Genomic DNA, 114,610 nt, shown 5'->3' with positions numbered 1-114,610 from the left:
CAGGCAGACCGTCACGGTATTTAGCCAATGGGTGACTCGGTGCACAGTACAGGCGTCCTTCACAGGACATCTCTACCGGATGGAAAGTCACTGACTCCGGCTTGACCATGTCATAGGTGGAAATCACCAGGTGACACTCACCGGATAACGCCACGTGTTCGACTTCGTTGTACAGACGTGTCTGGATGTTGACATGAATATCGTCGAACTTCTTCATCGTGCTTTTGACTGCCTTACTGACCGCCAACTGCATCGACAAAGGCAAGCCCGCCATGATCACCAGGGTCACATGCCCCGAATAATCATCATGCAAGCTCTTGAGGTTAAACACGAAATTATCAAACGCGTTAAAGATACGCTTGGTTTCCTGAAAGACCACTTCGCCTTCTTTGGTCATCTGGAAGCCACCCCGACCACGGTGACACAAGACCAGATCCAAACGCTCTTCCAGTTTTTTGATGGCCGCACTGATGTTCGGTCGTTGCATACGCAAAACCGGCTCAGCGGCAGTAAACCCGTTACACGAGGCCACGGCGTAGAACACACGCAGCAACTTGATGTCGGATTCTTGCAGACGATTTAACATGCCAGCACCTTTGTTATAGGTATAATTTTAGATACTCTATCGGCAATAGTAGGCATTCGCGCAGGGTATTACAACGATTAATTGCGTTTGCCGCAGGCAGGTCAGTAAAAAAACCACAAACTGTCGTCAAAGCCAGACACATCAGGGCTGCCCGTGATCGAACAGCCTACCTGAAAACAGGTGTGTCGCGCACACTGAGCGGCTATGACAGGGAAATGGCTTGGGCGCGCAGGGCTTCTATCTCGTCACGCAATGCCGCCGCTTTTTCAAACTCCAGTTCCCGGGCATGGGTAAACATCTGCTTCTCCAACTCGGCAATGTCGGCCATCAGATCAGCAGCACTCTTACCTTGGTAAGCCTTCGTGGACTCGGCCACTTTGCGCAAACGAACTTTGCCGTCACCCCGACTGCCGCCGCCAACATCCATGATATCGGTGATCGGTTTGTCGAGTTGATGAGGCGTAATGCCGTGCGCCTCGTTGTGCGCAATCTGCTTTTCGCGACGACGTTCAGTTTCTTCCATCGCCCGCTGCATGGAGCCGGTAATGGTGTCGGCGTACAGAATGGCTTTACCGTTAATGTTACGGGCAGCCCGACCGATGGTCTGGATCAACGAGCGATCGGAGCGCAGGAAGCCTTCTTTATCGGCATCCAGAATGGCCACCAGCGACACTTCCGGCATGTCCAGACCTTCCCGCAATAGGTTGATCCCCACCAGCACATCGAATTTGCCCAGACGCAGATCACGAATGATTTCAATCCGCTCGACAGTATCGATGTCAGAATGCAGATAGCGCACCCGTACACCATGTTCATCCAGATAGTCACTGAGATCCTCCGCCATGCGTTTGGTCAGGGTGGTTACCAGTACCCGCTCATTGACGGCCACCCGCAAACGGATCTCCGACATCACGTCATCCACCTGCGTTCCTACCGGGCGCACTTCAATGGTCGGGTCGACCAGGCCGGTCGGTCGCACCACCTGCTCGACGATATCACCGGCGGATTTCTCCAGCTCATATTTGCCCGGCGTCGCCGACACGTAAATGGTCTGTGGAGAGATACGCTCGAACTCTTCAAACTTCAGTGGCCGGTTATCCAATGCAGAGGGCAAACGGAAACCGAACTCCACCAGGGTTTCTTTACGGGAACGGTCACCTTTGTACATCGCCCCGACCTGGGACACCGTCACGTGAGACTCATCGATGAACATCAGGCCATCGGCAGGAAAATAGTCCAGCAGGGTCGGTGGCGGCTCGCCCGGCGCCCGACCGGACAAATAACGGGAATAGTTTTCTATCCCTGAGCAATACCCCAGTTCCGTCATCATCTCGATATCAAACTGGGTGCGTTGGGTAATGCGCTGTTCCTCAACCAGTTTGTTGACCGACGTTAATTGGGCACGGCGCTCCTTGAGTTCGTCCTTAATGTGCTCAATGGCCGCAAGGATTTTTTCCCGCGGGGTAACATAGTGGGTTTTCGGGAAGACCGTGGTGCGGGTGACTTCTTTGTCGACGGCACCGGTCAGCGGGTCAAACAAACTGATCTTTTCAATTTCCTCGTCAAACAGTTCTACCCGTACCCCTTGCTTCTCGGCATCCGCAGGGAATATGTCGATCACGTCGCCCCGCACCCGGAAGGTGCCCCGTTCGAACGCCACGTCGTTGCGGGTGTATTGCAATTCGGCCAGACGGCGCAAGATGTCTCGCTGATCCATCAAATCGCCCTGGCGCAAATGCAATAGCATTTTCATGTAGGACTCGGGATCACCCAGACCGTAAATGGCTGACACACTAGACACAATGATAACGTCGCGACGCTCCATCAGTGCCTTGGTGGCGGACAATCGCATCTGCTCAATGTGATCATTGATCGACGCATCTTTCTCAATGAAGGTATCGGTACTGGGGACATAGGCTTCCGGCTGGTAGTAATCGTAATAGGAAACGAAATACTCCACCGCATTGTTAGGAAAGAACTCTTTCATTTCCCCATACAATTGCGCGGCAAGGGTTTTATTGTGCGCCAGGATCAGGGTTGGACGCTGGACCTGCTGGATCACGTTGGCCATGGTGAATGTCTTGCCTGAACCGGTCACGCCAAGCAGGGTTTGCCCGGCCAGCCCTGATTCCAGTCCGTCCACCAATTGCTCGATGGCCGCCGGTTGATCGCCGGCAGGTTGATATTTACTGACCAGTTCGAATCCTCGAGACACCCTCTACTCCTGACGTTGTAACTGACCGGTCTGTTCGCCCTGTTCTCGGCTGACGACCTGATTAAACCACAAAAATGCAATACTGGCGGTACACAGGTTGGCAACCACACAGCCCCAGAACAAGCCATTCAGACCATCTATCACGCTGCCCAGGTAGGCAAAGGGCACATAAAACACAAACAGGCGTAACAGACTCAGGACCAACGCCGACATCGGTCGGTGCAGTGCATTGAAGGACGAGTTACTCAGGATAATCACACCCTGCAAACCATACCCCAGCGGTACGATGGCCAGGAACAACTGGATCAGCTCGGCCACCGCCGGCTCCTCGGCGAACAACGCGGCAATCCAGTTGGCCAGCAACCACATGACACCGAACACTAACAGTTGCCAGCCCAGCACAAAGCGTAAACTGAGACGGTAGGCTTCCCGCACCCGGTTGAATTTGTTGGCCCCCATGTTCTGACTAATAAAGGGCGGCAATGTCATGGACAACGCCAGGATCACAATACTGGCAATCGATTCCAAACGACTGCCAACTCCCCAGGCGGCCACCGCTTCGGTGCCGTAAGTTGCCACAATGGCAGTTAATACACCGGCCGCGATGGGGGTCAGCATGTTCGCCCCGGCGGCCGGTAAGCCAATCTTCAATATGGTGCCACTGGTTTCACGTAACTCCTGGCGGGATAACAAACGGGCCAGCATCAGATCCCGCTTGATCAACAGCCCAATGATGTAAAACACCCCGACAGCCCAAGCGATCATGGTCGCCACAGCAGCGCCCTGTATGCCCATTTCGGGGAAGGGTCCCCAGCCGAAAATCAATAACGGGTCAAGGACGGCGTTGATCAGACCACCCGCCGCCATGACGATACTGGGGGTTTTAGTATCGCCGGAGGCGCGCAATACGCTATTACCCACCATCGGCATGGCCAGAAACACGCCGGCGGCATACCACACCACCATATAGTCACGAATGTAGGGCAAATGCTCCTCGGTAGCCCCCAGCAAGCGGAAGATGGGATCGATGGTGAACAAGCCTATTAAGGCAAGGATCCCGACCAGGGCAAAAGACAGCATCAATGCACCGGTGGCATACTCCCGCGCAAGATGAGTCTGACCGCCACCAAGATAACGGCCAATGGTGGCCGACGTGCCAATGCCAAGACCGATGTTAAGACTGATCAGGGTAAAGGTGACGGGAAAGGTAAAACTGATCGCGGCCAGTTGGTCTGTGCCCAGCAAGCTGACAAAAAACGTATCCACCAAGCCAAACGTCATCAACAGGATCATGCCGAGGATCATCGGTAAGGTCATGCTTTTTAGCGTTGATCCGATGTCGTCTGAGAGCAGATCCCGGTGCTTGGCAGTTGATGGTGTTTTCAAGTGTGAAGTTCCTCAATGAACAGTGCGCGACATTCTATGCGATGGCGTCGATCGTTACCATGCCTGCGAACGCAGGATACCTTTTCTTCATCGAAGCTGCCGGATCGGATCGGGGATCTCAACCTGTCTCCGATCACAGACACTTCGGCCCCCAATTGAACCGGTAAACGCTTTCACGCTGTTGACCATGCAGTCGGGTTGTGGACAGTCTATGTGAACAACTTCAAGCAATTAGCGTCCTGAGATGGGGTGCTAATCACTAATTAACACACAAGACAAGCCCCGGTTGTTTATAAATCCGCCCACTGTGCCCAGTTTTTCCACAATGATATCCTATCCATTTGTTTTTATTGAAATTTTATTTTTTTGTCGGATTTTTCACACAAACCTATTGACAACGAATTCATTGGTGTTAGCGCCAAATCAACAATTTCATCAACATAGTTATCCACAGATTTAGTGGATAACTGGCACAAGCTCAATAATTCCGCCGACTTGGACGAACGTACAGAAAAAACACGTAAGTCACCACTAACCTTATGGTGTCTGTGTTTTGGTTACATTTTTGTTAAACACTGGATCTAGATCCATAGGATCGGATCTTCCTTATAGTTATCAGGAATTATAATTTAGTATTTATGCATAAATAGACATATGTATCTGGGCGTCTCTTTCAGTCCACAAACATCGGGGAATAAAACCTACCCGAAAATGACTTTTTTGCCCTCATTAATGCCCCTTTATGACGAATAATTCAGCGATGTGCTCAGCAAAACAGCAAACGGTCAGATTATTGCAAATTTCAGCGATAACTTGTTGACAGGTTCAAGGCAGCTCTTTAATATTCGCCTCCGTTGAAAATCTGGTCCCCCTTAGCTCAGTTGGTTAGAGCGACGGACTGTTAATCCGCAGGTCCCCCGTTCGAGTCGGGGAGGGGGAGCCAACTTTCAACGGCATTTTTCGTGCGATTCCCCCTTAGCTCAGTTGGTTAGAGCGACGGACTGTTAATCCGCAGGTCCCCCGTTCGAGTCGGGGAGGGGGAGCCACCTTTGCTCCATATCTTGCGGGCCTGACATACACGGCTGTACAGCCTTCCTGAATCAAAACCTCGTTGTCAAATATCACCCGAATCCCTTCGGCTGTCTTTTCGCCTGTTTTTTCCACAATAACCCTAAATTTATCAAGTTGTTAATCGCGCCAGAAACAAGGATAATGGCGCCAGCAAACGAAAATCGACAAAAGCTCTGGTTAACATGTCTGAATTTATACTGCTGCTGATCAGCACAGTACTCGTTAACAATTTTGTGTTGGTCCAGTTTCTTGGCCTGTGTCCTTTTATGGGTGTCTCCAGCAAATTGGAGACTGCCATCGGTATGTCGATGGCCACAACCTTTGTACTGACACTGGCATCCATGAGCAGCTACCTGGTCGAGCACTACATCCTGATGCCACTGGGTATTGAATACCTGCGTACCCTCAGTTTTATTCTGGTCATCGCCGTGGTGGTGCAGTTCACCGAAATGGTGGTGCACAAAACCAGTCCTACCCTGTATCGATTACTGGGGATTTTCCTGCCCCTGATCACCACCAACTGTGCGGTATTGGGTGTCGCCCTGCTGAACATCACCAAGCAGCACACCTTTGTTGAGTCGATTATCTATGGCTTTGGCGCCGCGGTGGGTTTCTCCTTGGTCCTGATCCTGTTCTCCGCCATGCGAGAGCGTCTGGCGGTGGCCGATGTCCCGGCCCCCTTTAAAGGCGCGTCCATCGCCATGATCACCGCAGGCTTAATGTCGCTGGCCTTCATGGGCTTTACCGGGTTGGTGAAATACTGATGCTGGGATTGATTGCCATGATTGCGCTGGGCCTGTTGGCACTGGTGTTTGGAATTGTGCTTGGCTATGCCGCGATCCGCTTTCGGGTTGAAGGGGATCCGCTGGTTGATCAGATTGACGACATTCTGCCGCAGACCCAATGTGGCCAGTGTGGCTATCCTGGCTGTCGCCCTTATGCCGAAGCGATCGCCAACGGTGACGAAATCAACAAGTGCCCACCCGGCGGCGAAGCGACCATCAAACAACTGGCCGATTTGATGGGAGTAGAAGCCAAACCGCTGGATGCCGCCCACGGTGAAGAAGACGTTAAAAAAGTCGCGTTTATCCGCGAAGACGAATGTATCGGTTGTACCAAATGTATTCAGGCGTGCCCGGTCGATGCGATCCTGGGTGCCGCCAAACAAATGCATACCGTGATCGTCGACGAGTGCACCGGCTGTGACCTGTGTGTTGACCCCTGCCCTGTAGACTGTATCGACATGGTGCCCGTTGAGCCAACGCCGACCAATTGGCGCTGGCAGCTGGAACCCATCGCGATCAAACAAGTGCAATAAGGATCTGCCGTGTACGTTGAATTTGACACTATCCTTGAACGCCTTAACCAGGGTCGCCTGTGGGATTTCCCTGGTGGCGTGCATCCGGATGGGCGTAAGACCCTGTCCAACAAGCACCCGATCACCCATTTGCCGATGGCCAGCGAACTGTACGTTACGGTCAAACAGCATATCGGCACCGACGGTCAGGTGTGTGTCAATGTCGGCGACAGGGTCCTCAAAGGGCAACCGCTGACCCGCAGTACCAATCCATTCGCCGTGCCCGTGCATGCCCCCACGTCGGGTCATATTAAAGCCATCGGCCCCCACGTGGCTGCCCACCCTTCCGGGCTGAGCAAGCAAACGGTGACGCTGACCCCGGATGGCGAAGACGAATGGATTGAGCTCAAGCCTCTCAAAGACTACCAGAAGCAGGCCAAAACCCGCATCATCGAGGCGATCTGTGCCGCCGGGATCAGTGGTATGGGCGGTGCCGGTTTTCCTACCCACATCAAGGTAGCGCCGAAACACAATGTCGAATTCCTGATCATTAACGGTGTCGAGTGTGAACCCTACATCACCGCCGATGATTGTCTGATGCGCGAACACGCCTGGCAGATTCGTCAGGGCATCGATGTGTTAATGCACCTGCTATCCCCCAAAAAAGTGGTCATCGCGATTGAAGACAACAAGCCAGAAGCCATCGAAGCGATGCAGGTTGCTTGCGACAAAACCAGCGATATCCTGGTCGTGCCGGTCCCGACCAAATACCCGGCCGGCGGCGAAAAACAATTGATCCAGGTGATCACCGGCCGTGAAGTGCCTCGTCAGGGCCTGCCCATCGACGTGGGCGTGATCACCCAGAATGTCGGTACCTGCTATGCCGTGGCCGATGCCATCATGCACGGTAAACCCCTTATCGAGCGGGTTGTGACGCTGACCGGTGAAGCGCTGAACCGACCGCGCAATGCCTGGGTACCCATCGGCACGCCGATGTCGCACTTGTTGGCGCAAGGGGAATACCACGCCAAACGACAACAGACCCCGAATGTGATCATGGGCGGCCCGATGATGGGCTTTACGGTGACGTCGAATGACGTGCCTGTGGTCAAAACCACCAACTGCATGCTGGTCGGTGCTGATCATGAAATCGATTTAACGCAGCATGAAGAGCCCTGTATCCGTTGCAGCGCCTGTGCAGACGCCTGCCCCGCCAGCCTGTTGCCCCAACAATTGTTCTGGCACAGCAAAGCCCAGGAATACGATAAAGCTCAGGACTACAACCTGTTTGACTGTATTGAGTGTGGTGCCTGTGCGTTTGAATGCCCCAGTCATATTCCATTGGTGCATTATTATCGCAAGGCCAAAGCCGATATCCGTCATCAACAGGCAGAGAAAGACAAAGCCGACAAGGCTCGCGAGCGCTTCGAAGCACGCAAGGAGCGATTGGCCCGTGAACAGGCCGAACGGGAAGAGAAACACCGTAAAGCCGCCGAGGCCCGTCGTCAGGCGATGAATCAATCGGGCGATGATGCCAAAGACAAGATCGCCGCCGCCCTGGCCCGCGCCAAAGCCAAGAAGGCTCAGGAAACCGGAGCAGGTAGCAGCACGGCGTCAACCGACGCACCGTCAAGCAATGACAAAGTGGCGGCCGCGATAGCCCGCGCCAAAGCCAAACGCGCCCAGGCGGCCGGGTCGCCGTCGGCAGATGAAACCCCGTCTGCCAGCGAAGACAATAAACAGGACAAGGTCGCAGCAGCGATTGCCAGGGCCAAAGCCAAGCGCGCGGCGCAAAAAACAGAAGCTGCTCAGGAATCCACCCCCGATGTAAAGGCTGAAACCCCTGACGCGGGCAGTGACGCCAATGATAAACAGGCGCGCATCGCGGCAGCGGTTGCCAAGGCCAAAGCCAAGCGCGCAGCACAACAAACAGAAGCTGCTCAGGAATCCACCCCCGACGTGAAGGCTGAAACCCCAGACGCGGGCAGCGATGCCAATGATAAACAGGCACGCATTGCAGCAGCGGTTGCCAAGGCCAAAGCCAAGCGCGCGGCGCAACATTCCGAGGCGGCTCAGGGATCCACCCCCGACGTGAAGGCTGAAACTCCTGACACGGGCAGCGACGCCAACGATAAACAGGCACGCATCGCGGCAGCGGTTGCCAAAGCCAAAGCGCGCCGGGCCGCAAAAGCCGATGACAAGGATCAATAAACGATGAAGTTTGCCGTAGCCAGCTCTCCTCACCACCGTGCCAAGCGCTCCACCGGCGACCTGATGCGACTGGTCATGTTGGCCACCCTGCCCGGCGTGATCCTGCAAATCTGGTTTTTCGGTTGGGGTAACCTGGTGCATTTTGCCATTGCAGGCATCACTGCGGTGGTCACTGAAGCGCTGATCCTGGAAGTGCGAAAACGGGATTTTGAGCGCGCCATCAAAGACTGCAGCGCATTGCTGACGGCGTTGCTGCTGGCACTGTGCATTCCGCCGTTCAGCCCGTGGTGGGTTTCGGTGATTGGTACCGTGTTCGCCATCGGTATCGTCAAGCAGCTTTACGGTGGTCTTGGCTACAACGTGTTTAACCCAGCCATGGCCGCGTATGTCATGTTGCTGATCAGTTTTCCGGTCATCATGACCGGCTGGTTACCCCCCTACAGCCTGACACCGGTGTCACACAACCCGCTGGATGCCGCCTGGATCATCTTTACCGGCTTCACCACCGACGGCTACTCGCTGGAACAGCTACGCATGGGTATCGACGGCCACACCATGGCCACACCACTGGACATGGTAAAAACCGACCTGACCCAATCACTGACGGTGTCAGAAAGTCTGGCACGTCCGGAATACGCCGATGGCCTGTCAACGGCCTGGGCATGGGTCAACATCGGCTTTTTGCTCGGGGGCCTGTACCTGCTGAAAATTCGCGCCATCAAATGGCACATTCCGGTCAGCATGCTGGCGGCCATGGCGATTGCCGCAGGCATTCTGATGCTGGCCGACTCCGACCGATTCACATCACCGCTGTTCCATTTGCTCAGTGGCGGCACGATGCTCGGGGCGTTCTTTATCGCCACCGACCCTGTGTCAGCATCAACCACCGATCGCGGTCGTTTGTGGTTTGGTGCCGGCATCGGACTGTGGATTGTGATCATCCGCACCTGGGGTGGCTATCCGGATGCTATCGCCTTTGCGGTACTGGTGATGAACATGGCAGTACCACTGATCGATTACTACACCCGGCCCCGTACCTACGGCCATCGCAGCGAACACAAGAAAGTCATCCGTCGCCAGGATGAGCAGGAGGGCAAGTAACCATGCTGAAAAGTATTGCCCGACACGGCGGTTTACTGGCCCTGTTTGCACTGGTCACCACGGGCCTCATCAGTGCCACCTACTGGGGTACCGCAGACACCATTGCCACTCAGCAGAACAACAAACTGGTGGCTTCGCTGAACGCGGTTCTGCCCGCATCCCTGCATGACAATGATGTCCAGCACGACTGCGTCATCGTTTCTGATGCCGCATTACTGGGTAGCGACAACAACCAACGGGTATTCCGAGCGCGGCTTAACGGTAACCCCTCAGCGGTGGCGATTGAGACCATTGCACCCGACGGCTACAGCGGCAATATCGCCCTGTTAGTTGGCGTGACCGGCAATGGCGAAGTGACTGGCGTCAGGGTTCAGGATCACAAAGAAACCCCGGGCCTGGGCGATAAGATTGATCTGCGCATCAGCGACTGGATCCTGGATTTCACCGGCATGCAACTGACCGACGATAACCAGGACAGCTGGGCAGTACGTAAAGATGGCGGCCAGTTCGACCAGTTTACCGGTGCCACCATTACTCCCCGCGCCGTGGTCGGCGCCACCAAGCGCGCCGTGCAGTATTATCAGCAACACGCTGAGCGCTTGTTCCGAATGGACAACCAGTGTGCCGAACAAGCGACCACACCGAGCGAGACTCAGGAGAGCGCACAATGAACGAATACCAACAGTTAACCTGGCAGGGCGTGTGGAAGAACAACCCCGCGTTGGTACAGTTACTGGGTCTGTGCCCCTTGCTGGCGGTCACCGCGACGGTGATCAACGGCCTGGGTCTGGGACTGGCCACCACCCTGGTATTGATTGGATCAAACTGTACGGTGTCATTGGTGCGCAACGTGGTGCCCAATGAAATCCGTATTCCGGTCTTTGTGATGGTGATCGCGGCGTTCGTGACCATTATCCAGTTGCTGATGAACGCCTACACGTTTGAACTCTACGAAGCGTTGGGCATATTCATTCCGCTGATCGTCACCAACTGCGCCATCATCGGCCGCGCCGAAGCGTATGCATCGAAGAACCCTGTGCACTACGCTGCCATGGACGGATTGATGATGGGCTTTGGTTTTACCCTGGTGCTAGTGCTTCTCGGCGCGATGCGAGAATTGCTTGGCTATGGCACCCTGTTGTCCGGCGCCCATCTGCTGTTGGGTGAATGGGCGCGTGATCTGACCATCACCGTGTTCAGCAGTGACAATCCGTTCCTGCTGGCCATTCTGCCCCCCGGCGCGTTTCTCGGTATGGGGTTGCTGATCGCCCTGAAAAACAGTCTTAACCATCGGGTAGAAGCCATGATGGCCAACGATGACAGTCCCAAAGTGGTGTCCCGCGCCCGTGTAACAGGAGACGCTCAGGGATGAACAAAGAGAAGCGCATTGAGATCTTATCGCGCCTGCGCGATGCCAACCCCCACCCGACCACCGAGCTCAATTACACCACCCCTTTTGAGCTGTTGATTGCCGTGATCCTGTCGGCGCAAGCCACCGATGTCGGCGTCAACAAAGCCACCGCCAAACTGTACCCGGTGGCCAATACCCCGGAGGGGATTTTTGCGCTGGGCGTTGACGGTTTGTCGGAGTACATCAAGACAATCGGTCTGTACAACAGCAAAGCCAAAAACGTGATCAAAACCTGCGAAATTCTGATCAACGAGCACAACAGCGAAGTACCTGAAGATCGGGCTGCGTTGGAAGCCCTGCCCGGTGTCGGTCGCAAAACCGCCAACGTGGTCCTCAACACCGCCTTTGGCTGGCCAACCATCGCAGTGGACACCCACATTTACCGGGTGTCTAACCGTACCAAGCTGGCAATGGGCAAAACCGTCGATGATGTGGAAAAAAAGCTGCTGAAAGTGGTGCCCAAGGAGTTCAAACTGGACGTGCATCACTGGCTCATCCTGCACGGCCGCTACGTGTGTGTGGCACGCAAGCCCCGCTGTGGCGCTTGTCTTATCGAAGACTTGTGTGAATTTAAAGACAAAACCAGCGACGCATAGCCAGACACGTTCGATACCCGTAGCAAAGCATACTTGTACTCCCCCAGGTTGGCCCACCCGTCACTGCATAATGTAGTGCCGATTCACACCCGCGTCGTTGGCAAAGTCATGGTCATGGCTGATGACGATGAAACCTCCACGATATGCTGACAAGGTGCGGGCTAACACGTGTTTAGCGTCTAGGTCGAGGTGATTATCAGGCTCATCCAGCAGCAAAAAGGGCTGCTGTGGTTGATGGCCGACGATGAGCATCGCCAATTTCATCTTTTCGCCGCCACTGAGCATTTCACCCAATCGATACACACTGTCACCACGAAACCCGATACCTGCCAGCACCGTCCGGGCGTCGATTTCGTTGAGCCCATCGCACTGTTGCAACAGGTTTTCCAGCACCGAAAGCGTGGGTCGCACCGTACCGAAATGCTGTTCAAGGTAATACAGTGGCTTGCTGACTTGCAGCTCCCCCCGCTTAAGCCTTAACTCACCCAGCAGGGTTTTTAACAGAGTCGACTTGCCACAGCCGTTGTTACCGATCAGGTGAATTTTGTCATCACCATGCACGTGCAGTGTCACGGGTTGGGCATTGCCAAAACACATGACACCTTCCAGCACAGACGCAACGCGGTGACCTCTTCCAGCGCTGTTTTGCAGATACAGGGTCTGGCTTTTCAGCTGTTCTGTTTGGGCTTTTAAGGCTTGCCGGGTCCTTTGCAGGTCGGTCTGTCGACGTCGCTCCCCCTTAACACGCTGTGACGCGCGTGCCGTTGCTCTGTCTTTCATGCTGTCAGTCAACACCTTGGGCTGGCTGCCGTCATTACGCCGCTTTTTGCCCTGCGCCGCCCGTTGTTCGGCCTTTTCCCTGTTGCGCTGCGCTTGCACCTGCAGCTTTCTTTTCTGCTTCTCAACGCTGACCAGCTTTCGCGCCATCGCGTCCAATTCCGTTTGCTTGTGCCGGGCATAAGCATCGTAATTGCCACCGTATTGACTCAATCCAAGGCCGGACAGCTCCCAGATTTCGTCCATCTCCCGCAGTAATGCACGGTCATGGCTGACCAGTAAAATAGCGCCGTTAAAGGCCTGCATAGAGGCAATCAACCATTGTTTTCCCGCTGTATCGAGATGGTTGGAAGGTTCATCGAGGATCAACAGGTGCGCTTCGCGTTGGAACAATTGCCACAGCTGTAACCTGGCCAATTGACCGCCACTGAGCTGCGCGCAGGGAAAATCCAGATCCGCGGGTAAGCCCAGTTCAGTCAGTTGCTGCGTGAGTTGCATGGGCAAATCCCATTGTTCACCGATAACATCGAACCAATGCGGCGCGCAATCGCCACGCTCAACCTGTTTTAGCGCTACAAGCACATTCTCCACGCCCAAAAAGGCGCCAATCGACCGCTTATCGGACAACAATTGTCGCGGCTGCTGACGATACACCGACAATGATGGAGGGCGCATTACGGCACCCTGTGAAGGCTGTTTCTCGCCACTGAGCAGCGCTGCGAGGGTCGACTTTCCAACCCCATTGCGGCCCACGAGCCCAACGCGGTTTGCCGCCATCGTGCATGACACCTGCTGAAACAGCATGTCGCCGTTGGCAAATTGATAACTGATATTGTTAGCCTGTAATACGGGCATGATGCGTCTCCTGTAAGACAGGGACAACAGCCGTAGCGAAACAACGATTCAAATGACATCAAAACAGACGATGTCAATCATCTGAATTTTGAGTGCAAGCTTTTGATATGAAAGAAATATCTGAAAGTGCACTACGCCTACTAACCCTGTGGATCCAAAAAATGAAGGTATGGATGACAGGCTTAGTTGTTCATGTCGGCGCAAGCTCCTGAAGAAGATTGACGGCAGAATAAACCATTGCTCATTGATTGGTCAAGGGAGCGAAGGCAACGCAACAAGCCAGCAGCGGCGGTTCCCGTTGTTCAGGCAATGCCATGTCGTTACCCAAACAAGCCCCGATTGGATTCGACAGGGCACAGGCTGGCTATTCACCGTTTTGGTGCTTAGAGCAACGGTTCCCGTTCAAAAAATAATGAATGAATGGATACCTTTTAGCCTCATTACCTTCGCTTTTAGTCACCATTGGCGTAAGCGCTCTGCCCCAGCTTCAACAGCATGGATTTCAATGCTGCCTTTTCTGCATCAGAAAAGCCGGACAGTAGAGATTGCGCCAGTGTAAACCGATGGGTGGTAATGTCATCAATGAGCGTCTTCCCTTTTGAGGTCAAAACAATCGGCTTTGAACGCTGATCGTTGTCTGCCTGCACTCTCTTGACTAACTTCTTTTTAATCAATCGGTTGATACAAGATGTTAGGGCACCAGACGTGATACGCACTTCCTCCAAAAGCCGAGCAGGAGTGACAACGTAAGGCGTACCCTGTCGTCTTGCACAGGCAAGCACATCATGCTCAGACTGCCCTAAGCCAAAGGATTTCAGTGCCTTCAGGCCGATGGCGTCTAAGTTAGCGGCAACCCCAATTATGCCACCAAGCAACGTGGCGTCGGCCACGGGCAGATCAGGACGTGTCTCACACCACTGTTTCTCCGCTCGGACCAACAAATGGGGAACTTGATTAAGCTTGTTGATAGTACGCTCCGATAGTCTGCATGGCGGAAAGCGAGTATAAGCAAAATCTTAGGTTGCACAAAACCCCATTACCTTGTGTTAAACCGCACTGGGCGCAGATTATTTGTCTTTTCTACCTTCCAATACATTGTCATTCATCGTGATCCGCATAATGTTGTTGTCGAAAGATACTTGCATCTCATCGGTATAGGTCAGCCCCAGCACTTGGTCGCTTTTTTGCGCCATTAGCTCATCATTTAGAAACAGCTTTCCCTCAAAAGCCTGAAGGCGAATAATTGGGTCGTCGATACCCAGTTGGGTAAGGACTGCTTCCTGTTCAAAACGATACTTCCCCAAGTGTGCATTGTAGTGCTCCGCCCGCGCCAGAGCCCTGGTATCTGGCACGGCTACGGTCTGCCCTAGCGATAGCCTGTAAAGATCACCCAGCATCCTTAATATTGGCGTATTCCCCCAGTTCGAAGTAATGGCGACAAAGCGATCTGAGGTAGAAGATTGAATCATCACACTCTTGCTGCCATATCCGCTGCCAGCGGCAAAATATAGTGTGTCATCTCCCGCCTTTTTTATACTCCAGGCATACCCTTCATATTCTGTCTCTGAGGACTTCACGTGTTGTTTAAATAGCAGCTTGGTAGAGGCTTCAGACAAAAGCTCTTTATTTTTGAGTGCGGAAACAAAGACATGCAAATCTGAAGGCGTGGAATAAAGTCCTCCACCCGCATTGTCCCCCATGTGCTTGCTACGTTGAGCAGATTCGATTCCGTGACGAGAAAACCGGTAAGGTACCGCCTGATTTTCAATCACCTGACGGGAATGATAAACACCCGTGTTTTTCAGCCCCAACGGCGCAATGATCAGTGAAGTAATAACGTTGGCATAATCGTCTTGCGTAACGCGTTCAATAATAGCACCCAACAACACTATTCCGGCATTTGAGTACTCGTAGCGTTCACCGGGCGTAAAGAGCAGCGGCAAATCGTTGATGTAATGCTTTATCTGTTGTTCAAAGGACAACGCTTCATGGGCCTGCACCCCTGATTCTCTTGGTAGACCCGAAGTATGTGTCAACAAGTGATGGACCGTCACTTTGTCTTTCCATTCAGCAGTAAGTGAAGGCAGGTATTCTCCGACCGAAGCGTGCAAATTGACTTTGTTTTCTTCGTTTAACATAAGCACAGCAACTGCGGTAAAAGTTTTGGATATCGAATTGATCGAGTTGCGTGTTTCTGGCGTGTTTGGAATGGCAAAGCTTCGATTGGCTTGACCGTAGCTTTTCTCAAAAATTCCCCCGTTTAGGCCAACCACTTTTACCGTGCCGCTGAAACCGTAAACCCCATGATAAGCATTGAGTAATTCGTCGTATTTATTCAGGCCGGATTCGGTGGCGATAGTTGTTGTACTGACAAAGATGCCTTGCAGTAGTAACCACAGCAAGATTGTTGATTTGTATCGCATACGCTTTGTATCCATTGTTGCACCGCCATTAAATTATCTTTACATAAAGATAAACACAACAAGGGCATTAATAAACAAAGGATTTCAAGAAAAATGTTTCAGAATTTATCAACCGAGTGCGAAGGCATTGAAGGCGTCAGCGCCTGTTTAAATTCGTGGCGATCCGCTTCTCGCTCATACCGCTCGCTATCATGTCCCACAGTCGTTGGCCCTGGCGGCGGCTTGTTTTTGCTCAACCCGCTTTAAGTAAGTCGCCAGACTCTTGTCTTTTTCATCGCTGAAGCGTTCATTCAGGCGGGTAAAGTCACTGATTCGGTCGAGGCGAAAGTTGCGGAAATCCTGCCGAAGCTCACACCAACTTGCCAGCAACCACACGGGACTGAAGGAAATCAGCGCCAGCGGCCGCACCGTTCGGCGGGTCAGTTGTTCATTCAGGTCAAGGTAGGCCATCGACACCCGCTGCTTGCGACGGATGCATTCGCGCACCTCGGTAAAACTCACCTGCCAGGGAATTTTATAGTGGCTAGGCGCGGAAAAGGTGCTGATTTGGGTCAGCTCATGGATCATCGGTGCCGACAGGGTTGCCTGGATTTTGCGGTAGGCACTTTGCGCTTTCTGCGCGAAGGATTCGTCCGTCCAGTTGCTGACCATGCCAATGCCCAGTGCGATGGCTTCAATCTCATCGGCATCAAACATGATCGGTGGCAGGTGGTATTGCTTGTCAATCACATAGCCTACCCCCGCTTCGCCGGTGATGGGCGTGCCACCGTCAATCAAATCCTGAATGTCACGATAGATGGTGCGCGGGCTGACCTCAAACGCGTGTGCCAACACCTCTGCCGTGACGGCCTGGTGCATTCGGCGCAGGTAATGGACGATTTCATTCAGTCGTTCAGCTTTACGCATAGGGAAGGTCCGGGTCGCTCAAGGGTGAATTGCAGTGTAGGTAAACACTACTGACACCTATTGTCAGTAGTCAATGGCTAACATGTTTTCGCTGTCATTCATCACTTAAAGGAGAACAGACAATGATTGGCTATGTAACCTTAGGCACTGCAGATTTAAACCGCGCCAGCGCATTCTATGACGACTTGCTGGGCAGCATCGGGGCAAGCCGCTTTCTGGAAGAGCCGGATTACTTTATCGCCTGGGCCAAATCACCGGAGCAGTGCTCACTGGCAGTGACCCTGCCATTCAACAAGGAGCCCGCCACGGTCGGTAACGGCACCATGGCAGCGGTTGCACTGGAAACCCCTGAGCAGGTTGACGCCTTCTACCAGAAAGCCCTGGGATTGGGCGGTACCTGTGAGGGCGCGCCGGGCTTTCGCCCAGAAGGGGCTACGTCAGGTTTTTATGCCGGCTATTTCCGAGACCTGGACGGCAACAAGTTGAACGCCTTCTGCATGGTTGGCGAATAAGCGAAGTCATGGCGCTGGAGCACGGACACGTCCTGTACCGGCGCTTTTTTCTTAGACAACAAACCGGCACATGCCCCGACCCAGCGATTCACCGCACCGCTCAACGAACTGATACTTGCGATAGAACCCTTCTTTGCCCTTGGCGGCAAACAACCCTACGGTAGCCCCTGGCCGACAGGCCGAAGTCAGATACCCGTTAATGTGCTCCATCAATGTATTGCCCAAACCCGCGCCCTGATGGTCGGGGTGCACAATCACATCCTGTACGTAAAAATACATCGCCCCATCGCCAATCACCCGGCCAGTGGCAATCAATCTGCCTGTTTCATAGGCGCACACCCAGTACAAGGTAGCGGTGATGCTCTGCGCCAGAATGTCCAGATTCGGATTGGTCCAGCCCACGGTACTGCGCAAACGGGCAAAACTGGCGGCCTCCGGTGGCGTCTGTTGAATACGCATTGGCACGGTCAAACGCGCTGCACGGCGCAGCTAAAGCAGCCAGGACTGGCGTAATGCAAATGGATATAGCTCACCGCCGGATTCTCAAACTGCTGATGCAGACGTGTTTGTAGATCAGTCCCCTGAGCCATGTCATGGCCTACCATCATGTTCTCGGCATCGTAGGCACGCACTGACAACATCCGGTGGTGCAGCATTTGCGGCACTTCATTCACAGCCGGACTTGCGGTTTGGGCAAACTCCCGCACCAGTATTGTCCCCATCGCGCGGTAGGCAGAGTCCACATCGTGATGCCAGTAGGGCATAAACAGAACACGCTCGCCAACCTTGGCATCCTGCAATGAGACCCGACAGGGGTATCCGGGCGACTCATCAACCACCATCCATCGGGCATGGCGGGCCAACAATTCGTCGTCGGACAGAGTTTTTAACCCCTCAAATATGTTGCTGTGTAGCGGAACAAATTGGAAGTCATTGATCATAAAAAGAATTACCTCACTAGCACGGTGAACGGGGTCAAACCGCCAATTGTTAATCTCAGTTCAGGAAAAAGCAATCACTGCCCCACGATCAGTTTTCTGCGCTTTTCTTGTTACCCACAAATGCCAGGCTGATCAGTGCAGGAAAGATTAGGCCGCGCAGATACGACAACGGATGTCGGTCATGGGTAAACTCAAGCGGAAGGTCACCGAAATGTGCCCAATACTGGGTTGCTATCAGCGCTGTAATCCCTGCCCACATGCCCGTCAATGCTATGCGTTGCCCCGGCAACACCGCCAATAAACTGAATACGATTACGCCACGGCAAAGTAACTGAAGATGATCAAACATTGTCAGTTGTGATGCCGAACCCGCGACATAACCAGCATATAGCAGGTTGCTGTGATAGAAGATCAACAACCCCGCCAGAACAGCAATCAACGCCCGCCTTGCCCACAGAACGTACGGGGCTTGCATTCGGGATGACGTGTTCATCTTGCTTTCCTAAATAATACCGGCGCTCAGTGCGCCGGTAACCTGGTAAAAAATGCACAGCGTAAGGACACTGCGCAATCGCGTTTCAGCACATCGATCAGAACTGATAGCTGGCGCTGGCCATCCATGCATTGTCTGCATAGTCACTGTCGGTATAACTCAGACGTGCAGAGAGGTTCTGATTCAGGTAGTAGTTGACGTTCAGTGAAACCAAATCGTCACTGCCCACCGCGCCACCCACACTGAGGTGTTGATCAAAGTAATAGTCGCCGCCGACGAAATAGACATCATCGCCGTGTTTGATCAAGTCGACACCGGCGCGCAAGGCCAGAAAACGGCCGTTGGCCAGGGGCGTGAAATACTTACCCGACAGCGAATAGTTGTCTGTTTCGGTCACTGTGCTTGCTTCAAAACCGATGTAGCTGTCACCGTTTAAATCGTGCTGATAGCGGGCGCTCAAGGCAACATTGTCATCGTCGGTGTCGAGCAGACGGGCGCGGAACTGCAACTGGTTGTTGACCCGGTAGCCCAGCATCACGGTTTTGTCTTCGCCGCTAACACCGTTTTGATCGGTATAGCTGGCGCCCACAATCACGTCGCCAATAAAAGCCTCGCCAGTGATGCCTTTGAATGAGTAGCCTGCATCCACGTCAAGGTATTGGGCGCCGATGAAGGACTCATTGATCATGTAATTAAATTCAGCGTATGGGCCCAGTGACTGGCGGGCGGTAAAGAAATGCTGCGCAGACAGGCTGTTGACCTTGACGGTATCACCATTGGCCCCGTCTCTGCTCTGGTGGGACGCGGATAAAAAGGTGTTGTAGTCATTGGCAAGCGCGGGCGCTGCACTCAATACGGCCAGGGCGGCCGCCAAAGAAGCGATTTTTTGCATGTGTGTTTTGTCCTGATTGATTGGATGTCCTTATGACCGCGGTATTACACAGGAAATATCTGTAAGTGACTGTATTTAAATGTATAAAAGTGTATTTTTAATGCGCCGAATGGTCTCACAGGCGGGACAGAATGCCTTGTCGGGGGCTTGGCGCATTGGCTGGAGTAAAGAGGTGATACTGCCTCGTCACACGGTTGTCATCCTGCTAAGGTAGCGTGACGCTTTTTGCTGTTTTAAGGATGATCATGCGCTTGCTACCTTCCCTCGCCACCACCGTACTGTTGAGCACATCTTTACTGGCTCAGAGCAACCCACTGGTGATTGCCCACCGGGGCGCATCTGGCTACTTGCCCGAACACACGCTTGCAGCTGCCACACTGGCTTATCAACAAGGGGCTGATTATCTTGAACAAGACCTGGTGCTGAGCAAGGACGGCGTGCCGGTGGTGTTACACGACATTCATCTCGACACGGTGACCAACGTGGAGCAGGTCTTCCCGGGCAGGCACCGTGCAGATGGTCGTTATTACGTGATTGATTTCACCCTGGCGGAACTCAAACAGCTGCATGTGCATGAACGCCAATCGGTCGATGGCCAACAGGTGTTTCCCGACCGCTGGCAGGGTGTATCACCCTTTACCATCGCCACCTTTGAAGAGCACCTGGCGCTGCGAGATCAGCTGCAACGTCAGTTGGGTCGTACCGTGGGTATTTATCCAGAGATAAAGTCCCCCGCCTGGCACCGTGAGCAAGGTCAGGACATCAGTTCTATCGTGCTGTCGATACTGCGCAAGCACGGTCTCGACAATGCCTCGGCACCGGTGTTTATTCAGTGTTTTGATTTTGCTGAGACTCAACGTCTGCGTCGCGATCTTGGGGTAAAGGCCAAACTGGTACAACTGCTGGGTGAAAACGACTGGCAGGAATCTGCCACCGACTATGACAGATTAAAAACAACCGAGGGGTTAAAACGCATCGCCGAGGTCGCCGATGGGATCGGCCCCTGGCTGCCGCAGATTGTGGATGTGAACACCCTCGCCCCGACCGGGCTTGTCAAAGCAGCCCATCAACAGGGTCTGGTAGTGCATCCGTATACCTTCCGGCTGGAACAACTGCCACAGGGCCTGGACGCAGCACAAACCCTACACCTGTTGTTTTCTAGCTTACAGGTTGATGGTGTGTTCAGTGACTTCCCTGACGTTGCGGTGGCTCATCGGGATACGCTCAGCGACGACTAACTCAGGGTTTGGCCAGACGCACGACGACGCGGCGGTTTTTGGCCCGGTCCATCGCATGGCTGTTGCCGGCAACATGCCGGCGCTCGCCGTGGCCGGTGACTTCGATACGTTCGGGATCAACCCCCATCTGTTCAAAGTAGTTCTGGATTGCTTCTGCCCGGCGGATAGACAATTGCAGGTTGTTCCAGCGACCACCGTAGCTGTCTGAGTAACCGTCCAGTAATACCAGTTCCATGTCGGTATCTTCTTTGAGGTATTCTCCGATCATGTTCAGGCGTTTCTGCGAGTATTTGGTCAGCTCAGTGCTGTTTTTCTGATAGCTCAGAACGGTGTAGGCGATATCGTCAAAATTAAACGGCAGCAAGTTTGCCACGCAGTTTACGAAGGCTTCATAGGTAGGCGCAAAATTACTCGCGTTCAGGCCGACGGCGACCTTGTCATAGGGATTGTACCAATCGGCATAATACACCGTTGGCCAGAAGCCTTTTTCCAGTTCAGACAACATGGTCCAGGCTGCCTGCTCAGGCAGATCGCCATTAAACTGTTTGCGCAGCGACATATCGGCGATTTCCCGCTGCCCTTCACCGGGCATCCACGCCGGCGGTACCGAATACACCGCTGCCACCCCGTAGGTTTTGGGCAGACGCAGCATGTCCAGTTCAAATTCCATGTTCAGTTGCTTAGATGCCATGCTGGTAAACAGTGCATTCCCATAACCAGGAATGGGATGAGACAGGGTACATTGCAGGCGGCTTTGCTCGCTGAGTTTCCAGGACGAAGACGGTACGTCCGCCGCATAGTGCCGCAACCCCGCAAATGCCAGGTTAGGAATTACCAGAATAAGGGCCAGTAGCCACCGAGTCTTGAACATGTCAACGCCCCCACGCGAAACATTCGATCGTTATTTTCGTTTTAAAGACATCCATTGAAGGCGCCTCATGGGTTGTATCGGCCGCTCAAGGCAAAGGTTTAACCCTGCGCCTTGCTGCGACTGGATTAGGTCGTCAATAGTTGACATAATTGCCGCTTTGCTTCGCCATGCCAAGGATACCATGTCTGACACAACCCCCAGCCTGAACCGCCGATTTCGTGGCTACTTTCCTGTCATCGTAGACGTTGAAACCGCCGGATTCAATGCCCAGACCGATGCTTTACTGGAATTGGCTGCGGTCACTACGCGGATGGACGAACAGGGCTTTCTGTGTCCGGACAAGACCTTTCACTACCACATAACCCCATTCGAAGGGGCTAACCTTGAGCCAGCCGCGTTGGAATTCAATGGCATTGATCCCCACTGTGCATTGCGCGGTGCGATCCCTGAAACCGAGGCCATGAAGGACTTGTGCAAGCAGATCCGCAAAGCGCAGAAAGCGGCCGACTGCCAACGTTCGGTGATCGTGGCGCACAACGCGTCTTTCGACCAGGGTTTTGTTAACGCCGCCATCGAACGTAGCGCCATTAAACGCACGCCGTTTCACCCATTTGTGTCCTTTGACACCACATCGCTGGCCGGACTGGCCTTTGGTCAGACCGTATTGGTCAAGGCCTGTCGCGCCGCCGGTATTGCGTTTGACCAGAAAGAAGCCCACTCCGCACTGTATGACACCACCAAGACCGCAGAGTTATTCTGCACCATCGTCAATCGATGGCAGGCGTTGGGGGGCTGGCCGGTGATTGAGCCTGACGCCAATAACGACAATAACGAGACGGCCGCGACCAAATAACCCGGCCCCAAAAACCAAAAACGCCGCTGTTTCAGCGGCGTTTTTCATTCAATCAACAGAGCATCACTACTGGTCACTGTCGAGGTTGTGCATTTCCAGATTGCTCAATTCAGTCTGTACACTGCTAACCGCATTCTTCTCACCGCGGGCAGTGTCGATGCGCTCCAGATAGGCCTGATCGACGTCTCCGGTGATGTAGTTGCCGTCAAACACCGACGTTTCAAAACGGGTAATCGACGGGTTCTCTTCGCTTACCGCGTCTACCAGATCCTGAATGTCCTGGAAAATCAGACCGTCGGCCTTGATCAGATCACAAATCTCATCGATGTCACGACCATAGGCGATCAACTCATTGGCACTGGGCATGTCAATGCCGTACACGTTGGGGAAGCGAATTTCCGGCGCTGCCGAGGCGAAGTACACTTTCTTAGCACCGGATTCACGGGCCATTTCAATGATCTGTTCTGACGTGGTACCACGCACAATCGAGTCATCCACCAACAACACGTTTTTGTCTTTGAATTCCGACGAGATGGCGTTCAGTTTGCGGCGTACCGATTTACGGCGCATGGTCTGGCCCGGCATGATAAAGGTACGGCCGATGTAGCGGTTTTTCACATACCCCTGACGGTAAGGCAGGTCCAGCTCCTGGGCGATTTGCAGCGCCACATCCATGGAGGTCTCAGGAATAGGGATCACCACGTCGATGTCCATGTCAGCCCATTCTCGAGCGATTTTCTGCCCTAGCTTGCGACCCATGTTTACCCGTGACGCATACACAGAAATACCATCAATGAAGGAGTCCGGACGGGCGAAGTAAACAAATTCAAAAATACACGGTGCGTGAGTCGGGTTTTTCGCGCATTGCTGGGTATACAGATGACCGTCCTGGGTGATGAACACCGCTTCGCCGGGCGCCACATCGCGCTCGAAGGTAAACCCGGCAGCATCCAGCGCCACACTCTCCGACGCCACCATGTATTCGTCACCTTGCTCGGTCTTACGAATACCCAGCGCCAATGGGCGAATACCGTACGGGTCACGAAACGCCACAATACCGCAACCAATTACCGCAGCAACCACGGCGTAAGCGCCGCTGATCTTATCGTGTACCCGCGAAACCGCCGTAAACACGTCTTCCGGATGCAGTGTCAGGCCAGAACAGGTTTGCAGTTCGTGAGCAAAAATGTTGAGCAACAGTTCGGAGTCACTGGTGGTATTGATGTGACGGCGTGCAATGCGGAACACTTCATCCTGAAGCTCATGGGCATTGGTCAGGTTGCCGTTGTGGGCAAACGCAATACCAAACGGTGAATTGACATAAAACGGCTGCGCTTCGGCGCTGCTGGACGTTCCGGCGGTGGGATAGCGTACGTGGCCAATACCCATGTTGCCGGTCAGGCGTTGCATGTGGCGGGTATGGAACACATCGCGCACCAGGCCGTTGGCTTTGCGCAAATGAAACATTCCCTGATCAACGGTGACAATCCCTGCGGCATCCTGTCCACGGTGTTGTAACACCGTTAATGCATCATACAACCCCTGATTGACAGGGCTCTTAGCAACAATTCCGACAATACCACACATGCAAAATACCTATAATTAAGCGGGTTTCAAAAAACTGGAGTTGTTCTGCAAGTACTCGAAGAACATCTCAATAATGGGTGTAAATTCCGGGATCAACACCGACGTCTGCCACCATTGTGACGACGCCGCTGTGGTAAAGGTATCCATAAAAAACAACGCCGCGGCCACAATCAGGCCGCCACGGATAAGGCCGAACACACTGCCGAGTGCGCGATCAGTGCCGCTCAGCCCGGTGTATTGCACCAACTGGGCAATCAAATAATTGAGCAATCCGCCCAAGATAAGGGTTGCAACAAACAGCAAGGCGATGGCAACGCCATTTCGCACCATGGGATCCTGAAGCTGTGTCAGCAGAGTGGCCACGTCGGCATAAAATTGACTGGCGATGAAGAAGGCGGCGAACCAGATCGCCAGAGACAGCGCTTCCTTGATAAAGCCCCGTACAAGGCTAATCACTGTGGAGAGGAGAATAACACCGAGTATGGTGAAGTCTATCCAGTTCATGAGCGCGTTCTGTGTATCCTTGCAGCCGCAGGTATTAATCCTCGGGTGCGTCGGGTTGCAGATGAAAACGCGCGCATTCTACCAGACAAGGACCGAAAAGCCAGCCCTCATTTTACCGTAAAGGGAGTAATCCGACCTTGCAGATTGGTCAGTTCTTTGAGGTGTGGTACGGCTTTTTCGAGGTTTTCTTTTTCCAGATCCGGGCCGACAAAAACCTTGGTCAGTTCACCCGTGCTGGTCTTAACCGGGCGACTAAACGCACGGTATCCGGCATCTTCGAGTTTGTTCAGTAACTCGCGAACATTGGCCTTGTGACGGAAAACCCCCAGTTGCACAACCCAGCCCGCGCTGCTGAGTAACTTGTCGGATTCAGTGTCGACCACTGTTTCCTGCTCCAGGGACGTATCGACAATGGCGGAAGCCGCGGTTTCTACCGGCGCTTCGGATTGCTGTGCAGCAGCAGGCTTTGGATCATCGTCCGCCTCATCGGCAACAATTTCCACTTGTCGCTGACTGTTCTCAGCCACACGCTGGGATGGGAACTGCTCAGCATCGATCACTGGCTTGGTTGCCGGACGGGCAGGCACTTCCACAAACAGATCCTTGTTGGACTGTTTTTTACCATCCAGGATACTGGGCAGGAAAATCACCGCCAGTGCCACCAGCACCATGGTGCCGACCAGTCGATTCAATAACACGTTTGACAACTAGTGTTCTCCTTGCAACACGGCCGCTACGGTAAAAAACGACCCAAACACCACAATAGTATCATCGGGTGCAGCCTCTGATCGAGCCGCCTGATAGGCCTGCTCAACGGAGGGATAGCATAACACGCTTTGTTGTCCGACCAGTACCTCTTTGAGCTGTTCAGCCTTGGCGCCTCTAGGCACGGATAGATCCGCCAGATACCAGCTAGGCTGACTGACCAGGAAGGGAGCCAGGCTGGCCCTGCTGTCTTTGTCGCCGAGCATCCCCACTACCAGGTGCAAACGCCCCGAGTGTCGCTGTTGCAATTGTTGCCACAGCAAGCCGGTTGCCTGAGGATTGTGCGCAACATCGACAATCACGCGGGGGCGTTGGTCGATTTCCTGAAACCGGCCTGGCAGATGGGTATCCTGGATAATTTGTCGGGCTTGTTGGGTGGTCAGGTCTGGCAGACACAGGCGCAATACTGTCAATGCAGTTGCTGCGTTTTGCAGCGGGATAGCGGGTTCTGGCAAGTCGTCAAAGTGACAGTCTTCACTGACGTAGTCCCAGCGACCACCCTGTCGTTGCACGTGGAAGTCTTTTCCCTGCCACTGTGCGCTGCCATGTAGTGTGTTTACCGCCTGTTCAATGCTGGGTGGTGGATCAAGTTCGCCAATCACCATTTGTTGATGCGGACGCAATATGCCAGCTTTCTCTCGACCAATGCCATTGCGATCACTGCCCAGCCAATCCTGATGATCAATGTCGATGGTGGTGATCACGCCGATGTCAGCATCAATGATATTAACGGCATCCAGTCTTCCGCCAAGACCAACTTCCAGAATGGCAGTGTCAACCTTGAGCTGGTCAATCAGATACAGGGCCGCCAGGGTGCCAAATTCGAAATAGCTCAGCGACACCTCACCTCGCGCAGCTTCAATGGCAGCGAAGGCATCACAATGGGCTTGTTCATCACACCACTGGCCATTGACGCGCACCCGCTCGCGATAATCGAGAAGATGGGGGGAGCTGTATACGGCAACCTTCTCTCCGGCCAGCATCAATCCCTGCTCAATCATCGCGCAGGTCGTGCCCTTTCCATTGGTTCCGGCAACGGTGATTACCCGACGCTGGTCAAAGCTCAGATCCAGGCGCTGCGCTACCTGACGCACCCGCTCCAGGCCTAAATCGATTGCGCTGGAATGGATGCTCTCAATGTAGCCGAGCCACTGGCTGAGCGACCAGGCTGAGGTATCAGCCTGGTGGGTATCGGTGGGGATCATAAAGGTATCAGGCGGCAGGTCGGTGCAGTTTGCTCAGCAGACCATGCAAACGATCGCGCATCTCGCGGCGATCAACGATCATATCAATGGCGCCTTTTTCGAGCAGGAACTCACTGCGCTGAAAGCCTGGCGGCAGTGTTTCACGCACGGTCTGCTCAATGACACGGGGGCCGGCAAAGCCAATCAAGGCTTTCGGTTCGGCGACATTGATGTCACCCAACATAGCCAGACTGGCAGACACACCACCCATGGTCGGGTCGGTCAGTACCGAAATGTACGGTAGACCTTTGTCACTCAGTTTGGCCAGCGCCGCACTGGTTTTGGCCATTTGCATCAATGACAACAGCGCCTCTTGCATCCGTGCACCACCACTGGTGGAGAAGCAAATCAGCGGCACATTGTGCTCCAGACATGCTTCCACGGCTTTGACGAAGCGAGCACCGACCACCGACGCCATCGAACCGCCCATGAAGGAGAATTCAAACGCCGCAACTACCACGGGCATGCCTTTGAGCTTGCCCTTCATGACCACCATGGCATCTTTTTCGTTGGTGCTTTTCTGTGCCGCAACGATGCGGTCTTTGTAACGTTTGGAATCCTTAAATTTGAGGATATCTTTTGGCTCAAGGTCGGCACCAATTTCGCTACGCTCGCCCTGGTCAAGGAACGCATTGATCCGGGCACGGGCGGTCATTCGCATGTGGTGACCACACTTTGGGCACACTTCCTGTAACTTTTCCAACTCGGTTTTGTACAATACCGCACTACATTCACCGCACTTGGTCCAAATGCCCTCAGGGACATTACTCTTGATGGACGATTGGGTGCGAGGCAGTATTTTTTTGATCCAACTCATTGATTATTCCTGTGTTCTGATCGGTTTTTCACCCGTCGGTTGTCATTTCGACAAAATTGGCGTCATTAAAGCATAGATTGTGCACGGGGCGAAAACAAAACTGGTCTTAGAAGTGCAGTTACTCGTCTGCCAGGAACAACGGCCCTAATGGCAACCGGGGTAAGCCGAACCCTTGCGGATAAGTAACATCCACCAGGTACAAGCCGTTGGGCTTGGCCGTCGCCGCTGCAATCGTGCGATCCCGGCTGGCCAACACCTCAGCCATCCATTCAACCGGTTGATCACCGCAACCAATCGAGAGCAGTGAACCGGTAATGTTCCGTACCATGTGATGCAAAAAGGCATTGGCCTGTATGTCCAGAATGACGTATGGGCCCTGCCGCTTTACTGACACCCGGGTGACATTGCGATACGGGGTTTTTGACTGACAGATTGCGGCACGAAACGCGCTGAAGTCATGCTCACCCACCAAACACTGGGCGGCTTGGTGCATACGCTGTTCATCCAACTCTTGGTGGAAGTGGGTAACCCCTCGGGTCAGAATGCCGCCGCGTAATCTGTTGTTATAAATAATGTAGCGATAGCGCCTCGCAGTGGCCGAAAAGCGTGCGTGGAAATCCTCACTGACCGGCATTGCCCACTTCACGGCAATACTGTCCGGCAGGTTGGCATTCATGCCCAGCGTCCAGGCGCGCATCGGCCGACTGGCCGGCACATCCACATGGATCACCTGTCCGGTAGCATGGACACCCGCATCGGTTCTGCCGGCACATTGCAACTCCACCGGTGTCGCAGCGATCTGGCTCAGCGCCTGCTCCAAAACCTGCTGTACGCCCACCACCTCGCGCTGACGCTGCCAGCCATAGTAGGAGGCTCCGTCATATTCAATGCCCAGGGCAATACGGTGAAAAGCTTCAGGTTTGGGTAAGGTATCAGACATGCTTATGAGTGACTCCGATGACGAAAAATGCGCGCAAGTGAACAACCGTTAACGGCGCGCATTATGCATCAAAGCACTGCATAGGCAAACCCCAGCGCCCCTACTCTGGGGGCTGGTTGTCCAGGCTGGCCAGCAATTCGCGCGCTTCACTTGCCGCATCGTCATCAGATTGTGCGATCAATTCTTCGAGCAACTCTTTGGCCGCTTCGATGTCATCAATCTCTATGTATGCACGGGCCAGATCAAGTTTGCCACCCAAGCCTTTGTCCGAATCAACATCGATGGCATCAGCATCATCGCTGGCACCGGTGTAATTTTCCAGCGCCACGTCCAAATCAAGGGGTTTCTCGTCAAGGTCGTCCGCTGTATCGTCCATGCTTTCGTTGAGCAGTGCGTCAACATCGAGGAAATCGTCGTCTGACTCGATCTCTACCGGCGATTCTTCAGTAGCTTGTTCGGCGTCTTCACTGAGCAAGGCTTCGATGTCCAGCCCCGGATCGTCCAGTATCGCATCAGCGCTGTCGTCTTTGCTGTCTCGCTCTGTTTCATCTTCCAGAGATTCGAGCATCTCATCGAAGTCTTTGCCTTCGAGTTCTTCGATGTCACTGTCATTATTGCCTTCCGACAACCAATCGCCCAGGCCCGGCAGATCATCCAACTCATCCATGGACTCGCTGTCCACAGAGGAGGCATCGACATTGTCGTCTGGCTCAACCAGATCTTCCAACGCCTGTTCAAGTTCGTCATCGTCAAAATCGTCAATCGTACCGATGTCTTCGAGGCTGGGAATATCGTCATCCAGCGCGGATTCGGGTTCACTTGGCAGCGCTTCGCTTTCAAACTCCGCCAACGCTGCATCCAGCTCATCGTCACTGGCGACCTCTGGTGCTGCCGCGTTATCGCCGTCTTCAGCACCGTCCAGGGCTTCCAGCATTTCATCCGCCGAGCTACCGACCACTGACAGGTTGTCGTCGCCGTCCTCCTGAAGGTCGGATTGGGCGTCAGACACCGCCTCGGCGTCGACTTCAGGCTCTAACTCTGGCTCCGGCTCAGGTTCTGGCTCCGGCTCAGGTTCTGGTTCTGGCTCAGGCTCTGGCTCTGGCTCAGGCTCAGGCTCCGGTTCAGGCTCTGGCTCAGGTTCTGGCGCTGGCTCAGGTTCTGGCGCTGGCTCCGGTTCTGGTTCTGGCTCAGGTTCTGGCTCAGGTTCTGGCGCTGGTTCAGGCTCTGGCTCTGGATCAGATTCTGGCTCTGGCTCTGGCTCAGGCTCAGGCTCTGGTTCTGGCTCAGGTTCTGGCTCTGTTTCTGGCTCTGGCTCAGGTTCTGGTTCTGGCTCTGGCTCAGGTTCTGGCTCAGGTTCTGGCTCAGGTTCTGGCTCTGGCTCTGGCTCAAGTTCGGGTTCTGGACTGGTTACTTCTGCGCTCTCGACATTGAGTTCATCCAGCACATCATCGATATCCGCTTCAACCGGCTGTTCACTCTCTTCTTCAATGGCTGTTTGTCCAGCGGATTCAGATGCACTCTCTGCGGATTCCTGCGATGGCATGTCAGCCAGCAGCGCATCATCATCGTCTGTCTCTTGTGCGGCCGGACTTGGCGAAGGTGCCGTCGCGGGCATCTCGGCCAGTAACGCGTCTTCGTCGAATTCGTCGACATCCTCAGCCAAATCATCCAGGGTCTGGATCCCGTGTTGCACATCTTCAGGTGCGACATCAGGGGTCTGTTCGTCGTCGCTGTCCATATCGAGCATATCGCCCATCATTTCCAGCTGTTCGATTTCGTTCAGTAACTCATCGGTGATGTTGTCGAGTTCCTGATTCTGCGTTGCAATTTCTTTATCTAACTGCTGCAGGGTTTCTTCGCTCAGGGTCTCTTCACCGTCAACCGTGATCCCCTCAGGTACCTCAGGTTCAGGCTCATCAAGCAATTCATCAATACTGATTTCCGGCTTTTCGTTGTCATCTTCAACGATCGGTTTGGCAGGCGGCTCTTCACTGGGGGCATCCCCGGTGGGCGGCTCAGCTTTGATCTCCGCCATCTCTTCGGCGTCGGCTACCGCCTCAGCGGACTCTGATTGGGCCGGTTTTTCAACCTCAGTCTCGGCGGCACTGGGCTCTGCTGTTTCTTGCTGCTCCACTTCATCCAACAGGCCATCGATATCATCTTCTTCGAGCAACTCATCCAGCTCAGCATCAGCCTGTGATTCAGCGTCTGACGCTGCTTCATCTTCATCAAGCTCGGACAAGTCAATCTCATCCATGCTTTCGCCCATGTCGGTCAGCAGGTCATCGTCTTCATCAAACAAGTTGTCCATGTCATCCTGACCCAGCACGGCATCACCGGCTTCAAACAACTCATCGTCGTCAACATCCAATCCGGCATCTTCTTCACCGGCGTCCAGCATTTCGTCGCCCAGATCATCAAACGATTCCAACTCTTCATCTAGCGCTTCATCCAGCGACTCTTCGAGCTCTTCGGACAACACATCGTCGAGCAAATCGTCTTCGCCGAACAAATCATCGCTGTCTTCGTCCGTCAATTCGCCTGATAATTCATCGCTCAGTGCGTCGGATAAATCGTCCAGCTCCGCCTGACCTTCGGCCATCGGTAGTGGGTCAACAACCGCTTGTTCTTTCAGTTCTGAGGGTAGATTGGCGCCGCGACGCTTCAGCAACCAGACTGCCAAACCACCCAGCAAGGACAGGGTCAGTACCACCGAACCCGCAATGAGCACCATCGGGTCATTGAACAGGCTTTGCTGCTGTGCTTCTAATTCCGCTTGCTGGCGGGCTTGCTGCTCGCGCGAGATGGCTAACAGCTCATTCTGCAACACCAACATCTGATCAATCTGGGTCTGGATTTCGTCATCGACCCGGGTACGAAGGCCGTTGATTTCCTGATTCACGCCGTCCAGACGTTCGTACACCTTCTGGTTTTCTTCCAACAAGGTCTGCACGCTCTGGATCGAATCGGCAAATTGTTGCCGTATTGCCTGAAATTGGCGATTTTGTTCCGCATCGATTGCGCTCAGGCGCTTTTCCAAATCTTCCTTGGTTTGGGTCAGATCTTCTTTACTGGCAGCATTTTCCGGCACACTTTTCGGCTTGCTGGCTGTTGCAGCACCGGACGAAGTGGCAGGCGTAAACGCAGCTATCGCTTGTTCTACCTGTTGCTGTGCCTCTTGAGCATCAAGCCGGGCGACATAACGAATAGACGGCAACTTGAGGATCGCACCGTCCTTAATTTTGTTGATGTTGTTGTCTTCAAACGCGTCTGGATTGAGGGTGTGAATGGCGTGCATGATCTGATACACGCTAACGGGCCGGTTCTGACGATAGTCACTGGCAATCCGCCACAAGGTATCCTGTGAAGTAATGGGGCCATAGGTGTTGCCAGAAAACTGAGAATCTGCCGATTTGGGGCCTTTGATCTGGATTTGCTGAGCCATTGCCGGCTCGACCATGGCGAGACTGCATACAGCCAATACCAGCAAAACAACCTGTCTCACATTCATAGATTTATTCTTCGTCGTCCCAATCGTCTGATGTCATTGCCGATTACCATCCTGACCGGCGTTCATCGGGCTGTATGTCATTGTCTGTCCCCCTGCCAGGCACGCATTCACAGGGGGTCTGTGCCACTGTCAAGCTATTGACAGTTAAATCACAAGCAAAACACATTCCAAAATGTGATTATAAACCAGAGAGTTAACCACTACTATAAACTAGGCCTTTCAGATGATCTAGAAGTGACTGCCGGTATCAGCCCCGGATATCACTGCAATCCTGTGACGGTCACTTCCTTGTCTGGTTATCGGCCGGGCGTGGATAAAATAAAGGGGCCCTTCAGGCCCCTGTGTGTTGATTGATGCCAGCGCGTTACAGGTAGTCCCGTACCAACACTTCCGCAATCTGAATACTGTTGGTCGCGGCCCCTTTACGCACGTTGTCTGACACAACCCACATATTGATACCGTTAGGGTGCGAAATGTCATTACGCACCCGTCCCACAAACACGTCATCCTTGCCGCTGGCATTGCCAACCTGGGTAGGGAAATCTTCAGGCGCATCCATCAGGGTGACGCCGGGTGCGTCACGGAGCAAATCTTTGACCTGGGTGGCATCAATGGGAACCCGGGTTTCAAGGTGAATGGCTTCACCGTGACCGTAAAACACCGGTACCCGAACTGCGGTGGCATTCACACGAATGCTTTCATCACCCATGATTTTCTGGGTTTCCCAGACCATTTTCATTTCTTCTTTGGTGTAATCGTTGTCCTGGAACACATCGATTTGCGGGATCACATTAAAGGCAATCTGACGAGAGAACGCTTGGGGTGTTATCTCACGGCTGCTCAACAGATCGGCGGTCTGTCGTGCCAGCTCTTCCATGGCGCTTTTACCCGCACCCGATACGCTCTGATAGGTCGCCACATTGATGCGGTCAATGCCGACAGCATCCTGGATGGGTTTCAGCGCAACCAGCATCTGAATGGTGGAGCAATTCGGGTTGGCAATGATGTTGCGATTACGGAAATCCGCCAGTGCGTGGGCGTTGACTTCCGGCACAACGAGCGGGATGTCCGGCTCATAGCGATAATGGGACGTATTGTCGATGACCACACAACCGGCCTCGGCAGCCAGCGGTGCGTATTTTGCCGACACACTGCCACCGGCAGAAAAGAATCCAATGTGTGCCTTTGACCAATCAAAGGTGTCGGCATCCAATACCGTAATGTCCTTACCCTTAAACGTCACCGTACCACCGGCAGAGCGAGCGCTGGCCAGCGGATAGAGTTGATTGACGGGAAACTCTCGCTGCTCGAGAATTTCAATCATGTGTTGCCCAACCAACCCAGTGGCACCCAACACAACGACATCAAAAGAACGGGACATTAACGGTCTACTCCTGTGTGTAAAATCGAAACAAAAAAGGACAACGACTGTGCGGCGTCAGCACGCAAAGCCAAGGCCGTAGAGTGCCTGTGTTAGCGCACAATTTCCAGCGTTTATGCGATGTGCAGAAAACTCTCTTCGTATAGCATAGTGCTTACGGCTATAAATGAAATCCTCTGCACACTGAACCTGTGTGCGAAACGCACGATCATCCTGTCGCACATCGTACACAGCGTGAACCAGCGCCGTGATGGCCTGCATTCCCTGCAATGCGCTTTCAAGCTCTAATTTCTGCGGTTGCGCTACAGGCAACAAGGTGGATAAGGGGTCTTCAACTGGCCTCCCCAATCGCTGTGCCAGTTGCTGATACAACAGCGTTGTACCGCGCGCTTTGCCTTCCAGGGTGTGCCCCGCGATATGCGCGGTCGCCAGCTCTGTGTGCTGCACCAGCGGCCACAGAATATCCGGCTCATTTTCCCACACGTCCATGACCAGCAACGGACCGTCTCCTCGCTGCTTGCACGCCAGTGCAGCAGCATTGTCCATCACCTCCCCCCGACATGCATTGATCAGCAATTGTTCAGGACCCATGGCGCGCAAACGTTGCCCGTCGATGAGGTGTTCGGTGGGGTGCGGGCCCGCAGTGACCAGCGGCACATGCAAGGTCACAATGTCACAATCAAGCGCAGCGTCCAGATGACAGAAAGGGCGTGGATCGCCCGCCGCCTGCAACGGCGGATCACACAACCTGTACTGGATCCCCAACGCATCAAGTTTACTGCTCAGGGCAGTACCAACATGGCCGGCACCGATTATCCCGACACTGCGGGAAGATAGATCCCACTGCTGGCGCTGTGCCATCACCAACAAAACACTGATCACATATTCGGCCACCGCAACCGCGTTACAGCCTGCCGCAGATCCCCACGGGATGCCGCGCTCCTGAAGGTAATTGATGTCCATGTGATTGGTACCTGCGGTGGCAGTCGCCACATATTGCAAGTGTTTGGCCTGGTGTAGCAGGGCTTCATTCACACGGGTTGTGGAGCGCACCAACAGCACATCGGCGTCGGCTACATCCTGCGCGGTGATTGTCTGGTGATTAAACACCTGACAATCACCGAGCTTGGGAAACAACGCATCGGCAAAGGGCATGGTGTCTTCGTAGAGGATCCGCATGGTTAGTTACAGGTTGCTTGCAGGTGGGCGCGAGTATGCCACACATTGGCCACGCATCGAAGGTACTCGGTGCAGGTTGCCGATATGGACTGCAATTTATGCTATTTTTTCTACATGTTTTGGCTTACCGTAGCGTTTCATGGACTCACGAACACGTTCCCATATGGACACCACGATTGCCCCGGAGCCGCTGATCAATGAAGGATTGATCCTCAGCGAACTGGAACGCCGCTACTACTTGTTTCTGATTGGCGGTTGCTACGAAAAGCTGTTTTATGCCTTCGAAGGCAAGGAGGAAGAAGCGTTCTCCTTTGCCCAGGGTAACCTGTGCCGCATCTTACTGGACGTCGAAGTTTCCCAATCCCAACGCCGCCAACAAAGCCATGCGCACTGTGAAGCGCCCGAATACAAAAGCATGCTCGATTATGTGCTTAAACACCGTATCAACGCCCGACTGGAAAACGACGATCTGCTCGCTAGCTGCCGTGAGATAGCCGCCATTCTGCCGTTCTGGCGTAACCTGGACAAATGGCAGACCTTCACTCCGGAATTGATCAATGGCGTGCTGGCGATTGACTGGCTGGTAGAGACCATCAGGGCGTTTAGCCGCCAGCCCAAGTACCGAAAGCAACTGAATTTGCCCGACAGCGACGATGTCAAAGTATTACTCAATGCCATGGGATACCGCCTGTTTGTGTGGCTGTTACCACGCTGGATAGGCATGGAAATCGCCAACCGGTTGCACCCATCGTTGCATCACACGGTGGATCGGATCAGAACCAACGGGCGGTTGGTTTCCGGTGCTATCGCATTGTCATTGCAACAACAACAGCACCGTCTCGACACCGAACAAACCTGGACGCTGTACACACTGGCCGGGCTCAACCTTGCGCCACTGATACTGTTGATCAGTATGATCAGTGAGGAGGTCACCGGCCTGATTGAACAACAGCGGGCCAATCTGGACCCGGAAGTGGATGCCTCAAAGCGACAGGTGCTGGATACCTTTGTGATGGACGGTGATACCCTGCGGGAGTTCCTCAGTATGGAAGAGATCATCAAACCCCACATTCTGGAAAACCTGGGGTTCAGTGCCTTTGATCCCCTGCCCTATATCCTGGGCTATACCAATGATGATCCGATTTCACAGGTCTTCCATCAGGCCAAAGCCTACGCCATTTATCGTCAATTGTTTAAAACCGGGCGTATTCACCCGCGCGAAACGGCCGTGTTCCTAAAAAAATACGGCATCAGTCGTAGTTTGTTGCACACCATGAATGACGTTGATCTCACCGATCTGACCAATCACATCCAGCTGTATCAGGACATGATGTCACTGACAAAGCCCTGATAGGCGCTCAACACCTGTTGTGGCGCTTCGATTTGCGGGTAATGCCCCACTGCCAGTCGGGCGGTATAAGCCTCGGGTAACAGGGTCTGAAATCGCTGCAGCATGTGTTCACCGGAGATGGGGTCGTGATGTCCATTGATAAAACCAAGGAGAATGTCCGTGTGTTGCATCGCCCTGACCCATCGATCGCGATACATGCGCCGTTCATCAAGGTAGTGCAATAAGCGCGGCAGCACCCGCCGCCCCTGTTGATAGCCAAGCAACCACCACAGCACATCCACGGCTGAGGATTCCGGCGCTGTATCAGGACCAAAAATCCGTTTCAGACTGCGGGAAAATGCGCCCTTGCCCATCAACCTGACAAACAGCGGACCGAGTGGTGACTTCAATAATCGCTGTGCCACTAACGGGCGATGGCTCTCAGCAAACAGTCCCCCGTTTAACCAGCAGATACTGAGCAAGCGGGTATCCAGCTCGCCCTGTTGCTGGCGGTAGAGCATTTCCTGCACTACCGAATTACCGTAATCATGGGCCAGCACATGACAGTTGCTGATGTCCTGCAGTTGCAGTACATCGGTCAGCAAATCGGCCTGTTCCAGCAACGAATAGTGGTGGTCTGCTGGCTTATCAGACAGGCCAAAACCGAGCATATCCACCGCCAACAAACAGAAGTGCTGAGACAATTGGGGCCACAGGCCGTGCCAATCCCAACTGGCACTGGGAAACCCGTGCACCAGCAGTAACCAGGGTTTTCCCGGGGATACCTGACGCCAGAACCGGATCCGGTGGCCGTGCCATTCGACGGTGTTGGCGGCATCCCGATAGTGATTGAGATCGGTGTTCAACGGTCAAACCCCGGATTGTCGCGTTGCAGTTTGCGTAAAATGCCCGGCCACGCCAGTGTTCCCCCTGCGGAGCGGGTCACCGCTTTGGCCTGCGCCTGGATACCAATCAGTATCGGCTTGGGAATTTCAATCAACGGTTGCCCGGTGGCCTGCGCTTGCAATTGGATTTCACAACTGCGTTGCAGGATGAACATGAATAAAAAAGCATCCGCAATGGTGTCGGCACAGGTCAGCAGGCCATGGTTGCGTAATATCATAAAATTAGCGTCCCCCAGATCGGCAACCAGGCGAACCTTCTCCTCAGGGTTTAACGCGACGCCTTCGTAATCATGGTAGGCCAGTGAAGACAACGCGAACAGCGACTGCTGACTCAGCGGCTGCAGCCCGTCCTTGAGCGCCGACACAGCAACACCCGCGTTGGTATGCAGGTGCATCACACAGCGTGCGTCTTCACGGGCCTCGTGCACCGCACTGTGAATGGTAAAACCCGCCGGGTTGATGTCGAATTCACTGTCCATCACCTTGTTGCCAAGCAGGTCAACTTTAACCAGACTGGAAGCAGTGACTTCTTCGAATAACATGCCGTAGGGGTTGATCAGGAAATGGTGTTCAGGTCCTGGTACCCGGGCGGAAATGTGGGTAAACACCAAATCGTCCCAACCGTATTGGGCTACCATTCGATAACAGGCGGCCAAATCCACCCGGGTTTGCCACTCTGCGTCACTGACCTGCGTTTTCACTGTACTCATCGTCTTGTCCCCTGGCCGATTGAATTGTGTCAGCGTCCACCCTATCCTAGACCTTTGCCTTAAACTGTCATCTGGTTGACATTTCGCTCATGATAACCCTGACCCCTGAACAACACGCCACGCTCGCCACCAATAGCTGGTACAACGAACTTCCCCTTGCCATTCAGCAATTGCTCCTTGCCCATTGCCGCGAAAAGCACCTGCATGCTGGGGCCGTAGTGCACCACAAAGGTGACGCGCCGGATGGCTTGTATGTGTTACTCGAGGGCCGGTTGCGGATCAGCAACGTCAGCCCCCAGGGCGCTGAAATGGTATTGACCTGGCTTGAGCCCGGCAGTTGGTTTGGCGAAATTTCGCTGTTTGACCATTTACCGCGCACCCACAACAATGTGGCCGAAAGTGACGTGCATTTGTTGCGCATTCCGCAGCACAGCTTTGAACAGTTGCTGGAGCAGGAGCCGGCGCTGTACGCCCATTTCGCCCGCTTGCTGTGTCAGCGTGTACGCTTGCTGTTCAGCCTGATGGACGATGCCGGCTCACTGTCGCTGATGGGCCGATTGGCGCTACGACTGTGCATGTTGACCACCAACCTCGGCCAACGGGATCCGCACGCGGGATTGCCCCATACCTTGTCACTGTCACAGGATGATTTGGCCGCGATGCTGAATGCCTCACGACAGGCGGTCAATCAGCGCCTGCGAGAATTGCAGCGCCGCGAACTGATTTCCCTGCACTACGGAAAAATCGTGGTACACGACACCGATGGTTTGCAACAACTGGCGTGTTAAGCCAACAGGCACAAAAAAAACCGCGATAAGGCGGGCTTTTTTAGCATTGAGGCCTCTGAACTAGCCCTGATACTTCTGCATGACCAATGTTGCGTTGGTGCCGCCAAAGCCAAAGCTGTTGGACATCACCGTGCGCAGGGGGGTATTGCGGGTTTCCGTCACGATATCCAGCCCCTGGGCCTGTTCATCCAGGGTGTCGATATTGATCGACGGCGCAATGAAGCCGTGCTCCAGCATCAACAACGAATAGATCGCCTCGTTGACACCGGCGGCGCCCAGTGCGTGACCGGTCATGGCTTTGGTGGCACTCAGCGGCGGCGCTTTGTCACCAAATACTTCGCGGATGGCGTAAAGTTCTTTAACGTCGCCCACCGGGGTGGAAGTGCCGTGGGTGTTCAGGTAATCGATGTCCCCTTCCACGGTCGCCATCGCCTGTTGCATGCAGCGAATAGCGCCTTCACCGGAAGGTGCAACCATATCCGCACCGTCGGACGTCGCACCGTAACCGACGATTTCGGCGTAAATTTTCGCGCCTCGTGCCAGCGCATGTTCCAGCTCTTCAACCACCAGCATACCGCCACCACCGGAACTGACAAAACCGTCACGATCGGCATCGTAAGTGCGGGACGCTACGGCCGGGTTGTCATTGTACTTGGTCGACAATGCCCCCATGGCATCAAATTCGGATGACAATGACCAGTGCAGCTCTTCACCACCACCGGCAAAAATGATGTCTTGTTTGCCCAGTTGGATCTGTTCCACCGCGTGGCCAATACAGTGTGCACTGGTCGAACAGGCAGAGCTGATGGAGTAGTTAACGCCCTTGATCTTAAACGGCGTTGCCAGACAAGCAGAAACGGTGCTACCCATGCAGCGGGTAACCATGTAGGGACCAACGCGCTTTACGCCTTTCTCACGCAGAATGTCAGCGGCTTCAACCTGGTTTTTCGACGATGCACCACCCGACCCTGCGATAATGCCGGTGCGCACGTTGGAAATCATCTCTTCGGTCAGGCCTGAATCTTCAATCGCCTGTTGCATAGCAACGTAGGCGAAACCGGCTGCATCGCCCATAAAGCGTAACGTTTTTCGATCGATATGTTCGGACAAATCAATATCAATGTCGCCCCACACATGGCTGCGCATGCCAATGTCTTCAAATTCCTGGGAATGGGTGATCCCCGAGCGGCCTTCGCGCAGCGACGCCAATACGTCCTGTTGATTCACGCCTATGCTGGACACGATGCCCATACCGGTGATAACAGCTCTTCTCATAGTTCAATTAACCTTTGATCGTTGTGGGTCTAAAATTTCGCCGCCTATAGTAATGATTTTCACGCCATAAGTGGTCTGCTCTTTTGTCAAAACGGCACAGCTGACTTACACTGTCGTCCCATTTTTCAGAACCAGACGTTACCGTGCCGATCACACCTGCCACCATTGCCTTTAACGAACAGGGAACACCGGTTGCCCAACAGTTCGATGACGTGTATTTCTCCAATCACGATGGATTGGCAGAAACCCGTCATGTGTTTCTCACCAATAACGGACTGCCCGAGCGCTGGCAGCAATGGCAGCACCCGCGCTTTACCGTGGCAGAAACCGGGTTTGGCACTGGCCTGAACTTTCTGGCCCTGTGGCACGCATACCGGACATTTCGACGTGAAAATCCCGACGGTCCGGATTTCAGCTTACACGTGTTCACTACAGAAAAATACCCATTAACCCGTGAAGATTTAAAGACAGCCCTGACAGCCTGGCCAGAACTGGCCTGTGAAGCCAATTTACTGGTCGATGCCTATTGCCTGCCGTTAGAAGGTCTGCACCGCATGACGTTTGATCAGGGCAAGGTGATCCTGGATCTGCACCTGGGTGACATCAACGACACATTGCCACAGCTGGCCGCCCGGCCCGGTGGCGTGATTGATGCCTGGTTTCTGGATGGTTTTGCACCGAGTAAGAACCCGCAAATGTGGCAGGGGTGCCTGTATGACAACATGGCGCGACTGGCACGCCCGGGTTGCACTTTTGCCACTTTCACCGCCGCCGGCTTTGTCAAACGGGCGCTTCGGGATGCCGGATTTGAGGTAGAAAAACGGCGCGGCTTTGGACGTAAGAGAGACATGCTGGCAGGCCAATGGCACGGGCCGTCGGTCCCCATCAAGGACAAAACCTGGTTCGTGCGTGCTGACGGCAACCTGACTGACAAGCAACGGGTGCTGATTGTCGGCGCCGGATTGGCCGGTGCCAATGTCGCCTACAGTCTGTCACTGCGAGGGATCGGTGCAGATGTGGTGTGCCGCGAAGACAGCATTGCCGCCGGGGCTTCCGGCAATCGACAGGGCGGCTTTTACCCCCAGCTTCACGGCGTAGCCAGTCTCGCCAGTCAATGGCAGGCGAGCGGCTTTCTGCATGCCCGCCGTCGCTATGATGAGGTGCTGAAACAAGGCTTTGACTTCGCCCACGACTGGTGTGGTGTGCTGCAACTGGCCTTTAGCGACACAACCCTACAACGGCGTAAAACGCTGATAGACAACAACGTGTGGCCAACGTGGCTGATACGGCCAACTGAGGCCGACGAATCCACCACATTGGCCAATGTGGATTTGCCCTACCCTGGCTTGTGGATACCCCTGGGGGGCTGGATCCACCCTCAGCAACTGGTCAAAGCGCTACTCGACGCCAGCGCTGCCCTGGCTCCTGTAGCGGTTAAAACCGCCCATACCGTGTCGGCTTTACAACGCCAGGACGAAGGCTGGCGGGTCAGTTTTAACCAGGCGCACGATGCCCGCTATGATCAGGTGATTTTGTGTGAAGGTGCTGATTTGCGCACCCATCAGACCCTGGCAGGGCTGCCGCTAAGCGCAGTTCGGGGTCAGGTCGAAGCCATTCCGGCCAACGCCCCGTATGCCGCACTGCGCACGGTACTCTGTCACAAAGGCTATATGACCCCGGCGTATGAAGGCCGAATGGCGCTGGGCTCGACCTACGTCAAACAGGATCCCGATTGCCAGTTCAGGGCCCAAGAGGCGGCGCACAACATTGACCTGCATCAGCGCGTTATGGCGCAAACAAACTGGGCGCAACACCTGCAGCATGACGATACCGGGCGAGCGGCACTGCGCTGTTCCACCCCCGATCGCATGCCTGTGGCCGGTCAGGTGCCCCACTGGCATCAACAGATGCAGGATTATGCACCACTGAGTAAAGATGCCCGCCGCAGCGACTTGCCTCTACCAGCAATCCACAGCGGCTTGTCAGTGCTAACCGGCCTTGGCTCACGGGGATTAACCAGTGCTCCGCTGTTGGCCGAGCTGTTGGTCAGCGACCTGCTGGGTGAAAGTCTGCCCGTTTCACAAGCTATGGCGGACGCGGTGGCGCCGAACCGCTTCTTGATCCGAGACCTGCAACGAGGAACCCCTGTCACATTATGAACCGATTGATGCTTCGCTTTTTGCAATCCGCGCTGACCGTGTTGTGTCTTGCCTTACTGTTCGGTTGCAGCGCCAACCGCGTGCAGGTGACTCAAGATCAGCAACAACCGATTGATAGTGATTCCGGGCGTTACACCAACCTGTATCCCGGAGAAAAGGACTACCCTTTTACCTGTACTGAAAATTGCTATCAGCCCCGCCAGGAAATCCACTGTCGGCCCGAACAAGGGTGCCAATACCAAGGCACATTAGGGGCGGCTGAATTTGAACAGGGGTTCAGGGTTCAATGGCTGGGACATGCGTTTTTTCTGATCACCACTCCCAGCGGTGAAACACTGGCAACCGATCCGGTATTGCAAGAGTTTGACTGGCCGATCAACTGGCTGCATGCCTGGTTTAATGGCAATTACCGACTTCGCTACCCGACACCACAGGGTGGCTTCGACGCAATTGAAGGCGTTTTGTATTCCCATGTCCACTATGATCACTTCAGTCGCGCCAGCGTCAGTGATTTGCCAGACAATGTGCGTTATTTCACGCCGCTGGGAATGTCCCGGCACTTTCCTGACGCTGGCTTGTCGGTCAATGAGTTAGGCTGGTTCAGTCAAACGACCTTAGGTCAAAGTGTCATCACGGCGGTGCCGGCGCACCATTTCAGCAGTCGCGTACTGGTGCCGTATCTGTACGAAGATGAGAACGCCGTGTCCTGGTCTGGCTGGGTGGTGGAAAGTCAGGGCCAAACCCTTTTCTATGCCGGTGACACCGGCTATTCAGCGCATTTTAAAGACATTGGCCAGCGCTACGGCGGCATGGATATCTGTTTGCTGCCCATAGCATCCTACCATAGCGAGGCGCACCCCAAATGGTATCGCTATGTCCACATGACCCCGGAAGATGCGTTGATGGCGGCGAAAGACCTGTCCTGCAAAACCGTTATTCCATGGGGGTATGGCAACGCCAGTTGGGGCATGGGGGATAAATCCTCCCACGCGCCACTGACCCGGTTTTTAAACGTGTTGGACAACGTCCAACATGGTGCAGACATTGTGATCCTCGACGAGTTGTCACAGTAAACCACTACGGGTCAGCGTCAGACTGAATCCCGTCGAGGGCTTTGAGTTTGAGGGGTAAACGGGCTTTTACAACACGGTAGCGCCCCACCGTGAAGGCCAACACCACAGCATTGACGGCCAAGGACACGGCCCAGGGATGAACATCGCCATGGCCCAGTGTGACAATCAGTGCGGTCAACGCCAGGCCAGCCCACAGCAGGCCAACGCCCCAGGCAGAAACCTGCCAGTAGCGACACTGATTATACAACTGTTGGCGCTTCAACGCCGTGGCATGTGACACATCCAGCGCCTGCTGTTGCCAGTGTCGTTTACGCAATCGGTATGCCCACAGACCGAAACCAATGGGGATCGGTGCCAGGCCGGCATACAAGACTTGCTCCTGCCAGCTTTGCGCCAGAAACACCAAGGCAATCAGGCAAAAAAGACTGACTGCCAGACCGGCGAAAACATCCAACAGCGCCAACCCGTGTTCCTTGCGTTGCTGACGTTGTGCGTGGGCCACCAGCGCAGCAACGTCCACCGCAGGAGTTTGCTGTTGATACTGTTGTTGCCATTGTGTCAATTTGGGATCCATACGATCTCCTTTAAAGCCATTGTTCAAGTTGCTTGCGGGCCCTTGAAGAGCGCTGGGCAACAGCGGCTTCGCTAATGCCGAGCACCTGAGCAATCTCTGACTGGGTAAAGCCTTCTAACTGCATGCCAATCACCTGACGAAAACCCAATGACAGGCGCAGCATTGCCGCGTGCAGATCCATCCGAACATGTTCACTTTCGCTGACAAAGGTTTCGGGGGCCTGTTCAACCGGCGCGTCTGTGTCCAATGGGTGATAGTGCCGCTGTTCACGCACCACATGATCCACACAACGATTGTGCGCAATACGCGCAATGTAGGTTTTGACACTGGCCTCGCCGCGAAAACGCGCCAGTCCATGCCAGACAGCAACGCTGATTTCCTGCAACAGTTCTTCCCGCACGGCAAGATTCACTTCATGGTTTGCTGCAATACGCGCCAACATTGGCGCGTGTTCAGTCAGCAGTTGCTCAATGTCTGTTCCCTGACTCACCGAGTCTCCTTTTGATTGGAAAAAATCCCGCGATACGCCTGATAGTGCACACACATCAGCCATGGACTGAGCAACAGCGCACTGAGCAGGAAGGTGTATGGCACCAGGGCCAAAACTATCACATTGATCAACAGGACGACAGACAGCGGGCGCCAGGCACGCAATACGGCTGAAACACTGGCCCTGAGCGCTGTGCCTACACTGTCGTTGGCGAGCAAAATACGTGCAGGGGCAAACATCAGTAGCAGGCTTACGGGAGCGCCCGCGGCAAAAATCATCGCCAGCTGATAGGCCGCAATATCGACCGGTACGGCAAACAGCAGCAAGTCCAATCCATCGCGGCCCAGCAGACTTGCGGCAACGGCCAACTGCACGATAAAGGGCAACAGGAGGGGCAAACACAACAACGGGATCCGGTGCCAGCCTGAATACTGCCGCAAGGATGCAAACGACAGTCGACCGTTGGTCGACAGGTTGTGCAGCAATGGCCACAACGATGCCATCAAACCAGCCATCATTAACTTGGATAGCAGCACGCCCATCGGCGCGGGTAACAACTGCAGACCGCCCTCAATTATCAGTAGCGTCATCAGCAACCCGAATAGCGAAAAAGGCGCATTGGTAAACAGCTGCCAGCCTTTTTTTAACCAGTTCGCGCTATCGTCTAAGGTGGCTTTGGTCGGGACGAATGGGGTAGAGATTGTCATGGTCTTTTTTCCTTTTTTCTCGTGACTTATCCCTGTAGACGAGTGGCATCGGAAAAACCTGACATATTTGTTTAAAAAAATCTGACAGGAATTGCTCATCAGTGCTGACAACTGTGGTCGTAAACTTTACATGCGGAGGATTGTTAATTATATGTTAATCATCTATTTACCGACCTCATCGGGTTCCCTTTCAACAAAACCGAACCCGAAACGTTTGCTGCGGGACCAAGGGTAGGCTCAATATGCTGAATTTTTCCATCAAACAAAAGCTTCTGCTGCTGTCCATCGTGCCGGCCTTATTGCTGGGATGTCTGCTTACCACCGCACTCATCGTGGAACTGAATAGCCTGTCAGACACGCAATTGGAGGACAGCAGAGCGTTGCTCCTTAACGACCGCAAACACGAAGCCAAATCACTGATCGAGCTTGGTGTCAGCCTGGTGTCTCCCTTATATGAACGGAATGCCAGCCGTGAAGAGGCTATCGCCCTGCTCAAGCATTTTAGTTTTGGCGACTCAGGCTACTTTTTCGGTTATGACAGTAAAGGCGTACGGCTATTCAACGGTCTGGATGAAGCCGGTGTGGGCAACAGCTACTGGGATCTGAAGGACACCAACGGCACTTACCTGATCCGAGAGTTGATCACCGCAGGTAAGAACAATGGACTTGGCAATGGCACCCAGTATGTGACCTATTACTTCCCTAAGTTAGGTGAAAAAACACCTCATCCAAAGTTGTCCTACTCAGTGTATTTCCCCCGCTGGGACATGATGCTCGGCACCGGCTTTTATATCGATGAAATTGAAGGACACGTTGAACGCATCGAGCAGAAAATCGACGACTCAACTACCGTGCTGCTGACCTGGCTTACGGTGATCAGCGCCGCGCTGATTGGCATCGCCGTCGGTATCGGGTTGTTGATCAAACGCAGCATCATTCAACCACTCAATCAGGTATCCGATTCGATTCGGGATCTGGCGGCCGGCAATGGCGATTTGACCCAGACGGTGCAGGTTAGCGACGAACACGAAATCGGCGCATTGGCCGGTTATGTGAATCAGCTGACCGGCTTCCTGCGCAAGATGATGTTGGACATTCGCGACTTGGTACAGGACATCCGTACAGAGACCGGCAATCTGGAATCCCAGGCAATCATGCTGGACAAGATTGCCCTTGAGCAACAAAGCAGTACCGACCAGATCGCCACTGCTGTCACCGAAATGTCCGCCGCGTCTCAATCGGTTTCACAGAGTGCCTCGGGTGCTGCGGAAGCTGCCAAACAAGCCGACGAACAAGGCTCTGTAGCTGCTGGTGTTGTGGATGAAACGGTGGCCAGCATGAACGGCCTGCTGGAAGAGATCAGCCGCGCCAGTGAAGTGACCAAACGGGTGGGTAGTGATGTCGAAAAAATCACCGACCTGCTACAAATCATCGAAAGCATCGCCGAGCAGACCAACCTGCTGGCACTGAATGCGGCGATTGAAGCGGCAAGAGCTGGCGAACAAGGCAGAGGTTTCGCGGTTGTCGCCGACGAAGTACGTAGCCTGGCCAGCAAAACACAAAGCAGTACTGAGCAAATCCAAAACATGATCAGTAGCCTGCAGTCAGGGTCAAATTCAGCACTGGATACGATGCAATCGAGCCTGGATAAGAGTCAGGATACTCAACAACGAGTGCAGGAAACCCGTAAGTCATTGTCGATGATTGCGACTGCGACCCAGACCATTAATCAGATGAATACAGAGATTGCCACTGCGGCGGAACAGCAAAGTCAGGTATCCCATGATGTCAGTAACCGGATCAATGAGGTCAACGAACACACGCACACACTCGCCGAGTCGTCGGCAAATAACATGCAGACCTGCAATGTGATGAAGGATAAGACCCATTCACTCGACAGATTGGTGGCACAATTTAAACTCTAGTCGGACAGCAACGAGGTGCCCGGCGGCACCTTAATCGCCAACGACCATTATGGGCTGACCATCACGGCACGTGGTGCCAGCTCTTCAACCACGAAACGCGGAATGAACACACTGGTACTGGCCACAGATGCGCCGCTGGTAAAATCCATGATGCGTGCGTTGACCCGCACGCCCATTTCATCCCGCACCAGGGTTCCGGCCAGAACAAAGTCCATTGGTGCCCGACGACGTACTTCACCCGGCGCGCGGGTAAACACGAAGTCACCGTCCCTGCGCACGGTGACACCACCGAACATTTTGAAATCCACCACCGGCACACCAAATTGCTGCACCTCGGTCATCAGCATTTCAGCCAACTGATTACCAAGTCTGTCAGCGTGCTGTAAACTGCTGTCCAGAGTAACAAAGGACGCCACGCCAACACGACTATCCGCTCGCAGCCCCCGTGCACTGTCCATCAGTTGCATGGCAATCTGTTCGGCATAGTCCTGCAAAGGTTTGTGGGTAAAACGGGGCTGATACACTGTCTTGGGTGTCATGTACACCATAACAGGTGGGCCGGCAGTCTGTGTTTCAAGCTCGCGACGTTCCGGCGTGTAGCGCAGTCCGTTATCTTGTTCGGCCGTCTCACCAGGCGCTACTGCAGGCTGAGACTGTCCTTCCTGTGCAAACCAATTAGGCAGATGCACACTGTTGGTGGCACAGCCGCCTAAGCTCAGCAACACGCCAGCACACACTGCTAAACTACGATAGCCCACGCTCATATCAGTCCCCTTCGATCACACGAACGCCGTCCTGACTACTGTCCTGACTCGGCAGCAACGCATCAACCACAAAGAAGGGCAACATGCTTTGTGCCGTTGCGACCACGGCTTTGGTCTTCAACCCCAATATCCGCGCATTGACCAGATAGCCGCCCTGATGCCGGGTTAATGTACCGGTCAGAATGTAATCGATGGGTGCAGTATTGCTCAGCTCCAGAAAATCCCGGGTCAGGAAGAAGTCACCTGCATCGGTGACCCTGATGTATTCGGTCGCTTTGTAATCAATCACCGGGATGCGAAATTTGTGCAGTTCGTGCATAAATGACTCAGCCAGTTGATAGCCGAGCAAATTGGTTTGTCCCAAGTCACTGTCCAGCAGTGCAAAGTGGGTAACGCCAACGGCGGTTTTATCCGTCACATGCTCCATGTTGGCAACCAGGTCCTGGGTCATGCTCTGGACATAGTCGCCGACGTGTTTGGTTAACAAACGGCCGTTGTAAACCCCTTGGCCATTCGAGAACTCAGGCTGACTGTCCAATGCACCGAAGTGACGGTTGTCAGCGCCGGGCTTGTAATAACTTTCCATCGTAGACATTGCATCGCCCTGGTGAGGCTGCTTGGGCGAGGTCACGTTGACCACCTGCATGTCCTGCTGGGGCGCATCGGTTGTCGCCTCCATCTGGGTTTCTTCTGACTCAAACCAGTTGGTAAACGATGCGGTGCTCGAGCAACCACTCAGGAGCACACCCAACCCTACTAAAATCAATGCCTGCTTCACGGTATTCACCTCTCGCTTAACTGCCCGTTCGGTACAGCTTACCCTGACGGGTGGTTACTTTTTCCCGGGACCAAAACAAGGTGGCCGGAAAGAATTTGGTTGCCGCAGCGACAACGTCCTGACTGCGGGCATGAATGATACGTGCATTTACGATGGCGCCTTCCTGTTGCGCAACGATGGTGCCGGTAATGAAAAAGTCCACGCCTCGTTGCGTTGCCAGTTGTTCGATATTGCGTGTCAACACACGTTCAGCTTCGCTACTCAATATTATATCGCTCGCCGCTTTGTAGTCTTGAGTGATAAATCCCCGTCGATTGGCTTCTGTCATCATGCCTTCTGCCAGTTGGTGGCCAAGCAATTGCAATGGACCCTGCATCTGAGGGTCGTACGCCAGGGTGTCCGCCGGTACAAAGGTTGCAACAGCATAGCGATACTGGGCTGTGCTGGGCACACTGGCAAACAACTCGTCGGCCAGCTCTGCGGTGTGTATTTCGATATTGCCCAAGGCATTGGCCGGTGCGCGCATTTCTGTGCGTTGACGCACCTGTTCGACCGACTCACTGGCGCAACCGGCCAGCACCGTCAGCACCGTCAGCAAGAGTGTCAATAGCGCGGTATTACAGCGATTCATAGGGTATCCCCTGTTCTGCCCCGCACACGAGCCGTTCATGCAGCAGGGTGGCGAAAAATTGTCGTTACCCTGGCTTGCAGCAAGAATTACGCCAATACGTCTGGCAGTAAGGGGTTAAGAAAGATAAGGGGTTCTGGACCATCAACCGCAGAAAAAGCGGCAATCCATTACCGCCAGGCGGCAAATCCGGACGGATTACAGGTAGGGTTCAATCAATGCTGCCCAGCGCTGACGGACTGCCTGTTGATCAGCGTCTTCGAGCTCTTGATTGGCAAACGCCTCATCCAGGCTTGCACACAGGGTGGCGTTCAGCACGTCAAAACAATGCTGTTGGTGGATCAGCACGCGACTCACAACCAGTGCAAAGTGGCCTTGCAGATAACTGGCGATAAACAGCTCATCATCACTGCCGTGCTCTACCACGTCGTCAAGGGCCTGTTCTATGGCATCAATACCCTGCTCAAACGACTGACGTTGCTTGTCTGTCATGCTAGTCCTCCAACCCTGCGACGGGATACAAAACATGATCCTGATAACCACACACAATGCGTATCGGACCACTCATACGCTGATCAAACTCAGGGTCACCGGAGTCCACCAGCAATGGTCTTCCATTCAGGGCATTGAGCTTGGTTTTGGTTGCCACCAGCACAATATTGTCACGACCAATCGCGTCCACCACCCGGGGGCTGAGTTGCTGGTTGCCTCGCCCCAGAATATGCCCCTGACCACCGATCAGGGTGATCACCAGTTTACTGCGCTGCTGACTGACCAGTGAAAACAGTGCCTGCTCGGTCACATCACTGTCCAGTAGCTGACCGTGCTGCACAATATCCACCCCCAACAGCGTGTTGTCACACCCCAACCGTTGCATGATGTGGGCGGTGGTAGAACCTGAACCGATCACAAAAAGGCAGTCATCGTCCTCTTCGATATCCGCGGCCACGTAATCCGCGATGTCATCCAGTACCAATTCATCAGATTCTTTGCCGCCGCTTTTGACCGATTGCATATAGCGAAGCTCCAGCGGCACCCACAGTTCACCGTAGTAGCGCGCTTGGACTTTACCTTCCCGGAACAACGTCTCATCGATATCCCTGACTTCGGCGCGCTGCACGCTGACCAGCTGTCCGCCAACCACCTGGGACAACACCCGTCCTGCTGCGGCCGGCGAGACGGCAAAAACCCCGGAGTGAATTTTGCAGCCGGTCGGTACACCCAGCACGGTCGCCTGCTCACCCACCACATCAAACACCAACCGCGCGGTACCATCACCGCCGGCAAACAGGATCATGTCCGGTTGATGTTCGAGAATGGCACGCAGTGCGGCTTCGGTATCCTCGCCTTCGGTCTGGTGCTGAACAGGCTGATACACAACCTGACAGGGCAATCCGGCTTGTCGGGCTACCTGCTCACCCATGTCAGCGGCGGCAGTGAAAACCTCTACACGATCCGCAAGGGCGTCGAGCTGCGCAAGGGCCTGCGCGGTCTTGGGATTGGCCAGCTGTTGGGCGCCCATGGCCAGTGCCTGGGCTCGAATGTCAGGCCCGTCACTGCCCTTGAGCGCCATGGCGCCGCCAATGCCGGAGTAAGGATTAACCACCAATCCCAGTTTAAATCGCCGCATCGAAGGTCCTTTGCATAAACGGATGGGTAAAATCGGCCACTGAGAGTGGCGGTGTTTGCGCCAGATTGCGCAATCCATCAATGAACGTCTGCGCCCGCGGCGGAAATCCCCGTTCCAGGTACTCAAGCACTTGCTGATAAACGTTCAGGGTAAAGCCACGCCGATCCACGGGAGCGCCGTTCAGATTGTCAGTACTGACCGAAAAGGCTTTACCGATGGCAACCGAAAAGGCCCATTCCAGGGCCTGAGGTTTGACTTCTACAGACTCAAACTGAGCCTGCTGTTGTAGGTCACGTCCATCAGGGCAATACCAATAGCCATAGTCCTCCTGCAGCCGTCGCTGTGCACCGGCAATGCACCAGTGAGCCACTTCGTGCAGCGCGCTGGCCACATAGCCATGGGCAAATTCGATGCGATGATACTCACAGTGCTCGTCTGCGGGCAGGTATATCGGTTCACCCTCACCTCTTACCAAGCGGGTGTTGTAGCGGGCAAAGAACATTGCATCAAACACATCGATGATCGCTTGCGCGTCGATGTTACGGCTCAGCACGACCAAAGCTCCTGTGACGACTTGATGGGAATGGGCGCGAATTTTACCAGTGCGGTCACGGCCAAGGCAAACCGTATACTCAGAAAACCCTTGGTTTGTGGCCAATGATACGCATAATAACAGTCAAGCAGCGGGAAACTCCCGCGTCGTTATTGCCACAACAGACAGGAAAGGCATGATGTCAGAGCCGGTTGAACGGATCATTCAACACCTCAGTCGCGCGCAGCAGCTGTATCAGCAGGTGTGTGACAATCAGGAGCTAACACAATTACACGCGTTGCAGGAATGGCAATGCCAGCGGTTGCTGGCCAGCCATCAGGATTTGTATAGCCACAAAGCCTTTCGCCCGGCAATGACGTTCTTTGTCGACGAGCTGTATGGCCCACAGGACTTTAGTCAACGGGATGCCGACATCGCCCGTGTGATCCCGAAGATGTCGGCACTGCTACCTGATCAGGCACTTGAATCCCTCGCCGCGGCATTGCACCTCAATGCCTTGTCGCTGGAACTGGACATTGCCATGTATCAACAGCTGGTTGGGCGTACCATTGATCGCAATAGCTATGCCGATGCCTATCGCGCCTGTGACAACCGTTCACTGCGCGTCCAACAGATTGAATACATTGAAACCCTGGGGCAGGAGCTGGCCAACGTCGTGCATATCAAAGGTATCGGCACCCTGTTGATGTTGTCGCGCAAACCGGCCAAGCTGGCGGGCGTTCTGACCTTGCATGAGTTCCTTGAAAAAGGTTTCAAAGCGTTCAAGAAACTTGGCGATGTGAATGCCTTTCTGCACCCGATCATTAGCCGGGAAAAAGCCATCATGGAAGCCCTGTTCAGTGATCAGGCCAATCCACTGCCGGAGGGGCTCTAGTCATGTCACTGCGCGATGAAGACTGGGATTATCCTGCTCCCTACGTCCATCACTGGGACATCGCCGCCGATGAGATTGACCACTACAATCACGTCAATAATGTTGCCTATGTGAAAATGCTTGAGACGGTCGCCTGGGCCCATTCCAACAACCTGGGACTGAGCATCGACGAATACCGCGCGCTGGACCGGGGCATGGCCATACGCCGTCATGAGATTGACTACCTCGGTGCTGCATTGCTCGGCGACACTCTGGCATGCGCTACCTGGGTAGTGACCTGTGATGGGCGTCTTTCGCTGACACGTCATTTTCAATTCCGCCGCCTCAGTGACGGCAAAACCCTGTTGCGGGCACAAACCGATTTTGTCTGCATCGCGCTGTCCAGTGGCAAGCCCAAGCGCATGCCGCAGCGCTACGCCAGTGTCTATGGGGCGGCCAAGGTGCAAGAGTGAACAGGATCGCGATATGGCTGGCCCTGTTGCTACTGTTTTCGGTAGCCATGAACCTGTGGCTCTACCAACAGTGGCAACAGGACCGCCACATCGAGTCGCAAACGGCCACCAACGACAACGCACCGACACCGCAGGTTGCCGTACCAGCATCTCAACCGGCCTCCCCAGCGACGGTTGTGGCATCCGACCCACTGCAACGGATCACCGATTTGTTGACTGCCAGACGCTACGCCGAGGCCCGTGATGCCCTGCAATTGCACCTGCAGCGTTTCCCAGACGACATTGAAGGGTTGCTGTTGGAAGGGCGACTGACCGAACAAACCCAACCGGTGATTGATGCCATCGCGTTTTATTACCAATTGCTGGAGCGTTCATTGAGCACCCAGCACCAGGCTGAAATTCACCGCCGTATCGCCGCCTTGACCGAGCCCAGTATTGGCAACTTAAAAAGCATCAAAGCCTGGGCCATTCTGGCCGATTTTGTCGAGCCCTTATGGCAATTTGCCCCCGATAATCGCGATTATATGCTGGCCCTTGGCGAAGCCTACGCCCGTCAGGCCATGCCCACACTGGTCGACTTTGTACTGGCCTCTTTGCCGCCGGATGATCCGGACAGCTTGCGCATACGTCATATTCTGGCCGCCAGCAGTACCCCCGCGCCAACGGCTACCGCATCCACCGCGATCCCGCTACGCCGCCAGGGCGATCATTATCTGGTCAACGCGATGCTCAATCAGTCACAGGTGACGTTGATGCTCGATACCGGCGCATCCACCACCGCCATTAGCCGCGAGACGTTTGCGCGCTGGCAGGACGATGCAGATGTACGCTACGTGGGTGAATACCGGCTCAATACCGCGGGTGGTCAAATCACCGCGCCGGTATACCGCTTCCTGGCCTTGTCGCTGGGCGATGAGACCCTGTCTGATCTGGCGGTTGTGGTGCTGCCGGTGGAACGGATTGGCAACAGCGATGGCCTGTTGGGCATGGATGTACTGCGGGAATTCGTGTTCAGCATCGATCAGAGCAGTGCAACCCTGTCGCTGTCACGGCGCGCGTCGTTTACAAATTAAGGGGATCATCACTGGACGGAGGCCGGTATGCCTGGATCGCTTGCGCCACCGCGAAGTCTTCCAGCATCAGGGTCAGCCCCTGCCCACTGCGGTTACCACTGTCAGGCGCAAAGCCACACAATGACAACAACGATTGCCATTTTTCATCCGACCAATAGCGACACCGTTTGAAACCACTGATCAATTCCGCCTCCCCGTTGTCTGACGCTTGAAAGCGACTTCGGGGTGTCACAATGAGATCGTTGAAATGCTCGCCAACGGCATCACGATAAGGCAAATCTGCCGGCAACTTTGCGATCAAATCCTGCAATCGAACACCGTTGCGACCGGCAGGGGCAATGTTGTCCAGCGCCGGCATTGACCAGGGAGCACCGTATTTGTCCCGCGCCCGTTGCAATACTTGCTGCCACAACGGTGCAATATCCTGATAGGCGGATGCCAGCGTGTAGTGCACCTCGATGTTATGAATGAAACCATGTTGCGGGTCAAAGTTCAGGATCACCGTCTGTTCCAGGCGGGTCTGTTGATATGCACTGGAGAAAGACACTTTAACCCTGCGGCTGCGACTGCCACCGGTGATGTAATGCAATGATCCGCCTTGTTCAAGCAGGGCTTTAACCCCCTCTACTACCGGCTCACCCAACCGCACATCGCGAATATCCCAGTCGGAACGGACAGCCAGCGTATTGCCGCTGTTGAAGCGCTCCAATCCCGGCACTGCGATTGGATCGGCCTTAACCGCCAGCGTAACGGCGCACAACAGCGCAAAGGTGGCAAATGATTTAATCATTACTCTGTTGCTCCACCAACCACTGCTGCAACGAGGGCGGGCAGGCAAACCCTTGCTGGTCGAGCCATACAAGTGCGTCTTGCCAGTGCTCAAATGACTCACGTAAAAAGTCTCCTCGCTGCTTGCGCATCATACGATCCAACTGAAAATGTTTGACGGGGTGCTGACGGTACACGAGCGCCACCCGGGTTCCCCCCTGGTGAAAACACCAGTCTACCAGTGCGCGGATTTCCGGTTCAATATCCGGCGTTCCCAACCCCCAATCATCCATCAAGACTAAATTGGCCCAGGGACCTTGTGCCTGCTTGTCGATGATCTGCACCAACTGATCGGCATAGCGTTTGGCCGTCTGTCCGTTCCACTGTCCACGTACACAGGAAATCAATAGCGGTGCTTCGAAGCGGAGTTCAAATTTGCCCCGCGCGGAACGCTGATGATGGATGTCTTGATTCATTCGTTTTCCCAGTGCCGTCGCGGTAAGCACACAATCAATACCGCTGACAGACCCGCTGCCAGTGCCGCCAGCGTAAACGCCAGTGTAGCACCACTCCCCTGCTGCCAGAAAACCCCGGCCAGATAATTGCCCAACGCGCCGCCAGCACCAAACCCCAGACTCACATACAAGGCTTGTCCGCGGGATTGAAAATGGCGCGGAAAGTAGTGGCGAATAAAAGCCACCGAGGCCGCGTGGGTCAATCCAAAGCTGAACGCATGCAGCAATTGACTGATAATCAACACCACAGCAATGTCAGCGTACCATGCCAGCATACTCCAGCGCAGTGCAGTCAACAACACACTGATGGCCATACAGGCTTTAATGCCACCTTTGGCGATTAATCGCCCGGCAAACACAAACACCACGATTTCGGCAACCACACCCAGCGCCAGCAAATACCCGGTGGTTTCACCATCATAGCCCAGATCACGAAGGTACAACGAAAAGAAGCCATAAAACGGACCGAAGCTCATCTGCAACAAGGCGGTCGCCGCGATGAACACCACAAACGGAATGGCCAGGGCGCGGCGCCAGCCGCCTTCGGCACCAGCAGCAGCGCTCACTGATGGCGGTTGGGCGGGTAAACACAGTGCAGCGACCAGTAACCCACTTAATACCCACACGGACACATGTACCGGCGCTTCGCTGCCCAGCCAGTCATACACCCAACCGGTGGTAATGGTCAGTACAATGAAACCGACACTGCCCCACAGTCGGATGCGATTGTAGCGCTCCGGATCACTGTCGACCTGATTAAGGGTATACACTTCCAACTGGGGTAAAATGGCGGTCCAGAACATCATCATCAGTCCCAGACACAGGGTAATTGGCCAGTAGCCGTCCACCAGATAGAGACCGAGAAAACTGATTAGACTCAGCGCGCAGCCCAGACGCAAAATCGACAGGCCCTTGCCGGAACTGTCAGCCAGCCCCGCCCAGAGGTTAGGGCCAAGGATCCGCGCCAGGGTGATCAGCGCAAAGATTTCACCGATTTGTTGTGACGAAAAACCCCGTCCATCCAGAAAGATGCCCAGATATGGCACCAATACCCCAAGGATACCGTAGTAGAACAAGTAGGTGGTACTGATCCACCGGCGTGGGGCGGTAGTCACCGCCACTAGGGGGCAATGACCGGTGTCGTGCTCTTCACATCAGCATTCTGTCCACGATGTCGCAGCAAATGATCCATCAAAACCAGTGCAGCCATGGCTTCGGCAATAGGCACTGCGCGAATGCCGACACAGGGGTCATGCCGACCTTTGGTGATCACTTCGGTAGGCTGACCCGCTGTATCAATGGTATTTCCCGGCACCGTAATACTGGAGGTCGGTTTCAGCGCCATATGGATCAGAATATCCTGCCCTGAAGAAATCCCACCGAGCACACCACCGGCATGATTACTGGCAAAGCCTTGCGGCGTCAGCTCATCACGATGTTGACTGCCTTTTTGCTCCACCACCGCAAATCCGTCACCAATCTCCACGCCTTTGACCGCATTGATGCCCATCATGGCGTGGGCCAGATCGGCGTCGAGTCGGTCAAAAATGGGTTCACCCAGACCAACCGGGACGTTTTTTACCACCACCGACACTTTGGCGCCGATGGAATCACCGGATTTCTTCAGATCGCGCATATAGGCATCCAGCGCATCCAGTTTGCCCGGCTCTGCGCAGAAAAACGGATTGTCATTGACCACCGACAAATCTTCACAGGCCAGCGCGATAGGCCCAAGTTGAGACAGGTAGCCGTGGATCTCAATGCCATGGCGGGTTTTGAGGTATTTTTTGGCAATGCCACCGGCCGCCACACGTATCGCGGTTTCCCGCGCCGATGAACGTCCGCCGCCACGGTAGTCACGCAACCCGTACTTTTGCTGATAGGTGTAGTCCGCGTGACCGGGGCGGAAGCGGTCTTTAATTTTGGAGTAATCCTGACTGCGCTGATCTTTGTTGCGGATTAACAGGCCGATGCTGGTACCGGTGGTTTGCCCTTCAAACACGCCGCTGAGAATTTCCACCACATCATCCTCACGCCGTGCCGTGGTGTAACGTGACGTACCGGGCTTGCGTCGATCAAGGTCCACTTGCAGGTCTGCTTCACACAGGGCCATCCCCGGCGGGCAACCGTCAACCACTCCACCAATCGCGATACCATGGCTTTCACCAAAGGTCGTGACCGTAAACAACTTACCAAAGGTATTGCCAGCCATCGTGTGTTCGAGCTCCTTGTTTATCCGTTAAAGTAGTCTGCCAACTGGCCCTTGCTAACTGCAAAGACACCATGGCCACCGTGTTCAAAGTCCAACCAGGTCAACCCCAGGCCGGCAAACTTGTCGTCCATTGCCACCATGCTGTTGCCGACTTCCACAAACAACCAGCCATTGTCGGTAAGGTGGGTCAACGCCCCCCTGAGCAATCCTTCGATCAGATCCAGACCATCCTCACCGGCAGCCAGGCCCAGTTCCGGTTCATGGTGAAATTCATCCGGCAGATCGGCCATGTCTTCGGCATCTACATAGGGTGGGTTCGACACAATCAAATCATATTGCTGGCCTGCCAGTTGGGAGAATAAGTCTGACTGGAGCGGATACACCCGATGCACCAAATCGTGTTCAGCTATGTTGATTTCCGCCACTTGCAGCGCCTCGCTGCTGATATCCACTGCGTCCACCGTCGCATCCGGGTATTGATACGCCAGTGCAATCGCAATACACCCGCTGCCGGTACACATGTCCAGAATACTGCTCGGTGAAGTTTCTACAAAGGGTGCGAACCCATTACTGATCAGTTCGGCAAAGGGGGAACGTGGCACCAGTACCCGCTCGTCAACGTAAAACGGCAGGCCACAGAACCAGGCTTCATGGGTCAGATACGCCAATGGCTTGCGGGTGGTGATACGCTGTTGCAACAAGGCTAAAACCGCGACTTTTTCTTCTGCCGTCAGGTTAGACTGTAACAGGATATCCCCGGCCTTGAGGTAGACATCGTGGGATAAATGCACGGCATTGAATACCAGTGCCAGCGCCTCATCCCAGGGGTTGTCTGTACCATGGCCGAAATAGAGATCGGCGCGATTAAACTGGCTGACGCACCAGCGTACCATATCCAATACGGTGGAAAGTGCCTTCACGTCAGGGCTGGCGATAGGATCTTGTGTACTCATGTAATCTGTAAACCGGTTTCAGGTGAGCGATGGGCCCTTGCGGCGCCCGGTGGTGTCAAGATGACAGGCATTTTGCTATGCTTGCGCGATATTTTCCCATACTTTTGGCACTATGAAAAAACCTTCCGATCTTGATCCGGACGACGGCAACTGGTTTCGTGACCAGTTCAAGGATGTTGCACCGTTAAAACAAGACAAGATACCGCCCCCCCGGAAGACCGGCAAGGACAATTTGCGCACCCAGGCAAAACGGGCTGCACATGGGCCCGATCCTCGCCAGGTACATGCCCAATTTCACTTTTCCGACCAATACCAGGCCCATTTTGACAGCCAGGGTCCGCTCAAATGGGTGCGCGAAGGCGCAGATACCTTTGAAGTCAAACGTTTGCGCCGCGGTGAATACCCGCCCGATCTGATCCTGGACCTACACGGTCTGACCCGTGAACAAGCCAAACTGGAAATCGCCGCGCTGGTGCACGCAGCACAACAGCAACAGTACCACTGCGTGTGTATTGTGCATGGTGTGGGTGGCCAAATACTGAAGCAGCAAGTTCCCCATTGGCTGGTGCAGCATCCGGCCATTTTATGTTTTCATCAGGCGCCACTGGAATGGGGCGGTCAGGGGGCCTTGCTGGCATTGATTGACCTGCCCAGGGACACGATGGACAGACGCTGATCACTCTAGACCAAAGACTAATGGATTCAATTGGTTACTTTTCAGACAATTAAGGCATATGCAACGGCCCTCACAGGGCCTGCACAAACGACATAAACGACCCCAGCTGTTCAGGAGTTGCTATGCCAAAAGCTCACACTGTCGGGCTCAACCAAGCAAACGTTGTCTGCATCTCTGCTAATGCCGACACGCAAAACTGGATCACAGCCAGCTTCGCGGGTACTGGCGTGACGCTGAGCGTTTGTGCGCCTGATGAACAGGATCGCCTGGCACAACAACTGAACACAGATGTCGCGATTGTCGATCTGGGAACCGATCCGACAGCCATGCTGACGCCCTTATGTACCCTGAACACCTTGCTTCCCCACTGTTTTGTCATTGGCCTTGTGCATGGCGATCAGGCCGCTCCCTTGATCAAGGTGGTAAACCAATGTGATCTGGACCGTTTTGTGCCCTTACCGAATAAAGCTGCAGTGCTACTCAAGCACGTTGCCAATGGTGTTCAGAATGCCCGCCTCAAACGTGAAAACGAGCGACTTGAAACCCTGGTTCACAAGCAGAACCATCAGCTCAAGTCGATGGCGCTGGATTTGCGCGACAAGGTGCTGCAACGCTCCCGCCAGTTATATTCATCACTGACGCAGTTGCAGCAACATCAACGTGCCTTTGAGCAGATGCTGTACAACTTTATCAGTATCGATCCTTACCTTGATGGCAAGCGGGCCAAAGACATCAGCTATACGGCGCAGCAGGTGGCCAAACGCCTGGGTTTGAGTGATGGGCAAATAGAACAGTTACGTCTGGCCGCCGTGCTGGGCGAGATCGGCAAACTGGGCCTCGATGTGCCGCTGCTGAAAAGGCCGTTTAACAAGCTGACCTACCAACAGCAACAAGGCTTCTACGCACAAATTCAACACGCCGAAATGATCCTGTCGCCGGCCAGCCATCTGGACGATGTGAAAGCCATTATTCGCCATCAGTTTGAGCAGGTATCCGGCAGCGGATATCCGGATAAGCTGCGCGGCAAAGCGATCCCCATCGGTGCGCGTATTCTGGCCGCTGTGCGTGACTACTACTGGTATGCCACCGGAGAGATGACCGGCAATAAAATGCCTCATCGGGCGATAAAACTGGAGATGCGTCAGTTCGAGCGACTGAAATACGACCCTCAGGTCCTCAAAGCCCTGTTTAGCCAATTGGCGGAAAAACCCCGCCACCTGGACGAGTATGCTTTGACCACAGATGAGCTGAAGCCAGGCATGGTGCTGAAAAGCAACCTGTACAATGACGAGCATATTCTGGTGCTGTCAGAAGGCACGGTGCTCACCGAGGTCAACATTGCCCGTCTGAAAGGCATTGAAGCCAAGCATACCGGCTTGTTGGTGCTGGATATACGTAAGCCGGAAACGGCCTGTGAGGCGGTCGATAGCGACAATGAAACGGCGTCTTCATCAAGCGTTCAGGACCTGAGTACCGAGACCCCAGTCACTGCGTAGAATCAGCCACCACAGCATACAAAAAAGCCGCGAACAACACCGTTCGCGGCCGAATAATACCCTGTAACGGGATACAAGGTCGGGAAGTCAGGCTATACCGTCCAGGCGACTTTTCGCGTATTAAAGATCTTCGTGAGTATTGTGCACGAACAGGTACAGGTAGTAAGCGCAAATACCGATCACCACCCCCAGGCCCAGCAGAGAGCCCCATACAACAGGATCTTTCATCATAATGGATAACATGTCAGTCACCTCGTCAATTGGATTGGGAACAGCTTCAGACTACCAACCCCCTGTGATGGTGTATTGATCCAGATCAGCGTTTGGCACGGTAACTTCATTCGCGCAGCAATTTTGCTGCCTCGGTGAAAGAAAGTGCGCACGAACACTGTCCAGACTAAAAACGCCAAAAGGGATCATTATGCGAAACACCGTCAAAACAAGCCTATTACTGTTCACCCTGCTGAGCGCCTTCAGCACGCTGGCAACCCCCGCCAAAACCCTTGTACAGCAGTTCTATCAGCGCATGTTTGTGATGCAACAGGTAGACGACGCACTGAACAGCTTTGTTGCGCTTGATTACATTCAACACAACCCGTATGTCGCGACTGGGCGAGAGCCTTTGCGTCAGGCCTTCCAGCACTATTTCAGCCGTTATCCTGACGCAACCGTAACCATCAAGCGGATCATCGCCGAGCAGGATCTGGTCGTGGTGCACAGCCACTGGAAAACCTCACCTGAAGACCGCGGCAACGCAGTGATTGACATTTTTCGGGTGGAGGGAGACTTGATCGTTGAACACTGGGACACGGTACAAGCGATCCCCGAGCAACAGGCCAATGACAACGGCATGTTTTAATCCGGCCGGTTGTCTACTCTGCGCGCAGGGCTTCAATCGGTGGTAAACGGGATGCCTGTATGGCCGGTCGCGCGCCGGCCAGGATGCCAATGACCACTGATACGCCCAGCCCCAGCCCTGCGCTGGACAACGTCAGCAATGGTGGTAATTGTGGCAGTACCAAAGACAACACCATCTGAACCACGGTCAGGATCACCAGACCTGCCGCCCCCCCCAGCACCGCAATGAACACCGCTTCGCCAAGAAACAACCGGACTAACAGGTTTTGTTGCATGCCCAACGCCCGCAGCAGGCCCACTTCATTGCGCCGTTGCCACAGGCTGATGGTCAGAATGCTGTAGATCCCCACCGAACCGACCAACAGTGAAATACTGCCAATCGCGATACCGGCGAAGCGCACCACATTCAGTATGCCATCCAGCGTGTCCAGCATCTGGTCCTGGGTAACAATGGTAAAATCTTCCACACCGTGGCGGCGCAGCAGATGCTGACGGGCCTGTTCAGCCACCCAGTCACTGTTAAGGCCAGGTGAATACAACAAATCCACTTCCATCAGGGACTCACGATTAAACATCGACAAGCCACGAGCGGCAGGAATATACGCCATTTCATCCAGATCCATGCCCAGGAATTGGCCTTTGGGCGCGAACACCCCCACCACCGTAAAACGGCTGCCGGCAATCCGTAGTGGCTCCCCCAATGCCGGCGCGGTACCGAACAATTCCCGGTGCAGTTTGCTCCCCAACACCACAAATGCACGGGGGTGCATCAAATCATCGGCGGGCAGAAACTGTCCCTGTGCAACCGTCATCTTCCAGGCCTGCGCGGCGTAGTGGCTGACCCCGACCAATTCCGTCGCCCGGGTCAGGTTGCGGTATTTGATTTCTGCGGTACCCGCAACCACCGGGACGACACCCTCAACTTCGGGCAACGTGGCCAGGCTTTGGGCATCCTCAAGACTGATACCCCGATTGGTGCGCAGAATACCGGTAACCCCCATGGTGTCGGTTTTACCGGGTGTAATACCGATAATATTGCTGCCAAACTGAGTGAATTCGTTGAGCACAAACTGCTTCAGGCTGTCGCCCATGGCCGCCAACAGCGTGACCGCACTGACACCGATGGCAAACCCCAGTACGGTGAGGAAATTACGACTGCGTTGCGACAGTACAGAGGTTTTGACCCAATTGAGTGCATCGAATGTTTTCATCCCCGTAGCACCTCCACCGGTGAAACATTGGCCGCCTGCCGGGCAGGCAGATAACTGAATACCAATGCGGTTAATACCGCCACACCGACAGCCGACAAATGGGCCCACAATGGCGTTGCCAGTGACAATACCGGGATCCATTGATTGGCCAGACTGAGGATCAGTTGTGCCGCTCCCAGACCAAACGCTGAGGCAATCAGCACCAGCATCACAGACTCGGATATAAACAGACGCAATATCAACTGACGGCTGGCGCCCAGCGCCTTGAGCAGGCCAATTTCAGTGCGCCGTTGCTGCACGGATATCAGGCTCAGGTTCATGATCAGAATGCCCGCCACAACCAAACTGATGGCACCAAGCAACCCCACCACGGCGGTCAGGGTTACCATGATATTATTGAACGCTTCCATCACCGATTGCTGGGTGATAATGGTTATGTCTTCCTCGCCCTGATGACGCTGTTTGATCAGTGCATAAACGTCTTCAATCACCTTCTGCTGATCGACCAGGCCATTCAGATCAATCAGGATTCGAAACAGTGACGCCGAATTAAACAGGCTTTCGGCGGCCTTGACCGGCAAGATAACCGTATCACGCATATCCAGTCCCAGAGACTCCCCGCGCACCGCAAGCACACCCACCACCCGGTATCGATAATCATCAATGGTCAGCATTTCGCCCAGCGGGTTGTTGGGTGCAAACAATTCTTCCTCCAGTTCACTGCCGATCAGCGCGACATTGCGCGATACCTGTTCGGCATCGATGGGCAACGACTGTCCCATTGCGATCGAGAGCTGCCGGGCGGTGAGAAAGTCACGGGTGGAACCGATCACCATCACATTCTTCGAACGCGGCCCGACACTGACGTTGGCGGTACCCGCGATGATTGGCGCAACACTGCGTACCCCCGGAAGCTGACGGATGCTGTTAGCGTCGGCCAGGGTCAGGTCTCGGGTCGTGGTGCCATAAAAGGGCACACCGCCACCGCTGGTTTGCTTCTTGCCGGGCAGGATGATCAACAAATTACTGCCCAACATGGAAAATTCCCGTTCCACATACTGGCGGGCGCTCTCGCCCACGCTCACCAGTAACACCACCGCACTCACACCCAATGCCACGCACAACATCAACAAGGTTGTTCGCCAGCGATGCCGGGCAAACAGTTGATTGTTGAACTGGATGATGTCACGGGTTTTCATTGTTCGCTCAGTACCCCATCGACCATACGCACTTTGCGTAACGCACGCTTGCCCATTTCCATGTCGTGGGTCACCACCAACAGGGTCAAGCCCTGTTGGTTGAGTGATTCCAGCAAATGAATGATGTCGTGGCCTGAGGTCTGATCCAGGTTGCCGGTGGGCTCATCAGCCAGGATCACTTTCGGTTGGGTGACAATGGCCCGGGCAATGGCAACCCGTTGCAACTGCCCGCCGGACAACTGACCGGGTCGATGGTGGGCACGCTCCAGCAAACCCACTTTACTCAATACATCCTTGACCATGGCGTCCCGTTGGTCTTTAGGCACTTCGGCCAGGACCAACGGCAAGGCAACGTTTTCTGCCGCGCTGAGACGGTTGATCAACTGAAAGTTCTGGAAGATGAATCCCAGGTGCTGGCTGCGCAGCCGGGCGCGCTGCTCTTCTGTCATCTGGTGGGTGGGCTGATCTTCCAGCCAGTACTCCCCTTCATCGATGACATCCAGTAATCCCAACATGTTCAGCAATGTTGATTTGCCTGACCCGGAAGGCCCCATGATGCTGAGATAGTCACCTTGTGCAATGGTCAGGTTAATGTCCTTGAGTACATGCAGCGGTTCTTCGCCGGACGGATACCACTTGTTCAGTTGCTTAAGGGTTATCATTGTTGCGCCTGCTGGATGTTGACGCTGACCTCCATGCCCTCGGCCAAGTCACCATGTGCAGAGCCATTGACGACAATTTCCCCCTCAACCAGGCCAGACAGAACCTCGGACACTTGCCAGTTGCTCAGTCCGAGCGTCAGGGTGCGCTGTTGCAACACCCCGTCTTTGACCACAAACACCTGGTCATCGGAGAAAATCGCCTGGGTCGGCAGCACCAATACATCGTCATGCTGTTCAATCAGGATTTCCACATCCGCACTGTAGCCCACCAGCAGCGGCAGTGATTGATCGCCGATTGTCGCTTCCACATCCACGGTGCGGGCCTGCTTCTCCATCGCAAACACATAGGGGGCGATGCGGCGTACGGTGCCCTTCAATGGCCTGTCACGGTAGGCATCCAGGTGGATGGTTACCGCCTGCCCCAGTTGTAATTGCCCGGCATCCACTTCATCTATGGGCGCCGTCACATAAAAACAGTGATCATCAATCAAATCGACCATGGGCAAGGTGGGAATACCCGGTGGTGAAGGGGTGGCAAACTCACCGACTTCGCCGTTAATTTCGGCCACCGTGCCGTCAAACGGTGCGGTCAGTGTGGTTTTGCTCAATTGCGCCTTCAACACATTGATCTGAGCATCCGCTTGGGCAATGTCAGCAGTACTGGCTTTACAGGCCATTGCGCTGGCTTTCGCTTTGGACTGCACCAGGTCAAGCTGCTCTTTGCTGGCCAGGCCATCATCAATCAAACGGGCGATGCGTTTGGCTTCACGGCCATCCGCTTCGGATAACACACACTGACGCTCGGATTGATGCCCGGCGGCAATGCGGTGGGCTTCAGCCTGTTGTATCTGGGCCAGAATATCGCCCTGAAACAACGTCAACAGAATATCACCGGCTGCAACGCTGTCGCCTTCCGTTACGCGGATATCACTGATCTGGCCACCAATAGGCACTGACAATTTCGCCCGACGACAAGCCTCGACCGATCCAGATCGGGTATTGGTGACCTGTGACAGCACCGTGCCCCGGGTAACCTTGATCCCTTGAACTTGTGGCGGCGGTGATTGACCAAACCACCAAATTCCGATCCCCACAATCACTACTATGCCTGCCAACCAGACTTTCATGCGCATATCCCTCCGTGTGTATTCAGTACACCGTTTTCACTACATTACCTGACCGCCGGTAAAAAAACATTGCGCCAGCGCAAACTTTGTCGGTTCATAGACAGGGTCAATAAATGACTATTGGTAAAAATCAGTCGACAGGACGGGCAATATCCGTAGCCTGAACAGCGCAAACAACACGACGGAGCATGGAGATGCCAGAAATATCATTGTTCGGGTGGTTTCACACCCTGGTCGGCGGCGGTGCGATCATCGCCGGCGTTATCACACTGGCCAAACGAGGACTGATCGACAGCCATCATATGGCTGGAAAAATATACCTGCTAAGTACCCTGCTTGCCGCCTTGTCAGCGTTGGCAATCTATCGTCACGGCGGTTTTGGCGTGGCACACGGCCTGGCAGTACTGACCCTGTTGGCACTGGTGGTGGGTTGGGTGGCGGAACACAAGTCACCTCTGGGTAAACTCAGTCCGTATCTACAGGCAATGTGTTACAGCGCGACGCTGCTGTTTCATATGATCCCGGCGATCACAGACGGGTTGATGCGCCTGCCCACACACGATCCCGTCGTGACCCGTATCGATGATCCATTGCTAAGGGGTTTTTATCTGGCGTTTCTGGGGTTATACGTGGTGGGATTCACCGCGCAGGTCATGTTGCTGCGACGCAGCAACTCAGCCCAGGCAATCTGACCGTAAGCGGTTCTGGTGCGGTGTTCGACTACCCAAACAGGCCCCAGAACCAACCTTCGTTCAACTCTTCTTCGCAGCTTTTCAGCTGTTTGGCATACACATAGGCGCGCTCGTTAACCCGCTTGGCCACTTTCACCAACCACCCTTTACTGGCGTAGGTTTTACGCCGATAGCCACCCCACCCTTCGTGATAGTTGAGGTACTGGGCATAAGCATCCCACTTTGAAACGCCGTTAATGGTGTAGGACTTGGCGATAAACCAGCCCATAAAATCGATGGCATCGTCAAAGTCATCCCGGTCGGCCCAACTGTTGCCCGTTTCTCGCACATAATCCTCCCAGGTCGGTGTTTTGGCCTGCGAGTAACCGTAGGCAGAACTTACCCGTCCCCAGGGGATCAAGCCGAAAAACACATAATCGCGGGGCGGCAAGGCATCGGAACGAAACGAACTCTCCTGATACATCATGGCCATGGGTACGTGAATAGGAACGCCCCACTTATCGCGCATGTCTGCCGCGGCATCATACCAGTCGGATTTTTCGCGAAAAATCTCACACAGGTTGGTTTTATTGCTTGGTGGCGTGGTTGTGCAGGCGCTTAACAGGGCGACACAAAGCACCCCCAAGACACTTTTTTTAAAAAAATGTAAATTCGTTTGAACTTTCACGCGCACCCATACTCTTACAAAGTGTGTTCTAGTTATTGTGTGTTTTCCCTGGTAGTAGCTTGATGCCTGACCTTCGTGTCAGGCATTTTTTTATCCTGCCGATGGAACCGCGTCCTTGTCCTTGGCAAAATAATCCGCCAGAAACGCCTCGAACGACAACTGATCAGCCTGTTCAATCTGTGCCTGTTGTCGCAACGAAACCTGAGCCATTTCAACCAGTTCCGCTTCGCTGTAGTGAGAATACGAGCGCTGGGCAAAACCCTGCTTGTATTGCTCTGCCAGCGCCACCCCTAGCGCACCATTATCGGTGTTATGCGCTTTCAACTGCGCCAGGATCCGTGCCGACGGAGTCAGTGAAAAATCACAGATTTTGGCCCATTGCTTGTCCAACGCCCGGGAATAATTGTCTGTGCCACTGGCGTTGTCCATCACCGCTGCAATCGCTCGCATGTCATCAAACAATTCCTTCGCCCAGTCTGTCAATGCCACCGGTTGACCGTCACGACTCAGTTCCAGGCCCGGTTTACGCCCTTCAACCACCACCTTTTTGAGGTTGCGGTCAGTTTCCTGAAAGCCTTCCGGCGCCATGGTTGCACTGGGTTTAACCAGGCAATACAGCAAAAACACATCCAGAAAATAGAATTGCTCAAGACTGATGCCAACGTCACTGAACGGGTCCACGTCCAATGCCCTGACTTCAATATAACTCACTCCTCTGTCCGCCAGAGCATCGGTGGGTTTTTCCAGACTATGGGTTGGCTGCTTGGGCCGTATCGGCGAATACAGTTCATTTTCAATCTGCAACACATTGTCGTTCAGTTGCTTGAATTCACCGTCTGGGCCAGGTCGGAATTTGGCATATTCTGCTGACGGCGTATTGATGGCTTTGCGCAGCGAGGCAATGTAGTTATCAATGTCGTTGTAACAGATCGCCAGACCGGATTGGGCGGAATTGGTATAACCCAGGTCACTCATTCGTAAAGATGTTGCGTACGGCAGGTAGCAGGTTCCCTTACCGATGGTTTCAAACGGCAAGTTGGCGCCTTTGCCTTGCAAAAACGAGCGGCACAGCGCGGGCGATGCACCGAACAACAGGGGCACAATCCAGCACCAGCGACGATAGTTACGGATCATCGCGAAATAGGCTGCCGATACTGCCGCCTGATCAGCTTGCGTGCCTTCAGCCTCTGGCAACCAGGCTTGCCAGAAGGTTGCGGGCAATGAAAAATTAAAGTGCACACCGGCAATGGCCTGCATCATACTGCCATAACGGTGTTTCAACCCCTTGCGATACAGGGTTTTCATCTTGCCGATATTGGACGAACCAAACTGCGCCAGCGCAATATCATCCTCGTGCTTGATGAAGCAAGGCATGCTCATTGGCCATAGTCGTTCTTCCCCCAGCGAGCGATGCACAAAGGCATGAATATCGCGCAATTGTTCCAGGGTAGTATTCGGATCCACTTCCGGGGGGGTAATAAACTCCAGCAGAGCCTCAGAAAAATCCGTCGTAATCAACTCGTGGGTCAACGCTGCGCCCAACGCCTGTGGATGTGGTGTCTGCGCCAGGCTACCATTTGGATTAATGCGTAACGCTTCACGCTCAACCCCATGGCGGATTTGTCCCAAGGTTGCCATGACACCGGTTTGTTGCAGCACGTCAAGACGCGCAGCGAAAGAAGACGGTTGTTTGTTCAAAATCATTCCTGACGCAAAAGGTTAAGCAACAGAAGTGGGGCAAATCCCCCACAATTTCAAGCATATCCACTGGCATTTCGCTCGCCAGCCCTGTTTGGCCGCAGCAAGATCGCGGCCGCTTCTATCAGACAGTCCAACACTGGACAATCTTTCATTGCCCCTGTGACAACACCAGAGGCTTCACAGGCCTGCCCACGGTTTGCAGTTGTTCCTCGATGGCAGCCCGATTGCCCACCACAACAATCATCATATCATCCGCCGATAACATTTCCCCAGCCAGTGCTTTTAGCTGCTGTGGTGTGACGGTATTGATCAGTCGCTGTTGCTGCTGATAGAAATCTTCAGCCAACTGATAACTCTGGATCCGACGCAAGAAGGTGAGCTTGCTGTACGGCGTTTCATAACTCAACGCCCGGGCCTGAGTAAACGCACTTTGCAAGGTATCAACTTCGGCCTTTGTTGGCCCTTCGCTCGCATAACCACGTAGCTCATCCATCAAGGTTTGCAAAGCTTGTGCAGCAACATCCTCCCGCACCTCAGCACTGGCCTCAAAACGCCCCAGTGTTTTGCCGCCGACAAAACCGCTCGACGCACCATAGGTGTAGCCTTTTTCTTCCCGCAGCACCTGATTGAGGCGAGAATTAAAATGTCCCCCCAAAGGGAAATTCATCAATTGTGACTGGAAGTATGGACCGGTTGCGTCAAACGCTGGCCCGCTACGGAACACCCTGAGCGTGACTTGCCGGGCATCCGGCTTGTCAATCAGATACAGGGCATGGGTGTCCGGGCTTGGAAACACACCATACGGTGGGATGACATAGTCTTCGCCCTGCCAGGCTGACAGGAAGTCCAGACTCTGAATCACCGCCGACTGGCGCATTTGTCCAACCACCACAACCGTGGCTTTGGCTGGAGTGTAGTAGGTTTGGTAAAAGCGCTTAACGTCGTCCAGTGTGATTCCCTGTAATGACTGGAACGTACCACTGTCAGGCAAACTCAGGCGGTTTTCGTCACCGAACAACAAACGATCACGGCCCAGGCTGGCCAGCACGCCGGCATTCTTTTGTTGCTGCTGCACTGCTTGCAGCATACGTTGTTTCAGACGTTCAAAGTCCTCTGCCAGAAACGCCGGCTGGAACAGTTTACGCTCCAGTAGTGCCAGTGTTGGCAATACATTTTCGCGCAAACTGCTGAGGGTGATCTGGGTGTAACGGCCCTGGGCAGAAAACGAAATATGACTGCCCAACAATTCAAGCTCGTTGGCCAGCGCCTCATTGCTCATCCCTTCAATGGCTTCATTCATCATCAACGCCGTCATCGACGCCAAACCGGCTTTGTCGATGGGATCGAGCAATGGCCCGCCTTCAAGGCTGAGGACCAAATCGACGGTAGGTGTTTCCTGGCTGTAGTGACCGATGACCTTGATGCCGTTTTCAAGGGTGTGTTGCCAATAGTCAGGCACTGTCACCACCGGGGGCTTGCCAGCGGGCGGGATGACCGTTCGGTCAAAGGTCACCGGCGTGGGTGTGGCGACCAACGCCGGCGGTGCCTCAGATTTGTCTGGCAATGCGCGCACAGGGACATAGTTGGCCGGTGCGGCGGCCCACTGCGATTGGCCCTGTGGAACAATACTCAAAACCACTTTGGCCTTGCCTTTGATATAGCGCCGATACACCCCCATGACATCGTCTGCAGTGACGCTGGCATAGCGGTCCAAATCATCCTGCACCAGATCAGGTTGGCCGAAAAACACTTCATTGTGGGCCAGCTCACTGACTTTGCCCGCCACACTTTGCAAACCAAAGATGCTGTCAGTACGGATCGCCATTTTGGTGCGCGCCAAATCATCCGGCTCTACGCCCCGTTGTTCAAATACCGCAAAGATTTGCTCGATACGGGATTGCAGGTCCGCCAGTGCGGGGCCGGTAGCCGGGTTAGCCAAAGCAAATAGCTGAAATTCGCACGCCAGCTCCTCACAAGGATGGGAAACCACGGCTTGTACGGCGTGCTGAGGTTTAACCAGATGCTGATAAAACAATGACGTCTTGCCACCGCCCAGAATGTTGGCCAGCACATCCAGCGCCGCTTCATCCTCATGACGGGCGTACACGGTCGGAAAGGTCATCTGGATCAGTGGCAAATGGACATTATCTTCCAACGTCACGTAGCGGTCAGCGGACAATGTTACCGGCTGAGGTTGTGGTTGCGATACCTCAGGACCAGCCGGGATATCACCGAAATATTGTTTAATCCAGGTCAGTGCCTCGGTAGTATCGAAATCGCCGCCAATGGTCACCACCGCATTATTTGGCCCATACCAGCGCTGAAAAAACGCTTTCAAATCATTCACATCCACTGCGTCGAGATCACTGACATAACCAATGGTCGGCCACGAATAGGGATGATCAGCAGGATAAAGCGCCTCAGCGTTGCGTTCACTGCGCAACCCATAAGGTTGATTATCCACCCGTTGCGCTCGTTCGTTTTTCACCGTATCGCGCTGGATTTCAAACTTTTCCTGGGTCACCGCATCGAGCAAAAAACCCATGCGATCAGATTCCAGCCAGAGTACTTTTTCCAGTTGATTGGCAGGCACGGTCTGGTAGTAGTTGGTGCGATCACGGTTAGTGGATCCGTTCATGTCACCACCAGATTGGGTCACGATCTGAAAATGTTGCTCATCCGCTACGTGCTTGGAACCCTGAAACATCATGTGTTCGAAAAAGTGCGCGAAACCGGATTTACCCAGCGCTTCACGGGCTGAGCCAACATGATAAGTGACATCAACGTGCACCAGCGGATCCGAATCATCGGGGTGCAAAATTACCGTCAACCCGTTGTCCAAACGGAACTTTTGATAAGGAATGGACAAACCTTCATCGTCGCTGACCACCGTTTCCAGCAAGCTGACCCCTTCCGGCAACGGTAATGACGGTGCAGTGGACCAGGTGCAGGACTGTACAGCGAGGGCACAGAGCCCCACGAATATGTGACGCATTAACAACATGGACGCGATTTTCTGGTGGATAAGAACGACAGTCTACCTCGCCCGCTCAGGTCACACCACCCCGCAACTATCCATTCGTCATGCAGCAAAGGGCATTCGCCGTTTCCCCGGCTCAGCTCGAGTGCTATTATCAACACACGAGCATTTTAACAGGATGTACTATGAGTCAGAATCCAGCACTGGTGAACCTGACGTTCGGCTTATCACAATTGAGCGGCAACCAAGGCCTGCTGAATAAACTGTTATCGGCATTTTATGATGAATACAGTGGTTTGGCGGCAGAACTCAACGAGCTGATGGGCGATAAAGACTGGACTCGGGCAAAACAACGTGTACACACCGTGAAAGGGGTTGCTGGTAACCTTGGTCTGGATGCGCTGCATGTGGCCTCAAAGGATTTTGAAACCGCCCTGAAAGACGGTGTTGACGATGGTAACCAACAAGCCTTTTTTTCCGTGCTGGCAGCGACGCTAAGCGCCATTCAGGCACAGCTCGACGCAACGATGACAACCCCATCGCCATCCCCGACGCAACCATCCAACGAGCAGCCTGGCGCTGACGCAAACACTGTGCGTCAGGATCTGAAAACGGCATTGCAACGCAATGAGTTCATTCCCGCGCAGGAGCTGCAACAACGTCTGGCGGCAACCGACCTGGACACTGAAACCCAGAGCAAGGTCGCTGCCGCTGTCGACGACCTTGATTACGCCACGGCGATAGCACTGCTGTAGTTCAGTATGACGACCGTGATAGAGCGGGTTTTCGAGCACAGGGACTTTGTCATCATCAATAAGCCCCCTGGCGTGCCGGTTCAGAACCAAACCGATTGCCCCGGCCTGCTACAACACCTTCACCAGCAATATGGTTGGCAGGGGCTGCATCTGGTGCATCGGCTGGACAAAGTGACTTCCGGCATTATGGTACTGGCCCGTTCAGCAGCAGCGGCTGCCGACATCGGCGAAGCCTTTGCCAAACGCAAAACCCGCAAGTACTACCTTGCCCTCAGTCCCGGCAAAGGCAAAAAGAAACAGGGCCTGATTGCCGGTGATATGATCAAGCGTCGTCAGGGCAATTGGACCTTGTCGAACTCGCTGCAAAACCCCGCAGTGACCCAGTTCTTATCCAAGGGAACAAGCCAAGGGATGCGGGTCTACCTTCTGCGCCCCTGGTCAGGCAAGACCCATCAATTGCGCGTCGCGATGAAAAGCAATTCCGCGCCGATCCTTGGTGATGCTCGCTACAGTGGAGAGGCGGCAGATCGCACCTACCTGCATGCGTATGCCTTGCAGTTCGATTATCAGGGACAACCGCAGTGTTTCCAGCGCATCCCGGAGCACGGTGAATGGTTCCAACACCCATCCGTGCAGACAGCCATCGACGCGTTGTGCTGCGAAAACAATCTGTCATGGCCCGCGCTGCCCTCACACCTGCAGCGCCAATTACTTCAGGAGAACGACAGCCCATGAAACTGGCAATCGTCGGCAACGGCAGTATTGGAGGTCTTGTCCTGTATCGTGCCCATCGGCTTGACATCCCGGTATTGCGATTAACCCGCACCGGACAGGCAGGTAGTATCGCGATCAGCGATAAAGAACAAGCGCCGGTGACCTTGTCACCGATGACACAAACGCTGGACATGGACATCGATGCTGACATGGTCATCGTGCCGCTGAAAGCGTTCCAAATCCTACCGGCACTGAAGCAGATGGCGGACCACCTGGCAGCCCAGACCACCGTCGTTCTGTTGCACAACGGCATGGGCACGGCGGATAAGGCGCTGGAGACAGTGAGCCAACCGCTGATCATGGCGACCACCAGCTACGGCGCATACCGCCCCCACCCAGGTGAAGTGACGATCACCGGGCATGGCAGTACCCAGGCCGGTTGGTTGCGCACGCCCGCATCTCGTTCGCTCAAAGACGCCCACAGCGCACTGCTGAATCGACTGTTGCCACCATGCCAGTGGTTTGAAGACATTCGTCATGCCCAGTGGCAGAAGCTCGCTGTCAATGCCGTGATTAATCCGTTAACCGCGTTGCACCGTTGCCGCAACGGCGAACTGCTCAAACCTGCGTTCCACAGCCAGATGACCCGTCTGTGTGAAGAGACTGCGGCAGTGATGGAAGCCGAAGGGATGATTGCCGATCCCCGACAACTGCTGGCTCGCGCACTCACCGTGTGTCGCCAAACAGCTGACAACTACTCATCAATGAACCGCGATGTGGATGCCCATCGGCCGACAGAAATGGAATACATCACCGGCTTTCTGCTGCAACGGGCCCGTGCACACGGGTTGGACACCCCCGCCCACCAGCACTTGTTCGAGGAAGTGATGGCGATCACGCCGCCGCTCGGTGACAACGAGGCATAAAAAAACCGGCCTCATGGCCGGTTTTTTTCATCCTGTCACGATCACTCGCCTTGCACTTCAGGCTTCATGTGCGGGAACAGGATAACGTCTTTGATGGTCGGACTGTCGGTAAACAGCATGACCAGACGATCGATACCAATCCCTTCACCGGCGGTAGGCGGTAAACCGTACTCCAACGCGCGGATATAGTCGTCGTCAAAATGCATCGCTTCATCATCGCCGGCTTCTTTTTCTTCCACCTGCTTACGGAAACGCTCGGCCTGATCTTCCGAGTCATTCAACTCTGAGAAACCGTTGGCCAATTCACGACCGCCAACAAAGAACTCAAACCGGTCAGTCACAAACGGGTTTTCATTATTGCGGCGTGCCAGCGGGGAAACTTCCCAAGGATAGGCGGTAATGAAGGTCGGCTGCTCCAACTGCTCCTCGGCGGTGGCTTCAAAAATTTCACACAAGTATTTACCTGGCCCCCAGATACCATCAACTTCCGGCTCTTTGATGTGCAGTTTCTTGGCCATGGCTTTCAGGCTATCGAGGTGGTTTTCCGGATCGTTAATCGCCGCGGCATCGGCTTCAGGCCAGTACTTGAGGATCGCTTCATTCATGGTCAGACGCTGGAATGGCTGGCCGAAATCGTAACGGATTTCGCGGGTCACATTGCCTTCTGCATCTTTTTCAGTGTTCACAATGACTTCATTGCCCATCACTTCCTGAGCCAGGTAACGCAGCATATCTTCGGTCAAATCCATCAGGTCATTATAATCCGCGTAAGCCTGATAGAACTCCAGCATGGTGAATTCCGGATTGTGACGTGTGGACAGCCCTTCGTTACGGAAGTTACGGTTAATTTCGAACACCCGTTCGAAACCGCCAACCACCAGACGCTTCAGGTAAAGCTCAGGTGCAATACGCAGGAACATGCTAATGTCCATCGCATTGTGATGGGTCACAAAAGGTTTGGCGCTGGCGCCACCGGGGATCACCTGCAGCATTGGCGTTTCGACTTCCATAAACTGGCGGTCGGTCAGGTAGCGACGAATACCATTCACAATCTCGCTGCGCACCCGGAACGTTTCACGGGTCTGCGGATTGGTGATCAAATCAACATAACGCTGGCGGTACTTGGTTTCCTGATCGGCCAGACCGTGGAATTTTTCCGGTAATGGACGCAACGACTTTGTCAGCAATTGATAAGACGCCATGTTGACGTACAAATCGCCTTTGCCGGATTTGTGCAGTGCACCACTGACGCCGATGATGTCACCGATATCAAGACTGCCGTAACGGGCTTTGATGTCTTTCTGGGTGTCTTTGTCGGCGTAAGCCTGGATGCGTCCGGTCATGTCCTGCAACAACAGAAATGGTCCGCGCTTAGCCAGAATGCGCCCGGCAATGCAGACCTGTTTATCCAGCGATTCCAACGCCTCTTTGTCGTGCTCACCGAAAGCCACCTGCAGGTCATTGGCATAGCTGTCACGGCGGAAATCATTGGGAAACCCATTGGCATCACAGTTTTCGCGGATCTGCGCCAGTTTGCTGCGGCGCTCGGCAATCAATTTGTTTTCGTCTTGTTGAAGTTCAGTCATCGACATTTCCAATAAAGTGCGTCGGCAAAAATTACAGGCCGGATTTCAGGCTGGCCTGGATAAAGGCATCCAAACCGCCATCCAGAACGGCTTGGGTGTTGCGGGTCTCTACCCCGGTACGCAAATCTTTGATACGTGAGTCGTCCAGCACATAGGAGCGGATCTGGCTGCCCCAACCGATATCAGATTTGCTTTCTTCCATGGCCTGTTTTTCTTCATTCTGTTTCTGCATTTCAAACTCATACAGCTTGGCCTTCAGCTGCTTCATGGCTTGATCTTTGTTCTTGTGCTGTGAGCGGTCATTCTGACACTGCACCACAATGTTGGTCGGCAAGTGGGTAATCCGTACCGCTGAATCGGTTCGGTTAACGTGCTGTCCACCGGCACCCGACGCCCGGTACGTATCAATGCGCAGATCCGCCGGATTGATGTCAATCTCAATGTCATCGTTGATTTCAGGATAGACGAACGCCGATGCAAACGAGGTATGACGGCGATTTCCCGAATCAAACGGAGACTTACGCACCAGTCGGTGTACACCGGTTTCGGTGCGTAACCAGCCAAACGCATACTCCCCGCCAAATCGAATGGTGGCACTCTTGATGCCGGCAACATCACCGTCTGATACTTCAATCAGCTCGGTCTTGAACCCATGTTCTTCGCCCCAACGCAGGTACATCCGCAGCAACATGTTGGCCCAGTCCTGAGCTTCGGTACCACCCGAGCCAGCCTGGATATCCAGATAACAATCATTTTCATCGTTAGGCCCGGAAAACATGCGGCGGAACTCAAGTTCCTCCAGTTTAGTCACCAGTTCGTTCAATTCCTGTACCGCTTCATCGAAGGTGTCCTGATCCTCAGCTTCGACGGCCAGTTCCAGCAATCCTTCAACGTCATCAGCGCCTTGAGACAACTGCTCAAGGGTATGCACTACAGCTTCCAGGGCAACTTTCTCTTTGCCAAGCCCCTGTGCGCGCTCAGGTTCGTTCCAGACAGCAGGGTTTTCCAGCTCGCGATTGACTTCTTCGAGACGCTCTACTTTGACAGCGTAGTCAAAGATACCCCCGAAGCAGTTCACTGCGCTCACGGACATCAGCCAGGGTATTTTGTACAGGGTTGATTTCAAACATAATTAGACGTTCATCACTGGATTGCAAAGGGGGCGGATTTTACCCAATTTTGGTGATAAAAAACAGCCCCACCAAAGGGCGGGGCTGCATAAGTTATTACCAGGTGCCCGATAGCACCGTCGGTATCAGTCTTTCAGTTTCTGACAGGTTTCTGCCACCTGGCGGCCAATCGCTTTCAACGCCTTTTCGGTTTTCTCATCGGTGCAGTTACCCTGTTCATCGAACAGAGAAAACGCATTACCCACTGCTTTTTGTGTGGGCAAGACCAGTGTACCCAGGTTTTCCATCAACATGCGCAGTGTCACCAGCACCCGCATGCCGCCCAGAGCACCGGGCGACGCCGCCATGATACCGGCAACTTTGCCTTTGTAGGCCTGCAGGGGTTTTTCATCGCCGACTTTACGTGACGCCCAGTCGATGGCGTTTTTAAACAACGCACTGTAAGAGCTGTTATATTCCGGTGACGCGATCAAAAAACCATCGTGTGACATCAGCAATTCCTTGAATTGTTGACCACCGGCATGCATGCCCTTTTCAGCTTCAAGGTCTTCCGTGAAGATCGGCATGTCAAAAGACTCCAACTCCACAAAGGTAACTTCAGCACCGGCTTCTTTCGCCCCTTGAGCCGCAACCTGTACCACTTTTTTGTTTACCGAGTCTTTGCGGCCACTGCCTGCAAATGCGAGAATTTTTACCATGCTGTCATCCTGTTGTTGAATCATTGGGGGTGCGACCACCGGGATGGTTAATCCATCTCGCAGGTGGGTTCACGGTTCATTTCGGTTTGCAGCGACAGTGCCGGTTGCCCATTGGCATACCAGCGATCAACCGCATCAATACTGAGCGGCCTGCTAAAACCAAAGCCCTGAAACAGATCGTACCCTAAGCTCGCCAACAAATGAAACTGTTCATCCCGTTCGATACCTTCCACCAGCGCGTGGATACCAAGGGATTCACACATCGCATAGATCGCACCCAGCACCTGTTGCTTGCGGTGATTGGATTCAATATCGGTCACAAAGTGACGATCAATCTTGATTTCATCCACTGGCAGATGGGTCAGCTTGGCCAGCCCCGAATACCCGGCACCAAAATCATCCAGCGCCACGTAAAACCCCCATTCTCGCAAGGTGCGAACGCCCTGAAGGGTGGCATCAGGGTCAATCGAAGCAGCCGACTCGGTCAGTTCAATCACTACCTGTTGGGGCCTGACGGCGTAGCGTTGCAGCATTTGGGTTAACTGGGTTACAAAGGTCGGTTGATCCAGGTCCAACGCAGAAATATTCACCGCTACGGGCACCGGGCTATACCCCTGAGCTTGCCAGCGCTGCTGGTGTTTGCACACCTGCTCAATCACGTACAAGGTAATGCGCTGGATCAGGTTGGCCTGCTCTGCCATGGGAATAAACATCGCAGGGGAGACATTGCCCAACACCGCTGAGCGCCAGCGCAGCAAAGCTTCCATGCCAATCACAGAGCCCTGCCCGGTGACCTTGGGTTGAAACGCCAGCCCCAACTCCTGCTCATCGATCGCTTCGCTCAGCAACAGGGTAATCTCCTGTTGCTGCAAAAATGCCTCCCGGTGTTCCGGGGTGAAATCATTGCAAAACGCCACACCGTGCTCCGCGGCGTATATGGCGTTATCTATCACCTGCTCACGGCTCTGCGTCGACGGTAACACTGTGGCAACCCCCAAGCGTAAATCCGGCAACGCACGCCCCTGAGGGGTATCAACACCGGTGCTCAGCGACACGTCGGCCAATTGTTCAAACACCCGTTGCTGCGCAATCTGGTCACCGTCACACAAAACACCCAGTACGCGGTGATTGAGTAAGCACACGGGTTGCGACATCCCCACAGTTGCTAACAATTGCTGCAGATTGTTTGCCACCAGTCGCAGTACATCAAGATAGTAGCGCTGGCCAAACCGCTGTTCGAGGTAACCATGATTGCGCACGTTTACCGCCAGCAGCTTCCCCCGCCCGCCAGGGGCCGGTTGCCATTCCTGTAACCCACGTTGCAACCAGGCGCGGTTGTGCAATCCCGATGCGCCATCAATAAAGCGAGCCCGTTTCTCGGCCTGGTCGTGATGCTGCAAGGCCACCCGAAGGTGCTTCTTGGCACTGATGTCATTCAGGGTCAGCAGGTAATGGCCTTCTGCCTGCATCGCGGTACTGGCCACTTCGTAGTGACGATGAGCGCATTCGATACTTGCCAACCGACCATCGGCATGGTTTCGCACATTGACGTGCAGCAGGAGATCAGACAAGGGAGTGCCATCGACAGGTTTGGCATCGAGTTCCAGGACGTTAATTGCCCTGGCATTGATGTCCACTAAACGCTCATTTTCGTCCACAATCAATTGCGCAGCAGCCGTTTGTAGGAAAAGGGACTGATACAGGGCATTTTGCTCCGTCAGCATCTGGATATTAAGGCGTCGTTGTTCACTGAGTTTATTGGCAGCGCTGATGGTACGCGCCGCTGCCAGGGGCAGACAGCCATTGAAAAACATGAACACCAGCGCCTGAATATACAGGTTGGCATCGGGCAGTTCCCGTTCTATACCGCTGTACTGACTGAGATCGAGCTTAGCGAGCAGTGCCATAAACGCCAGGATGTTGAGAAGCGCAAAGCCCAATGCCGCACGGGTGCCCAGCAACAATAGCGCCACCAACGGGGTTGCATACCAGATGAGGGCGCCGAACATGTGCAGATAGCCGGAAATGGCAAACAGGTTAATGCACACCCCGGCTGCCAGAATGGTCACCAACAAGCCATATGCAGCAATACTGTAGTGTCGCCGGCTGGCCCACAGCAATAGCCCCATCACCGCGTAGAAACTGACACACAGAACAATGACGTGATACAAATTAACCGTGATGGCCTGATAGCTGCTGTGCACAACGATCCACAAACACAGCAAAAAGCCCGACAGCAAGATGATACGCAGCACGCTAATGCGCCAGGTTTCAACACTATCATCAGGGTGTTGGACATCACTCAAATACAGGAACTGCTTCATCCAAGACAAAAAAGAGTCGTCCTATGGTTTAACTCGCACTCGTGTGTCGCGTTACAAGGTTGGAGTGGCGTAAATTGTTACCCATTCATCGAGCAAATACAATCACGATTAGACGCAAATTTGCGTCACTCCAAACCTCATCACATATTGGACTTGTCGCTACGGTTAGCAAATGTCCCGTCCAGCGCCAATGTTAGCTATGCTTAAGCGTAAACATGGCTTGTCCGGATCAAAGACGGGAGGGTCACTATGAAGCTTTATTATTACCCCATATCGACCTATTCACAGAAGGTGTTGCTGGGATTAACTGAAAAGCATGTGCGGGTGGACAAGGTGAACGTCAACGTGATGGACAGCAACGCCCATGACGCGTTCCGCCAGCGCTATCCGCTGGGCAAAATACCGGTACTGGAGGTGGATGAAACGTGTGTACTGCCGGAATCGAGCGTGATCCTTGAATACATCGATACCCATTCATCCACCGGCCATCCCCTGTTGCCGACCGACCCTGACCTGCAACTGACCGTGCGCTTGTCAGACCGACTCAGCGATCTGTACCTCAATGATCCAATGGTAACCTTGCTGTTTGCCAAGCTGGGCAAACCTCTCGGTGACAAACAAAAAGCATCACTGCAATACAACATTGACTGTCGTTTTGAACAGCTGAACCTGAGTCTGTCGTTGCATCCGTGGATCACCGGCGATACCTTCACCCTGGCGGATTGTGCCGCGATTCCGCCGCTGCTTTACGCCCGCTGGGTATACCCGTTCATCGACTTTCCCCATCTGAGTGACTACATTCAGCGTTGCCTGCAACGGCCTTCGGTGCAGAAACTCTGTGAAGAGGCGTTGCCGGTATTAAAATCACACGGCATTCCCACTGATGGTCACCGCCGCTGAACCCGAACGATTGATATTCGCTGTCTACGGTTTATGCAAAGACTGGTCATTTGTGCAATTTTGTGTCTACACTGGTTAGACTGTTTTATGTACAGGGGATCCGTTTGACCTACACAAACAGAAAAAGACGTCTACGAAGCTCACTGATTTTTTCTCTGGCAGCATTGCCACTACTTACCTTTTCCGTTTCCGCCCAAACTGCCCGGCATGTGCTCGGCGTTTTTGCTGGCGCCACCCATTTTGATAGCGAAACCAACAGCACATTTGGCATTGAATATGAGTATCGAATCAACCCTCAATGGGGCATGGGCGCGGTTTACGAGCGTACCCCGGATGCTCATCACCATGATGGTGTGACGGTCGCGCTGGCCAGCGCATTCTACCACCCTGATCAGCACTGGCGTTTTGGCGTCGGCGTGGGCGAGGAACGGGTCGGTGGCGGACATCCCCATTCGGAAACCCTCTACCGCATCAGCGGTAATTACGACTTTCACTTTGATCAATTCGGCGTCGCACCAACACTGGCGGTTGATGTTATCGACGGCGACACCGCGTACGTTGCAGGGATAGCATTTACCTACGCTTTCTAACCAGGACACGAGAGCCATCATTCGCAACGAGCAGGTACTTATGATTAAACGCATGAACATTGCCCAACGGGTCTACTCCCTTGGCATCATTGAATTACTGTTATTGATGCTGGTCGGGGGCATCGCCATCGCACAAATGTCTGCCATCGGCAAAAAAATCACTTCGATTGCGGAATACGATGTGCCCCTCAGCCAGAAACTGTCGGCCATTACCCGCGCCCAGTCAGAAACCGCCCTGATGCTGGAGCGCGGCCTCCTTGAGGTAGCCAGCGGGCAGTCAACGCAGTTGGACATAGCACCCATCAACAACTCCGTGACTGAAACGCTGGCACAAATCGACACAACCCGACAGTTTATCAAGCAAGCACAGGGCAAGGATATTCAACAGGATTTATCAGAAGTGCTTGGCGATATGCAAGGCATCCTTAACACGGTGCAAGGCAACATTGAGCGAGGAGCAACTCTCATCACCCAAATCCGCGATACACTGGACAACAATGCCTCCTACACAAGCTTGCTGAAACAACGTCATACCCTGGAAGACAATAATCACACCCTATTGATTGAAGCAACATCAGAAATCCAACGCTTTACCTTGCTGGCAGCCCAACATGCGGAACAGGCTGAACTGGACGCCATTGCCCTGTTGTACGGCGTGTTCTTTGTGACCCTTGTCTTCGCCCTGTTGGCCCCCCTATTCATCTCACGCTCCATCACGACGCCGATCAATTACCTGGTACAACGGTTACAGGAAGTGGCCAGCGGCGATGGCGATCTGCGGGTAACGTTGGATGAATCGGCCCGCGACGAAACCGGCAAGGTCGCCCGGGCCTTTAACCAGTTCCTGGGCGTGTTGCGCTCACTGGTGTCACAAACCAGTGAACAGGCCAACTCTTTGCGCAATGCCACCCATCAATCGTCAAAAATCGTCCAGTCCAATGAGCAGGCTGCCGAGCATCTGCATCAGGAAACTGATCAGGTCGCGTCGGCTGTCACCGAGATGAACAGTACCATCAGTGATGTGGCTCGCAGTACAGCGCGCGCTTCAGAACTGACCGATGAGATGAAAAATCAGATTGCCCACTGCCAGGAAGCGGCGCGCAAAACCCAGACAGTGGTGCATGATATGACCGGTGACATGGATGCTGCGGCGAAAGTTGTCGGTCAACTGATGGAGGAGTCCACCCGTATCGGCATGGTGCTTGACACCATTCGTGAAATTGCCGAACAGACCAACCTGCTGGCCCTGAATGCCGCCATTGAGGCAGCCCGCGCTGGAGAAAGCGGTCGAGGTTTCGCCGTGGTTGCCGATGAGGTACGCACACTGGCGCAACGGACCCAAACTTCCACGGTGGATATTGAACACCTGGTGGAATCGTTGCAATCCCAGGCCCAGAAGGCGGTAAAAAGCATGCAAGGAACAACTGAACAGTCCCAGGCCTGTGAATCACAAAGTGAAATCGCCGTCAATGCACTGCAACAAGCCATTCAATCTGCCGACAGCATTGCGGATTTGGCAACCCAAATCGCCGCGGCGGCTGAGCAACAGTCAATTGTGGTGGACGACGTTAATCGTAGCTTGCTGACCATCAAACAAAACGCCGAGAATACGGCCAAAGGGGCCAGCGAAACCTCCAGCCACAATTCCCGGAATCTGTCGCTACTGGACGCGCTGAACAGTAACTTGAGCAGTTTTAAAGTCTGAACCGCTGGGACATAAACACAAAAAAAGCGCCAAATGGCGCTTTTTTTTCTGCACAGCTGGCTTACATTTTTTCCATGCTGGCAATGCCGAGCAAATCCAGACCAGACTTCAAGGTGCGAGCCGTCAGCGCGGCCAACATCAAGCGACTGTCACGCACGGCTTCGTCGATACCCGGTTTCAGGATAGGACAGGCTTCGTAGAAGCTCATGAACAAACTGGCCAGTTCATACAAATAGACACACAACACATGGGGTGTTGCTTCTGCAGTGACCTGATTAATCGCTTCAACGTATTGCAACAGTTTGATCGCCAGGGCACGTTCCTGCGCCGCCTCCAGGCGGATTGGCGCGGCTACGTCATCCACGTTCAGGCCCGCTTTGCGGAACACACTTTTAACCCGGGTGTAGGCATACTGTAAGTAAGGGGCGGTATTGCCCTCGAAGGCCAGCATGGTGTCCCAGTTGAACACATAGTCCGTGGTACGGTTTTTACTCAGGTCGGCATATTTCACCGCACCGATCCCTACCTTGGCAGCAATGTCTTTGCGTTCCTGTTCACTCAGGTCGCTGTCTCTGGCGGCCAACAATGCATGGGCGCGCTCGACCGCTTCATCCAGCAGGTCAGCCAGTTTTACCGTTCCGCCAGTACGGGTTTTAAACGGTTTACCGTCACTGCCCAGCATCATCCCGAACGGACAATGCTCATAGGTTTGCTGTGGCTGAATAAAGCCCGCTTTGCGTGCCACCATCTCAGTTTGCTTGAAGTGCAGCGCCTGACGGGCATCGGTGAAAATCAACGTGCGGTCTGCGCCCAGGGTCTGACAACGGTAGCGGATAGCGGCCAAATCCGTGGTGGCGTACAAGTAGCCGCCGCCGGACTTCTGAATGATGTACACGGCGGGCTTGCCTTCTTTGTCGGCCAGCTCTTCCAAAAACACCACCTGTGCGCCCTGATCTTCTACCGCAATCCCCTGTTGCTTGAGATCAGCAACAACGGCAGCCAGGTCATGGTTATATGCACTTTCACCCATGATGTCGTCGCGGGTCAGCGTAACATTCAGCTTGTCATACACTTCTTCGCTGTGCGTCACCGACACATCGATAAATTGCTGCCACAGGGTCAGACACTGTGCATCACCGCTTTGCAGTTTCACCACGTATTCACGTGCGCGGTCGGCAAAGCCCTGCTCTTCGTCGAAGCGAATTTTAGCCTCGCGGTAAAAGGTTTCCAAATCCGACAGGGCCGTTTCGGCCACTTCGTTGGCCTGTAATTTGTCGCTCAGGTGGGCCAGTAGCATGCCGAACTGAGTGCCCCAATCGCCCATGTGATTCTGGCGGATCACCTTGTGGCCCATAAACTCAAGGGCTTTGACCACCGCATCGCCGATAATGGTGCTGCGCAGGTGACCGACGTGCATCTCTTTGGCCAGGTTAGGAGAAGAATAATCCACCACCACGGTGTGGGGGGATTCCGGGGCAATGCCCAAACGCTCATCCTGACTGGCAATGCTCAATTGACCTGCCAGCCAGTTGGCATCCAGGTGCACATTGATAAATCCGGGGCCGGCAATCTCTAACTTATCAACAATCCCGTCCAAATCGACCGCTTCTACGATCTGGTTGGCTATCTCACGGGGATTCTTCTTTAACGATTTGGCCAGCGCCATGGCACCGTTAAACTGGTATTCACCGAACTCCGGGCGGGTGCTTCGGCTCAGCGGAACCGGCGCGTCTTCTGGGGCCCCCACTGCCACTGCGGCAGCACGAAATCGTTCGGTCAATAATGCATGAATGTTCATTGTTTTCGTGTCTTTCAGTCAATAAGTTGATCAGTGTTCACGGGTCGTGTGGAACACGATATCCGGATAACGTTCCTGCGACAATTGCAGGTTTACCATGGTCGGTGCAATGTAGGTCAGGTTGTCGCCGCCATCCAGCGCCAGGTTGACTTCGGCTTTGCGGCGAAACTCGTCCAGTTTGCGCGCATCGTCACAAGACACCCAGCGCGCCGTCGCAACATTGACATGCTCGTAAATGGCGTCAACGTTGTATTCCGCTTTGAGGCGCGCAACCACCACGTCAAACTGCAGGACACCGACCGCACCGACAATCAGATCATTGTTGATCAACGGACGGAAAACCTGCACCGCGCCTTCTTCAGACAGCTGGATCAGGCCTTTCTGCAGTTGTTTCATTTTGAGCGGATCTTTCAGACGGATACGTTTAAACAGCTCCGGGGCAAAATTCGGAATACCGGTGAAACGGAAATCCTCGCCAGCGCTGAAGGTGTCACCGATCTGAATAGAGCCGTGATTGTGTAAGCCGATGATGTCGCCGGCGTAAGCTTCTTCAAGCAGTGCCCGGTCACCGGCCAGAAATGTCAGCGCATCGGATATCCGCACGTCTTTACCAATTCGGGTATGGCGCATTTTCATACCCTTCTCGTATTTGCCCGACACAATGCGGCAAAACGCGATACGGTCACGGTGCTTGGGATCCATATTGGCCTGGATCTTAAACACAAAGCCGCTGAACTTGGTTTCATCAGCGCCGACAAAACGGGCATCACTTTCCCGTCCCTGCGGCTTGGGCGCCCATTTCACCAGCCCATCGAGCATATGGTCCACGCCAAAGTTACCCAATGCGGTGCCGAAAAAGACCGGCGTCAGTTCACCGGCCAGGAAGGCGTCCTGATCGAATTCGTGGGAAGCGCCCTGCACCAGCTCCAGCATATCGCGCAATTCATCGGCATAGCTGCCAATTGCGTCATCCAACTCGGGATTGTCCAGGCCTTTGATAATCCGGCTGTCCTGGATGGTATGTCCCTGGCCGGTGGCGTACAGGATGGTTTCATCACGCAGCAAGTGATAAACCCCTTTGAATTCTTTACCCATGCCAATCGGCCAGGTGATCGGTGCGCATTTAATATTGAGCACCTCTTCCACTTCATCCAGCAACTCGATGGGATCGCGGATATCCCGGTCAAGCTTGTTCATGAAGGTGATAATTGGGGTGTCTCGCAGACGGGTAACTTCCATCAGTTTGATGGTACGCGCCTCGACACCTTTGGCCGAGTCAATCACCATCAGGCAGGAATCAACTGCCGTCAGAGTACGGTAGGTATCTTCAGAAAAGTCTTCGTGTCCCGGGGTGTCGAGCAGATTGACCAGATGATCCTGATAGGGGAACTGCATGACCGATGTGGTCACAGAGATGCCCCGCTCTTTTTCCATTTCCATCCAGTCGGATTTGGCATGTTGACCGGACTTCTTGCCTTTCACCGTACCGGCGACCTGCAGGGCGTTTCCGAACAACAACACTTTCTCGGTGATGGTGGTTTTACCGGCATCCGGGTGCGAGATGATAGCAAACGTGCGTCGCTTATTGATTTCATTGACAAAATTGCTATCAGCCATACCGAATAATTCCTACTTTGTACCTAATTTTGTACCCATTCGTAAATTTCCCCAATTGGGGGCGAAAAACGCGTTATTTTATCAATAAACAACTGCGCTATAAATTACTGCTCCAGAACACTTTCCAGCTCACTCAGTTGTTGCTGATAAGCCTCTGGATTATCTTTCTTGAATTTCTCCAAGTTCAGAAGCTTCCATTTCACCGATGGAAAACTCTGATAATCGTAAATCGACCAGTCTGGCACTAGACCATTCAAGCTCAATAAAAAGGCTTTATCGTCACCGCTCAAACTGGCTTTTACTGTTTCGATAAGTTGAAGCCTTGTTGCCTCATAATCATCGTAACTAAACTCAATCGTCGTCATGCCTTCGAACTGATTTTCAAAAGCCGTGCGCTGATCCAGTAAATGTGGATCAAGCATTTCATGGGTCGGGCGATTACTACTCACCAGCCCTAGAATAAATCCTTGCTTGATCTCGTCCGTAAAGCCTTCGTTTTCCAGCCCTTCATTTTCAAACAAGAGCTTTACATCAAATAAATCTCTTGGGTGCTGCCTATCTAAGGCTGCACATAATTTGCCGCCATATAACTGTGCCAACGGCACCAGCGGCATAGCGCAAAAGGCATCGAACTGCTCTTGAGCAGCTTCACAAAGGGGCGCTTTGTTGGGCTCGCCTAGCAAACCCCGCCCGACCATATTCACTTCTATCTTGATCAGCACGCCATGCTCATCAAGTTGCAGCTTACAAACCTTATCTTTGTGTTGAACCCGTATCGATGGACGCAGTGCTTCGATACGTTCTTTAATCCTTAACAAGGCTGAATTAATGCCTTCAAGCGTTTCATTCCGCTCGGCAATCTCGACATAGGTTAAGTCGATATCCACTGACAGCCTTGGCATATCCCGTACAAAGAGATTGATCGCCGTACCGCCATGCATGGCAAAGCATTCTTCTTTGGCGACTTCAGGCAGCACATCCAAAAGAAGCCTGACCTGCTTTTTATAGGCTTCATTCATGAACAGCCTCCAGCTCCTTGGGCACGGTTATCTGGTACTTCGAAACATAAACACCGTCATTCACGATGGCACGCTTGCCTGAACCCAGATCAACCTTATCGAGGCTGATATAGCTAAGCCAGTCATGGCCTGCCTTATCCGCCAAGTACACAAACAGGCGTTTTACCTTCACGGAAGTACAGCCTTCCAGCAATTTCTGAACGCTGGCTGGCCTTAAATTATTTAGTCCTTCCATTAGCTCAAACACTTCCAAAAGTGGTTGAGACTTAGGAGCTAGATAAAGGCATTCCATCACCGCTCGTGCGGGGCTGGATACTTTTACCTTAAAGCCCTTATGCTCTATTTCTACCAAGCCAAGTTCCGGCGGTAGAAACGATGTCAGTTTACAATCCACGCTGACACCCCAATCCCGCTTTTTAAACCACAGTGGCAAACTGTCATCCTTGCCACCAAAGAGCTGTACTGCCTTGGTAGACAGCTCCAAATAATGCGCTTTGCCTTGCATGGATAGCGCGGTTTTAGCGGCTGGATGCACAGATAGACCTAACTGGCTTTGCAAGGCATAGATGCCGCCCAGATAGTCCACCTGATCGCTATGGCGTATCAGGGCTCCTGTACCGATAGAATCAAACCACTGGCTACGCTTATAGCGTTTCTGCAAATCAAGGCTGTAACCCTGATCAGCAAGCCATGCCGAAGAAAGCACGACGCCCAAAGGCTGAGTGCTGAGCAAATGGTTTAATTTTGACTCGTTTTCGGTACTCATAGTACCAATCTAACTCACTTTTTAAACCAGATCAATTAAGAAGTTTATATTTTTTCTTTTTTGGGTACTTTAAGTACCTAAATAACAATATATCTAAACCCTCAGAGGTCCCTTAAAACGTCTAATCATTCCCATACTCAGGCTCAAATTCCCGCTCTCGCTCTTCGGTCTGACAAAACTCTTCCGGAAGATCAGTTACATACAGTTCTCTAGTCCCAGCCAAATGAAGCCCACAGGTAGGGCACAAAAACTCTTCCGTAGAAAAAGTTTTCTCAACATATTCAGTAAAAGGATCATCCTCATCATATTCATCGGATACTTCTTCATGCCAAAGTACTCCACCCAAAATTCCAAAAGCAGAACACGATGGACATTTGCTCGACTCATAACCATCTACTGAATATTCAAATTTTTTCCAGTGATCCCAATATCTAATGCTTTTTGATTGCTCGATTAACTCCTCTCTTTTCACCTTATTTTTATGTAATTTTTCAAAATCCTCTCTTTTATGGTCAATTCTCGTTTGTACCGCCATCTGAACCGCACGTTCCGCATTCTGAAGAATCTCTTTTGGAGCCTTAGAGTCCTCCGCACCAAGCCACTCATCGAGCTCCCTTTTTTGCATCTCTAAAATAACTTCAATCGCATGCCAATATTTCATTTCCCAAGCTTCAGCTTTCATTCCGGAAAACGGTGATTCTCCTGAGTGAATTTCTGAATTTCTTCTCAGCGCCAACTGCTCGCAAAACTCTCTTACTCGGAGATCAAACGATTTTGAAATGTGACTCAGCCTCAAAAATAAGGTCTTAGCTGTTATTGTCTTTATTTCGGGAGAAACAGAAATACCACAAGCAGCAAAAAGCGACTGATAATGAGTAGGGTCAGCGACTAGCGCAGGATGGACTCGACTTAAAGAGGACTTAGCCAATAACTCTAGCGCTAGTGATGCCCAAAGCTGATACTCTTCAAGATCATTTGCTAATTTTGCTCGAAGTCCTTTAGATATATAGACTTGCGACTTTGAATATAGCGCCTCGGTTTGTAGCGCTGGATTTGGTAACTTTGTCATGCAACTAACACCCTATATAATTCTCTATCTCTACCATCTTTTTGCTGAACCCCTCTGCCATGCAGAACACGCCAGTTGTCAATAACCAATACCATTCCTTTCTCCCAAAACAATTCATGCGAAACGTTTTCTAACCTTTCAGAAGACAATATATGATCAATTTTTTGGGAATTCATATTTGCGGGAACCATGCATCCTGGGTCATACCGAACAAATGACCGGTCACGCGATAGAACGCTCCCATAGAAGGAGCGCCTCCCATTTTGAATTAAAAATGGAGAATTGAACAAAAGATCCTTCTCTACGTCTGACAAATTAAGGGAATAAAAATCCAGCAATTTAGTCGGCCTTTGACTTTCTCCCGCATCTACACAACCCAATATTAAATAACGACACGGTGTTGCCCAATATGCCGTATCAACGTGCAGCGGAAAACGACCGGTTTCAAACTTGCTACTTAGTGAATTGGGGAAAGCTTCTTTTTTGGTCACAGGAACCAACTGCTGTACAACTCCTTTAGATTTCCTACTTGCAGTGGGTTTACCCAAACGCTCACCAATTCCAACCATTACGTCTTGAAGGCGATCTAAATCTCCTACTTGAGTTCTCCACCACCCATATCTATTGAGCTCATCCATGTTCATAGCGTCCACCTGAAGTCGTGACTTCATAAAACCATCAGTCCGATCGTTTTTTGTACTTGTAAATAAAACGTATATCAATACTAACATTCAATTCCCCCTTGTCATCACGAATGACAAGGGCTTTTGGGGCTCAGCCTTGGCGAGATCAGGAGACAAGATACGCGAAGCATGAGCGTTTATGGCCATAGGCCGCTGAACCCCAAAAGTTCGGGCAGTTAAGCCCCTGCCGTGGCAGAGGCTATTCCTGTTAGTGATTCCAAAAAATGTGTACTTCGCGGTATCCCGTCTCAATGGTGATGATGTCGCCGCCCAGCTCCAGATCACGCCCCATCTTTTCATAGTCGATGTAGAACGCTAAGCTTTCGGGAATCTCGGTGGTACCGGTTGTTAGCTCCTCGGCAAAGTCGGCTACGCTTTCATGACAACCTGCATAATTTTCCTCCATCGCCTTTTTAGCTTCATCAATCGTTAAAAAATGACTTAGCAACTCGGCGGCTATTTCTCCGTGTTCCTCTATGAAACACGCGATTTCATGCGCACTCTGAATACCTTCATACTCTGACAATCTATAAGAACCATAACCCTCATAATCATGCATTGCCCACTCCTCTGCATCCTCTTCAGGACTAGATTTCAGCATCTCGTTAATTTGATCCTGAATGTCGTCAATATCGTCAGTCGCATCAATCCAAACACCGTGAAGCTTGCCGTTGTTGTAAGCTGCCAAACACGCCACATAAATTCTGATTTCTTCGCTCATGTCTTTGTCTCCTTAATCTTAAAAACACATCCCCTTTTGGGGTTGAAAACCTCAGAAAAAGGAGCGAGCGAAGAGAGCGTAAAATCACATGTTTTGGCGGAATCCAGACAGGGGGAACCACCCTGCCTGCACAAGCGTAAGCGCGGAAGGCTGGGGGATGTCTTGATGGAGCCAAGTTATGTGATATTTTTACGTCTACCCAAAAGGGGAAATAAAACCATAAGAAGCGAACACGACCAGTGTTCCCGCCATCAGCTTCTTAAAGCCAAGCTCAGCGCTTACTTCTTAAGCCATTCAAAGCAGCTGTGCTTCTGCACTGCCAGCGTCTTTCTATCAATCAGTAACCACCTGACCTAAGACCATAAACAGCACTGCCTTTTAGCATTACCACTAGCGCAAAGCGCCCATAGATCAGCAAGCGTAAAGCTTCTCCATATCATTGCGACCGAAGGTGCTTAATCAGTCTCTTTGCACAAACACGCGGCCTCACAAAGGCCGTGGCAGTCACGGCCTCCAAAAACAGGAGGTAACAATGAGATTGATTACAAGATTTGAACTAGCAGCTAAAAGCACAACAGAGCTTCGTAGCCTTCATAAGGAAGTGTTTAACGCAATGGTACGAAGCGAGCCTAGAACACTGGAACGTGTGAACGCACTGGCTTCACTTGAAAATATCGAAATAGAATTTACATCAAGGGCTTTACGCCCTTGATTTCCTAACTACGGAAATAGTTGGGTCATGGCATATACAATATCAAGAATTTATTTCGTAATATTAGCAGACAAAAAAATCTTTACCTGCCATCAAACATTCCCACCGACACCTCTAAACTTCTCTACAAATAGAGCAATTTTCTGGAAAACACTCTGCTTCTTAGTTTTGTACTGAGGGTTCAGTGGGCTCATTTTAGGAAGAGCCTCATTCAGCGCCGTGCCATTTTCACTGGCATACTCTCGTTTTAATGATGCTGAGATATAACGTTTAGCCGCGTCTTCATTGAGACCTTCGGATTCAATCAACTCTTTAGCCTCTCTTCGCTGCTCTGCTTGAGCAAAGGTGAAGAAGGCATCAATAATACTGGCCTTATCGCCAATATCATCGAGGTTGGTTTGGTTAATAAAGTCTACTATCAAGCTCTCTTTGGCGCGGTTGCCAAGGCTCGCTCGAATCAGGCGGCGAACTTCTTCAATGAGTTCAGCTTTGCTCTTGTTCTTTTTGTTGTGCTCAAAGATCAGTTCTAAAATGTAATCGAGATTGATCTCTTGAGACTTCAACAAATCCACTTCAAAGACCACGTCATCCCAGTCGATGGTAGACTTTTCCTTCTCGTCTGCCGATTTTTGTCGGCGCTGCCAATCGCGTACATCGTTGTATGTTGAGCGGTAGTCTTGAATCTTACGTTCAGCAGGAAGACGTATGGTCTGCAACTCAGCCAGCTTTTCATCATCTAAGTAATGCTCTACCTTAAACGCTTCAACGGCTTCTTCGTCGCTCATGTCCACGCTTTGAAGGGCTTTCAATGTGGCAAACTCATCATAGTTTTGCAGCACATTCTCTACACGTAGGTACTCACCGAAAAGCTTGGCAAAGTCTTTCTTGTCGGACTCTTTATCGATAGCCGAAGGATCAGGGAAGCGCTGTTCTAACTCAGTCACTACGTCCATAAAGCCGCGTCGTGCTTCACCTGTTACCACATCAGTAAAGCCTTCCATGTATTCCTTGTAGCTTTTCTCTAGCACGACATTCTTGGTGTTCTTGTCCCCAAACAGGGTAATGGCATCTACCGTTGCTCTCTCTAAATCGCGGAAGGTGACAATATTGCCGAAGGTTTTGGTGGCATCGTAAATGCGGTTAGTGCGCGAAAAGGCCTGCATCAACCCGTGATAACGCAGATTCTTATCCACAAATAAGGTATTGAGTGTCGGGGCATCGAACCCAGTTAAGAACATGCCTACCACAATCAACAGATCGATCTCTTTAGATTTAACCCGTTTGGCTAAATCACGATAGTAGTTCTGGAAGCCGTTACTATCGACACTGAAGTTGGTTTTAAAGAAGGCGTTGTAATCGCCTATTGCCGCATTTAAAAACTCCTTGGCACTACTATTCATCGCTGAGACATCGAAGCTCTCATCCAGGATATCTCCCACTGCATCCTGCTCTTCGTTTGCAGCAAAAGAAAATATGGTGGCGATTTTCAGAGGCTTGTCTGAGTCTTTTTGCAGTTGGTTGAGGGATTCATAGTATAACTTAGCCGCTTCTACACTGCTCACGGCAAACATGGCATTAAAGCCCTTTGCATTAGCCTGCAATCGGTGTGTCTTCTGCCGGAAGTTTTTGAGAACATACTGGGAGATTTCACGAATACGCTCTGGGTGCAATAAGGCCTGTTTGTTTTCAAGCGCACTGAGTTTCTTCTCATCTTGCTCTGTTTCAATGGCCTTAAACTGTGCTCGCACATCGTTATAGTCCACCTTGAACTTGAGCACCTTTTCATCGCGGATCGCATCGGTGATTACATAAGAATGCAGTTCTCGACCAAATACGCTAGCCGTGGTTTCTGCACCTAACGCGTTTTGTGGGAAGATGGGCGTACCCGTAAAGCCAAACTGATAGAACCGTTTGAATTTCTTATTTAAGTTTTTCTGAGCTTCACCAAACTGGCTGCGGTGGCATTCATCAAAAATGAACACGACCTGTTTGTTATAGATCGGTAAATCACCCTCGCTCTTCATCAGGTTGTTGAGTTTCTGAATGGTCGTGACAACGATCTTATTATCATCTTTATCCAAGTTACGCTTTAAGCCAGCGGTACTATCAGAGCCATTCACGCTATCAGGCGAAAAGCGCTGATATTCCTTCATGGTCTGGTAGTCGAGGTCTTTTCTGTCGACCACGAAGAATACCTTATCGATAAACTCTAACTCTGTTGCCAATCGTGCAGCTTTAAAGCTGGTTAAGGTCTTACCTGAGCCCGTGGTGTGCCAGATAAAACCACCGCTTTCTGGGCAGCTCCAGTTCTTCGCTTCAAATGAACTCTTCACCTTCCATAATATGCGCTCGGTAGCAGCAATCTGGTAGGGGCGCATGACCAGCAAAGTGTTACTGACATCAAACACCGAGTAATGCAGCAGGACGTTGAGAAGGGTATTCTTTTGGAAGAAAGTGGCGGTAAAGTCTTTCAAGTCTTTGATAAGCGTGTTATCCGCCTTCGCCCAGTTCATGGTGAAGTCAAAGCTGTTTTTATTGCGCTGGGTGGTATTGGCAAAATAACGACTGTCGGTACCATTCGAGATCACAAATAACTGCAAGTACTTATACAGCGAATGCTCACTGTTAAAGCTCTCTTTGCTGTAGCGATGCACTTGGTTAAAGGCTTCGCGAATCGCCACACCGCGCTTTTTCAGCTCGATCTGTACTAGCGGTAAACCATTGACCAGAATGGTTACATCGTAACGGTTGGCGTGGCTACCGGTTTGCTCGAACTGCTTGATTACCTGTACTTTGTTACGAGCAATGTTCTTTTTATCCACGAGGTAGATGTTTTTAATGCTGCCATCATCAAACACAAAGTCGTGAATATAGTCATCGTGAATCTTGCGGGTTTTATCCAGGATGGAGTCGCTGGGCTTATCCAGATAAGTTTCGACAAAACGCAGCCATTCCCCTTCAGCAAACTGGACGTTATTGAGAGTTTGCAGTTGCTGACGCACATTGGCCAGCATGGCATCAGGGTTATTTAAGGCAGGTAAAAACTCATAACCTTGGTTTTGCAAATCCTCAATAAGCTCGCGCTCTAAGGCATCTTCACTCTGATAGCTCTCGGCTACTTTCCAATCTTTATTGTACCTATCCAGAACAATAAAGCTGTTCGACTCGGCAATTGGCTTAGTGTATTCAGGCATACTCTTGAACCTCTTGCCAGTAGCTATAGTTATCAACCAGGTGCTTTAGAAGAAACTTAACAATTTGCTTTTCTTCTGGTTTTAAATGAGGAGGCTGAGCATTTGCCAATGTATCGTGACTCGAGAACTGAATTATTCTATTGAGATACGCTTCTTTATTTTCTTCACTATCCCCAGGTAACAATTCTGACCACCGGGGATACCCTAAGAAACTTGAAGTCTTTTCGTATAGATTTCGTAAAAAGGTAAAATGATATCTTTGGACATTACCTTGTTCGATTGCAGCCTCAAGTTGCCGCTTTAAATCTAGGTGATAGAAAAAACTTGTATTAGAGTCGCCATTTTTTTCAACCAAAGAAACAGAGTTGTCTTCCAATCGTTCCAATAAGTAACAAGCTTTCGACTTCAATTCATTATGGAGAAAATTATAGAAGGTCGTATCATGAGTAGAAACGATAAACTTAATCGACGAAGTACTCTTTTTTATTAATGACGCCAAATCAACTGCAAGCTGCATCAAATGGTTTTCATCCAAAGAGCTTACGGGATCATCAATAAAAACATATTTAAGCTGATTAAACTGATCCGTTTCTCGGTCTGCTTCCTCAATAACATTGAGCACATCAATAACCTGCTCCAGAAGACTATAAAAAACACTCCAAACAAAGTTACTCTCTTCACCCTTCGAGATTTTTATATTGGGTTCGCTCTCATTATCCCCTCGTTCAAATGAAAATCTCACCTCGGTAAACGCGGGCACTATTTTCTGCTTACCTTCACTTTCTTCTGAGGTGTACTCCTCATTAAAATGAGGGGTCAGTTTGGGATTGGTATAACGCTGAAAGTGGCTGACCACATTTCTGTCTTGACCCTGTTCTTTAAAAACCCAATCAGTGAATGCGTTCGGATGAATTTTTAACACTCGGGTTTCATCATTAAGCAGATCGTTATCCCAATAAAAAAGATCCTCAGTAAACGCGTTGTAGTAAAGAACGTTCTTCTTTGATAATTCAGACGGGCCATCAGCCTCATCTGATTCTAGATCGGCTGCTAACAAGTCTTTAAATGCTCTCGATAAGCGAGTCTTACCCGAACCATTAAAGGCATAGATTAACTGCACTTTTTTATTAGTATTCTTTAGCTGTTTGGCTAAGTCATTTAATTGCATACTCATATCAGGCAGCTACCTCAATATCCGATTTAGGAAAGCTCAGCAGCAAATCGCGGTAATACTCGTATTGCTTTTGGCGCAATTCGATTTCACGGGATAAGCCTTCGGTGATTGAACTAGTTAATGCGTCAAATTTATCCAAGATGGAAACGATGCGAGCCTGTTCTTCTGGAGAAGGAATGGGGATCAATATTTTAGCCAAATTATCAGCATTCACACGTCGAACTTTTGCACCAGTAATGTATTGTCTTTTTTGTTTGTGGAACTGCTCTGTTTGAAAGAAGTAAGAAACGTATTTAGGGTTTAATTTGTGCCTATAAAAACAGGCGTCACTGCTAACAGCAATGTCTTCGCGTCCCAGCCAAGCAACAGCCTTGCAGAGATCTTCATCGTTCTCACTTGTTGTGGCTATTACTAAGTCGCCGTACGTAGCTTTACGAGCTTTTTTAAAAAACTCTTGTGAGACATAACTTATGGTCGTATCCGTATACGTCCCGTAGTGCGTGTAAATTTGCCCATAGTGAATGCAACCAACACCTGTCTCCGTGAAATCTTTCTTCTGTAAGCCACCACCACGAATGAATTCACCGACCTCACTATGTCCCATAGGCAAGAGCTCCACTTCTCCTTCTTCAAAACTCAATAACTGCTCGCGATAGTAGTTGTATTGTTTTTTACGGGCATTAAGCTCGGTGGTCAGCTCGGTGGTCAGCTCGGTGGTCAGCTCGGTGAAGGTGTCTAGTATGCGGACAATTTCGGCTTGGATTTCCAGTGATTTTTTGGGGTTGTCTGGGCAAGGTATGGGAATAGACGTCTTTTTGATATTATCATTATACAAACGACTAATTACCCCTCCATTAGAAACATGCCATTTCGCTATTTTATAGAAGTGAAACAGATATTTATTCAGCACTTTGCTTTCGTTATTTTCTAGCCATACAATATTGCTGTCTTGGAAATATGCTTCTTTTCCATCGAAAATAACGGCTCTTCCAATTGTGCCGCTAGCTGAAATTAAAATTTCACCTATCGTTGGATAACTATATTTTTCTATATATTCTTCAAAAACATCTCTTGATATAAAAGCATTTGGCTCTTTACCGAAAGTCCCTATTTTGAAAAATGGAATCTCGCCAACATCACTGGTTTGGTTCTTCATAATGCGTTTGCACATGCGAACTTCGCCAACCCATCCTAAAGTTTTTTGTTCAACGTCAGCCCCATCCAGCAACTTTTCCATAAAGCTTAGATTGCTCATCCCTCAATCTCCGCGACAATCTCATCAATCTCATTTCGTAGCTGATCAATCTTGGTTACGGTAACTTTCAGTTCGGCATTGAGCTCAGTAATATCGACGACTTCGCGGGTGTCTTTCGCTTCTACATAAGTACTTACGGAAAGGTTGTAGTCTTTAGCTACTTCCTCATAGGGCACTGACCGAGCAAAGTGATCTACATTCGCCTTGCTATCAAAAACGTCCATGATCTGCTTAACATGATCATCTGTGAGAGTATTGTTATTGGTCTCTTTCTTAAACAGCCCGCTCGCATCAATAAACTGGGTATTGGTATCCGTTTTATGTTTGGAGAGCACCAGAATCGTCACGGCGATGGTGGTACCAAAAAATAAGTTGGGCGCAAGTGAAATGACCGTTTCGACGTAGTTGTTATCGACCAGATACTTACGGATTTTCTGCTCTGCGCCGCCTCGGTAAAAAATACCAGGAAAGCAAACAATGGCAGCACGGCCTTTGCTCGAAAGGTAACTCAGTGCATGCAGTACAAAGGCAAAATCAGCCTTGGACTTAGGCGCGAGTACGCCCGCAGGTGCAAAGCGCTCGTCGTTAATTAGCGTTGGGTCGTCACTGCCTATCCACTTCACTGAATAAGGTGGATTAGAAACGATGGCATCAAAGGGTTTATCCTCACCAAAGTGTGGGTCGGTTAGAGTATTACCCAGCTGCATATTGAACTTATCGTAGTTGATGTTGTGCAAAAACATATTCATACGAGCCAGGTTGTACGTGGTGTGGTTTATCTCCTGCCCGAAGAAACCCTCTTCAATCGTATGCGCGTCGACATGTTTTGTAGCCTGCAAAAGCAGCGAACCGGAACCGGCGGCAGGGTCATAGATTTTATTGACACTGGTTTGTTTGTGCATGGCCAGTTGCGCTATTAGCTTGGAGACATGCTGCGGAGTGAAAAATTCGCCACCGGACTTACCGGCATTGGCAGCATAGTTCGAGATGAGGAACTCGTAGGCATCGCCGAACAGGTCTATATGAGCCGCGTCGAATTTGCCAAACTCCAATCCTGCCACGCCTTTTAGTACGTCAGCCAAACGGCTATTTTTTTCTTTTACTGTATTTCCCAAACGATTACTGGTGGTATCGAAATCGGCAAACAAGCCCTTTATGTCGCCCTCTGATGGGTATCCGCTGGCAGAGGCTTCTATAGCGGCAAAGATCTCGGCTAAGTCGGTATTCAGGCTTTCATTGGTCTTTGCATTTTTGGCGACATTCACAAACAACTGGCTTGGGTAGATGAAGTAGCCCTTAGTTTTAATGGCGTCGTCTTTGATGTCTGGCGTGATAACATCATCGTTAAGTGCTGAGTAATTAATACTCTCGTCATCGGCCTCAATGTAGCTGGAGAAGTTTTCGCTGATAAAGCGATAAAACAGGGTGCCGAGGACATATTGTTTAAAGTCCCAACCATCGACTGAGCCACGCACATCGTTGGCGATGGACCAGATTTGACGTTGAAGGGCGGCACGTTGTTGGATGCTTGTCATTCTTTTTCCCTTTCTATTGTTTCAGCCATTATCTCGTGAACTATTTTCAAATGAATTAACCTTTCTTCTTCTGTTCTTCAATCCAATGGAGGACATCCTCCCTCTTAAACCGCCAACTGCCACCCACTTTGAATCCGGGCAATTTGCCTTCTGCGGCCAGTCGGTATGCAGTTTTTTCTGCCAACTTGAGATAGTCGGCGACCTCTTTCAAGGTCAAAATTTCATCAGCCATAGCGTATCCACTCTTAGACACATGAGACAATAAGGGAAAATTGGGGAATCAACAAGGCTAATGAGGCTTTTACCTCCGACTTTTCTACATTAGATTGAGGAAAGCGTGCCAAGTACGCGATTTGATCAAAAACAAGCACTTAGGTGCATTGCTAGGGGGCAGGTCACTAACGAGTGAATGATCTACCCTTCTTGCGTTTGTTTTGCTCACTCTCCCGCTTCCTTTCACTCTTACGTTTTTCCTGATAACTATCCTCATGATCATTTGTCAGGTCTAGCTCGTTTTGCTTGGATTTATCCAGCGATGAGGAATCAAACCTATGTGACAAGGTGCCACGCTTTTGCTCATGATTATGAGAACGAATATCGAAGATACGTTTCGCCAGTTCTTTGCGCTCTAAACGCTGCTCATCCCGTTTGGCCTGAATTTCTTTCTGTAGCTCGGCTCGTTGTAGGTTATGTTCAAAAACGAGCTTTTGCCGCGAATTGCCATGGTGTTCTTTTAGCTTGCTGAGCTTATCCTTCCCTACCAGCCTTAATCGGCGCTCTTTACCTGTCACTTTATCGAACAGGCCAAGGATGCCCTTTTTGAAACCTTCACGAACAGACTTGGATGTGAGGTTTCGCTTCACTCGATGTTGATCTTTTTGTTCTTGTCGCTGAGCACGCTGGATAGTGACCAGCAGTGCCTTCTTTTCTTCAAGCGGTAACATTTCGTTTCTATGCTTTTGTTTCAGCTCTTTGATCAAGGATTTCATTTCTGAGTTATAGATCGAGCGAATTTCCACTGCTGCCATCGCGACTGAGGGCAAACCATCAGGATCACCCAGCTTGGCCTTTAGTTCTTTCCTTTTGAAGTCGCCAAATTTTGATAGCGAAAATACTTTTTCGGTATGATCCATCAGCACAAAGCCACGCTTATCACCCTTGGCTAGAAATAGTCCACGCTCTTTGAGTGCGTGTGAAAAGCTGCTTACATTATCCGAAGCCTGCCAAGCATCCTTAATCAGCCCACGCAGCTCGTTTGCATCGACCTTCTGCCGTTTGAGCTGATTCCATTGAGCTGGTGTGAGGTTGAATCGATCTGCTTCTTGCTTGTTTTCCATTCCTCTTGGCATATCCCAGCCGTGTTCCTGATACAGCTCACGGCTCAACTCCATAGATTTGTTCTTGAAGTGTGACATGCGAATAGCTTTCATTTCCTGAACATTTATGCGAGACCAGACTACGTGTGCGTGTCTGCCTCGACCTTCTTTCTCATGGTAGACCACCACACGAGGCTGGTCGGTTAAGCCCAGCTTCTTTTCAAAACGCTTGAAAGCGTCTTCAAACTGGGCTTCGGTGACTTCGGCACCGGGGGGAGGATTAAAGGACGTGCTGAACAAAGGCTGCTCACAACGAGTCGCCTTTGATACCGCATCAATCTCTAGTAGGGCTTCGTGCAGATTAAGCCCGACCAGTCCTTTAATCTCGGCGACGGTTACATGATCGTTATCGCGCTTGTTATTTAGATGCGTCGCAAGGTTGCGAGCACCTGAGCGCTGAGAGCATCGAATAATCAATGTAACGTCGCTCCTTTGTCATGGTCGCCTTCCCTATAGCCGAGCGCCACCATGACCGCAGCCCGCATTTCGGCCAAGTCGATCAGAGCTTCTTTTAGCTCTGGTATTTCGACTGATCCCTCAATGTGTATCTGGCGGGCAAGCTGGTTGAGGTTCCCCCCGATTTTCCCGAGAGAGCCTAAAAGTCGGGCAAGCTCAACCTTTTCGGTCACGGGTCTACGTGATCGACGCGGAGGAGGAGCATCGAAGATGATTGATTTGCAATAGCCACCCATGGATAAGCCAGCTCGCTCGGCTCTATACTCAATTTCACGCCGCTCATCTGGAGTGAGCCAAAGTGAAAATGGTGGTGGTCTCTTGCGTGATGTTGTGCCAGTCATAACATTACCCTCCGAAGCGCATTTCAAAGGGGGGTGCGGGGAAAAGCCTGTTTTCCCCCACCAAGATGGCCTGCTACTAGCAGGCACAGCTTGCATGTTGGCTTATCAATGATGAACATAAATGTTCTAAGATTTAGTTAAAGCCAACGGGTGTGGGGTATTCCCCACTCCACCGCAAGGTGGACATGCCACCTTACTTTCCGCACCACCCAAAATCAGTTCAAATGCATCATAGATCAGCATTTTTTATGCTGTAAATGCTTGATTTTTCGGTGGTTGCGACATGTTAAGACACGCTTAGACATTAGCACAAAATTATTTTCGTGCTAAGTTTTTCGCTCGCCATATTTGGGTATGAGGAAAATCTGTACCACCGTCTTCGGCAGTACAGATTTGTGTTTTTATGCTTCGGAATTTTTAATTCTTGAGCAGTAGATACGGCCTTCAACAATTTGTTTGCCGTAAAGCTGAACGGTGATTTTGCCATCTTCGTTTAGCCAAGCTACACCGACTGTCTCAAAGTGAGCCTGTTTCCCCTGCCCGTGCTTAATACGCGCACTATGCGTTGGAGCTTTACTTTCGGCGTTGTAGGTTTCTGAGTATGTCATTGTTTTTTCCTTTCAATGGATTCTTAGGCCGAGCCTGTCTCGGCCTTATGCGAGCCGAACAGCGGGGCGTAGGAATTTTGTAAAGGTAAAATCGGGTAAGTGGTGCGGCTCGCAGAGAGCCGTAGCGAACGAGAACACGGTTGCACTATTTTGCCTTTACAAAATTTCTGCGCTTTGCAAGGCATTAGAGCATAAGGGCGGGACAAGTTTGGCCGATCTACGACACCGTTAGAAAAACAATGGCATACTCAGAAGCCCTTCCCTGCTTAAGAGTTTCTTAACCTTTATGTGTTTTAATATTGGTAGGCGGCATCCTAAGCTCATAGCTACGATGCCGTTTTTCTATGGGGGGATGTCGCCACTACCTTAACGGGGCTTGTTGGTTATGGGGAATGAACACGCAATTCATTTCCCATACTTACAAATCAGACTTGAAGGGGCGACAATGAACGACATCAGCAAAAGCCTAAGCAAAGCCTTCGCAACATCTGGCGACAGTCAAGTTGGTCATTGCGAAGCAAACGTATTGGCCTCTCTCATGCTCCAGTCAAACGCTCTCGTCTCGCTCGAAACTGCTGTGCAGCTATGCAGCCTCTCCATACAAGACATCAATTTCAGAATTCGTGAAGGCCGGTTTCCGCCCCCTCAGAACCTATCCTTGGATAATCGCGAAACCAAACTGGCTTTCCGAGTACGCGATATTCAGAAGTGGCTAAACAGCCCTTCTGAATATTATACGAGTCAGTCAGGCATCAAAGATAAAGGGTTTAGGATGCGCCATGACTAGAACGAGAGATTGGGATATTGATAAGGTCATTCAAGAACTTGATCCACGCAAACAGGCTAGACCATTCAATGCGGAATTCCAGCAACGCGCATCCTTTGAAAGCGTTACTTACGAAGATATAAAAGAAGCTTATGTAATCGCGGCTCAGGTTGTGGCTGAGTACGGCGACGACTATCTTCCAATATTTGTTGACCTTCAACGCAAGCTCGATAAATATGGAGAAAAAGAAAAACTTGTGGAAAAAGCCAAATTAATTGCTTACGGTCAGCAACATAAAAAACCATTTTAACAGCTAGTTTTTGTCGCACATTTTGGTAACTTTTTGGGAACATTTAGGATTTACGTAATTTTTAAATCTATTATTTACAATAACTTGGTGCGGTATTTTCGACTGTATTGATTTTCACCGTGTCCGCCATTTTCCCCTGCAATGAACATCCCATCATAAATGCTAAGTCACTGATATAGTTGAATTCCCACTTATATTTGACCTTTCTTTAACCATTCCTTATGGGTTATTGGGTTAAATTTGTTATACATTTTGGGAACATTTAGGCCACATGGAGTATTTATTTAGACGGGGAAATTGGTTTCATTACAAGCGGCGTATACCGAAAGATATTGCGCGATTTTATGATGGCGACTTCGTTCAACTTTCACTAAAGACAGATTCCATGACCATGGCCAAACAACGTGCCACCCTATTAAACACTCAGTTGGATTCACTGTGGTCTGATTTGCGTTCAAACGGACACGAAGAGGCCGAAAGCAAATTAGAACAAGCCAAAGAAATTGCACAAGCACATGGTTTTCCGTATTTGACGATGGATCAGATTATTAGCGCGGGCAGCTCCGAATTAGTAAGCAGGCTCAACACAATCCAACCAGTCGTATCGAGCGAACAGGAGAAAGTAGAAGCTGTATTAGGAAAGCATAGTTCTACTGCACCGACCATAAGGGAAACCTTGAACAGATTCTGCGACTACTACAGGGCAGACATGACTAATAAAAGCGCCCATCAGATTAAAAAGTGGAAGAACCCGCGCCTTAAAGCAGTTGATAACCTTGTATCACTATATTCTGACATGCCGATTGACAAAGTAACCCGTGATCATATCCTCGGCCTCAGGGAATGGTGGTTTGGTAGGATAGAAAACGAAGGTTTATCACCCAGCTCTGCAAACAAAGACTTTTCTCACTTGAGATCACTGTTTGCTTTCGCCCGTGATGATCAAAAACTGGACATCGATATCAGCTACTTGTTTTCAAGGGTTAGATTTGCAAACCGTGCCAGCACTCGCCCCCCTTTCGAAACGAGCCACATTAGGGATAACCTGCTAAATATAAAAAATTTGGATGGGCTGCATCCAGAGGCGAAGCTTTTCTTATTTGCGATGGCAGACACTGGCGCTCGCCCTTCTGAGCTACTAGGTTTAGATGCCTCCAATGGAGATATCAGGCTTGATGCACCTATTCCGTATATCTTTATACGACCTGCAAAAGACAAAGCACTTAAAACGGCTCAAAGCGAAAGGCAGATACCATTGGTTGGCGCTTCGTTATTTGCTTTCCAAAATTTACCGCAAGGATTTGAGCATTATTACAGGAAAGCTGATCAACTATCTGCAAACCTAAACGGCTTTTTGCGCAATCATGGTTTATTGCCCACAACCGAGCATTCAATATATAGCTTGCGACATAGTTTTGAGGATCGTTTGACAGCGGTAGAGCCGCCAGAAAAGGTTCAGGCTGCGCTTATGGGTCACAAGTATGCTCGCCCACGCTACGGCGATGGGCCAAGCCTAGAGCAGAAAAAGAAGTGGCTAGATATGATTTGTTTCGATTTAACCTAAATCATGGAGTCGGTGGCTTTGGATTAGCAGCCTCTAGTTCGGCGTCTTTTTTATCTTCAAGCTCCCACCATAAACCGTATTCTTTTCGGATTCTCTCATCAAGCGCCTCTCTGAGTTTTGGCGCACCGCCCATAAGCGCCAGCATATAGGCATTACGGCCTTGGTCATCCTCATGTAAACAGATAAACGAGGATACCTCCGTATTATTTAGCAGGAAAAGCCCAAAATCAGTACGCATTGAAACGATAGCAACCTGCAACGCATTCATTCCAAGATCATCAGTATCGTTTATACAGTCTGGTCTACCTTTCATTGCAGACAGAGCTTCCTCTATGTCGCCTCGCTCTGCCGCACGCAAAATACACGGTTCCATTCCATTAGTCCCTTCATCCTTGTATTGCCACTTCTGAGGTAGTGCCATATATCACCCAATTAAATCAATTAAAAACCAAAATTAGTAAATATTTCGTTAGCTCGCTGCTTTGCATAGGCGACTTCTTTTGGATTGGAATAGCTTGGGTCAACATCGCACTCCCCAAGCGGTTCAAAATAGTTTTTTATAATCGTATGGGATCGCGGGTGACGAGAAGTGTCTTTGCTATAAGAGTTTTTCGTACTCAATGAATAATCAACATAAACAGGGAAGTTAGTTCTAAAGGACTTCAACAAAATCAAATTTCGCTGTGGCAAATGGACTCCATAATGAATTTGATTACCTGTAGCCTCATTAAACGAGATCACAAAATCGTATGGATTTCCTTTTAACTTCTTGATGGCAAAATAACTATTATCTATCTCCTCCTGTGACTGCGTTGTTTTCAGCTTAAATCTGCCAGATAACTCACTCCATTTAACTGGCTCCTGATCAAAGGAAGTAAGATATGCAGCTCTATAAACCACTCCCTCCTCTAGTGGTGGCACTCCAGATTCTAAAGGGCGCTCAGGAATGTACTCAATATCACTTTCGTATCGTATTGCTAATGCGCGATCATATTCGTTGGGACTTATAAAAACTGATATTGCATTCCCTAAGTGTTTAACAAGAGAGCCAGCTCTTAAACCTCGAATATTTTCTGGTCGATGCTTCCACACAAAGCTTTCCATCAGCTCAAAAAACTCAGGGTCACCAATACCTTTGCTTTTCCCCCTTCTGACATTATCCAACATATTCGTAAAACGCTGCTCTAATTCAGAATGCACGTCTGCACTGAACGTAGCCATCTCTTGAAGGATACGGACAGGTCTTCCAAGCTCAGTTCCTTTCAACTCCCTAATAGTTTGACGAAAAACTTCGACTAAAGCGTCTTGATAATCACGATCGTTTCTACGATAGAACTCATTTCTGCGTTCAGGGGAACCCCCTTTCTGTACAAGATATGGTTTAAACCCTTCCAAATTGTTCACCATTTAAACAGTTTACGGAATTTCTACGAGTTTTGGACGCGATATGTGCCGAGTATATTTGGCTCATATCAATAGCATAAATCCTGAACGTCAATTATAGGCATCAGGAGAAAAGCTATGACAAATCAAAACCAATCGAGGCTTTTTAAGCTTATTACTATACCGCTGATCATAGTTGGCACCATAACCGGCGCATTAGGTATGGAGCTGATTATGGGAGCCGAAACCTTCTGGCAGCATGCTATCTGTTGGCTAATAGCCATCGTTGTTGGCATTGTTCTATATGGCCTCTGGAAAATACAAGAGACTATATTCATCACCATTGACCCTCTATATCGTGATAAGCGCCTTTGGGCGGTTCATATATTGACGCCGATCTTCGCTGTGCTTGTTTCCGGTATGGCTAGCTTCGTATACGTCTATCACAACACAGCTTACCGCCTTCATATGGAAGAAGGAATCGTAGATGCTCAAAATTCGATCAACCATGCAGCAAAATCTGCTAATCGCATACTGCTCTTCAAAGATGTTGTACGAAGTAAAGTTGGCTCTCTTGAAGACTTAGCAAAAAGTGAAGAGAACGGCCTCGTTACTGGTGTTGGTGGTCGCGGTGAGATATACCGCCGGATTATCGAAGGTAAAGACAAGCTCAACGGCATTTCTGACCTTCTTATTCAATCAGAAATCAATATCAATTCGCTATTGGATAGCGCAAATATCCAAATCCAACGGATGCGTAGAGCAATTCCGGTAAATGGTTCGCCATTTGACGGACTGGAAGCATACACCAAAGCGCAACGCAACTTCTTCACCGACTTTCAGACATTATCGGAGCAGAACCTAGCACTTCAGGTAAAAACCATGCTCAGCGGTTTTGAGCAGACCATGGTTTCCACACATGACCGTGATCAAGCAACCCATATGGCGCGTGTAAACAGAGAGATGGGAATCATTTCGGAAAGCATTATTGCAGCGTTGGAGGAGCAAGATATAAAAATTGAACAACCGCCTGAATGGCGCGTGAGCTCCCCAATCTACCTGTCAGTTCTTTATATAGCCAATGGCTGGTCAATCGCATTAATGGTGATCCTGCTGGAAGTTTCTCCCATCTTTTTGGTCTGGGCTCAATGGGCAAAACATAGGCAGACCATTGCCGAGCCAATTGAAGAAAGTACTGTAAGCCTCAAGAGCTTAGAAACACTTGTTACAGCCATCAAGCGCATTATCCAGCTTAATAAAGATTTGACTAAAGGGGATGACGAATGAAATCCCTATCAACTCAACATCAACGGCAGGTTTTAAATAATTTGGTATGGGTGGTTTTCTGGGGCGTGCTCAGCATTGCTTTATACAACCACAAAGACAGCTTGCACTGGATTACATATGTGTATTTATTTGTTGGCGTACTCATGCTGATCAAGAACTTGAAGAGTACTTGGACAGCTTATGAGTATGGAAAGTATCAAGCTCAACTTAGGTATCAAAATGAAACGCCATCAGATATTCATGGCAATACAGTTTATGCGACGTTTGAACAGAAAAAAGCAGCCAACCTTTACGATCCCAATAATGGTATTCCAATTGGCATCGATGAACATGGCCCTTTGTTTTATACCCCGACTCATGCGCTAAATGTGGCTCCGGCTGGAAGCGGCAAAAGCCTAGTTATTGGTGGAATTCTTGCCCATGGCTATCGAATTCCAGATGGCAGAGGTAATAGCCAAGCCGCTTCAATGGTCGTTACTGACCTTAAGGGCGAGCACGGCTACATGACATCCAAATTGTGCGCAGAAAAACATGGCCACAAGGTAGTCTTTTTAAACCCAGATAATTTATACAACCTCGGCAATACACGTTTTAATCCACTCCAAGGGGTCATTGATGATATCTCGCATAAGCCACTGAATAAATTCGCTGTTGCGGATGCAACTGAAGTGGCGCTGCTATTGGTTCCAGAACCAAGTAAAGGAGATGATGGGAATTTTTATTTTCGACAAGGTGCTCGTGATCAGATTATTACTGCGATGTTGTTCTTCGCCTGTTCCGCTCCCTCAAGCTGCATTTTCCCCGAGCTATTTCGTGTTATTGGAAATGCCGAGCAATTAAAAGAGACGTTAGAGGAAGCAAAAAAGCTGGATGTTCTTTGTGGAGAGCTATCAACTCGCGCATCCGATATTTTAGCGGCAACCGACGATCATTTTGCGAGCTTCAGAAGTGGCGCGCTGCAAGCCCTCTCACCATTTTCACCCAGTTCACCATTAGCTGATTCAGTATCTGCTTCGGATTTTACTTTTGAATCGTTAAAACGAGAACCAACTACAGTTTACATCATGGCTCGCCATGACCGTAAAGACGTTTACGCTCCATGGCTAGGATTAGTCACTAAAATGGCGATTAAGGCGCTCTTCAAGGTTGATGGCAACATTCCAGTTTTCTTTTGCCTCGACGAGGCCACCAACATGCCATTGCCTGGATTCGCAGCAGATATGACAGCCCTAAGAGGCAATGGTTTTAGAACTCGATCTGCTTTCCAAGCCAAATCGGAATCACGACGAGTCAACGGTGAGGAACAGACTGAGACCATTTACAGCCAATGTGATTTAAAGCAGTTCAATAGCATTACGTCTTATCAGGAAGCCAAGGAAATATCGGATTCAATCGGTCAAACAACCGTGAAGAGTCACAGTTTAGGGGAAGACAAAACTTCTCCTTGGTCTGATTTAAAAAACTCTACATCAGAATCTGGTCGGCCTCTCCTAATGCCAGAGGAGCTATTACGCTTAGGTGAGGATGAACAAATCATCCTTATCTCCAAGCATGGCTTACCCCCTATTCGATGCAAGCGCCTTCCTTATCATCACGTCCCTGAATGGCACGCGATACTCGATGATAACCCATTGGAGGGCGGAAAACTTCCGCTTAATCCCAAGGTATCCATCTCATATCGGGAGGCAAGAACATGAAACGTGTAACTGTTCATTATTCAAAACCTACCGAGCTGCCAGCGGCCAACATTATTCTAAAGCCACTGAATGCTCTGTGGGCACTAACCGGTGGATTAGTACCAGCCTTTCTTGTCTGGGGTCTAGTAACCCAAGGTATCCCCGCGCTTCTTATTGCCGATGAAGGCTATCGCTGTGCATACCTCGATGCCTTCGGAGGATTTTATAGCCGCAACACGTCGTATAGCTGCCACTGGCTCGCTTTTAGAAAGTTAGACGTATCGCCAAAAAATTTAATTAACGATGTTACGGAGGCTTTCTAAATGTACCAAGTAGTGATTGAGAAAACAGCCGACTGGTTATTTCCAGTAATGATGAGTGTGGGAGTTTGGTACGGCTTGCACTATTCGACCTTAACTCCTCGCGTACTAATGGTAGATACACCCATACAGTACAGAGACTTCCACCTCGCTAACAAACTTCCAGAAAGCGTTGGCAAGTGTATTCAAGAAAATATGGCTTCAGCCATTTTGAACACTGGCCGTGTAGAAGCAGCGCTTTATACCGCGACCTTCAAACACTTTGATCAGCAATACAAAGAAAAGCAGCTCATTGCTGAAGCCAGCCTTGATGAAACGTGCGGCGTAAGCCAAGCAAGGCAAAAGCAAAGAGCTATGGAAGCTAAAGCACTAGAGCAAGAAAGGCTGGTCGCTGAAAAAGCTCGCATGGAAGCTCTTGCTAATAAAAAGCGCCAACTTGAACAAGAGGCGCAAGAGCAATATCAGCAACAAGTAAAAAAGCAGATGAATTTCTTCATTGATTTACTAACGGGAGAAAAATAATGAGCGATGTTATTTATCAGTCTGGTCGCTTGCTGGTTAGCTCGACCCTATTTAGAACCGCTAGACGCTCGTACCGAATTCGAGACATTGAGCGCATCACTATCAAGCGCCCTCTGTTCTGGTTTTCACTTCCGTTAGCTATAGGCAGTTACTTACTGCTCAAAGAATACAGTCAGTATTTATTTGAGGAAGAGAAGTATGTCTGCCTTTTCACAATGACAATTGTACCCGTTACTTTCTGGTTTATTGGAACACTGAGCATCACATCAAAGAGCTATTCCAACGACGATGCCATCACAGGTTTTATGCCTCGTTTACAAAAAACCAGAAAAGCTATTGAGAGCGTTATCTTCAATTCCTCGACTACATTCGAAACAAAGGAGAACAAGCATGGCTAAGAACTGCCAAATTCACCATTACGCCTGCCATTGTGATCGCTGCGTCTTGTGCCTTGGCCTCCACTGTTTGGAGTGTGGCGTTAGCGTATCACGGACAAAGCCAATGCCATGTCAAATCCCCAAAGACAGGCAAACACTAATTGATGAGTTTCTTGATGAGCAAGAAGCCCTTGATAAAGCCCAAAAACATAGCGACATCACTTACCATTAATGGAGAAAGACCATGACCGATATTTACCTGAACACAAAAGACTTGGCCGACAGATATAGAGTTTCATCAAGAACGATTTTTCGTCGAATGAACAAACCTGACAATCCGTTTCCTGCTCCAGCGATTAAGATGGCTGGCAGCTCAAACCTTTGGCTTAAGAAAGATGTTGAGCTATGGGATGCCAGACAACGGGAGCTGACTTCGATTGATCGCTTCTTAAATGAGCAGGAGGAAATTAGCCGAAGCAGAGAAGAGCCTGAAGACAACAATTTCCACTGAAACTAAACGGGGTGCATCGCACCCCATCTTTATGCAGTTCTGCGCCCTCTCATCTCCACCACATTGTCATTCAATGGTTCTGGAAGTTCTTCACCGACCATTTCATGTAACTTACGACACCACTTTTCATAAGCTTCTGCTTGCTCTTTGAGATAATCATAATGGTCATAGACCCTTGCAACAGAGCTACCAACAGCGTGGCCAAGCATTACCTCTGCGGTGACAAAATCTGTAATGCCATTGGAAAGATTTGTTCTCATCGTTCTGCGCAAATCATGCATAGAAAAGTGCGGCATTTCGTAGTTTTCGTGCCTGCGTAAGTACTGGAGAATATTATATGGGATGGCGAGCGGTGCTCTCATTCCAAGCATTTCAGTCGTTCCATCATTTGTAAAGACATAAGGGCTCCCAGCACTCAGCTCAAAAGCCTGTTTCAAATAACCTTTAATCGTAGGAGTAATTGGCCTCAGTAACGGCTTTTTACTTTTCTTGCCAAGCTTGTGATTTTCCGGCGGGATCGTCCAGACACTAGCGTCAAAATCGAAGTGCTTCTTCTCGGCCTGTCTTAACTCTCCATTGCGGCATCCATAGATGAGGCATAGCTTAACGAAGAGCTTGTTCTTCGGCGTGATACGTGAGTAATCAACAGCAAGCCATAGCATTTTAATTTCTTCGTCAGACAGACAACGGTCTACTGAGCGTTTCTGAATTTGCAGGTCTTCTTTAGCGAAGATGTCCGCGAGCGGATTGACTGGAACCAGCTTTCGCTTCACCGCAAACTTATAGAGCTGCTTGGTGTTTACCAGCAAACGCTCGGCGATGGCTGGGCGCTTGTTCGCTATTGGCTCTAGTAGATCGAGCCACGCATGCAAAGTGATGCGCTCGGCAGGCAGTGAACCGAGTTTAGGGAATACATGAAGCTCAAAGCTTCGCTTGATCTCATGATGGCCTTTTTTGTTCTTTATGCAGTATGAGTCATACCAAAGGTCAAAAAGCCCTGACAGCGATTCAGCGGCGATAATAGCCTGCTTCTCAAGCTGGCGAACGATCTTTGGATCATGCCCCTCTTCTAGCTTTTTACGAAGCCTGAGCGCCTCGACTCTGGCTTCTTTGAGTGACATTAACGGATAGGAACCTAAGTCAATCCGTTTTCGGCTACCGTTGTAGTAGTACCGCAACGAATAGGTCACTTTACCCTTTGGAGATACGCGAGCGCATAGCCCATCACGATCAGCTTTAACAAGCTCTTTGGTTTTTGATTTACCGTACTGCGCTTTTAACCACGATTCAGTAAGTGCCATACCCTTTCCTCTAAGTTATTGAAAACTAAGAAAAGGTACAAAATTTTTTTAAGCCCTTTGCACACAAGAATTTGTACCCAAATTTGTACCCATTTCCTGTGACTCAGGGTGGCAAAAGTAGGCTTTGATGGTCAATATGACAACCCAAGACGTCTTATAACATTTTGTTTTTATTAATATTTCTGTCTTTAGGTGGCTTAAGTTGTCTTACCGGTTCAAGTCGGGGTGAGAAATGATCGCAAAGGTGCGGCGCTTGTCGACTTCTTGCTGCAATCCCATGGGTTGACTCTGAACTCTTGCGGGTTAAAGGAAATACGGCCGCGCATTGTATACGACCCATGTGCAAATGTCCTCATTCGGGCCGCGCATATCGGCAAAAAATCCGATAATTTGTGCACCTAAAGATTTACTCCGCGCAAACTTTGTCATATATTCGCTTAGAGGTAATTTTTTTACCTGTAAGCGCTCTTATCGAAAAACGTTCGTAATTGGTAGAAGAAACGCCATGGCACGTCGAAAGAATTTTAGTGGTGCGCAGCTGCGGGCCCTCAGAAAAGAATCCGGATACACCCAGGAAGAACTGGCTGTACGTATCGGCATCAGCCGTGAGACTGTATCTGCGATTGAAAATGAAAAACCCGAGACAATGAACAGTATCGGGGTAGAAGTCATCAGCAAATGGTGGTCTGTGTGCCGACAGAAGGCGTCAGAGCAAACCCGCCAGTCATTCTTCTCTACCGTGATGGATTATTTCGGTTTTACCCATAGCTGATGCTCCTTCGCCATTACACGCCCAAAATACTAACAGCCCTCTTCGGAGGGCTGTTTGTCTTTGCGGGCTTCTATACCTTTGGTAACGCCCTGCTGTTTGACCGGATTTTTATCGGGGTACTGATTTTCACCGCACTGATCTGCCGAAAAAACGTCAATGTGCTGGGGGTCGTGGTGATTTTAGTGATCCAACGGCTGCTTGAAGAAGCAGGGTGGAGTATCAGCGAGGCGAATCATGAATTGCTTGTGAAAGCCGTATTCTACGGGCTAGCCTTATTTGTCTACTACAAAACGAGATTCGACGAACTATCTAAGGTATTTTTAACCACCATTACCATCGCGTTGTTATCTGAAGCCTACTGGTATTTCTCTGACAAAAGTGCACCAGAAATCTACTGGTACGTTTTTGTCGCAACAAATGCTTTTCTTGTAAGGTATCTAGTATTTGTTCGCGTCGGGTTTACAGGTGATTATTTCCCCCAAAAAGCCGAATCAATCAATTTGGATTGGCATATTTTTAAATTATATGGAGTGGCAAGTTTTCTTCAGCTGATCATGATTGCCGAATACATTGTTCGTTCTGTATTTGGTTTTATCAAAATCACCTATGTCTACTATACTTATCCGTATGTAGCTCAAGCTTTAGCAACCTATGCTGTTTGGGTCATTTTTAACGAAAGCTACCGCCTCCTGCTACCAAGACTGCTAAAAGCCTGACATCAACGGTATGTGTTCGCATACCCGTCACCTTTATAAAACACCCTTTTTTCCTCGTATCTGACATCGCCAATCGGTACGGTGCGGCCAATTTGTGCCCAGCACTGCCAATTTGCTTATAAAACCAGCATAATCCACCATAAATGTGGATTCTAATCCACATTTTTACCCACACACATTCCGAGGAAAAACTGATGAAAAACGTTAAATTGATTGCTGTACTGTTAACCCTGACCCTGACTTTTGCTGGTACTGTACAAGCTGGTACCGGCAGCAAAACCAAGCCCCCCGTTGCTGAAGAGCAGGAAAAATCCTGGTACGAGCAAATCTGGGATCTGGTCACTGTCAATGACTAACCGGTACGACAGGCGCTCCCTGCGGGGACGCCTGTCCCCTCCGCATGTTACCGCTTACATTAACCCGCCCCACCGGACAAATTATTAACCTTTCAAAATCAATCAGTTAGTTACTTCGGTTAGATTTTTTCACTTTGTGGAGCCGAATCCACATCCTCTGGCATAGACTCAGCCTATAAAGAATACAGTTGCCGCCTTGGGCGTGACTGTCGTCGTTTCAATAACAAAAACAGGCGAGGAACCCGTCATGTACATTACCGGTGCAGATTTGCGCAAAATGCGTCTGGAAGCAGGCCTAACCACCGTTCAAATGGCTAAACTGGCCAATGTGAAGACCCGTAAAACTTACGAAAACTGGGAAAAGAATGTGGGGAGCCCCAACATGAACCAGTTTATTGCCATGTGTGCGGGGTGCAATTTCAATTCTTCTGCCATCGTTGAAATGGCGGTAGAGCGGGGCAGCACCGGTGCTCAGCTGAACCTGAGTCGCGCCAACATCCGTTAATTTCCCTCTATTTTCAGGCCGATGTCAGACGCCACTGACATCGGTCAGTGATTTGCGCATCATCAGCGCATCTTCACGACCTGTGGTGGTCGGGTAATAGTCTTTCCTGCGGTCCATCAATTCAAACCCCATGCTTTGGTACAACTGGATTGCCGGGCTGTTTGAGCCACGCACTTCCAACCACACCACACTGCCCTGCCGCTGATGACTTTCACGGATAAACTGCTGTAATAACTCACGCCCAATGCCCTGACGCTTGCGGTCATGGTCCACGGCGATATCCATCAGGGTAATTTCATCCAGTACCTGTAAACCAATCGCATACCCGGCGAGCACGTTGCCGTGATAGGCCGCCAGCGTAAAATAGGGCTCGGTCAGTGTGTCGATGAACGTCGACTGTGACCAGGGCTGGACATGACTTTGCTGATGAATGTGATGGGCTGCAACGCCATCCTGTTCGGGCAGCGCAACAATGCTGAGGGTCACGGTAACAGCGGTCCGATACAATCCCACAGTGCACATTTCTGCGCCCCAGTGAGTGTTGTTGTCAGCGGCAGCGATAACCTGCCGTCAGACAACCGGATATTATCGCTGTTTTGCCAGACCATCCTGGCGCCAGGATAGTGTGCAGACGCGTCGCTGGTGTCAAACAGCCAGTCAGCTTCTTCTAGTTGCAACAGGGCAAACACGTCCGCCAGCCAACGAGGCAGGCTTGATGGCTGTTCGGCGACAATGACGATTTTGCCCGTCACTTCCAAAACAGGGCTGGCTTGTCCCTGCTCCGGCGCATCAACCGCAGCGCTTGGTTCGGATGGCGCCACAGGCGGTGTTTTTTCAGCCGATGTTCTCAGCGCCAACACCGATGCGGGTATTCCTTTGCGCACTTCGCTGCCTGGCGCCGCTTCAGGTTGAGTTTCGCTGACCTGGACGCCAGCTGACGAGGTACTGTCAAAAACATGCCACATCCCAATCCCCATCGCTTGCAAGGCAGCAATCTGGGCAGGAGTATAAGGTTCAGAAGTGATTTTTTCGTTCATGGGTGGAGCTTACCATGAAATACCCAAAGTGGCAGGCTGTAGAGAACTCAGCAGGCACAAAAAAACCGCACTGAATGCGGCTTTTTCGACGAATAATGGCAGGGGTGGAGGGAGTTCCTCAGGCACATCCCTGTGCCTGACCGCAAGCGGCGCTGGCGCGGTACACTTTGCTCCCGGCAAAGGTGTCAAATCCCGATGGGGGTTCTCGCCCATCCACCCCATCAGTGCCTTTAGTGCAGGCACAAAAAAACCGCACTGAATGCGGCTTTTTCGACGAATAATGGCAGGGGTGGAGGGAGTTCCTCAGGCACATCCCTGTGCCTGACCGCAAGCGGCGCTGGCGCGGTACACTTTGCTCCCGGCAAAGGTGTCAAACCCCGATGGGGGTTCTCGCCCATCCACCCCATCAGTGCCTTTAGTGCAGGCACAAAAAAACCGCACTGAATGCGGTTTTTTCGACGAATAATGGCAGGGGTGGAGGGACTCGAACCCCCAACCATCGGTTTTGGAGACCGCTGTTCTACCAATTGGAACTACACCCCTGTCGAAGCCTCGGCATTATACTGGTGCGCGGGTAAAGGTAAAGG

At 51.8% G+C, this 114,610-nt stretch carries 112 protein-coding genes and 3 tRNA genes (1 of these 115 only partly in view); 44 read left to right on the top strand and 71 right to left on the bottom strand.

Annotation, left to right across the window (positions count from 1 at the left end):
* The 3 genes from LJ739_RS11125 to LJ739_RS11115 all read right to left on the bottom strand — a co-directional run.
* Positions 1–586, bottom strand: the 5' portion of a protein-coding gene (locus LJ739_RS11125; RefSeq protein ID WP_229160482.1) for a LysR family transcriptional regulator. 338 nt of this gene lie to the left of the window's left edge; only the first 586 of its 924 coding nucleotides appear in the window; the start codon lies at positions 584–586; its stop codon lies off the left edge, out of view.
* 202 nt (positions 587–788) lie between these two features.
* Complete coding sequence (gene uvrB, locus LJ739_RS11120) at positions 789–2,801, bottom strand: excinuclease ABC subunit UvrB (RefSeq protein WP_229160473.1); 2,013 nt, start codon at positions 2,799–2,801, stop codon at positions 789–791.
* A gap of 3 nt (positions 2,802–2,804) precedes the next feature.
* Positions 2,805–4,118 (bottom strand): MATE family efflux transporter, encoded by a 1,314-nt coding sequence (locus LJ739_RS11115; RefSeq protein ID WP_229160689.1) that lies wholly within the window; start codon positions 4,116–4,118, stop codon positions 2,805–2,807.
* A gap of 935 nt (positions 4,119–5,053) precedes the next feature.
* On the opposite strand from LJ739_RS11115, the gene LJ739_RS11110 reads away from it, so the two are divergent.
* The 9 genes from LJ739_RS11110 (at position 5,054) to nth (ending at position 11,874) form a co-directional block, all read left to right on the top strand.
* Positions 5,054–5,130, top strand: a tRNA-Asn gene (locus tag LJ739_RS11110).
* A gap of 26 nt (positions 5,131–5,156) precedes the next feature.
* Positions 5,157–5,233: transfer RNA gene (locus LJ739_RS11105), tRNA-Asn, on the top strand.
* A gap of 207 nt (positions 5,234–5,440) precedes the next feature.
* Positions 5,441–6,022, top strand: coding sequence for an electron transport complex subunit RsxA (gene rsxA, locus LJ739_RS11100; protein ID WP_229160471.1), 582 nt, complete (start codon positions 5,441–5,443; stop codon positions 6,020–6,022).
* Positions 6,022–6,576 carry an electron transport complex subunit RsxB gene (gene rsxB, locus LJ739_RS11095; protein ID WP_229160469.1) on the top strand — a complete coding sequence of 185 codons (555 nt, stop codon included), beginning with the start codon at positions 6,022–6,024 and terminating at the stop codon, positions 6,574–6,576. Before rsxA ends, rsxB begins: the two co-directional genes overlap by 1 nt.
* Positions 6,577–6,585: 9 nt before the next feature.
* On the top strand, positions 6,586–8,766 hold the full coding sequence (gene rsxC / locus LJ739_RS11090; protein WP_229160467.1) for an electron transport complex subunit RsxC: 2,181 nt from the start codon (positions 6,586–6,588) through the stop codon (positions 8,764–8,766).
* A gap of 3 nt (positions 8,767–8,769) precedes the next feature.
* Positions 8,770–9,867 carry an electron transport complex subunit RsxD gene (gene rsxD, locus LJ739_RS11085; RefSeq protein ID WP_229160465.1) on the top strand — a complete coding sequence of 366 codons (1,098 nt, stop codon included), beginning with the start codon at positions 8,770–8,772 and terminating at the stop codon, positions 9,865–9,867.
* 2 nt (positions 9,868–9,869) lie between these two features.
* On the top strand, positions 9,870–10,538 hold the full coding sequence (rsxG, locus tag LJ739_RS11080) for an electron transport complex subunit RsxG (RefSeq protein ID WP_229160463.1): 669 nt from the start codon (positions 9,870–9,872) through the stop codon (positions 10,536–10,538).
* On the top strand, positions 10,535–11,239 hold the full coding sequence (locus LJ739_RS11075; protein WP_229160461.1) for an electron transport complex subunit E: 705 nt from the start codon (positions 10,535–10,537) through the stop codon (positions 11,237–11,239). The genes rsxG and LJ739_RS11075 overlap by 4 nt, the downstream gene beginning before the upstream one ends.
* Positions 11,236–11,874, top strand: coding sequence for an endonuclease III (gene nth / locus LJ739_RS11070; protein ID WP_229160459.1), 639 nt, complete (start codon positions 11,236–11,238; stop codon positions 11,872–11,874). The genes LJ739_RS11075 and nth overlap by 4 nt, the downstream gene beginning before the upstream one ends.
* 60 nt (positions 11,875–11,934) lie before the next feature.
* Here the strand turns inward: nth and LJ739_RS11065 are convergent, their stop codons facing one another.
* The 4 genes from LJ739_RS11065 to LJ739_RS11050 form a co-directional block, all read right to left on the bottom strand.
* Positions 11,935–13,506: an ABC-F family ATP-binding cassette domain-containing protein gene (locus tag LJ739_RS11065; protein WP_229160457.1), complete on the bottom strand. Its 1,572-nt coding sequence runs from the start codon at positions 13,504–13,506 to the stop codon at positions 11,935–11,937.
* Positions 13,507–13,958: 452 nt separating this feature from the next.
* Positions 13,959–14,396: a MarR family winged helix-turn-helix transcriptional regulator gene (locus LJ739_RS11060; RefSeq protein WP_229160455.1), complete on the bottom strand. Its 438-nt coding sequence runs from the start codon at positions 14,394–14,396 to the stop codon at positions 13,959–13,961.
* A gap of 177 nt (positions 14,397–14,573) precedes the next feature.
* Entirely contained in the window at positions 14,574–15,929 is a 1,356-nt protein-coding gene (locus LJ739_RS11055; protein ID WP_229160453.1) for a serine hydrolase domain-containing protein, read from the bottom strand.
* Positions 15,930–16,118: 189 nt separating this feature from the next.
* Positions 16,119–16,835, bottom strand: a complete 717-nt coding sequence (locus LJ739_RS11050) for a helix-turn-helix transcriptional regulator (RefSeq protein ID WP_229160451.1) — start codon at positions 16,833–16,835, stop codon at positions 16,119–16,121.
* A gap of 122 nt (positions 16,836–16,957) precedes the next feature.
* Here LJ739_RS11050 and LJ739_RS11045 point away from each other — a divergent pair, with 122 nt between their 5' ends.
* Entirely contained in the window at positions 16,958–17,347 is a 390-nt protein-coding gene (locus tag LJ739_RS11045) for a VOC family protein (RefSeq protein WP_229160449.1), read from the top strand.
* A gap of 51 nt (positions 17,348–17,398) precedes the next feature.
* On the opposite strand, the gene LJ739_RS11040 is transcribed toward LJ739_RS11045, so the two are convergent.
* The 4 genes from LJ739_RS11040 to LJ739_RS11025 form a co-directional block, all read right to left on the bottom strand.
* Entirely contained in the window at positions 17,399–17,806 is a 408-nt protein-coding gene (locus LJ739_RS11040; RefSeq protein ID WP_229160448.1) for a GNAT family N-acetyltransferase, read from the bottom strand.
* An 8-nt stretch (positions 17,807–17,814) separates the two neighbouring features.
* Complete coding sequence (locus LJ739_RS11035) at positions 17,815–18,288, bottom strand: DUF1203 domain-containing protein (RefSeq protein WP_229160446.1); 474 nt, start codon at positions 18,286–18,288, stop codon at positions 17,815–17,817.
* 88 nt (positions 18,289–18,376) lie between these two features.
* Positions 18,377–18,781, bottom strand: a complete 405-nt coding sequence (locus tag LJ739_RS11030; protein ID WP_229160444.1) for a hypothetical protein — start codon at positions 18,779–18,781, stop codon at positions 18,377–18,379.
* Between the two features lie 97 nt (positions 18,782–18,878).
* Positions 18,879–19,673: a putative porin gene (locus tag LJ739_RS11025; RefSeq protein ID WP_229160442.1), complete on the bottom strand. Its 795-nt coding sequence runs from the start codon at positions 19,671–19,673 to the stop codon at positions 18,879–18,881.
* Between the two features lie 245 nt (positions 19,674–19,918).
* On the opposite strand from LJ739_RS11025, the gene glpQ reads away from it, so the two are divergent.
* Positions 19,919–20,911 (top strand): glycerophosphodiester phosphodiesterase, encoded by a 993-nt coding sequence (glpQ, locus tag LJ739_RS11020; RefSeq protein WP_229160440.1) that lies wholly within the window; start codon positions 19,919–19,921, stop codon positions 20,909–20,911.
* 1 nt (position 20,912) lies between these two features.
* Here the strand turns inward: glpQ and LJ739_RS11015 are convergent, their stop codons facing one another.
* Positions 20,913–21,782, bottom strand: a complete 870-nt coding sequence (locus LJ739_RS11015) for a flagellar protein MotY (RefSeq protein ID WP_229160438.1) — start codon at positions 21,780–21,782, stop codon at positions 20,913–20,915.
* A 181-nt stretch (positions 21,783–21,963) separates the two neighbouring features.
* Between LJ739_RS11015 and rnt the strand changes: the two genes are divergently transcribed.
* Positions 21,964–22,635 carry a ribonuclease T gene (rnt, locus tag LJ739_RS11010; RefSeq protein WP_229160437.1) on the top strand — a complete coding sequence of 224 codons (672 nt, stop codon included), beginning with the start codon at positions 21,964–21,966 and terminating at the stop codon, positions 22,633–22,635.
* Between the two features lie 66 nt (positions 22,636–22,701).
* Here the strand turns inward: rnt and purF are convergent, their stop codons facing one another.
* The 9 genes from purF to LJ739_RS10965 form a co-directional block, all read right to left on the bottom strand.
* Complete coding sequence (gene purF, locus LJ739_RS11005; RefSeq protein WP_229160436.1) at positions 22,702–24,222, bottom strand: amidophosphoribosyltransferase; 1,521 nt, start codon at positions 24,220–24,222, stop codon at positions 22,702–22,704.
* Positions 24,223–24,237: 15 nt separating this feature from the next.
* The gene (locus LJ739_RS11000) at positions 24,238–24,726 is read right to left on the bottom strand and encodes a CvpA family protein (RefSeq protein WP_229160435.1); all 489 of its coding nucleotides are present in this window, start codon (positions 24,724–24,726) and stop codon (positions 24,238–24,240) included.
* 107 nt (positions 24,727–24,833) lie between these two features.
* Positions 24,834–25,433, bottom strand: a complete 600-nt coding sequence (locus tag LJ739_RS10995; protein WP_229160426.1) for an SPOR domain-containing protein — start codon at positions 25,431–25,433, stop codon at positions 24,834–24,836.
* On the bottom strand, positions 25,434–26,696 hold the full coding sequence (gene folC / locus LJ739_RS10990) for a bifunctional tetrahydrofolate synthase/dihydrofolate synthase (RefSeq protein ID WP_229160425.1): 1,263 nt from the start codon (positions 26,694–26,696) through the stop codon (positions 25,434–25,436).
* Between the two features lie 7 nt (positions 26,697–26,703).
* On the bottom strand, positions 26,704–27,552 hold the full coding sequence (gene accD, locus LJ739_RS10985; protein ID WP_229160424.1) for an acetyl-CoA carboxylase, carboxyltransferase subunit beta: 849 nt from the start codon (positions 27,550–27,552) through the stop codon (positions 26,704–26,706).
* Between the two features lie 118 nt (positions 27,553–27,670).
* Complete coding sequence (gene truA, locus LJ739_RS10980) at positions 27,671–28,492, bottom strand: tRNA pseudouridine(38-40) synthase TruA (RefSeq protein ID WP_229160422.1); 822 nt, start codon at positions 28,490–28,492, stop codon at positions 27,671–27,673.
* Positions 28,493–28,592: 100 nt separating this feature from the next.
* Positions 28,593–32,003: a FimV/HubP family polar landmark protein gene (locus tag LJ739_RS10975; protein WP_229160421.1), complete on the bottom strand. Its 3,411-nt coding sequence runs from the start codon at positions 32,001–32,003 to the stop codon at positions 28,593–28,595.
* 364 nt (positions 32,004–32,367) lie between these two features.
* A complete protein-coding gene (locus LJ739_RS10970; protein WP_229160419.1) occupies positions 32,368–33,384 on the bottom strand; it encodes an aspartate-semialdehyde dehydrogenase in 1,017 nt (338 codons plus the stop codon).
* Positions 33,385–33,441: 57 nt separating this feature from the next.
* Entirely contained in the window at positions 33,442–34,563 is a 1,122-nt protein-coding gene (locus LJ739_RS10965; protein WP_229160411.1) for a 4-phosphoerythronate dehydrogenase, read from the bottom strand.
* Between the two features lie 139 nt (positions 34,564–34,702).
* On the opposite strand from LJ739_RS10965, the gene LJ739_RS10960 reads away from it, so the two are divergent.
* On the top strand, positions 34,703–35,914 hold the full coding sequence (locus LJ739_RS10960; RefSeq protein WP_229160409.1) for a hypothetical protein: 1,212 nt from the start codon (positions 34,703–34,705) through the stop codon (positions 35,912–35,914).
* Here the strand turns inward: LJ739_RS10960 and LJ739_RS10955 are convergent.
* A complete protein-coding gene (locus tag LJ739_RS10955) occupies positions 35,884–36,759 on the bottom strand; it encodes an alpha/beta fold hydrolase (protein ID WP_229160407.1) in 876 nt (291 codons plus the stop codon). The two genes, LJ739_RS10960 and LJ739_RS10955, sit on opposite strands and share 31 nt — an antisense overlap.
* Positions 36,756–37,508 (bottom strand): class II aldolase/adducin family protein, encoded by a 753-nt coding sequence (locus LJ739_RS10950; RefSeq protein ID WP_229160405.1) that lies wholly within the window; start codon positions 37,506–37,508, stop codon positions 36,756–36,758. Before LJ739_RS10950 ends, LJ739_RS10955 begins: the two co-directional genes overlap by 4 nt.
* A gap of 89 nt (positions 37,509–37,597) precedes the next feature.
* Between LJ739_RS10950 and LJ739_RS10945 the strand changes: the two genes are divergently transcribed.
* Positions 37,598–38,296 (top strand): Crp/Fnr family transcriptional regulator, encoded by a 699-nt coding sequence (locus tag LJ739_RS10945; RefSeq protein ID WP_229160403.1) that lies wholly within the window; start codon positions 37,598–37,600, stop codon positions 38,294–38,296.
* 60 nt (positions 38,297–38,356) lie between these two features.
* Here LJ739_RS10945 and fabB read toward each other — a convergent pair whose 3' ends face one another.
* A complete protein-coding gene (gene fabB / locus LJ739_RS10940; RefSeq protein WP_229160401.1) occupies positions 38,357–39,571 on the bottom strand; it encodes a beta-ketoacyl-ACP synthase I in 1,215 nt (404 codons plus the stop codon).
* A gap of 143 nt (positions 39,572–39,714) precedes the next feature.
* On the opposite strand from fabB, the gene mnmC reads away from it, so the two are divergent.
* Positions 39,715–41,730 (top strand): bifunctional tRNA (5-methylaminomethyl-2-thiouridine)(34)-methyltransferase MnmD/FAD-dependent 5-carboxymethylaminomethyl-2-thiouridine(34) oxidoreductase MnmC, encoded by a 2,016-nt coding sequence (gene mnmC, locus LJ739_RS10935; protein ID WP_229160399.1) that lies wholly within the window; start codon positions 39,715–39,717, stop codon positions 41,728–41,730.
* Complete coding sequence (locus LJ739_RS10930) at positions 41,727–42,803, top strand: MBL fold metallo-hydrolase (protein ID WP_229160397.1); 1,077 nt, start codon at positions 41,727–41,729, stop codon at positions 42,801–42,803. Before mnmC ends, LJ739_RS10930 begins: the two co-directional genes overlap by 4 nt.
* 4 nt (positions 42,804–42,807) lie before the next feature.
* Here LJ739_RS10930 and LJ739_RS10925 read toward each other — a convergent pair whose 3' ends face one another.
* The 3 genes from LJ739_RS10925 to LJ739_RS10915 are packed head-to-tail and all read right to left on the bottom strand — an operon-like array spanning position 42,808 to position 44,574.
* On the bottom strand, positions 42,808–43,377 hold the full coding sequence (locus LJ739_RS10925) for a hypothetical protein (RefSeq protein ID WP_229160395.1): 570 nt from the start codon (positions 43,375–43,377) through the stop codon (positions 42,808–42,810).
* Positions 43,378–43,387: 10 nt separating this feature from the next.
* Complete coding sequence (locus LJ739_RS10920; RefSeq protein ID WP_229160393.1) at positions 43,388–43,867, bottom strand: RNA polymerase sigma factor; 480 nt, start codon at positions 43,865–43,867, stop codon at positions 43,388–43,390.
* Complete coding sequence (locus LJ739_RS10915; RefSeq protein WP_229160391.1) at positions 43,864–44,574, bottom strand: hypothetical protein; 711 nt, start codon at positions 44,572–44,574, stop codon at positions 43,864–43,866. The genes LJ739_RS10920 and LJ739_RS10915 overlap by 4 nt, the downstream gene beginning before the upstream one ends.
* Positions 44,575–44,816: 242 nt before the next feature.
* Here LJ739_RS10915 and LJ739_RS10910 point away from each other — a divergent pair, with 242 nt between their 5' ends.
* Complete coding sequence (locus LJ739_RS10910; protein WP_229160389.1) at positions 44,817–46,499, top strand: methyl-accepting chemotaxis protein; 1,683 nt, start codon at positions 44,817–44,819, stop codon at positions 46,497–46,499.
* A 47-nt stretch (positions 46,500–46,546) separates the two neighbouring features.
* Here the strand turns inward: LJ739_RS10910 and LJ739_RS10905 are convergent, their stop codons facing one another.
* The 6 genes from LJ739_RS10905 to LJ739_RS10880 all read right to left on the bottom strand — a co-directional run bounded on the left by LJ739_RS10905 (position 46,547) and on the right by LJ739_RS10880 (position 50,801).
* On the bottom strand, positions 46,547–47,263 hold the full coding sequence (locus LJ739_RS10905; protein WP_229160387.1) for a FlgO family outer membrane protein: 717 nt from the start codon (positions 47,261–47,263) through the stop codon (positions 46,547–46,549).
* Position 47,264: 1 nt separating this feature from the next.
* Positions 47,265–48,041 (bottom strand): FlgO family outer membrane protein, encoded by a 777-nt coding sequence (locus LJ739_RS10900; RefSeq protein WP_229160385.1) that lies wholly within the window; start codon positions 48,039–48,041, stop codon positions 47,265–47,267.
* A 16-nt stretch (positions 48,042–48,057) separates the two neighbouring features.
* Entirely contained in the window at positions 48,058–48,672 is a 615-nt protein-coding gene (locus LJ739_RS10895) for a FlgO family outer membrane protein (RefSeq protein ID WP_229160383.1), read from the bottom strand.
* A gap of 195 nt (positions 48,673–48,867) precedes the next feature.
* Positions 48,868–49,161 carry a YfcL family protein gene (locus tag LJ739_RS10890; protein ID WP_229160381.1) on the bottom strand — a complete coding sequence of 98 codons (294 nt, stop codon included), beginning with the start codon at positions 49,159–49,161 and terminating at the stop codon, positions 48,868–48,870.
* 1 nt (position 49,162) lies between these two features.
* Positions 49,163–50,299 (bottom strand): ATP-NAD kinase family protein, encoded by a 1,137-nt coding sequence (locus LJ739_RS10885; protein ID WP_229160379.1) that lies wholly within the window; start codon positions 50,297–50,299, stop codon positions 49,163–49,165.
* Entirely contained in the window at positions 50,286–50,801 is a 516-nt protein-coding gene (locus LJ739_RS10880) for an elongation factor P hydroxylase (RefSeq protein ID WP_229160688.1), read from the bottom strand. Before LJ739_RS10880 ends, LJ739_RS10885 begins: the two co-directional genes overlap by 14 nt.
* 226 nt (positions 50,802–51,027) lie before the next feature.
* Between LJ739_RS10880 and LJ739_RS10875 the strand changes: the two genes are divergently transcribed.
* From LJ739_RS10875 to LJ739_RS19135, 3 genes are read left to right on the top strand one after another with little or no spacing between them, the layout of a single operon-like run.
* Entirely contained in the window at positions 51,028–51,726 is a 699-nt protein-coding gene (locus LJ739_RS10875) for an FFLEELY motif protein (protein ID WP_229160377.1), read from the top strand.
* Positions 51,727–51,728: 2 nt separating this feature from the next.
* Positions 51,729–52,178, top strand: a complete 450-nt coding sequence (locus tag LJ739_RS10870; protein WP_229160375.1) for an acyl-CoA thioesterase — start codon at positions 51,729–51,731, stop codon at positions 52,176–52,178.
* On the top strand, positions 52,175–53,251 hold the full coding sequence (locus tag LJ739_RS19135; protein ID WP_229160373.1) for an aspartyl protease family protein: 1,077 nt from the start codon (positions 52,175–52,177) through the stop codon (positions 53,249–53,251). Before LJ739_RS10870 ends, LJ739_RS19135 begins: the two co-directional genes overlap by 4 nt.
* On the opposite strand, the gene LJ739_RS10860 is transcribed toward LJ739_RS19135, so the two are convergent.
* Genes LJ739_RS10860 through prmB form a run of 5 tightly spaced genes read right to left on the bottom strand, consistent with a single transcriptional unit; the run spans position 53,241 to position 57,699 of the window.
* On the bottom strand, positions 53,241–54,041 hold the full coding sequence (locus LJ739_RS10860) for a hypothetical protein (protein WP_229160371.1): 801 nt from the start codon (positions 54,039–54,041) through the stop codon (positions 53,241–53,243). The two genes, LJ739_RS19135 and LJ739_RS10860, sit on opposite strands and share 11 nt — an antisense overlap.
* Positions 54,034–54,495 (bottom strand): hypothetical protein, encoded by a 462-nt coding sequence (locus tag LJ739_RS10855; RefSeq protein WP_229160369.1) that lies wholly within the window; start codon positions 54,493–54,495, stop codon positions 54,034–54,036. Before LJ739_RS10855 ends, LJ739_RS10860 begins: the two co-directional genes overlap by 8 nt.
* The gene (locus LJ739_RS10850) at positions 54,492–55,655 is read right to left on the bottom strand and encodes an MFS transporter (protein ID WP_229160367.1); all 1,164 of its coding nucleotides are present in this window, start codon (positions 55,653–55,655) and stop codon (positions 54,492–54,494) included. The genes LJ739_RS10855 and LJ739_RS10850 overlap by 4 nt, the downstream gene beginning before the upstream one ends.
* Positions 55,655–56,746: a chorismate synthase gene (gene aroC, locus LJ739_RS10845; RefSeq protein WP_229160363.1), complete on the bottom strand. Its 1,092-nt coding sequence runs from the start codon at positions 56,744–56,746 to the stop codon at positions 55,655–55,657. Before aroC ends, LJ739_RS10850 begins: the two co-directional genes overlap by 1 nt.
* 20 nt (positions 56,747–56,766) lie before the next feature.
* On the bottom strand, positions 56,767–57,699 hold the full coding sequence (gene prmB, locus LJ739_RS10840; RefSeq protein WP_229160361.1) for a 50S ribosomal protein L3 N(5)-glutamine methyltransferase: 933 nt from the start codon (positions 57,697–57,699) through the stop codon (positions 56,767–56,769).
* 112 nt (positions 57,700–57,811) lie between these two features.
* On the opposite strand from prmB, the gene smrB reads away from it, so the two are divergent.
* Both smrB and LJ739_RS10830 read left to right on the top strand, forming a co-directional pair.
* On the top strand, positions 57,812–58,375 hold the full coding sequence (gene smrB, locus LJ739_RS10835) for an endonuclease SmrB (protein WP_229160359.1): 564 nt from the start codon (positions 57,812–57,814) through the stop codon (positions 58,373–58,375).
* A gap of 122 nt (positions 58,376–58,497) precedes the next feature.
* Positions 58,498–59,871 (top strand): HD domain-containing phosphohydrolase, encoded by a 1,374-nt coding sequence (locus LJ739_RS10830; protein ID WP_229160357.1) that lies wholly within the window; start codon positions 58,498–58,500, stop codon positions 59,869–59,871.
* 120 nt (positions 59,872–59,991) lie between these two features.
* Here the strand turns inward: LJ739_RS10830 and LJ739_RS19065 are convergent, their stop codons facing one another.
* Positions 59,992–60,114 (bottom strand): hypothetical protein, encoded by a 123-nt coding sequence (locus tag LJ739_RS19065; protein WP_267494300.1) that lies wholly within the window; start codon positions 60,112–60,114, stop codon positions 59,992–59,994.
* A gap of 178 nt (positions 60,115–60,292) precedes the next feature.
* Here LJ739_RS19065 and LJ739_RS10825 point away from each other — a divergent pair, with 178 nt between their 5' ends.
* Entirely contained in the window at positions 60,293–60,730 is a 438-nt protein-coding gene (locus LJ739_RS10825) for a nuclear transport factor 2 family protein (protein ID WP_229160356.1), read from the top strand.
* 13 nt (positions 60,731–60,743) lie between these two features.
* Here LJ739_RS10825 and LJ739_RS10820 read toward each other — a convergent pair whose 3' ends face one another.
* From LJ739_RS10820 to LJ739_RS10805, 4 genes are read right to left on the bottom strand one after another with little or no spacing between them, the layout of a single operon-like run.
* Positions 60,744–61,940, bottom strand: coding sequence for an ABC transporter permease (locus tag LJ739_RS10820; protein WP_229160354.1), 1,197 nt, complete (start codon positions 61,938–61,940; stop codon positions 60,744–60,746).
* Positions 61,937–63,139, bottom strand: a complete 1,203-nt coding sequence (locus tag LJ739_RS10815) for an ABC transporter permease (RefSeq protein ID WP_229160352.1) — start codon at positions 63,137–63,139, stop codon at positions 61,937–61,939. The genes LJ739_RS10820 and LJ739_RS10815 overlap by 4 nt, the downstream gene beginning before the upstream one ends.
* A complete protein-coding gene (locus LJ739_RS10810; protein ID WP_229160350.1) occupies positions 63,136–63,801 on the bottom strand; it encodes an ABC transporter ATP-binding protein in 666 nt (221 codons plus the stop codon). Before LJ739_RS10810 ends, LJ739_RS10815 begins: the two co-directional genes overlap by 4 nt.
* Entirely contained in the window at positions 63,798–64,928 is a 1,131-nt protein-coding gene (locus LJ739_RS10805) for an efflux RND transporter periplasmic adaptor subunit (protein ID WP_229160348.1), read from the bottom strand. The genes LJ739_RS10810 and LJ739_RS10805 overlap by 4 nt, the downstream gene beginning before the upstream one ends.
* A gap of 194 nt (positions 64,929–65,122) precedes the next feature.
* On the opposite strand from LJ739_RS10805, the gene LJ739_RS10800 reads away from it, so the two are divergent.
* Complete coding sequence (locus LJ739_RS10800; RefSeq protein ID WP_229160347.1) at positions 65,123–65,620, top strand: hypothetical protein; 498 nt, start codon at positions 65,123–65,125, stop codon at positions 65,618–65,620.
* A gap of 28 nt (positions 65,621–65,648) precedes the next feature.
* Here the strand turns inward: LJ739_RS10800 and LJ739_RS10795 are convergent, their stop codons facing one another.
* The 3 genes from LJ739_RS10795 to LJ739_RS10785 form a co-directional block, all read right to left on the bottom strand.
* Positions 65,649–66,239 (bottom strand): transglycosylase SLT domain-containing protein, encoded by a 591-nt coding sequence (locus LJ739_RS10795; protein WP_229160345.1) that lies wholly within the window; start codon positions 66,237–66,239, stop codon positions 65,649–65,651.
* 138 nt (positions 66,240–66,377) lie between these two features.
* Positions 66,378–67,985 (bottom strand): glutamate--cysteine ligase, encoded by a 1,608-nt coding sequence (gene gshA / locus LJ739_RS10790; RefSeq protein ID WP_267494298.1) that lies wholly within the window; start codon positions 67,983–67,985, stop codon positions 66,378–66,380.
* A gap of 151 nt (positions 67,986–68,136) precedes the next feature.
* Positions 68,137–70,983 (bottom strand): M16 family metallopeptidase, encoded by a 2,847-nt coding sequence (locus LJ739_RS10785; protein ID WP_229160344.1) that lies wholly within the window; start codon positions 70,981–70,983, stop codon positions 68,137–68,139.
* Between the two features lie 170 nt (positions 70,984–71,153).
* Between LJ739_RS10785 and LJ739_RS10780 the strand changes: the two genes are divergently transcribed.
* The 3 genes from LJ739_RS10780 to LJ739_RS10770 are packed head-to-tail and all read left to right on the top strand — an operon-like array spanning position 71,154 to position 73,363.
* Positions 71,154–71,723, top strand: a complete 570-nt coding sequence (locus LJ739_RS10780) for an Hpt domain-containing protein (RefSeq protein WP_229160343.1) — start codon at positions 71,154–71,156, stop codon at positions 71,721–71,723.
* A 6-nt stretch (positions 71,724–71,729) separates the two neighbouring features.
* Positions 71,730–72,458: a TIGR01621 family pseudouridine synthase gene (locus LJ739_RS10775; protein ID WP_229160342.1), complete on the top strand. Its 729-nt coding sequence runs from the start codon at positions 71,730–71,732 to the stop codon at positions 72,456–72,458.
* Entirely contained in the window at positions 72,455–73,363 is a 909-nt protein-coding gene (locus LJ739_RS10770; protein WP_229160341.1) for a ketopantoate reductase family protein, read from the top strand. Before LJ739_RS10775 ends, LJ739_RS10770 begins: the two co-directional genes overlap by 4 nt.
* Positions 73,364–73,404: 41 nt before the next feature.
* Here the strand turns inward: LJ739_RS10770 and lysS are convergent, their stop codons facing one another.
* From lysS to LJ739_RS10750, 4 genes are all read right to left on the bottom strand, one after another.
* Positions 73,405–74,949, bottom strand: coding sequence for a lysine--tRNA ligase (gene lysS, locus LJ739_RS10765; RefSeq protein ID WP_229160340.1), 1,545 nt, complete (start codon positions 74,947–74,949; stop codon positions 73,405–73,407).
* A gap of 31 nt (positions 74,950–74,980) precedes the next feature.
* A protein-coding gene (gene prfB / locus LJ739_RS10760; RefSeq protein WP_229160339.1) for a peptide chain release factor 2 occupies positions 74,981–76,079 on the bottom strand; the annotation gives its coding sequence in 2 pieces (ribosomal slippage) (positions 74,981–76,003 and positions 76,005–76,079; 1,098 coding nt in all).
* A 125-nt stretch (positions 76,080–76,204) separates the two neighbouring features.
* The gene (locus tag LJ739_RS10755) at positions 76,205–76,777 is read right to left on the bottom strand and encodes an NADPH-dependent FMN reductase (RefSeq protein WP_229160338.1); all 573 of its coding nucleotides are present in this window, start codon (positions 76,775–76,777) and stop codon (positions 76,205–76,207) included.
* Between the two features lie 47 nt (positions 76,778–76,824).
* Complete coding sequence (locus LJ739_RS10750) at positions 76,825–79,101, bottom strand: EAL domain-containing protein (protein WP_229160686.1); 2,277 nt, start codon at positions 79,099–79,101, stop codon at positions 76,825–76,827.
* A gap of 249 nt (positions 79,102–79,350) precedes the next feature.
* Here LJ739_RS10750 and LJ739_RS10745 point away from each other — a divergent pair, with 249 nt between their 5' ends.
* From LJ739_RS10745 to LJ739_RS10735, 3 genes are all read left to right on the top strand, one after another.
* The gene (locus LJ739_RS10745) at positions 79,351–80,001 is read left to right on the top strand and encodes a glutathione S-transferase family protein (protein ID WP_229160336.1); all 651 of its coding nucleotides are present in this window, start codon (positions 79,351–79,353) and stop codon (positions 79,999–80,001) included.
* Between the two features lie 104 nt (positions 80,002–80,105).
* Positions 80,106–80,591: a porin family protein gene (locus LJ739_RS10740; RefSeq protein ID WP_229160334.1), complete on the top strand. Its 486-nt coding sequence runs from the start codon at positions 80,106–80,108 to the stop codon at positions 80,589–80,591.
* 40 nt (positions 80,592–80,631) lie between these two features.
* Positions 80,632–82,296, top strand: coding sequence for a methyl-accepting chemotaxis protein (locus LJ739_RS10735; protein ID WP_229160332.1), 1,665 nt, complete (start codon positions 80,632–80,634; stop codon positions 82,294–82,296).
* A 61-nt stretch (positions 82,297–82,357) separates the two neighbouring features.
* On the opposite strand, the gene argS is transcribed toward LJ739_RS10735, so the two are convergent.
* From argS to LJ739_RS10700, 7 genes are all read right to left on the bottom strand, one after another.
* Positions 82,358–84,094, bottom strand: a complete 1,737-nt coding sequence (argS, locus tag LJ739_RS10730) for an arginine--tRNA ligase (RefSeq protein ID WP_229160330.1) — start codon at positions 84,092–84,094, stop codon at positions 82,358–82,360.
* Positions 84,095–84,124: 30 nt separating this feature from the next.
* Entirely contained in the window at positions 84,125–85,711 is a 1,587-nt protein-coding gene (gene prfC / locus LJ739_RS10725; protein WP_229160328.1) for a peptide chain release factor 3, read from the bottom strand.
* A 104-nt stretch (positions 85,712–85,815) separates the two neighbouring features.
* On the bottom strand, positions 85,816–86,730 hold the full coding sequence (locus tag LJ739_RS10720) for a nucleotidyl transferase AbiEii/AbiGii toxin family protein (RefSeq protein ID WP_229160326.1): 915 nt from the start codon (positions 86,728–86,730) through the stop codon (positions 85,816–85,818).
* Positions 86,723–87,496 carry a type IV toxin-antitoxin system AbiEi family antitoxin gene (locus LJ739_RS10715; protein WP_229160324.1) on the bottom strand — a complete coding sequence of 258 codons (774 nt, stop codon included), beginning with the start codon at positions 87,494–87,496 and terminating at the stop codon, positions 86,723–86,725. Before LJ739_RS10715 ends, LJ739_RS10720 begins: the two co-directional genes overlap by 8 nt.
* 121 nt (positions 87,497–87,617) lie before the next feature.
* Complete coding sequence (locus LJ739_RS10710; RefSeq protein ID WP_229160322.1) at positions 87,618–88,565, bottom strand: hypothetical protein; 948 nt, start codon at positions 88,563–88,565, stop codon at positions 87,618–87,620.
* Positions 88,562–89,296: a TauD/TfdA family dioxygenase gene (locus LJ739_RS10705; RefSeq protein ID WP_229160320.1), complete on the bottom strand. Its 735-nt coding sequence runs from the start codon at positions 89,294–89,296 to the stop codon at positions 88,562–88,564. The genes LJ739_RS10710 and LJ739_RS10705 overlap by 4 nt, the downstream gene beginning before the upstream one ends.
* A gap of 160 nt (positions 89,297–89,456) precedes the next feature.
* Positions 89,457–89,969, bottom strand: coding sequence for an antirestriction protein ArdA (locus LJ739_RS10700; protein WP_229160318.1), 513 nt, complete (start codon positions 89,967–89,969; stop codon positions 89,457–89,459).
* A gap of 532 nt (positions 89,970–90,501) precedes the next feature.
* On the opposite strand from LJ739_RS10700, the gene LJ739_RS10695 reads away from it, so the two are divergent.
* A complete protein-coding gene (locus LJ739_RS10695) occupies positions 90,502–90,681 on the top strand; it encodes a hypothetical protein (protein WP_229160316.1) in 180 nt (59 codons plus the stop codon).
* 92 nt (positions 90,682–90,773) lie between these two features.
* Here the strand turns inward: LJ739_RS10695 and LJ739_RS10690 are convergent, their stop codons facing one another.
* The 8 genes from LJ739_RS10690 to LJ739_RS10655 all read right to left on the bottom strand — a co-directional run bounded on the left by LJ739_RS10690 (position 90,774) and on the right by LJ739_RS10655 (position 100,620).
* The gene (locus tag LJ739_RS10690) at positions 90,774–93,875 is read right to left on the bottom strand and encodes an HsdR family type I site-specific deoxyribonuclease (RefSeq protein WP_229160314.1); all 3,102 of its coding nucleotides are present in this window, start codon (positions 93,873–93,875) and stop codon (positions 90,774–90,776) included.
* A complete protein-coding gene (locus LJ739_RS10685; RefSeq protein ID WP_229160311.1) occupies positions 93,868–95,049 on the bottom strand; it encodes an AAA family ATPase in 1,182 nt (393 codons plus the stop codon). The genes LJ739_RS10690 and LJ739_RS10685 overlap by 8 nt, the downstream gene beginning before the upstream one ends.
* Position 95,050: 1 nt before the next feature.
* Complete coding sequence (locus tag LJ739_RS10680) at positions 95,051–96,304, bottom strand: restriction endonuclease subunit S (protein ID WP_229160309.1); 1,254 nt, start codon at positions 96,302–96,304, stop codon at positions 95,051–95,053.
* A complete protein-coding gene (locus LJ739_RS10675; protein WP_229160306.1) occupies positions 96,301–97,839 on the bottom strand; it encodes a type I restriction-modification system subunit M in 1,539 nt (512 codons plus the stop codon). The genes LJ739_RS10680 and LJ739_RS10675 overlap by 4 nt, the downstream gene beginning before the upstream one ends.
* 55 nt (positions 97,840–97,894) lie before the next feature.
* Positions 97,895–98,071, bottom strand: coding sequence for a methylation-associated defense system helix-turn-helix domain-containing protein MAD1 (gene mads1, locus LJ739_RS10670; RefSeq protein ID WP_229160304.1), 177 nt, complete (start codon positions 98,069–98,071; stop codon positions 97,895–97,897).
* 166 nt (positions 98,072–98,237) lie between these two features.
* Positions 98,238–99,632, bottom strand: a complete 1,395-nt coding sequence (locus tag LJ739_RS10665) for a relaxase/mobilization nuclease domain-containing protein (RefSeq protein WP_229160302.1) — start codon at positions 99,630–99,632, stop codon at positions 98,238–98,240.
* A complete protein-coding gene (locus LJ739_RS10660; RefSeq protein WP_229160301.1) occupies positions 99,629–100,012 on the bottom strand; it encodes a plasmid mobilization protein in 384 nt (127 codons plus the stop codon). Before LJ739_RS10660 ends, LJ739_RS10665 begins: the two co-directional genes overlap by 4 nt.
* A gap of 401 nt (positions 100,013–100,413) precedes the next feature.
* Positions 100,414–100,620 (bottom strand): hypothetical protein, encoded by a 207-nt coding sequence (locus tag LJ739_RS10655; protein WP_229160299.1) that lies wholly within the window; start codon positions 100,618–100,620, stop codon positions 100,414–100,416.
* A 445-nt stretch (positions 100,621–101,065) separates the two neighbouring features.
* Between LJ739_RS10655 and LJ739_RS10650 the strand changes: the two genes are divergently transcribed.
* The 3 genes from LJ739_RS10650 (at position 101,066) to LJ739_RS10640 (ending at position 103,260) form a co-directional block, all read left to right on the top strand.
* Entirely contained in the window at positions 101,066–101,407 is a 342-nt protein-coding gene (locus LJ739_RS10650; protein ID WP_229160297.1) for a helix-turn-helix transcriptional regulator, read from the top strand.
* Complete coding sequence (locus LJ739_RS10645) at positions 101,400–101,696, top strand: hypothetical protein (protein ID WP_229160295.1); 297 nt, start codon at positions 101,400–101,402, stop codon at positions 101,694–101,696. The genes LJ739_RS10650 and LJ739_RS10645 overlap by 8 nt, the downstream gene beginning before the upstream one ends.
* A 271-nt stretch (positions 101,697–101,967) precedes the next feature.
* Positions 101,968–103,260 carry a DUF6538 domain-containing protein gene (locus tag LJ739_RS10640; protein WP_229160293.1) on the top strand — a complete coding sequence of 431 codons (1,293 nt, stop codon included), beginning with the start codon at positions 101,968–101,970 and terminating at the stop codon, positions 103,258–103,260.
* Between the two features lies 1 nt (position 103,261).
* Here the strand turns inward: LJ739_RS10640 and LJ739_RS10635 are convergent, their stop codons facing one another.
* Together LJ739_RS10635 and LJ739_RS10630 are read right to left on the bottom strand one after the other, a co-directional pair.
* Positions 103,262–103,681: an ankyrin repeat domain-containing protein gene (locus LJ739_RS10635; protein ID WP_229160292.1), complete on the bottom strand. Its 420-nt coding sequence runs from the start codon at positions 103,679–103,681 to the stop codon at positions 103,262–103,264.
* Between the two features lie 20 nt (positions 103,682–103,701).
* On the bottom strand, positions 103,702–104,655 hold the full coding sequence (locus LJ739_RS10630) for a nucleoside/nucleotide kinase family protein (protein ID WP_229160291.1): 954 nt from the start codon (positions 104,653–104,655) through the stop codon (positions 103,702–103,704).
* A gap of 126 nt (positions 104,656–104,781) precedes the next feature.
* Here LJ739_RS10630 and LJ739_RS10625 point away from each other — a divergent pair, with 126 nt between their 5' ends.
* From LJ739_RS10625 to LJ739_RS10600, 6 genes are all read left to right on the top strand, one after another.
* Positions 104,782–105,930 carry a hypothetical protein gene (locus LJ739_RS10625; protein ID WP_229160290.1) on the top strand — a complete coding sequence of 383 codons (1,149 nt, stop codon included), beginning with the start codon at positions 104,782–104,784 and terminating at the stop codon, positions 105,928–105,930.
* Positions 105,927–107,627, top strand: coding sequence for a type IV secretory system conjugative DNA transfer family protein (locus tag LJ739_RS10620; protein ID WP_229160289.1), 1,701 nt, complete (start codon positions 105,927–105,929; stop codon positions 107,625–107,627). Before LJ739_RS10625 ends, LJ739_RS10620 begins: the two co-directional genes overlap by 4 nt.
* Positions 107,624–107,929: a hypothetical protein gene (locus tag LJ739_RS10615; RefSeq protein WP_229160288.1), complete on the top strand. Its 306-nt coding sequence runs from the start codon at positions 107,624–107,626 to the stop codon at positions 107,927–107,929. Before LJ739_RS10620 ends, LJ739_RS10615 begins: the two co-directional genes overlap by 4 nt.
* On the top strand, positions 107,930–108,448 hold the full coding sequence (locus LJ739_RS10610; protein WP_229160286.1) for a hypothetical protein: 519 nt from the start codon (positions 107,930–107,932) through the stop codon (positions 108,446–108,448).
* Positions 108,448–108,846, top strand: a complete 399-nt coding sequence (locus LJ739_RS10605) for a hypothetical protein (protein ID WP_229160285.1) — start codon at positions 108,448–108,450, stop codon at positions 108,844–108,846. Before LJ739_RS10610 ends, LJ739_RS10605 begins: the two co-directional genes overlap by 1 nt.
* 223 nt (positions 108,847–109,069) lie before the next feature.
* Positions 109,070–109,336, top strand: a complete 267-nt coding sequence (locus tag LJ739_RS10600; RefSeq protein WP_229160284.1) for a helix-turn-helix transcriptional regulator — start codon at positions 109,070–109,072, stop codon at positions 109,334–109,336.
* Positions 109,337–109,365: 29 nt separating this feature from the next.
* On the opposite strand, the gene LJ739_RS10595 is transcribed toward LJ739_RS10600, so the two are convergent.
* On the bottom strand, positions 109,366–110,637 hold the full coding sequence (locus LJ739_RS10595; protein ID WP_229160281.1) for a tyrosine-type recombinase/integrase: 1,272 nt from the start codon (positions 110,635–110,637) through the stop codon (positions 109,366–109,368).
* Positions 110,638–111,142: 505 nt separating this feature from the next.
* Here LJ739_RS10595 and LJ739_RS10590 point away from each other — a divergent pair.
* The 4 genes from LJ739_RS10590 (at position 111,143) to LJ739_RS10575 (ending at position 112,986) form a co-directional block, all read left to right on the top strand.
* Entirely contained in the window at positions 111,143–111,409 is a 267-nt protein-coding gene (locus LJ739_RS10590) for a helix-turn-helix domain-containing protein (RefSeq protein WP_229160280.1), read from the top strand.
* Positions 111,409–112,125, top strand: coding sequence for a hypothetical protein (locus LJ739_RS10585; protein WP_229160278.1), 717 nt, complete (start codon positions 111,409–111,411; stop codon positions 112,123–112,125). Before LJ739_RS10590 ends, LJ739_RS10585 begins: the two co-directional genes overlap by 1 nt.
* A 194-nt stretch (positions 112,126–112,319) precedes the next feature.
* Entirely contained in the window at positions 112,320–112,481 is a 162-nt protein-coding gene (locus tag LJ739_RS10580; protein WP_229160276.1) for a hypothetical protein, read from the top strand.
* A gap of 247 nt (positions 112,482–112,728) precedes the next feature.
* On the top strand, positions 112,729–112,986 hold the full coding sequence (locus tag LJ739_RS10575; RefSeq protein WP_229160274.1) for a helix-turn-helix transcriptional regulator: 258 nt from the start codon (positions 112,729–112,731) through the stop codon (positions 112,984–112,986).
* A gap of 24 nt (positions 112,987–113,010) precedes the next feature.
* On the opposite strand, the gene rimI is transcribed toward LJ739_RS10575, so the two are convergent.
* From rimI to LJ739_RS10560, 3 genes are all read right to left on the bottom strand, one after another.
* Positions 113,011–113,472, bottom strand: a complete 462-nt coding sequence (gene rimI / locus LJ739_RS10570; protein ID WP_229160271.1) for a ribosomal protein S18-alanine N-acetyltransferase — start codon at positions 113,470–113,472, stop codon at positions 113,011–113,013.
* Positions 113,469–114,023, bottom strand: coding sequence for a hypothetical protein (locus LJ739_RS10565; RefSeq protein ID WP_229160269.1), 555 nt, complete (start codon positions 114,021–114,023; stop codon positions 113,469–113,471). Before LJ739_RS10565 ends, rimI begins: the two co-directional genes overlap by 4 nt.
* Before the next feature lie 466 nt (positions 114,024–114,489).
* Positions 114,490–114,566, bottom strand: a tRNA-Trp gene (locus LJ739_RS10560).
* Positions 114,567–114,610: the final 44 nt, after the last annotated feature.

Source organism: Fluctibacter halophilus (assembly GCF_020687825.1).
Lineage (GTDB): Bacteria > Pseudomonadota > Gammaproteobacteria > Enterobacterales > Alteromonadaceae > Fluctibacter > Fluctibacter halophilus.
This window is presented reverse-complemented; position numbering and strand designations above follow the sequence as displayed.

What these genes read in the sequence shown, in the direction of transcription:
- LJ739_RS11115 (WP_229160689.1), bottom strand. Translation starts at nt 4,118, where the DNA reads ATGACCTTACCGATGATCCTCGGCATGATCCTGTTGATGACGTTTGGC.
- rsxA (WP_229160471.1), top strand. Translation starts at nt 5,441, where the DNA reads ATGTCTGAATTTATACTGCTGCTGATCAGCACAGTACTCGTTAACAAT.
- rsxB (WP_229160469.1), top strand. Translation starts at nt 6,022, where the DNA reads ATGCTGGGATTGATTGCCATGATTGCGCTGGGCCTGTTGGCACTGGTG.
- rsxD (WP_229160465.1), top strand. Translation starts at nt 8,770, where the DNA reads ATGAAGTTTGCCGTAGCCAGCTCTCCTCACCACCGTGCCAAGCGCTCC.
- rsxG (WP_229160463.1), top strand. Translation starts at nt 9,870, where the DNA reads ATGCTGAAAAGTATTGCCCGACACGGCGGTTTACTGGCCCTGTTTGCA.
- LJ739_RS11075 (WP_229160461.1), top strand. Translation starts at nt 10,535, where the DNA reads ATGAACGAATACCAACAGTTAACCTGGCAGGGCGTGTGGAAGAACAAC.
- nth (WP_229160459.1), top strand. Translation starts at nt 11,236, where the DNA reads ATGAACAAAGAGAAGCGCATTGAGATCTTATCGCGCCTGCGCGATGCC.
- LJ739_RS11065 (WP_229160457.1), bottom strand. Translation starts at nt 13,506, where the DNA reads ATGCCCGTATTACAGGCTAACAATATCAGTTATCAATTTGCCAACGGC.
- LJ739_RS11055 (WP_229160453.1), bottom strand. Translation starts at nt 15,929, where the DNA reads ATGCGATACAAATCAACAATCTTGCTGTGGTTACTACTGCAAGGCATC.
- LJ739_RS11050 (WP_229160451.1), bottom strand. Translation starts at nt 16,835, where the DNA reads ATGCGTAAAGCTGAACGACTGAATGAAATCGTCCATTACCTGCGCCGA.
- LJ739_RS11045 (WP_229160449.1), top strand. Translation starts at nt 16,958, where the DNA reads ATGATTGGCTATGTAACCTTAGGCACTGCAGATTTAAACCGCGCCAGC.
- LJ739_RS11040 (WP_229160448.1), bottom strand. Translation starts at nt 17,806, where the DNA reads ATGCGTATTCAACAGACGCCACCGGAGGCCGCCAGTTTTGCCCGTTTG.
- LJ739_RS11035 (WP_229160446.1), bottom strand. Translation starts at nt 18,288, where the DNA reads ATGATCAATGACTTCCAATTTGTTCCGCTACACAGCAACATATTTGAG.
- LJ739_RS11030 (WP_229160444.1), bottom strand. Translation starts at nt 18,781, where the DNA reads ATGAACACGTCATCCCGAATGCAAGCCCCGTACGTTCTGTGGGCAAGG.
- LJ739_RS11025 (WP_229160442.1), bottom strand. Translation starts at nt 19,673, where the DNA reads ATGCAAAAAATCGCTTCTTTGGCGGCCGCCCTGGCCGTATTGAGTGCA.
- glpQ (WP_229160440.1), top strand. Translation starts at nt 19,919, where the DNA reads ATGCGCTTGCTACCTTCCCTCGCCACCACCGTACTGTTGAGCACATCT.
- LJ739_RS11015 (WP_229160438.1), bottom strand. Translation starts at nt 21,782, where the DNA reads ATGTTCAAGACTCGGTGGCTACTGGCCCTTATTCTGGTAATTCCTAAC.
- rnt (WP_229160437.1), top strand. Translation starts at nt 21,964, where the DNA reads ATGTCTGACACAACCCCCAGCCTGAACCGCCGATTTCGTGGCTACTTT.
- purF (WP_229160436.1), bottom strand. Translation starts at nt 24,222, where the DNA reads ATGTGTGGTATTGTCGGAATTGTTGCTAAGAGCCCTGTCAATCAGGGG.
- LJ739_RS11000 (WP_229160435.1), bottom strand. Translation starts at nt 24,726, where the DNA reads ATGAACTGGATAGACTTCACCATACTCGGTGTTATTCTCCTCTCCACA.
- folC (WP_229160425.1), bottom strand. Translation starts at nt 26,696, where the DNA reads ATGATCCCCACCGATACCCACCAGGCTGATACCTCAGCCTGGTCGCTC.
- accD (WP_229160424.1), bottom strand. Translation starts at nt 27,552, where the DNA reads ATGAGTTGGATCAAAAAAATACTGCCTCGCACCCAATCGTCCATCAAG.
- truA (WP_229160422.1), bottom strand. Translation starts at nt 28,492, where the DNA reads ATGTCTGATACCTTACCCAAACCTGAAGCTTTTCACCGTATTGCCCTG.
- LJ739_RS10975 (WP_229160421.1), bottom strand. Translation starts at nt 32,003, where the DNA reads ATGAATGTGAGACAGGTTGTTTTGCTGGTATTGGCTGTATGCAGTCTC.
- LJ739_RS10970 (WP_229160419.1), bottom strand. Translation starts at nt 33,384, where the DNA reads ATGTCCCGTTCTTTTGATGTCGTTGTGTTGGGTGCCACTGGGTTGGTT.
- LJ739_RS10965 (WP_229160411.1), bottom strand. Translation starts at nt 34,563, where the DNA reads ATGCGGATCCTCTACGAAGACACCATGCCCTTTGCCGATGCGTTGTTT.
- LJ739_RS10960 (WP_229160409.1), top strand. Translation starts at nt 34,703, where the DNA reads ATGGACTCACGAACACGTTCCCATATGGACACCACGATTGCCCCGGAG.
- LJ739_RS10950 (WP_229160405.1), bottom strand. Translation starts at nt 37,508, where the DNA reads ATGAGTACAGTGAAAACGCAGGTCAGTGACGCAGAGTGGCAAACCCGG.
- LJ739_RS10945 (WP_229160403.1), top strand. Translation starts at nt 37,598, where the DNA reads ATGATAACCCTGACCCCTGAACAACACGCCACGCTCGCCACCAATAGC.
- fabB (WP_229160401.1), bottom strand. Translation starts at nt 39,571, where the DNA reads ATGAGAAGAGCTGTTATCACCGGTATGGGCATCGTGTCCAGCATAGGC.
- LJ739_RS10930 (WP_229160397.1), top strand. Translation starts at nt 41,727, where the DNA reads ATGAACCGATTGATGCTTCGCTTTTTGCAATCCGCGCTGACCGTGTTG.
- LJ739_RS10925 (WP_229160395.1), bottom strand. Translation starts at nt 43,377, where the DNA reads ATGGATCCCAAATTGACACAATGGCAACAACAGTATCAACAGCAAACT.
- LJ739_RS10915 (WP_229160391.1), bottom strand. Translation starts at nt 44,574, where the DNA reads ATGACAATCTCTACCCCATTCGTCCCGACCAAAGCCACCTTAGACGAT.
- LJ739_RS10910 (WP_229160389.1), top strand. Translation starts at nt 44,817, where the DNA reads ATGCTGAATTTTTCCATCAAACAAAAGCTTCTGCTGCTGTCCATCGTG.
- LJ739_RS10905 (WP_229160387.1), bottom strand. Translation starts at nt 47,263, where the DNA reads ATGAGCGTGGGCTATCGTAGTTTAGCAGTGTGTGCTGGCGTGTTGCTG.
- LJ739_RS10895 (WP_229160383.1), bottom strand. Translation starts at nt 48,672, where the DNA reads ATGAATCGCTGTAATACCGCGCTATTGACACTCTTGCTGACGGTGCTG.
- LJ739_RS10890 (WP_229160381.1), bottom strand. Translation starts at nt 49,161, where the DNA reads ATGACAGACAAGCAACGTCAGTCGTTTGAGCAGGGTATTGATGCCATA.
- LJ739_RS10885 (WP_229160379.1), bottom strand. Translation starts at nt 50,299, where the DNA reads ATGCGGCGATTTAAACTGGGATTGGTGGTTAATCCTTACTCCGGCATT.
- LJ739_RS10880 (WP_229160688.1), bottom strand. Translation starts at nt 50,801, where the DNA reads ATGTTCTTTGCCCGCTACAACACCCGCTTGGTAAGAGGTGAGGGTGAA.
- LJ739_RS10875 (WP_229160377.1), top strand. Translation starts at nt 51,028, where the DNA reads ATGATGTCAGAGCCGGTTGAACGGATCATTCAACACCTCAGTCGCGCG.
- LJ739_RS10870 (WP_229160375.1), top strand. Translation starts at nt 51,729, where the DNA reads ATGTCACTGCGCGATGAAGACTGGGATTATCCTGCTCCCTACGTCCAT.
- LJ739_RS10860 (WP_229160371.1), bottom strand. Translation starts at nt 54,041, where the DNA reads ATGATTAAATCATTTGCCACCTTTGCGCTGTTGTGCGCCGTTACGCTG.
- LJ739_RS10855 (WP_229160369.1), bottom strand. Translation starts at nt 54,495, where the DNA reads ATGAATCAAGACATCCATCATCAGCGTTCCGCGCGGGGCAAATTTGAA.
- aroC (WP_229160363.1), bottom strand. Translation starts at nt 56,746, where the DNA reads ATGGCTGGCAATACCTTTGGTAAGTTGTTTACGGTCACGACCTTTGGT.
- prmB (WP_229160361.1), bottom strand. Translation starts at nt 57,699, where the DNA reads ATGAGTACACAAGATCCTATCGCCAGCCCTGACGTGAAGGCACTTTCC.
- smrB (WP_229160359.1), top strand. Translation starts at nt 57,812, where the DNA reads ATGAAAAAACCTTCCGATCTTGATCCGGACGACGGCAACTGGTTTCGT.
- LJ739_RS10830 (WP_229160357.1), top strand. Translation starts at nt 58,498, where the DNA reads ATGCCAAAAGCTCACACTGTCGGGCTCAACCAAGCAAACGTTGTCTGC.
- LJ739_RS19065 (WP_267494300.1), bottom strand. Translation starts at nt 60,114, where the DNA reads ATGTTATCCATTATGATGAAAGATCCTGTTGTATGGGGCTCTCTGCTG.
- LJ739_RS10825 (WP_229160356.1), top strand. Translation starts at nt 60,293, where the DNA reads ATGCGAAACACCGTCAAAACAAGCCTATTACTGTTCACCCTGCTGAGC.
- LJ739_RS10820 (WP_229160354.1), bottom strand. Translation starts at nt 61,940, where the DNA reads ATGAAAACATTCGATGCACTCAATTGGGTCAAAACCTCTGTACTGTCG.
- LJ739_RS10815 (WP_229160352.1), bottom strand. Translation starts at nt 63,139, where the DNA reads ATGAAAACCCGTGACATCATCCAGTTCAACAATCAACTGTTTGCCCGG.
- LJ739_RS10810 (WP_229160350.1), bottom strand. Translation starts at nt 63,801, where the DNA reads ATGATAACCCTTAAGCAACTGAACAAGTGGTATCCGTCCGGCGAAGAA.
- LJ739_RS10805 (WP_229160348.1), bottom strand. Translation starts at nt 64,928, where the DNA reads ATGAAAGTCTGGTTGGCAGGCATAGTAGTGATTGTGGGGATCGGAATT.
- LJ739_RS10800 (WP_229160347.1), top strand. Translation starts at nt 65,123, where the DNA reads ATGCCAGAAATATCATTGTTCGGGTGGTTTCACACCCTGGTCGGCGGC.
- LJ739_RS10785 (WP_229160344.1), bottom strand. Translation starts at nt 70,983, where the DNA reads ATGCGTCACATATTCGTGGGGCTCTGTGCCCTCGCTGTACAGTCCTGC.
- LJ739_RS10780 (WP_229160343.1), top strand. Translation starts at nt 71,154, where the DNA reads ATGAGTCAGAATCCAGCACTGGTGAACCTGACGTTCGGCTTATCACAA.
- LJ739_RS10775 (WP_229160342.1), top strand. Translation starts at nt 71,730, where the DNA reads ATGACGACCGTGATAGAGCGGGTTTTCGAGCACAGGGACTTTGTCATC.
- LJ739_RS10770 (WP_229160341.1), top strand. Translation starts at nt 72,455, where the DNA reads ATGAAACTGGCAATCGTCGGCAACGGCAGTATTGGAGGTCTTGTCCTG.
- lysS (WP_229160340.1), bottom strand. Translation starts at nt 74,949, where the DNA reads ATGACTGAACTTCAACAAGACGAAAACAAATTGATTGCCGAGCGCCGC.
- LJ739_RS10755 (WP_229160338.1), bottom strand. Translation starts at nt 76,777, where the DNA reads ATGGTAAAAATTCTCGCATTTGCAGGCAGTGGCCGCAAAGACTCGGTA.
- LJ739_RS10750 (WP_229160686.1), bottom strand. Translation starts at nt 79,101, where the DNA reads ATGAAGCAGTTCCTGTATTTGAGTGATGTCCAACACCCTGATGATAGT.
- LJ739_RS10745 (WP_229160336.1), top strand. Translation starts at nt 79,351, where the DNA reads ATGAAGCTTTATTATTACCCCATATCGACCTATTCACAGAAGGTGTTG.
- LJ739_RS10735 (WP_229160332.1), top strand. Translation starts at nt 80,632, where the DNA reads ATGATTAAACGCATGAACATTGCCCAACGGGTCTACTCCCTTGGCATC.
- argS (WP_229160330.1), bottom strand. Translation starts at nt 84,094, where the DNA reads ATGAACATTCATGCATTATTGACCGAACGATTTCGTGCTGCCGCAGTG.
- prfC (WP_229160328.1), bottom strand. Translation starts at nt 85,711, where the DNA reads ATGGCTGATAGCAATTTTGTCAATGAAATCAATAAGCGACGCACGTTT.
- LJ739_RS10720 (WP_229160326.1), bottom strand. Translation starts at nt 86,730, where the DNA reads ATGAATGAAGCCTATAAAAAGCAGGTCAGGCTTCTTTTGGATGTGCTG.
- LJ739_RS10715 (WP_229160324.1), bottom strand. Translation starts at nt 87,496, where the DNA reads ATGAGTACCGAAAACGAGTCAAAATTAAACCATTTGCTCAGCACTCAG.
- LJ739_RS10710 (WP_229160322.1), bottom strand. Translation starts at nt 88,565, where the DNA reads ATGACAAAGTTACCAAATCCAGCGCTACAAACCGAGGCGCTATATTCA.
- LJ739_RS10705 (WP_229160320.1), bottom strand. Translation starts at nt 89,296, where the DNA reads ATGTTAGTATTGATATACGTTTTATTTACAAGTACAAAAAACGATCGG.
- LJ739_RS10700 (WP_229160318.1), bottom strand. Translation starts at nt 89,969, where the DNA reads ATGAGCGAAGAAATCAGAATTTATGTGGCGTGTTTGGCAGCTTACAAC.
- LJ739_RS10695 (WP_229160316.1), top strand. Translation starts at nt 90,502, where the DNA reads ATGAGATTGATTACAAGATTTGAACTAGCAGCTAAAAGCACAACAGAG.
- LJ739_RS10690 (WP_229160314.1), bottom strand. Translation starts at nt 93,875, where the DNA reads ATGCCTGAATACACTAAGCCAATTGCCGAGTCGAACAGCTTTATTGTT.
- LJ739_RS10685 (WP_229160311.1), bottom strand. Translation starts at nt 95,049, where the DNA reads ATGAGTATGCAATTAAATGACTTAGCCAAACAGCTAAAGAATACTAAT.
- LJ739_RS10680 (WP_229160309.1), bottom strand. Translation starts at nt 96,304, where the DNA reads ATGAGCAATCTAAGCTTTATGGAAAAGTTGCTGGATGGGGCTGACGTT.
- LJ739_RS10675 (WP_229160306.1), bottom strand. Translation starts at nt 97,839, where the DNA reads ATGACAAGCATCCAACAACGTGCCGCCCTTCAACGTCAAATCTGGTCC.
- mads1 (WP_229160304.1), bottom strand. Translation starts at nt 98,071, where the DNA reads ATGGCTGATGAAATTTTGACCTTGAAAGAGGTCGCCGACTATCTCAAG.
- LJ739_RS10660 (WP_229160301.1), bottom strand. Translation starts at nt 100,012, where the DNA reads ATGACTGGCACAACATCACGCAAGAGACCACCACCATTTTCACTTTGG.
- LJ739_RS10655 (WP_229160299.1), bottom strand. Translation starts at nt 100,620, where the DNA reads ATGACATACTCAGAAACCTACAACGCCGAAAGTAAAGCTCCAACGCAT.
- LJ739_RS10650 (WP_229160297.1), top strand. Translation starts at nt 101,066, where the DNA reads ATGAACGACATCAGCAAAAGCCTAAGCAAAGCCTTCGCAACATCTGGC.
- LJ739_RS10645 (WP_229160295.1), top strand. Translation starts at nt 101,400, where the DNA reads ATGACTAGAACGAGAGATTGGGATATTGATAAGGTCATTCAAGAACTT.
- LJ739_RS10640 (WP_229160293.1), top strand. Translation starts at nt 101,968, where the DNA reads ATGGAGTATTTATTTAGACGGGGAAATTGGTTTCATTACAAGCGGCGT.
- LJ739_RS10635 (WP_229160292.1), bottom strand. Translation starts at nt 103,681, where the DNA reads ATGGCACTACCTCAGAAGTGGCAATACAAGGATGAAGGGACTAATGGA.
- LJ739_RS10625 (WP_229160290.1), top strand. Translation starts at nt 104,782, where the DNA reads ATGACAAATCAAAACCAATCGAGGCTTTTTAAGCTTATTACTATACCG.
- LJ739_RS10620 (WP_229160289.1), top strand. Translation starts at nt 105,927, where the DNA reads ATGAAATCCCTATCAACTCAACATCAACGGCAGGTTTTAAATAATTTG.
- LJ739_RS10615 (WP_229160288.1), top strand. Translation starts at nt 107,624, where the DNA reads ATGAAACGTGTAACTGTTCATTATTCAAAACCTACCGAGCTGCCAGCG.
- LJ739_RS10610 (WP_229160286.1), top strand. Translation starts at nt 107,930, where the DNA reads ATGTACCAAGTAGTGATTGAGAAAACAGCCGACTGGTTATTTCCAGTA.
- LJ739_RS10605 (WP_229160285.1), top strand. Translation starts at nt 108,448, where the DNA reads ATGAGCGATGTTATTTATCAGTCTGGTCGCTTGCTGGTTAGCTCGACC.
- LJ739_RS10600 (WP_229160284.1), top strand. Translation starts at nt 109,070, where the DNA reads ATGACCGATATTTACCTGAACACAAAAGACTTGGCCGACAGATATAGA.
- LJ739_RS10595 (WP_229160281.1), bottom strand. Translation starts at nt 110,637, where the DNA reads ATGGCACTTACTGAATCGTGGTTAAAAGCGCAGTACGGTAAATCAAAA.
- LJ739_RS10590 (WP_229160280.1), top strand. Translation starts at nt 111,143, where the DNA reads ATGGCACGTCGAAAGAATTTTAGTGGTGCGCAGCTGCGGGCCCTCAGA.
- LJ739_RS10585 (WP_229160278.1), top strand. Translation starts at nt 111,409, where the DNA reads ATGCTCCTTCGCCATTACACGCCCAAAATACTAACAGCCCTCTTCGGA.
- LJ739_RS10580 (WP_229160276.1), top strand. Translation starts at nt 112,320, where the DNA reads ATGAAAAACGTTAAATTGATTGCTGTACTGTTAACCCTGACCCTGACT.
- LJ739_RS10575 (WP_229160274.1), top strand. Translation starts at nt 112,729, where the DNA reads ATGTACATTACCGGTGCAGATTTGCGCAAAATGCGTCTGGAAGCAGGC.
- LJ739_RS10565 (WP_229160269.1), bottom strand. Translation starts at nt 114,023, where the DNA reads ATGAACGAAAAAATCACTTCTGAACCTTATACTCCTGCCCAGATTGCT.